Annotated in this window: 103 protein-coding genes (2 of these 103 cut by a window edge); 49 read left to right on the plus strand and 54 right to left on the minus strand. The window is 66.3% G+C overall.

Going from position 1 to position 114,238, the window contains the following annotated elements:
• Positions 1-2,469, plus strand: the 3' portion of a protein-coding gene (locus tag G4G71_RS17685; RefSeq protein ID WP_169939335.1) for an error-prone DNA polymerase. 621 nt of this gene lie to the left of the window's left edge; 2,469 of the gene's 3,090 nt are visible here — the last part of the coding sequence; its start codon lies beyond the left edge, outside the window; the stop codon is at positions 2,467-2,469.
• A gap of 293 nt (positions 2,470-2,762) precedes the next feature.
• Here the strand turns inward: G4G71_RS17685 and G4G71_RS17690 are convergent, their stop codons facing one another.
• The gene (locus G4G71_RS17690) at positions 2,763-3,119 is read right to left on the minus strand and encodes a hypothetical protein (protein WP_169939336.1); all 357 of its coding nucleotides are present in this window, start codon (positions 3,117-3,119) and stop codon (positions 2,763-2,765) included.
• A gap of 128 nt (positions 3,120-3,247) precedes the next feature.
• On the opposite strand from G4G71_RS17690, the gene G4G71_RS17695 reads away from it, so the two are divergent.
• Both G4G71_RS17695 and lysA read left to right on the plus strand, forming a co-directional pair.
• The gene (locus G4G71_RS17695; protein ID WP_169939337.1) at positions 3,248-4,183 is read left to right on the plus strand and encodes a LysR family transcriptional regulator; all 936 of its coding nucleotides are present in this window, start codon (positions 3,248-3,250) and stop codon (positions 4,181-4,183) included.
• A 79-nt stretch (positions 4,184-4,262) separates the two neighbouring features.
• Positions 4,263-5,507, plus strand: coding sequence for a diaminopimelate decarboxylase (lysA, locus tag G4G71_RS17700; RefSeq protein WP_169939338.1), 1,245 nt, complete (start codon positions 4,263-4,265; stop codon positions 5,505-5,507).
• 168 nt (positions 5,508-5,675) lie between these two features.
• Here lysA and G4G71_RS17705 read toward each other — a convergent pair whose 3' ends face one another.
• Positions 5,676-6,113, minus strand: a complete 438-nt coding sequence (locus tag G4G71_RS17705; protein WP_196912978.1) for an Lrp/AsnC family transcriptional regulator — start codon at positions 6,111-6,113, stop codon at positions 5,676-5,678.
• Positions 6,114-6,121: 8 nt separating this feature from the next.
• Complete coding sequence (locus G4G71_RS30060; protein ID WP_256204873.1) at positions 6,122-6,247, minus strand: hypothetical protein; 126 nt, start codon at positions 6,245-6,247, stop codon at positions 6,122-6,124.
• Positions 6,248-6,326: 79 nt separating this feature from the next.
• Between G4G71_RS30060 and G4G71_RS17710 the strand changes: the two genes are divergently transcribed.
• Positions 6,327-8,009 (plus strand): flavin monoamine oxidase family protein, encoded by a 1,683-nt coding sequence (locus tag G4G71_RS17710; protein ID WP_169939339.1) that lies wholly within the window; start codon positions 6,327-6,329, stop codon positions 8,007-8,009.
• Positions 8,010-8,097: 88 nt separating this feature from the next.
• On the plus strand, positions 8,098-8,886 hold the full coding sequence (locus tag G4G71_RS17715) for a carbon-nitrogen hydrolase family protein (protein ID WP_169939340.1): 789 nt from the start codon (positions 8,098-8,100) through the stop codon (positions 8,884-8,886).
• A gap of 127 nt (positions 8,887-9,013) precedes the next feature.
• On the opposite strand, the gene G4G71_RS17720 is transcribed toward G4G71_RS17715, so the two are convergent.
• The 10 genes from G4G71_RS17720 to G4G71_RS17765 form a co-directional block, all read right to left on the minus strand.
• Positions 9,014-9,373, minus strand: coding sequence for a cytochrome c3 family protein (locus G4G71_RS17720; RefSeq protein ID WP_169939341.1), 360 nt, complete (start codon positions 9,371-9,373; stop codon positions 9,014-9,016).
• Positions 9,370-10,074, minus strand: a complete 705-nt coding sequence (locus G4G71_RS17725) for a ferric reductase-like transmembrane domain-containing protein (protein WP_169939342.1) — start codon at positions 10,072-10,074, stop codon at positions 9,370-9,372. The genes G4G71_RS17720 and G4G71_RS17725 overlap by 4 nt, the downstream gene beginning before the upstream one ends.
• Positions 10,075-10,295: 221 nt before the next feature.
• A complete protein-coding gene (locus G4G71_RS17730; RefSeq protein ID WP_169939343.1) occupies positions 10,296-11,246 on the minus strand; it encodes a PDR/VanB family oxidoreductase in 951 nt (316 codons plus the stop codon).
• 307 nt (positions 11,247-11,553) lie between these two features.
• Entirely contained in the window at positions 11,554-12,294 is a 741-nt protein-coding gene (locus G4G71_RS17735) for an SDR family NAD(P)-dependent oxidoreductase (protein ID WP_169939344.1), read from the minus strand.
• Between the two features lie 10 nt (positions 12,295-12,304).
• Complete coding sequence (locus tag G4G71_RS17740) at positions 12,305-12,802, minus strand: aromatic-ring-hydroxylating dioxygenase subunit beta (protein ID WP_169939345.1); 498 nt, start codon at positions 12,800-12,802, stop codon at positions 12,305-12,307.
• Entirely contained in the window at positions 12,799-14,082 is a 1,284-nt protein-coding gene (locus G4G71_RS17745; protein WP_138216521.1) for an aromatic ring-hydroxylating oxygenase subunit alpha, read from the minus strand. Before G4G71_RS17745 ends, G4G71_RS17740 begins: the two co-directional genes overlap by 4 nt.
• A gap of 10 nt (positions 14,083-14,092) precedes the next feature.
• Entirely contained in the window at positions 14,093-15,244 is a 1,152-nt protein-coding gene (locus G4G71_RS17750; protein ID WP_169939346.1) for an amidase, read from the minus strand.
• Positions 15,241-15,741 carry a nuclear transport factor 2 family protein gene (locus tag G4G71_RS17755; RefSeq protein ID WP_420825945.1) on the minus strand — a complete coding sequence of 167 codons (501 nt, stop codon included), beginning with the start codon at positions 15,739-15,741 and terminating at the stop codon, positions 15,241-15,243. Before G4G71_RS17755 ends, G4G71_RS17750 begins: the two co-directional genes overlap by 4 nt.
• A gap of 3 nt (positions 15,742-15,744) precedes the next feature.
• The gene (locus tag G4G71_RS17760; protein ID WP_045207771.1) at positions 15,745-16,116 is read right to left on the minus strand and encodes a hypothetical protein; all 372 of its coding nucleotides are present in this window, start codon (positions 16,114-16,116) and stop codon (positions 15,745-15,747) included.
• A gap of 22 nt (positions 16,117-16,138) precedes the next feature.
• Positions 16,139-17,290 carry an acyl-CoA dehydrogenase family protein gene (locus G4G71_RS17765; protein ID WP_169939347.1) on the minus strand — a complete coding sequence of 384 codons (1,152 nt, stop codon included), beginning with the start codon at positions 17,288-17,290 and terminating at the stop codon, positions 16,139-16,141.
• 228 nt (positions 17,291-17,518) lie between these two features.
• Here G4G71_RS17765 and G4G71_RS17770 point away from each other — a divergent pair, with 228 nt between their 5' ends.
• Positions 17,519-18,994 (plus strand): PAS domain S-box protein, encoded by a 1,476-nt coding sequence (locus G4G71_RS17770; RefSeq protein WP_169939348.1) that lies wholly within the window; start codon positions 17,519-17,521, stop codon positions 18,992-18,994.
• Between the two features lie 177 nt (positions 18,995-19,171).
• Here the strand turns inward: G4G71_RS17770 and fusA are convergent, their stop codons facing one another.
• Complete coding sequence (gene fusA, locus G4G71_RS17775; protein WP_169939349.1) at positions 19,172-21,280, minus strand: elongation factor G; 2,109 nt, start codon at positions 21,278-21,280, stop codon at positions 19,172-19,174.
• 258 nt (positions 21,281-21,538) lie between these two features.
• On the opposite strand from fusA, the gene G4G71_RS17780 reads away from it, so the two are divergent.
• The 4 genes from G4G71_RS17780 (at position 21,539) to G4G71_RS17795 (ending at position 26,643) form a co-directional block, all read left to right on the plus strand.
• On the plus strand, positions 21,539-22,042 hold the full coding sequence (locus tag G4G71_RS17780; RefSeq protein ID WP_169939350.1) for a sigma-70 family RNA polymerase sigma factor: 504 nt from the start codon (positions 21,539-21,541) through the stop codon (positions 22,040-22,042).
• Positions 22,042-22,977, plus strand: a complete 936-nt coding sequence (locus G4G71_RS17785) for a FecR domain-containing protein (protein ID WP_169939351.1) — start codon at positions 22,042-22,044, stop codon at positions 22,975-22,977. The genes G4G71_RS17780 and G4G71_RS17785 overlap by 1 nt, the downstream gene beginning before the upstream one ends.
• Before the next feature lie 375 nt (positions 22,978-23,352).
• Entirely contained in the window at positions 23,353-25,764 is a 2,412-nt protein-coding gene (locus G4G71_RS17790) for a TonB-dependent receptor (RefSeq protein ID WP_169939352.1), read from the plus strand.
• Positions 25,765-25,983: 219 nt separating this feature from the next.
• Complete coding sequence (locus G4G71_RS17795) at positions 25,984-26,643, plus strand: DsbA family oxidoreductase (protein ID WP_169939353.1); 660 nt, start codon at positions 25,984-25,986, stop codon at positions 26,641-26,643.
• Between the two features lie 498 nt (positions 26,644-27,141).
• Here the strand turns inward: G4G71_RS17795 and G4G71_RS17800 are convergent, their stop codons facing one another.
• Positions 27,142-27,477: a ribonuclease E inhibitor RraB gene (locus G4G71_RS17800; protein ID WP_024762270.1), complete on the minus strand. Its 336-nt coding sequence runs from the start codon at positions 27,475-27,477 to the stop codon at positions 27,142-27,144.
• Between the two features lie 206 nt (positions 27,478-27,683).
• Between G4G71_RS17800 and ptrC the strand changes: the two genes are divergently transcribed.
• On the plus strand, positions 27,684-27,881 hold the full coding sequence (gene ptrC / locus G4G71_RS17805) for a type III secretion system co-regulatory protein PtrC (RefSeq protein ID WP_169939354.1): 198 nt from the start codon (positions 27,684-27,686) through the stop codon (positions 27,879-27,881).
• Positions 27,882-27,952: 71 nt separating this feature from the next.
• Here the strand turns inward: ptrC and G4G71_RS17810 are convergent, their stop codons facing one another.
• The 3 genes from G4G71_RS17810 to G4G71_RS17820 form a co-directional block, all read right to left on the minus strand.
• The gene (locus G4G71_RS17810; protein ID WP_169939355.1) at positions 27,953-30,196 is read right to left on the minus strand and encodes a xanthine dehydrogenase family protein molybdopterin-binding subunit; all 2,244 of its coding nucleotides are present in this window, start codon (positions 30,194-30,196) and stop codon (positions 27,953-27,955) included.
• Between the two features lie 11 nt (positions 30,197-30,207).
• Positions 30,208-30,666, minus strand: coding sequence for a (2Fe-2S)-binding protein (locus G4G71_RS17815; protein ID WP_169939356.1), 459 nt, complete (start codon positions 30,664-30,666; stop codon positions 30,208-30,210).
• A gap of 407 nt (positions 30,667-31,073) precedes the next feature.
• Positions 31,074-32,093, minus strand: a complete 1,020-nt coding sequence (locus G4G71_RS17820) for a zinc-dependent alcohol dehydrogenase family protein (RefSeq protein ID WP_054910140.1) — start codon at positions 32,091-32,093, stop codon at positions 31,074-31,076.
• A gap of 313 nt (positions 32,094-32,406) precedes the next feature.
• Here G4G71_RS17820 and G4G71_RS17825 point away from each other — a divergent pair, with 313 nt between their 5' ends.
• The 6 genes from G4G71_RS17825 (at position 32,407) to G4G71_RS17850 (ending at position 40,501) form a co-directional block, all read left to right on the plus strand.
• Entirely contained in the window at positions 32,407-33,321 is a 915-nt protein-coding gene (locus G4G71_RS17825) for a LysR family transcriptional regulator (RefSeq protein ID WP_240964800.1), read from the plus strand.
• A gap of 451 nt (positions 33,322-33,772) precedes the next feature.
• Positions 33,773-35,008: a multidrug efflux RND transporter periplasmic adaptor subunit MexE gene (mexE, locus tag G4G71_RS17830; RefSeq protein WP_169939357.1), complete on the plus strand. Its 1,236-nt coding sequence runs from the start codon at positions 33,773-33,775 to the stop codon at positions 35,006-35,008.
• Positions 35,009-35,117: 109 nt separating this feature from the next.
• The gene (locus G4G71_RS17835; protein ID WP_169939358.1) at positions 35,118-38,318 is read left to right on the plus strand and encodes an efflux RND transporter permease subunit; all 3,201 of its coding nucleotides are present in this window, start codon (positions 35,118-35,120) and stop codon (positions 38,316-38,318) included.
• Between the two features lie 5 nt (positions 38,319-38,323).
• Complete coding sequence (locus tag G4G71_RS17840) at positions 38,324-39,751, plus strand: efflux transporter outer membrane subunit (protein ID WP_169939359.1); 1,428 nt, start codon at positions 38,324-38,326, stop codon at positions 39,749-39,751.
• 236 nt (positions 39,752-39,987) lie between these two features.
• Positions 39,988-40,182 carry a hypothetical protein gene (locus G4G71_RS17845; protein ID WP_169939360.1) on the plus strand — a complete coding sequence of 65 codons (195 nt, stop codon included), beginning with the start codon at positions 39,988-39,990 and terminating at the stop codon, positions 40,180-40,182.
• A gap of 118 nt (positions 40,183-40,300) precedes the next feature.
• Positions 40,301-40,501: a hypothetical protein gene (locus G4G71_RS17850; RefSeq protein ID WP_169939361.1), complete on the plus strand. Its 201-nt coding sequence runs from the start codon at positions 40,301-40,303 to the stop codon at positions 40,499-40,501.
• Between the two features lie 112 nt (positions 40,502-40,613).
• Here G4G71_RS17850 and G4G71_RS17855 read toward each other — a convergent pair whose 3' ends face one another.
• The 3 genes from G4G71_RS17855 to G4G71_RS17865 are packed head-to-tail and all read right to left on the minus strand — an operon-like array spanning position 40,614 to position 42,935.
• Positions 40,614-41,822 carry a CynX/NimT family MFS transporter gene (locus G4G71_RS17855; RefSeq protein ID WP_169939362.1) on the minus strand — a complete coding sequence of 403 codons (1,209 nt, stop codon included), beginning with the start codon at positions 41,820-41,822 and terminating at the stop codon, positions 40,614-40,616.
• A complete protein-coding gene (locus G4G71_RS17860; RefSeq protein WP_169939363.1) occupies positions 41,819-42,274 on the minus strand; it encodes a nucleoside deaminase in 456 nt (151 codons plus the stop codon). The genes G4G71_RS17855 and G4G71_RS17860 overlap by 4 nt, the downstream gene beginning before the upstream one ends.
• Positions 42,275-42,299: 25 nt before the next feature.
• On the minus strand, positions 42,300-42,935 hold the full coding sequence (locus G4G71_RS17865) for an ankyrin repeat domain-containing protein (protein ID WP_169939364.1): 636 nt from the start codon (positions 42,933-42,935) through the stop codon (positions 42,300-42,302).
• A 122-nt stretch (positions 42,936-43,057) separates the two neighbouring features.
• Between G4G71_RS17865 and G4G71_RS17870 the strand changes: the two genes are divergently transcribed.
• Positions 43,058-43,924 carry a LysR family transcriptional regulator gene (locus G4G71_RS17870; protein ID WP_054910132.1) on the plus strand — a complete coding sequence of 289 codons (867 nt, stop codon included), beginning with the start codon at positions 43,058-43,060 and terminating at the stop codon, positions 43,922-43,924.
• 5 nt (positions 43,925-43,929) lie between these two features.
• On the opposite strand, the gene G4G71_RS17875 is transcribed toward G4G71_RS17870, so the two are convergent.
• Together G4G71_RS17875 and G4G71_RS17880 are read right to left on the minus strand one after the other, a co-directional pair.
• Positions 43,930-45,993 (minus strand): putative bifunctional diguanylate cyclase/phosphodiesterase, encoded by a 2,064-nt coding sequence (locus tag G4G71_RS17875; RefSeq protein ID WP_169939365.1) that lies wholly within the window; start codon positions 45,991-45,993, stop codon positions 43,930-43,932.
• Between the two features lie 91 nt (positions 45,994-46,084).
• Entirely contained in the window at positions 46,085-47,158 is a 1,074-nt protein-coding gene (locus tag G4G71_RS17880; protein WP_240964802.1) for a metallophosphoesterase, read from the minus strand.
• A 117-nt stretch (positions 47,159-47,275) separates the two neighbouring features.
• Here G4G71_RS17880 and G4G71_RS17885 point away from each other — a divergent pair, with 117 nt between their 5' ends.
• Both G4G71_RS17885 and G4G71_RS17890 read left to right on the plus strand, forming a co-directional pair.
• Positions 47,276-48,712, plus strand: coding sequence for an ArnT family glycosyltransferase (locus G4G71_RS17885; protein WP_169939366.1), 1,437 nt, complete (start codon positions 47,276-47,278; stop codon positions 48,710-48,712).
• A 78-nt stretch (positions 48,713-48,790) separates the two neighbouring features.
• The gene (locus G4G71_RS17890; RefSeq protein WP_169939367.1) at positions 48,791-49,879 is read left to right on the plus strand and encodes an FUSC family protein; all 1,089 of its coding nucleotides are present in this window, start codon (positions 48,791-48,793) and stop codon (positions 49,877-49,879) included.
• A gap of 31 nt (positions 49,880-49,910) precedes the next feature.
• Here the strand turns inward: G4G71_RS17890 and G4G71_RS17895 are convergent, their stop codons facing one another.
• A complete protein-coding gene (locus G4G71_RS17895; RefSeq protein ID WP_169939368.1) occupies positions 49,911-50,660 on the minus strand; it encodes a 3-oxoacyl-ACP reductase family protein in 750 nt (249 codons plus the stop codon).
• Between the two features lie 122 nt (positions 50,661-50,782).
• Between G4G71_RS17895 and G4G71_RS17900 the strand changes: the two genes are divergently transcribed.
• Positions 50,783-51,706, plus strand: a complete 924-nt coding sequence (locus G4G71_RS17900; RefSeq protein ID WP_169939369.1) for a LysR family transcriptional regulator — start codon at positions 50,783-50,785, stop codon at positions 51,704-51,706.
• A gap of 142 nt (positions 51,707-51,848) precedes the next feature.
• A complete protein-coding gene (locus tag G4G71_RS17905) occupies positions 51,849-52,106 on the plus strand; it encodes a hypothetical protein (RefSeq protein ID WP_169939370.1) in 258 nt (85 codons plus the stop codon).
• A gap of 68 nt (positions 52,107-52,174) precedes the next feature.
• Here the strand turns inward: G4G71_RS17905 and G4G71_RS17910 are convergent, their stop codons facing one another.
• Complete coding sequence (locus tag G4G71_RS17910; protein ID WP_169939371.1) at positions 52,175-52,513, minus strand: I78 family peptidase inhibitor; 339 nt, start codon at positions 52,511-52,513, stop codon at positions 52,175-52,177.
• A 221-nt stretch (positions 52,514-52,734) separates the two neighbouring features.
• On the opposite strand from G4G71_RS17910, the gene G4G71_RS17915 reads away from it, so the two are divergent.
• On the plus strand, positions 52,735-53,109 hold the full coding sequence (locus G4G71_RS17915; protein ID WP_169939372.1) for a hypothetical protein: 375 nt from the start codon (positions 52,735-52,737) through the stop codon (positions 53,107-53,109).
• Positions 53,110-53,155: 46 nt separating this feature from the next.
• Here the strand turns inward: G4G71_RS17915 and G4G71_RS17920 are convergent, their stop codons facing one another.
• Positions 53,156-54,028: a LysR family transcriptional regulator gene (locus G4G71_RS17920; protein WP_169939373.1), complete on the minus strand. Its 873-nt coding sequence runs from the start codon at positions 54,026-54,028 to the stop codon at positions 53,156-53,158.
• A 108-nt stretch (positions 54,029-54,136) separates the two neighbouring features.
• Between G4G71_RS17920 and G4G71_RS17925 the strand changes: the two genes are divergently transcribed.
• The 7 genes from G4G71_RS17925 (at position 54,137) to G4G71_RS17955 (ending at position 58,031) form a co-directional block, all read left to right on the plus strand.
• Entirely contained in the window at positions 54,137-54,871 is a 735-nt protein-coding gene (locus G4G71_RS17925; protein ID WP_169939374.1) for a CTP synthase C-terminal region-related (seleno)protein, read from the plus strand.
• Entirely contained in the window at positions 54,868-55,191 is a 324-nt protein-coding gene (locus tag G4G71_RS17930) for an antibiotic biosynthesis monooxygenase family protein (RefSeq protein ID WP_169939375.1), read from the plus strand. The genes G4G71_RS17925 and G4G71_RS17930 overlap by 4 nt, the downstream gene beginning before the upstream one ends.
• Before the next feature lie 93 nt (positions 55,192-55,284).
• Entirely contained in the window at positions 55,285-55,746 is a 462-nt protein-coding gene (locus G4G71_RS17935) for a hypothetical protein (RefSeq protein WP_169939376.1), read from the plus strand.
• Positions 55,747-55,766: 20 nt separating this feature from the next.
• Complete coding sequence (locus G4G71_RS17940) at positions 55,767-56,192, plus strand: VOC family protein (protein WP_169939377.1); 426 nt, start codon at positions 55,767-55,769, stop codon at positions 56,190-56,192.
• Positions 56,193-56,308: 116 nt separating this feature from the next.
• A complete protein-coding gene (locus G4G71_RS17945; RefSeq protein WP_401034639.1) occupies positions 56,309-56,968 on the plus strand; it encodes a C40 family peptidase in 660 nt (219 codons plus the stop codon).
• Between the two features lie 146 nt (positions 56,969-57,114).
• Complete coding sequence (locus G4G71_RS17950; protein ID WP_169939378.1) at positions 57,115-57,708, plus strand: C40 family peptidase; 594 nt, start codon at positions 57,115-57,117, stop codon at positions 57,706-57,708.
• Positions 57,709-57,737: 29 nt separating this feature from the next.
• Positions 57,738-58,031: a hypothetical protein gene (locus G4G71_RS17955; protein WP_169939379.1), complete on the plus strand. Its 294-nt coding sequence runs from the start codon at positions 57,738-57,740 to the stop codon at positions 58,029-58,031.
• 7 nt (positions 58,032-58,038) lie between these two features.
• Here the strand turns inward: G4G71_RS17955 and G4G71_RS17960 are convergent, their stop codons facing one another.
• From G4G71_RS17960 to G4G71_RS18005, 10 genes are all read right to left on the minus strand, one after another.
• On the minus strand, positions 58,039-59,523 hold the full coding sequence (locus G4G71_RS17960) for an efflux transporter outer membrane subunit (protein WP_169939380.1): 1,485 nt from the start codon (positions 59,521-59,523) through the stop codon (positions 58,039-58,041).
• Positions 59,520-62,636, minus strand: a complete 3,117-nt coding sequence (locus G4G71_RS17965) for a multidrug efflux RND transporter permease subunit (protein ID WP_169939381.1) — start codon at positions 62,634-62,636, stop codon at positions 59,520-59,522. Before G4G71_RS17965 ends, G4G71_RS17960 begins: the two co-directional genes overlap by 4 nt.
• On the minus strand, positions 62,636-65,758 hold the full coding sequence (locus G4G71_RS17970) for an MdtB/MuxB family multidrug efflux RND transporter permease subunit (protein WP_169939382.1): 3,123 nt from the start codon (positions 65,756-65,758) through the stop codon (positions 62,636-62,638). The genes G4G71_RS17965 and G4G71_RS17970 overlap by 1 nt, the downstream gene beginning before the upstream one ends.
• Entirely contained in the window at positions 65,755-67,053 is a 1,299-nt protein-coding gene (locus tag G4G71_RS17975) for an MdtA/MuxA family multidrug efflux RND transporter periplasmic adaptor subunit (RefSeq protein WP_169939383.1), read from the minus strand. Before G4G71_RS17975 ends, G4G71_RS17970 begins: the two co-directional genes overlap by 4 nt.
• Before the next feature lie 233 nt (positions 67,054-67,286).
• Positions 67,287-67,787: a thiol peroxidase gene (gene tpx / locus G4G71_RS17980; RefSeq protein WP_169939384.1), complete on the minus strand. Its 501-nt coding sequence runs from the start codon at positions 67,785-67,787 to the stop codon at positions 67,287-67,289.
• Between the two features lie 144 nt (positions 67,788-67,931).
• Positions 67,932-68,252, minus strand: a complete 321-nt coding sequence (locus G4G71_RS17985; protein WP_169939385.1) for a hypothetical protein — start codon at positions 68,250-68,252, stop codon at positions 67,932-67,934.
• A gap of 147 nt (positions 68,253-68,399) precedes the next feature.
• Positions 68,400-69,035, minus strand: coding sequence for a LysE family transporter (locus G4G71_RS17990; RefSeq protein WP_240964803.1), 636 nt, complete (start codon positions 69,033-69,035; stop codon positions 68,400-68,402).
• Between the two features lie 55 nt (positions 69,036-69,090).
• On the minus strand, positions 69,091-69,480 hold the full coding sequence (locus G4G71_RS17995; RefSeq protein ID WP_169939387.1) for a VOC family protein: 390 nt from the start codon (positions 69,478-69,480) through the stop codon (positions 69,091-69,093).
• A 24-nt stretch (positions 69,481-69,504) separates the two neighbouring features.
• Positions 69,505-70,005, minus strand: coding sequence for a VOC family protein (locus tag G4G71_RS18000; protein WP_054908926.1), 501 nt, complete (start codon positions 70,003-70,005; stop codon positions 69,505-69,507).
• A 342-nt stretch (positions 70,006-70,347) separates the two neighbouring features.
• Positions 70,348-72,546, minus strand: coding sequence for an OsmC domain/YcaO domain-containing protein (locus G4G71_RS18005; RefSeq protein ID WP_169939388.1), 2,199 nt, complete (start codon positions 72,544-72,546; stop codon positions 70,348-70,350).
• A 267-nt stretch (positions 72,547-72,813) separates the two neighbouring features.
• Here G4G71_RS18005 and G4G71_RS18010 point away from each other — a divergent pair, with 267 nt between their 5' ends.
• Entirely contained in the window at positions 72,814-73,953 is a 1,140-nt protein-coding gene (locus G4G71_RS18010; protein ID WP_420826020.1) for a BaiN/RdsA family NAD(P)/FAD-dependent oxidoreductase, read from the plus strand.
• 132 nt (positions 73,954-74,085) lie between these two features.
• Positions 74,086-74,841, plus strand: coding sequence for a class II aldolase and adducin N-terminal domain-containing protein (locus G4G71_RS18015; protein WP_169939390.1), 756 nt, complete (start codon positions 74,086-74,088; stop codon positions 74,839-74,841).
• A gap of 103 nt (positions 74,842-74,944) precedes the next feature.
• Here G4G71_RS18015 and G4G71_RS18020 read toward each other — a convergent pair whose 3' ends face one another.
• From G4G71_RS18020 to G4G71_RS18030, 3 genes are read right to left on the minus strand one after another with little or no spacing between them, the layout of a single operon-like run.
• Positions 74,945-75,967, minus strand: a complete 1,023-nt coding sequence (locus G4G71_RS18020; RefSeq protein ID WP_169939391.1) for a GlxA family transcriptional regulator — start codon at positions 75,965-75,967, stop codon at positions 74,945-74,947.
• Between the two features lie 9 nt (positions 75,968-75,976).
• Positions 75,977-77,635: a choline dehydrogenase gene (locus G4G71_RS18025; protein WP_169939392.1), complete on the minus strand. Its 1,659-nt coding sequence runs from the start codon at positions 77,633-77,635 to the stop codon at positions 75,977-75,979.
• 3 nt (positions 77,636-77,638) lie between these two features.
• Complete coding sequence (locus tag G4G71_RS18030; protein ID WP_169939393.1) at positions 77,639-78,805, minus strand: aromatic ring-hydroxylating oxygenase subunit alpha; 1,167 nt, start codon at positions 78,803-78,805, stop codon at positions 77,639-77,641.
• Between the two features lie 290 nt (positions 78,806-79,095).
• Here G4G71_RS18030 and G4G71_RS18035 point away from each other — a divergent pair, with 290 nt between their 5' ends.
• Positions 79,096-79,737: an HD domain-containing protein gene (locus G4G71_RS18035; RefSeq protein ID WP_169939394.1), complete on the plus strand. Its 642-nt coding sequence runs from the start codon at positions 79,096-79,098 to the stop codon at positions 79,735-79,737.
• Here G4G71_RS18035 and G4G71_RS18040 read toward each other — a convergent pair.
• Complete coding sequence (locus G4G71_RS18040) at positions 79,734-80,657, minus strand: LysR family transcriptional regulator (protein ID WP_169939395.1); 924 nt, start codon at positions 80,655-80,657, stop codon at positions 79,734-79,736. The two genes, G4G71_RS18035 and G4G71_RS18040, sit on opposite strands and share 4 nt — an antisense overlap.
• Before the next feature lie 139 nt (positions 80,658-80,796).
• On the opposite strand from G4G71_RS18040, the gene G4G71_RS18045 reads away from it, so the two are divergent.
• From G4G71_RS18045 to G4G71_RS18060, 4 genes are all read left to right on the plus strand, one after another.
• Positions 80,797-81,555: an SDR family NAD(P)-dependent oxidoreductase gene (locus G4G71_RS18045; RefSeq protein WP_169939396.1), complete on the plus strand. Its 759-nt coding sequence runs from the start codon at positions 80,797-80,799 to the stop codon at positions 81,553-81,555.
• Between the two features lie 410 nt (positions 81,556-81,965).
• On the plus strand, positions 81,966-82,712 hold the full coding sequence (locus G4G71_RS18050; protein WP_169939397.1) for a gluconate 2-dehydrogenase subunit 3 family protein: 747 nt from the start codon (positions 81,966-81,968) through the stop codon (positions 82,710-82,712).
• A gap of 7 nt (positions 82,713-82,719) precedes the next feature.
• On the plus strand, positions 82,720-84,483 hold the full coding sequence (locus G4G71_RS18055; RefSeq protein ID WP_169939398.1) for a GMC family oxidoreductase: 1,764 nt from the start codon (positions 82,720-82,722) through the stop codon (positions 84,481-84,483).
• Complete coding sequence (locus G4G71_RS18060; RefSeq protein ID WP_169939399.1) at positions 84,480-85,706, plus strand: c-type cytochrome; 1,227 nt, start codon at positions 84,480-84,482, stop codon at positions 85,704-85,706. Before G4G71_RS18055 ends, G4G71_RS18060 begins: the two co-directional genes overlap by 4 nt.
• Before the next feature lie 191 nt (positions 85,707-85,897).
• On the opposite strand, the gene G4G71_RS18065 is transcribed toward G4G71_RS18060, so the two are convergent.
• Positions 85,898-86,218: a DUF2025 family protein gene (locus G4G71_RS18065; RefSeq protein WP_169939400.1), complete on the minus strand. Its 321-nt coding sequence runs from the start codon at positions 86,216-86,218 to the stop codon at positions 85,898-85,900.
• 300 nt (positions 86,219-86,518) lie between these two features.
• On the opposite strand from G4G71_RS18065, the gene sfnG reads away from it, so the two are divergent.
• Complete coding sequence (gene sfnG / locus G4G71_RS18070) at positions 86,519-87,613, plus strand: dimethylsulfone monooxygenase SfnG (protein ID WP_169939401.1); 1,095 nt, start codon at positions 86,519-86,521, stop codon at positions 87,611-87,613.
• 137 nt (positions 87,614-87,750) lie between these two features.
• Here the strand turns inward: sfnG and ubiM are convergent, their stop codons facing one another.
• The 8 genes from ubiM to G4G71_RS18110 form a co-directional block, all read right to left on the minus strand.
• Complete coding sequence (gene ubiM / locus G4G71_RS18075) at positions 87,751-88,923, minus strand: 5-demethoxyubiquinol-8 5-hydroxylase UbiM (protein WP_169939402.1); 1,173 nt, start codon at positions 88,921-88,923, stop codon at positions 87,751-87,753.
• Between the two features lie 110 nt (positions 88,924-89,033).
• A complete protein-coding gene (locus G4G71_RS18080) occupies positions 89,034-90,152 on the minus strand; it encodes a sigma-54 interaction domain-containing protein (RefSeq protein ID WP_169939403.1) in 1,119 nt (372 codons plus the stop codon).
• Positions 90,149-91,354, minus strand: coding sequence for an acyl-CoA dehydrogenase family protein (locus G4G71_RS18085; RefSeq protein WP_169939404.1), 1,206 nt, complete (start codon positions 91,352-91,354; stop codon positions 90,149-90,151). Before G4G71_RS18085 ends, G4G71_RS18080 begins: the two co-directional genes overlap by 4 nt.
• Positions 91,355-91,419: 65 nt before the next feature.
• Positions 91,420-92,565, minus strand: coding sequence for an FMNH2-dependent alkanesulfonate monooxygenase (gene ssuD, locus G4G71_RS18090; RefSeq protein ID WP_169939405.1), 1,146 nt, complete (start codon positions 92,563-92,565; stop codon positions 91,420-91,422).
• Positions 92,566-92,575: 10 nt separating this feature from the next.
• A complete protein-coding gene (gene msuE / locus G4G71_RS18095) occupies positions 92,576-93,133 on the minus strand; it encodes an FMN reductase (protein ID WP_064979607.1) in 558 nt (185 codons plus the stop codon).
• A gap of 187 nt (positions 93,134-93,320) precedes the next feature.
• Positions 93,321-94,436, minus strand: a complete 1,116-nt coding sequence (locus G4G71_RS18100) for a saccharopine dehydrogenase family protein (protein WP_169939406.1) — start codon at positions 94,434-94,436, stop codon at positions 93,321-93,323.
• Between the two features lie 49 nt (positions 94,437-94,485).
• Positions 94,486-94,887 (minus strand): GFA family protein, encoded by a 402-nt coding sequence (locus tag G4G71_RS18105; protein WP_169939407.1) that lies wholly within the window; start codon positions 94,885-94,887, stop codon positions 94,486-94,488.
• An 84-nt stretch (positions 94,888-94,971) separates the two neighbouring features.
• The gene (locus G4G71_RS18110; protein WP_169939408.1) at positions 94,972-96,099 is read right to left on the minus strand and encodes an ATP-NAD kinase family protein; all 1,128 of its coding nucleotides are present in this window, start codon (positions 96,097-96,099) and stop codon (positions 94,972-94,974) included.
• Between the two features lie 248 nt (positions 96,100-96,347).
• Here G4G71_RS18110 and G4G71_RS18115 point away from each other — a divergent pair, with 248 nt between their 5' ends.
• Entirely contained in the window at positions 96,348-96,521 is a 174-nt protein-coding gene (locus G4G71_RS18115) for a PA1571 family protein (protein WP_164488251.1), read from the plus strand.
• A 25-nt stretch (positions 96,522-96,546) separates the two neighbouring features.
• On the opposite strand, the gene pdxB is transcribed toward G4G71_RS18115, so the two are convergent.
• Positions 96,547-97,695, minus strand: coding sequence for a 4-phosphoerythronate dehydrogenase PdxB (gene pdxB / locus G4G71_RS18120; protein WP_169939409.1), 1,149 nt, complete (start codon positions 97,693-97,695; stop codon positions 96,547-96,549).
• A gap of 280 nt (positions 97,696-97,975) precedes the next feature.
• On the opposite strand from pdxB, the gene G4G71_RS18125 reads away from it, so the two are divergent.
• Positions 97,976-99,379, plus strand: a complete 1,404-nt coding sequence (locus G4G71_RS18125) for an MATE family efflux transporter (protein WP_169939410.1) — start codon at positions 97,976-97,978, stop codon at positions 99,377-99,379.
• A 181-nt stretch (positions 99,380-99,560) separates the two neighbouring features.
• Here the strand turns inward: G4G71_RS18125 and rhtA are convergent, their stop codons facing one another.
• Positions 99,561-100,436, minus strand: coding sequence for a threonine/homoserine exporter RhtA (gene rhtA, locus G4G71_RS18130; RefSeq protein WP_169939411.1), 876 nt, complete (start codon positions 100,434-100,436; stop codon positions 99,561-99,563).
• Between the two features lie 52 nt (positions 100,437-100,488).
• Between rhtA and G4G71_RS18135 the strand changes: the two genes are divergently transcribed.
• Positions 100,489-101,091, plus strand: coding sequence for a helix-turn-helix domain-containing protein (locus G4G71_RS18135; protein ID WP_169939412.1), 603 nt, complete (start codon positions 100,489-100,491; stop codon positions 101,089-101,091).
• Positions 101,092-101,721: 630 nt separating this feature from the next.
• Here G4G71_RS18135 and phnX read toward each other — a convergent pair.
• Positions 101,722-102,549: a phosphonoacetaldehyde hydrolase gene (phnX, locus tag G4G71_RS18140; protein ID WP_169939413.1), complete on the minus strand. Its 828-nt coding sequence runs from the start codon at positions 102,547-102,549 to the stop codon at positions 101,722-101,724.
• A 32-nt stretch (positions 102,550-102,581) separates the two neighbouring features.
• Positions 102,582-103,697, minus strand: coding sequence for a 2-aminoethylphosphonate--pyruvate transaminase (locus G4G71_RS18145; RefSeq protein WP_169939414.1), 1,116 nt, complete (start codon positions 103,695-103,697; stop codon positions 102,582-102,584).
• A gap of 148 nt (positions 103,698-103,845) precedes the next feature.
• Between G4G71_RS18145 and G4G71_RS18150 the strand changes: the two genes are divergently transcribed.
• Entirely contained in the window at positions 103,846-104,706 is an 861-nt protein-coding gene (locus G4G71_RS18150) for a LysR substrate-binding domain-containing protein (RefSeq protein WP_054909549.1), read from the plus strand.
• Between the two features lie 104 nt (positions 104,707-104,810).
• Here the strand turns inward: G4G71_RS18150 and G4G71_RS18155 are convergent, their stop codons facing one another.
• Positions 104,811-105,689, minus strand: a complete 879-nt coding sequence (locus G4G71_RS18155; RefSeq protein WP_169939415.1) for a LysR substrate-binding domain-containing protein — start codon at positions 105,687-105,689, stop codon at positions 104,811-104,813.
• A 347-nt stretch (positions 105,690-106,036) separates the two neighbouring features.
• Here G4G71_RS18155 and G4G71_RS18160 point away from each other — a divergent pair, with 347 nt between their 5' ends.
• From G4G71_RS18160 to G4G71_RS18190, 7 genes are all read left to right on the plus strand, one after another.
• On the plus strand, positions 106,037-107,395 hold the full coding sequence (locus G4G71_RS18160; protein WP_169939416.1) for an MFS transporter: 1,359 nt from the start codon (positions 106,037-106,039) through the stop codon (positions 107,393-107,395).
• A gap of 47 nt (positions 107,396-107,442) precedes the next feature.
• Positions 107,443-107,799 carry a RidA family protein gene (locus G4G71_RS18165; RefSeq protein ID WP_169939417.1) on the plus strand — a complete coding sequence of 119 codons (357 nt, stop codon included), beginning with the start codon at positions 107,443-107,445 and terminating at the stop codon, positions 107,797-107,799.
• 14 nt (positions 107,800-107,813) lie between these two features.
• Positions 107,814-109,202, plus strand: coding sequence for an FAD-dependent oxidoreductase (locus tag G4G71_RS18170; RefSeq protein WP_169939418.1), 1,389 nt, complete (start codon positions 107,814-107,816; stop codon positions 109,200-109,202).
• 165 nt (positions 109,203-109,367) lie between these two features.
• Positions 109,368-109,889, plus strand: a complete 522-nt coding sequence (locus G4G71_RS18175; protein WP_169939419.1) for an RNA polymerase sigma factor — start codon at positions 109,368-109,370, stop codon at positions 109,887-109,889.
• 110 nt (positions 109,890-109,999) lie between these two features.
• Positions 110,000-110,923 carry a FecR family protein gene (locus tag G4G71_RS18180; RefSeq protein ID WP_169942722.1) on the plus strand — a complete coding sequence of 308 codons (924 nt, stop codon included), beginning with the start codon at positions 110,000-110,002 and terminating at the stop codon, positions 110,921-110,923.
• A 120-nt stretch (positions 110,924-111,043) separates the two neighbouring features.
• The gene (locus G4G71_RS18185; RefSeq protein ID WP_169939420.1) at positions 111,044-113,647 is read left to right on the plus strand and encodes a TonB-dependent receptor; all 2,604 of its coding nucleotides are present in this window, start codon (positions 111,044-111,046) and stop codon (positions 113,645-113,647) included.
• Between the two features lie 220 nt (positions 113,648-113,867).
• A protein-coding gene (locus G4G71_RS18190) for a biliverdin-producing heme oxygenase (protein ID WP_024762386.1) crosses the window boundary here: on the plus strand, positions 113,868-114,238 show its 5' portion. It continues 229 nt past the right edge of the window; the window shows 371 of its 600 coding nt (coding positions 1-371); it begins with the start codon at positions 113,868-113,870; the stop codon falls past the right edge of the window.

Genomic DNA, 114,238 nt, shown 5'->3' on the forward strand with positions numbered 1-114,238 from the left:
CCGGTGCACGAGGCCGGCCAGTACCTCTATCCCAATGGCGAGCGCCACTTGCGCCCGAAGGAAGCGCTGGCGGCGATCTATCCGGCCGAGTTGTTGGCGGAAACGCTGAAGATTGCCGGGCGCTGTAGCTTCGATCTGGGCGAGGATGTGAAATACCAGTACCCGCGCGAGCTGGTGCCCGAAGGCCATACGCCCTCCACTTGGCTGCGGGAGAAGACCGAGGAAGGCATCAAGCGGCGCTGGCCGAATGGAGTCAGTAGCGACAATCGCGCGAAGGTCGAGAAAGAATTAGGGTTGATTGCCGAGCTGGAATACGACAGCTACTTCCTCACCGTCCACGACATCGTCGCCTTTGCCCGCAGCCAGAGCATCCTCTGCCAGGGACGCGGCTCGGCAGCCAACTCCGTGGTCTGCTTCGCCCTGGGCATCACCGAGCTGGATCCGTCCACATCCAAACTATTGTTCGAGCGTTTCATTTCCCGCGAACGCAACGAGCCGCCAGACATCGATGTCGACTTCGAGCACGACCGCCGCGAGGAAGTCATCCAGTACGTGTTCCGCCGCTACGGCCGCAGCCGCGCGGCGCTCACCGCCGTGGCCAGCACCTACCGCGGCGCCGGCGCGGTGCGCGACGTGGCCAAGGCGCTGGGGCTGCCGCCGGACCAGGTCGGCGCACTGGCCGACTGCTGCGGCGCCTGGAGCCGCGAAGCACCCTCGAACGAGCGACTGGAGGAAGCGGGCTTCGATCCCCGCAACCCCATCCTGCGCCGCGTGCTGGCACTGACCGACCAGCTGATCGGTTTCCCCCGGCACCTGTCGCAGCACCCCGGCGGCTTCGTCATCTCCCAGCAGCCGCTGGAAACCCTGGTGCCGGTGGAAAACGCCGCGATGCCCGAGCGCACCCTGATCCAGTGGGACAAGGATGACCTCGACGCCGTCGGCCTGCTCAAGGTCGACGTCCTCGCCCTCGGCATGCTCAGCGCCCTGCGCCGCTGCTTCAACCTGATCGCCGACTATCGCGGCAAGCTCTGGACGCTCGCCACGCTGCCGCAAGACTGCAAGCAGACCTACGAGATGATCAGCCGGGCCGACACCGTGGGGGTGTTCCAGATTGAGTCCCGCGCACAGATGGCCATGCTGCCGCGCCTCAAACCCGAAAGGTTTTATGACCTGGTGATCGAAGTCGCCATCGTCCGCCCCGGTCCGATCCAGGGCGACATGGTCCATCCCTATCTGCGTCGACGGAACAAGGAAGAACCAGTCGAGTATCCGCACGACGAGCTGATTCCGGTCTTCGAGCGCACCCTGGGCGTGCCGCTGTTCCAGGAGCAAGTGATGGAGTTGGCGGTGGTTGCCGCCGAATACACACCGGGCGAGGCAGACCAGTTACGCCGTTCCATGGCTGCCTGGAAGCGCCACGGTGGGCTGGAACCCCATCGCCAGCGTTTGTCCGAGCGCATGTTGAAGAAGAAATACACCCAGGAATACATCGACCGCATCTTCGAGCAGATCAAGGGCTTCGGCAGCTACGGCTTCCCCGAATCCCACGCCGCCAGCTTCGCCCTGCTCACCTACGCCAGCTGCTGGCTGAAATGCCACGAGCCGGCGGCCTTCACCTGCGCCCTGATCAACAGCTGGCCCATGGGCTTCTACAGCCCCGACCAGTTGCTGCAGGACGCCCGCCGCCACGGCCTGGAGATCCGCCCGGTGGACGTGCGCCACAGCCACTGGGACTGCACCCTGGAACCCATCGCCGAACGACAGCCGGCGATCCGCCTCGGCCTGCGCATGGTGCGCGGGCTGCGTGAAGAGGTCGCCGATGCCATCGCTCAAGCACGGGAGCAACAGCCCTTCGCCGACGTCGCCGACCTCTGCCTACGCGCCCATCTCGACGGCCGCGCCCGCGAGCAACTGGCCGACGCCGGCGCCCTGCGCGGTCTCGCCGGCCATCGGCACAAGGCGCGCTGGGCGATTGCCGGGGTCGAGCCGCAACTGCCGCTGTTCGCCGGCCAGGTCACCGAGGAGGCCCAGGTCAGCCTACCGCTGCCCAGCCGTGGCGAAGACCTGCTGACCGACTACGCGACCCTGGGCACCACCCTCGGCCCGCACCCCCTGACCCTGCTGCGCGGCGCCCTCAAGGCTCGGCGCTGCCGCAGCTCGCGGGAACTGACCACGCTGGAAGCCGACCGTCCGGTGCGCGTTGCCGGCCTGGTGGTCGGTCGGCAACGGCCGGGCACCGCCAGCGGCGTCACCTTCGTCACGCTGGAAGACGAATTCGGCATGATCAACGTGATCGTCTGGCGCGACCTTGCCGAACAGCAGCGCCGCCCCTTCCTCAGCGCCCGCCTGATGCAGGTGGACGGCACCCTGGAAGCCAAGGACGGCGTGCGCCATGTGATCGCCGGGCGGTTGACGGATTTGAGCGGGTTGCTGGAGGGGCTGGATGTACGGAGCCGGGATTTCCACTGAGCCTGCGAAACCAATCTCACAGGAATGCAGTTTCGTAGGATGGCGTGGAGCGAAGCGATACCCATCAGCTCTCGGCTTGATCCGCGTCAGGCGATTCGCGTGCAAGCTCGCTCCCGCTGTCTGAATATTGCGTAGGAGCGGACTCCGTCCGCGATCGGTTGAGCAGCGCGCCAGAATTATCAATGGAGCGACCGGCAAGACATCGCGGACGAAGTCCGCTCCTACGCACGTCGGTTGGAGTGAGCCCCTCGGTAGGAGCGAACTTGCTCGGAACCCCATCGTAGAACGCCCGTTCACCCTCCCAGCAGGTAGATGACCAACTCGGCCACCGACAGCGAGAACAGGTACGGCCCGGTGAAGCCGACCCAGATGAGCAGCGCGAAAGGCGTGTAGAGCACTACCAGCACCACGCGGGCGCGACGACCGCGGAGCATCAGCCAGAATATCTGCCCCAGTGCAAACAATGCGCCGCACAGGACGGCGGGAACGAAGATGGCGTGGAGCCGGCCATAGTCGCTCAGCGCCCCGACATCGCTGCCCAGCACCAGGTACATCGCCAGCGCCATGCCCGCCGCGCCGATTGCCAGGGCCAGCACAGCGCCCGCCAGGACCCAGAACGCCAGACGCGCGAGCCCGGGTTCACCGGGCATTGATTGTTCGCCTTCCATCAGCCTTGCCGCTCCTTTCAATGACGGCCCGACACTACACAACCCCGGCCGATTTGCCGAGACCGCGCGGACGCCTTACGCTGCCGCCATTCCTTCCTCCGGCCCAGAGCATGATCACCCTCCGCCACATCGAAGTCTTCCGCGCGGTCATGACTACCGGCAGCGTCACCCGCGCGGCGGCGTTTCTGCATACCAGCCAGCCCACCGTCAGCCGCGAACTGGCTCGGCTGGAGCAACTGGTCGGCTTCGAGCTGTTCCTGCGCGAGCGCGGGCGGCTGGCGCCGACGGCGCGGGCGTTGATGCTGTTCGAGGAAGTGGAGCGCTCCTTCACCGGGCTGGACCGTATCGTCGCCTTCGCCGGCAGCCTGGGGCAGTTCGCCGAGGGCAAGTTCTCCATCGGCTGCCTGCCGGCGCTCTCCCAGGCGCTGCTGCCGGAAGCCTGCAAGCGCTTCAGCCGGGAAAACCCGGCCATCAGCCTGGAAGTGGCGGCGCTGGAGTCGCCGCATCTGGAAGAGGCCCTCAGCGCCCAGCACCACGACATCGGCCTGATCGAGAACGACGACGCCCCGCGTGGCACCGAGCTGCAGCCGCTGCTGGCGGTGGACGAGGTGTGCATTCTCCCGGATAGCCACCCGCTGCTGGCCCGCGAGTGCCTGGAAGCGGCGGATTTCGCCGGCCAGCCCTTCGTCAGCCTCGCCACCAGCGACCGCTATCGGCACCTGATCGACGCGGTGTTCCTCGGCGCCGGCGTGCAGCGGCAGATGCAGGTGGAAACCCACAGCGCCGTCTCGGTTTGCAGCATGGTCCGCGCCGGGTTAGGCCTTGCCGTGGTCAACCCGATCACCGCCCTGATGTTCCAGGGCCAGGGCATCCAGCTGCGGCCGCTGGCGTTCTCGCTGCCGTTCCAGGTCAGCGTGGCGAAGCCGCTGTACCGCCCCGCTACGCCACTGCGCGAGCGCTTCGTCGCGGCACTTCAGGCAGAAGCTGGCGTGCTGGTACAGCGCCTGCGCGAAGCCGGCGTAGGCTGCACCCTATATCAAAAATGAATTGACCAAATAACAAGCGGCATTATTCAGCCAGACAAAGGCCCGGTAGACTAGCGCCATCTATCTTCGGAGCCCATTCATGACTTTCCTCGCCCTGCCCCGCGCCGAACAGCTCGCCCTGCAATTCGGCACCCCGCTGTGGATCTACGACGCCGCCACCATCCGCAGTCAGATCGAGCGTCTGAAGAGCTTCGACATCATCCGCTTCGCCCAAAAGGCCTGCTCCAACCTGCACATCCTGCGCCTGATGCGCGAACAGGGCGTGAAGGTCGACGCCGTTTCCCAGGGCGAACTGCTGCGCGCCCTGGCCGCTGGCTACTCGTGCCGCGAGGATGAATCCGAGATCGTCTTCACCGCCGACCTGCTGGACCGCACCACCCTGGAAACCGTGGTCGAGCACGGCATCCCGGTGAACGCCGGCTCCATCGACATGCTCCGCCAGCTGGGCGAAGTCGCTCCCGGCCACCCGGTGTGGCTGCGCATCAACCCCGGTTTCGGCCACGGCCACAGCAACAAGACCAACACCGGCGGCGAGCACTCCAAGCACGGCATCTGGCACAGCGACCTGCGCGCCGCCCTGGACGTGATCCGCGAACGCGGCCTGCGCCTGGTCGGCCTGCACATGCACATCGGCTCGGGCGTCGACTACGGTCACCTGGCCCAGGTCGGCGAAGCCATGCTCGGCCTGGTACAGCAGGTGAAGGACGCCGGCCACGACCTGTCGGGCATTTCCGCCGGCGGCGGCCTGTCCATCCCTTACCGCGCCGGCGACCCGGAAGTGGACACCGCGCATTACTTCCAGCTGTGGGACAAGGCGCGCAAGGCCGCCGAAGCCGTGGTCGGCCACAAGCTGCACCTGGAGATCGAACCGGGCCGATACCTGGTCGCCCAGTCCGGCTGCCTGCTCAGCGAAGTGCGCGCCACCAAGGACGCCGGCCGCAACCACTTCGTGCTGGTGGACGCCGGCTTCAACGAGCTGATGCGCCCGTCCATGTACGGCAGCTACCACGGCATCCGCGTACTGGCCGGCGACGTGGCCAGCCGCGAGGTGATCGACACGGTAGTGGCCGGCCCGCTGTGCGAGTCCGGCGACGTGTTCACCCAGGGTGACGGCGGCGTGGTCATCCCCCGTGCCCTGCCCCGCGCTCAGGTTGGCGACCTGCTGCTGATCGAGGACACCGGCGCGTATGGCGCGTCCATGTCGTCGAACTACAACAGCCGTCCGCTGATCGCCGAAGTGCTGCTGGAAGGCACCGAAGCCAAGCTGATCCGCCGCCGCCAGCGCGTGGAAGAGCTGCTGGCGCTGGAAGAAGACCTGGGCTGATTGCGGGCGTGGCCCATTACAGAGGCCATCGGCGCTGGGCGGTTCGCGAGCAAGCTCGCTCCTACAGTCAGCCTCGGCGTACTCTTCGTAGGAGCGAGCTTGCTCGCGAACCCGCCCCACGCCGGCCTGGCCGGCGTGGTACTCGCCGCTACCGGGAAGGCACCCTTCTCACCGATCGATGCGCGTCGACAGAATGATCGACGACATCGTCCGCTCCACCCCGTCCAGCGCGCCGATGCGGTCCAGCACGGCGTCCAGGTCGCGGATCGACAGCGCCTCGACGATCACGATCATGTCGAAGTTGCCGCTCACCGAGTGCAGTGTCTTCACCTCGATGATCTTCTCCAGCGCCTGCACCACCTGGTGCGACAGCTTGGGCAGCGCCGTCACCAGCACGTGGGCGCGCACCAGCGACTGGGCGTAGCTGTCCGACACCTTGATCGAATAGCCGCTGATGATGCCCTGCTGCTCCAGCCGCTCGATACGGCTCTGCACCGTGGAGCGGGACACCCCCAGCTTGCGCGCCAGCTCGGAAATCGACTCGCGGGCGTTGGCGCGCAACAGGTTCAACAAGGCCGCATCGGCGTTTTTCGTCATATTGCTCATTGGATTGATCAATCTGCCTGAAAGCTCTCGCCAATCTTGCAGATTGCCGGATTCATTTCAACGACAAGCTTTGCAATAGTGATCGCCAAGGCGAGCCCACCAGCTCGCCATTTCTTTGCCCGCGCGCCGCTCATCGACTGGCTCCTGCGGGCCACGCGATGCCTTGCCAAGCTGGTCGAGACAGACCGGCAGACTGATAACCGGGAGATTCCAATGCACAAGAACCGCCATCCCCACACCCCCGGCAAGAAACCGGTGACCATCTTCGGCCCGGACTTCCCCTTCGCCTTCGACGACTGGATCGAGCACCCCGCCGGCCTGGGCAGCATCCCGGCCGAGAAGCACGGCCAGGAAGTGGCCATTGTCGGCGCCGGCATTTCCGGGCTGGTGGCGGCCTACGAGCTGATGAAAATGGGCCTGAAACCCGTGGTCTACGAGGCCTCGAAGATGGGCGGTCGCCTGCGCTCGGAAACCTTCGAAGGCGCCGACGGCATCATCGCCGAGCTGGGCGGCATGCGTTTCCCGGTGTCCAGCACCGCCTTCTACCACTACGTCGACAAGCTCGGGCTGGAAACCAGACCCTTCCCCAACCCGCTGACCCCGGCCTCGGGCAGCACCGTGGTCGACCTGGAGGGCACCAGCCACTACGCGGAGAAGATCGACGACCTGCCGGAAATCTTCCGCGAAGTCGCCCAGGCCTGGGCCGACGCGCTGGAAGACGGCGCGCGCTTCTCCGAGATCCAGGACGCCATCCGCGAGCGCGACACGGTCAAGCTCAAGGCCCTGTGGGACGAGCTGGTGCCCAAGTGGGACGACCGCACTTTCTACGACTTCGTCGCCAGCTCCAGGGCTTTCTCCCGGCTGTCCTTCCAGCACCGTGAAATCTTCGGCCAGGTCGGTTTCGGCACCGGCGGCTGGGACTCGGACTTCCCCAACTCCATGCTGGAAATCTTCCGCGTGGTGATGACCAACTGCGACGACCACCAGCATCTGGTCGTAGGCGGCGTCGAGCAGGTACCGCGCGGCATCTGGAGCCACGTGCCGGAAAACTGCGCGCACTGGCCGGCCGGCACTTCCCTGGCCTCGCTGCACAACGGCGCGCCGCGTCCGGGCGTGAAGAAGATCGCCCGCGCCGCCGACGGCACCTTCGCCGTCACCGATTACTGGGGCGACACCCGTCACTACGCGGCCGTCCTGGCGACCTGCCAGACCTGGCTGCTGACCACCCAGATCGAATGCGAGGAAGCGCTGTTCTCGCAGAAGATGTGGATGGCCCTCGACCGCACCCGCTACATGCAGTCCTCGAAGACCTTCGTGATGGTCGACCGGCCGTTCTGGAAGGACAAGGACCCGCAGACCGGCCGCGACGTGATGAGCATGACCCTCACCGACCGCCTGACCCGCGGCACCTACCTGTTCGACAATGGCGACGACAAGCCGGGGGTGATCTGCCTGTCCTACTCCTGGATGAGCGACGCCATGAAGATGCTCCCGCACCCGGTGGAGAAGCGCGTGCAGCTGGCCCTGGACGCGCTGAAGAAGGTCTACCCGAAGGTCGATATTGCCGGGCACATCATCGGTAATCCGATCACCGTATCCTGGGAGGCCGACCCGCACTTCCTCGGCGCCTTCAAGGGCGCGCTGCCGGGCCACTACCGCTACAACCAGCGCATGTACGCGCACTTCATGCAGGACGACATGCCCGCCGAACAGCGCGGCATCTTCATTGCCGGCGACGATGTGTCCTGGACCCCGGCCTGGGTGGAAGGCGCGGTGCAGACCTCGCTGAACGCCGTGTGGGGCATCATGAAGCACTTCGGCGGCGCGACTCATCCGGAGAACCCCGGTCCGGGCGATCGCTTCGCCGAGCTGGGCCCGATGGCGCTGCCGGACTGAAGCCCGGCAGCCGAAAACCGCCTCGCGCACGAGTGGGATCGGGTGCAAACTGCCTGACCCGCTCGTGCTTTTTTCAAGGAGACCCCTCATGTACCTCGCCCTCTACCAGTGCCCTCCCGGCCCCGAAGACGTCGCCGGCAACCTGCAGCGTCTGGAACAGGCAGCGCGGCAGGCAGTGCAGAACGGCGCGGATCTGCTGGTGCTGCCGGAGATGTACCTGTCCGGCTACAACATCGGCGCGAAGCGTGTCGCGGAACTGGCGGAAAACTGCGACGGCCCCTCCGCCCTGCGCATTGCCGAAATCGCCCGCGAGCACAAGCTCGGCATCCTCTACGGCTACCCCGAACGTGACGCCAACGGCGCCATCTTCAACAGCGTGCAGCTGATCGACCGGCAGGGCGAACGCCGCGCCAACTACCGCAAGACCCACCTCTACGGCGATCTCGACCGCAGCCAGTTCAGCGCTTCCGACGAGCCGCCGGCGATCTTCGAACTGGACGGCTGGAAGATCGGCCTGCTGATCTGCTTCGACGTGGAGTTCCCCGAAGCCGTGCGCACCCTGGCGCTGGCCGGCGCCGACCTGGTGCTGGTGCCCACCGCCAACATGCGCCCCTACGAGTTCGTCGCCCAGGTCCTGGTACCGACCCGCGCCTACGAAAACCAGGTGTTCCTGGCCTATGCCAACTACGTTGGCACCGAGGGCGAAATCGAGTACTGCGGGCTGAGCAGCATCGTCGCCCCGGATGGCCAGGTTCTGACCAAGGCCAAGCACAGCGAAGAGCTGCTGGTAGCCGAGCTGGACCCGCAGCGCATCGCCCTGGCGCGCGAGGGGTACAGCTACGTGCACCTGCGGCGGCCGGTGCTGTATCGCAGCTGAAGAAAAGCCCGGCACTCCGCCGGGCTTTCTCTACCGGCGCTGAAACTTCCCTTGTAGGAGCGAGCTTGCTCGCGAACAGATTCGCCCGCGGCTTAGGCGTCAGGCAGGTTCGCGAGCATGCTCGCTCCTACAGGTTCCCTCTGCGATGGCACGCCTGGCAGCTGCGCACCGGCCCGCTGGCGTGGAAAGCCTGCAATCGTTCGAGGTGACAGCTCTGGCAGAGCTGATGGAAATCCGCTTCCATGCGCACCGCCAGCGCCGGGCTCTGCTTGTGGCAGAGGATGCAGGTGCGGTTGCCGGAGACCGAAGGCGACTGGTCCTTGTAGTCGTGGTGACAGGTGATGCAATTCACCGAGGCGTGCGGCTCGTGGGGGAACGCCAGCGGCATCAGCGGACGATTGCGCTGCCAGTGCCCGTGGGCGAACCACGCCCCCGCCGACAGCGCCACGACGGCGCCTACCGAAAGTCCGATCCAGATGCGTTTCACAACGGCAGCTCCACGTTCGCCAGCAGGCTGTAGAGCGCCGACAATCCGATGATCACGCCACTGGCCGCCAGCGCGAACCAGGTAGCCCGCAGCGCCGTATTGCGCTTGCGACCACTGATGCCGTTGGCAGGTTTGGGCAGGCGCGGCCAGATGGCGGCCGCCAGCATCAGCGCCACCAGCAGGGCGCCCTTCCAGAGGCCACCGCTGTAGTAACCCGCGCCAAGCACGTGCACGGCCATCAGCAACAGGGCGAGCAGGCTGCCGCCGTAATGCCAGCGGCGGTACGAGGCGGCGCTGCTGCTCCAGCGCGGGCGCACGCGGTTCAGGCTGGATATCGCGAGCACCAGCATCAGCATCGCCGAAGCCAGTCCGGCCAGCATGTAGCCGGGCGCGGACGGCAGCAGGTCTTCGATTAGCAGCGGCTCGTCGAACAGCAACACAACGATATGGATCAGCAGCAGCACCACCGCCGCAAACCCGAGATCACGGTGCAACCGCAGGAAGAATTTCCCCTCGTAGAGAGGGCGCGGCTGCGGGCGGCCGCCGATGACGAACAGCAGCCCCAGCAGGCAAGCACCGAGCAGCCCGGCGGCATTGGCGAAATCCCAGGCGTAACCGAGCCCCGGCATGGCGCCGAGGCCGAGCAGGATGGCGACCGGCAGCAGGCAGCCGAGCGCCAGGCGCGCGATCAGCGCAGGCATGAGGGACTCCGGAAGTAGGGATGTGGCCGAAGGCTAGCAATTGTCGGCGGCGCGGGAGTGTCGCTGTCTGCCAGACGAATTGCCAGCCCTGCCAGCGCGCGCCGACCTTATCCCGTAGGAGCGGACTCTGTCCGCGATGATTGCCGGCGCGAGGCGGAACCTATCGCGGACAGAGTCCGCTCCTACGCAAAGCCCGCCTGAGTGCCGAAGAGCGATCCGGACTAAAGGTCCAGCACCAACCGCGCCGACTTCGCCCGCGAGACGCAGGCGCAGATCTGCTTGTTGGAGGCCTTTTCCTTGTTCGACAGGCAGTTGTCGCGGTGCTCCGGCTCGCCTTCCAGCACCTCGACGATGCAGGTGCCGCAAATGCCTTCGCGACACTCGGTGTCGATGTCGCAGCCGTGGGCCTGCAGCACGTCCACCAGCGTCGAGTCTGCCGGCACGTGGAGCACAACACCGGAGCTGGCCAGTTCCACTTCGAAGGAACCAGCCGGCGCCGCGTTGGCGGCCGGATCGGCCTGGAAGTTCTCCAGGTGGATGGCGTCTTCCGGGCGGCTGCGCGCGGCGATCTCCACCACCTTGTTCATGAACGGCGCCGGGCCGCAGGTATAGACGTGGGCGTGCTGCGGTGCGCGTTCCAGGCAAGCGCTCAGCACGCTGTCCAGATCAGCCGGCTCGACGCCGTAGTGCAGCTCGACCTTGCCGGCGAAAGCCTCGCTGGCCAGCAGCTCGACGAAAGCCGCGTGCTCGGCGGATCGGGCGAAGTAATGCAGGCGATACGGCTCACCCTTGGCGTTCAGCCGGTAGGCCATGCTCAGCAGCGGCGTCACGCCGATACCCGCCGCGAACAGCACGTGCTCGCGGGCTTCCGCTGCCAGGCGGAACAGGTTGCGCGGCGCGCCGATGTCCAGCTCGGCGCCTTCCTGCACGTCGTGCAGGGCACTGGAGCCGCCACGGGACGCGCCCTCCTTCTTCACCGCTACCAGGTAGGCGGTGCGGTCGTCCGGCGGGCTGCACAGCGAATACTGGCGCGTCACCCCGGTGGGCCCGGTGACGTCGACGTGGGCGCCCGGCTCGTAGGCGTCGAACGGCTGGCCATCACAACGTACGAGACGCAGGGAACGGATGTCCTGCGCTTCCTCGACGATCCTTTCGATTCTGACCTTCATCATGGCGTTACCTGCAAGGCGTTGATTGCGGGCTCTGTGGCCCCTTTCCGGCCTCTTTTTCACGAGCGGACGGGTTTTCGATTGATGTCGGAGCGAGGGCATCTCCCTCTCCCCAGCCCTCTCCCTGAAGGGAGAGGGAGCAGCTCGGCGTCGCCGAGTGGCACGGTGTTTCCAGCCCTGCCGATCAGTCCCCTCTCCCGCTTGCGGGAGAGGGTTAGGGAGAGGGGCTCTTCAGCTCCCCCACTCAAGCTCAGGCCAAGCGTAGGGCGAATAACGCGCAGCGTTATCCGCCGTCCGCCCAGCCCAAACCTCAGCGCATGAACAACCCACCATTGATATCCCAGCAGGCCCCGGTCACCGATCCGGCGTTCTCCGCACACAACAGCAGCACGCTGTCGGCGATGAAAGTCGGGGCGCCCAGGCGGCCGGCGGGGATGGTCTTGAGTATCTGTTCCAGGCGCTCGGGGGCCACGCTCTCGTAAACCACCGGCAAATCCAGCGGCCCCGGCGAGATGGCGTTGACGGTCACACCCTGCGCCGAGAGTTCGCGGGCGAATACCTTGGTCAGGGTCGCCACGCCGCCCTTGGCCGCGGCGTAGTGGCCGCCGGTGGCGGTGCCGCCGTTCTGCCCGGCCAACGAGGCAATGTTGACGATGCGGCCGAACCCGCGCGCCGCAAAGTGAGTACCGAACACCTGGCAGGCGACGAAAGTGCCGCGCAGGTTCACCGCCATGGAGGCGTCGAAGTCCTCCGGGCTGATATCCATCAGCGCGGCGACCTTCGACATCCCGGCGTTGTTCACCAGGATGTCGGTGCCGCCCCAGCGCTCGGCGAGCACATCACGAGCGCGTTCGAAATCGGCTTTCTCGCGCGCATCCAGTTTCAAACCGAGGGCCGTGCGGCCCTCCGGGTCGAGCTCATCGGCCAGGCGCTGCACCGCGTCCTCGTTGAGGTCGGCCAGCGCCACGCGCAGGCCGGCAGCGTGCAGGCGGCGGGCGATGACTTCGCCCAGCCCGCGTGCGGCGCCGGTTACCAGGGCAACTCGTTGCATGGCGCGGCCCTCAGAGCAGGAAGCCGAGCGCGTTGAGCGCGTCTTCGGCGTTGATCAGGCGGATCACCTTGCGCTCCAGGCGGGCTTGCCCGTCTGCGAAGCGGATGCGGTGGTTCAGGTCGGCAATGAACGGCGTCGCCACGCCGCGCTTGTAGGCGTAGAGCACCTGTGCCGAGTTCACTTCGACCACATCGCCCGCCGCTTCCACGAGGCTGAAACGCGAGACAGTGCGCACGGTCTTCGCCGCGTCCACCGCCGAGGGCGAATGGCCGCCGGTGAGGCGTTCGATGCGCAGGGCGCGCATGCGCGCGTCGTCGAAGACGTAGTTCAGGCTGGCGGCGAAGTCATCGCCCTCGGCGTCGATCGGCACCACGTAGATGCCGTCCTCGCTCCACAGCTGCGACCACTGTGCGTAGTCCTTGCGGTCGAGCAGCTCGGCCTCGCGCCAGACGAATTCGATGGCCTTGGCCAGCGGGCCGGAGAAGCCGTTCAGGGTGTCGTTGCTCATTGGCTCATCATCCTTTTCCACATCTGGTACGCCTCGCGCATGCCGCCTTCGTCGGTGGCGTGGGAGACCTTGTCGCCGTTCTCGGCGACCACTTCGCGGTTCAGGCCGCGGTTGACCAGGATCGGCGCGTCGACACCGGCGTAGGAGCCACGCTGCACGCGGTCCCAGGCCTCTGCATCATCCGGGCTGCCAAAACCGAACGGGCCCTGGAAGTGCTCGTGGATGCGCATGCGCTCACGGTTGGCGATTTCCGGGCCGCCATCCATGCCCAGGGCGACGTGGCGAATCTCGGTCTCGGTGACGGAGATCGGCCGCAGCACGCGGAAGAACGACATGGACATGGCCACGTTGGGGAACAGGTTGAGGTTGAAGCCGGCGCCATGCAGCGAGCGGACGATGCGGCGCACCTGTTCCGGCGGCATGGTTTTCGACAGTTCCTCGGTGACGTGGGCGAAGCGTTCCTGGAGCTGCTCGGTGCCGTCGTCGTGGTCGAGGTCGACGTGCTCGGGGACCATCACCATCACGCTGTGGCCGTTACCCAGGGCGTGGGTCACCGCCTGCTCGTCGCTCATGAACGAGAGCATTTCCTCGGTTTCTTCATCCACCGAGGACATGAACGACTTGTGCACGATGGGGAAGTGGTAGCCGTCGGTGGTGTTTTCCAGCTGGATCTTCCAGTTGCCGCGGAAGGTGAACTTGTGTTCGCCCTGGGTCTTGATCGGGTAGCCGGCGCCCTGCTTCATGAACAGGTCCATCCAGTGTTTGGCCCCGCCGAGGAAGTCTTCCAGCGGTTCGATCTCGTCGTTGTAGGTGGCGAATACCATGCCGGCGTAGCTTTCCACGCGCAGGCTGGTCAGCGGCAGCTCGGACTTGTCGAGGATGTCCTCGTAGCCGTCCGGGTACGGAAGCGCACGCAGCTTGCCGTCCAGCGCGTAGGACCAGCTGTGGTACGGGCAGGTAAAGCCGGTGGCGTTGCCCTTGTGCTTCTCGCAGACGGTGGCGCCACGGTGGCGGCAGCGGTTCTCCAGGACGTTGATGTTGCCCTTCTTGTCGCGCACCACGATCACCGGGCGGCGGCCGACGCTGGTGGTCTTGAAGTCACCGGCGTTGCGCACTTCGCTTTCGTGGGCGACCCACACCCAGGTGCGGTAGAAGATCTTGTCCATCTCCGCTTCGAACAGTTGCGGGTCGTTGTACAGCGAGACATCGACGCGGTCGTCACCGACCAGCTCTTCGACGCTGCGCGACCGGGCGATCAGCCGGTATTCGTGAGCGCTCATGCCCATCTCCTCATGCCGATTTCTTATGTTTTTGCGCAGTCCGCGTGGCGGCCAGGCTGTGTTCGAGTTGCGCACCGAAGGCGCATACGCGTTCGTCGTCGCCCTTGCGGCCGACGATCTGCAGGCCGACTTTCAGCCCGCCGCAATCCAGGTCCACCGGCACCGTAAGCGCCGGGTGTCCGCTGAGGTTGAAAGGCCGCACCAGGGGCGTCATGCCGGCCACCGATTTGCCGTTGCGCGCATCGCTGAGCAGCGGCGGCAGGTCGGGCATGGTCGGCAAAAGCAGGACTTCGAAGTCCTCCAGCGCGGCGTCGATGGCGCGGGTGAAGTGCTCGCGCACTTTCTCCGCCTCGGCGCGCTCGGCGTCGGTGGTGCGGCTGGCCAGCAACAGGCGCTGCTCGACATCGGCGCCGATCAGGCCCTTGCCGGTCAGCGCCGCATAGGCGGCCCAGTTCTCGTGGTTGATCACCACCAGCCCGGCCTGGAAGGCCGCCTCGAACTCACCGAGGAACAGGTGGCTGCGGCGCCAGCCGGCGCGATCGGCGGCGGCACCCAGGCAGGCCTGGATGTGCGGCGCCGACGGCACTTCGAGGAAGGCCACGCGGGCGCCCTCGCCCGGCAACTGCACGTTGCCGAAGCCGGGGCAGATGACCTGCATGGCGGCGATCAGGTCGGCCATGTTGGCGGCGAACGGGCCGACGCAATCCAGGCTGCTCTGCGCCGGGTGCACGCCATCGCGGCTGACGCGGCCGAACGTCGGCTTCAGCCCGGCGATACCACAGCAAGCCGCCGGCACGCGCACCGAACCACCGGTATCGGTGCCCAGCGCGATGTCCGCCAGGCCCGCCGCCACGGCGGACGCGGAGCCGCTGGAAGAGCCACCGGGCACGCGGTCCGGTGCCATCGGGTTGATCGGCGTGCCGGTCCAGTCGTTGATGCCGGTGACGCCGAAGGCCAGTTCGTGAAGATTGGTCTTGCCGACGATCTGCCAGCCGGCGTTCAGCACGGCGTCGACCACGAACGCGTTGCGCGTGGCCGGCGCGGCGTCGGCCAGCGCACGGGTACCGCAACGGGTCGGGTAGCCGGCGATGTCGATGCTGTCCTTGACCGCGACACGCTTGCCGTCGCCGCCGAGGAGGAATTCGCTGACGAAGGTGCTCATGGACGGCCCTCCCCTGCACCATCCAGCGCACGTTGCGAGAGGCGCTGGGTACGGAAATGACTGATCTGCCAGCGTCCGTCGATCTCGCGGAAGTCGATATCCAGGCGCGTGCCGAACAGTTCGGTGTGGCCTTCGGAGTAGGTCGAGAGCTGCTGCATGATCCATTGCCCGCGCGCGGTGCGGCCGTCGACGCGGATCGACTCGCTGGTGAGGAAGTGCAGGTTCAGCGTGAAGTGCGGCGACGGCGGCAGGTAGCCGAAGACGAACGCGGCGATCGCCTCGCGGCCCTGGTGATGGCCGAAGGTCTGCGCCGTGGTCGTGCCGATGCCTTCCCACACCGCGTCCTCGCTGAACAGCTCGGCCAATTCGGTGATCGCCACCGGCGCGCGCGGCACGTCGCAGAGGTCCATGTAGCGGGCCATCAACCGGCGCACCTGGCTTTCCCCTTCGAGGACCTCCAGGCGGCGGTTCAGCTCGGCCATGCTCAGGCTGCTCATGGCTCAGGTCCGCGCGGCTTCGGGAATGGTCAGCGGGCGGCCGATGCGCGCCTCGACCTTGGCGTACTTCCACAGGCTGTACTCGCCCACCGGGGTGGTGCGGAACAGGTTGCAGGCGTCGATCACGGTCTGGTGGCAATCCACGTCGGCCATGATGTAGACGGTCCAGGGCGAGGTGGTGGACGGGCCGACCATCAGGCGGTCGTCATCCAGCACGCCGAGCACGTTCATGCCCGGCAGCGCGCCGAGGTCGCCCATCATCTGCGAGAAGCCCTTCCACACGGTGATGCCTTCACCGGTGGGCAGGTCGAAGAACGGCTGGGCGATGCCGATGCAGAACAGTACGCGCAAGGGTTCGGTGGTCGGACGGGTCATGCTTCGAGTCCTTGTTTTTATGTCAGATGTATCCGGGGAACGGCGGCACATCGAGCAGCACCGCGCCGGCGCCGTCGTACATGCCATCGCTCAGGAAGGCGTGCTGGGTGACCACCATGGCGTCGCGCAGGTAGCGCTGCAGCGGGTGGTTCAGGTAGATCGCCGTGGTGCCGGCCAGGCTGTAGGCGCGGCGCACCACGTCGGCGCCGGCGCGGGATACGTGCACGGCGGCCAGGCGCAGCTGGCTGACCTGCTCGGGCGTCACGGCATTACCGGCGAGGATGGATTCCCAGACCGTCTCGGTGGCGTCATAGAAGAAGCCGCGCGCGGCCTGCAATTCAGCCTCAGCCTTGCCGATCTCGATGCGCACATAGGCGCGGTCGCCGAGCTTGGGCGCGCCGGTCACGCCGCTGGAAGACGCCATGCGGGTGATCTCGTCCAGCGCCGCGCGGGCCAGGCCGAGGTTGACCACGGCCAGTACCTGGGCGGCGTAGGCAATGGTCGGGTAGCGGTACAGCGGTTCGTCGATGTTCGATTCGCCGCCGCGGATGAAGGTCCAGTCGTCCGGGACGAAGGCGTTGTCCAGCTTCAGGTCGTGACTGCCGGTGCCCTTGAGGCCGACCACGTTCCAGTTCTCGACGATCTCCACGTCCCTGGCGCGCAGCAGCGCGGTGCGCGGCTTGCCACCCGGACCACCGATGCCGATGCCAACGCCGAGCACGTCAGCGCCCTTGCAGCCGCTGGCGAATTTCCAGGTACCACTGACGCGCCAGCCGCCTTCGACCTGAGTGGCCGGCTGGATCGGGAACAGGCCGCCGGCGAACACCAGGTCCGGGCCGTCGGCATAGAGTTCGGCGAGGGTGTGGCGCGGCAGCGCGGTGAGGTAGGTGCTGGCGCTGCCGAAGCTGGCCACCCAGCCGGCGGAGCCGTCGGCTTCGGCGATACGCTCGACCAGTTTCAGGAACTGCGCCGGCGGCAGTGCGTCGCCGCCGAAGCAGCGCGGAGTTGCGGCGCGGTAGATGCCGACATCGCGGAAGCGTTCGATCATGTCGCGGGGAACGTGGGAGCGAGTGTCGAATTCTTCGCGGCGCTGGCGGACTTCATCGAGCACGCGCTGGAATTCGAGGGCACGACCGTCCGCATCGAGCGGTTCGGCGAGGGCGGCACGCAGCATGGCGGCATCTCCGGTTGTTCTTGTAAGGGCCGGCCCGTTCGATGCGGGCTGGTCGTCGTTGGGGCCAGTGTATGAACCGCCATGTGCGCCCAACTATTGGGGCGTGCAGCCCCACGCCTAAAGGAATCCCCTAGTCGGCGCCGGGTTACTCCGCAGTCCCTTCGCGCTACGCTGCGCGGTATAAAGGCGCCACTGCCTACCCGTCCCTGCAATCGAGAGCGAGCTTCGATGTTCCAGCCCAAGCCCGATGACTTCCTCGCCCTGCTCCAGGCCATGCCGCTGTGCGTGATCCTTCACGATGCGCAGACCAAGGAAATCCTCTGGGCCAACAACGCCGCACTGGCGGTGCTTGGTTTTACGCTGGAAGAGCTGGTGCCGCTGAAAGCTCCGGACATGACCGCCAAGGCCCCGCAATACCGCCGTTCGGTCGGCCTGCGCTGGCTGGAAGGCGCGGCGCGCACCGGCCAGCGCACCATCGAGTGGTGCTACCGCTCCAAGCAGGGCGTGGAAATCCTCTCCGAGGCCGTCGCCACCCGCGTGCACCTGCAGGAACGCGACGTGCTGATGGTGCAGTTCCGCGACATCTCGAAGGAGAAACAGGTCGAGCGCGACCTGCAGCGCTTCGAGAGCCGTCTGAAGGCCTTCATGCAGGACCTCGCCGAAGGCGTGGCGGTGCTGGACGGTGACGGCAACCTGCGCTTCCTCAGCGAATCCGCACTGCCTCTGCTGGGCGGCAGCCAGGACGACTGGATGGCGCACAACTTCCTCGGCCGCTGCGACAGCGCCACGCGCCCGCGCCTGGAGCACCACTTGGCAATGCAGCCGCCGAGCCGCGAGCCCTACTCCGTCAGCTACCAGTTGCAGCGCCTGGACGGCGAATGGCGCTGGCATCACGCGACCTGCCGCTACATCGAAATCGAGGACGATCTGGTCGGCCACCTGCTGCTGTTCCGCGACGTCACCGAGCAGGTCCGTGCCGCCCAGGCGCAGCGCCAGAGCGACCAGAAACTGGAGTACCTGGCGCGCTACAACGCCATGGGCGAAATGGCCCTGGCGATTGCCCACGAACTCAGCCAGCCGCTGGCGGCCACGCGCAACTTCATCGAGGGCGCGCTGATCCGCCTGGACCGCGAACAGAAGGCCGAAGCCTCCGCCGCCTGGGGCCTGGACAGCGCCGTGCGGCAGATCGAGCACGCCTCGCTGATCATCAAGAGCGTGCGCGAATACGTGGTGAAACTGGAGCAGGCCGAACAGCGCATCGACCTCAACGAACTACTCGGCGAGACGCTCTACTTCATCAGCCTCAAGGCCCAGCCAAGCAACGTGCGCGTGGAGCTGGAGCGCTGCGACGAACCGCTGTGGGTGAGCTGCGAGAAGGTGCTGGTCGGCCAGGTGATCCTCAACCTTGCCTTCAACGCCATCGAGGAAATGCTCAACCTCCCCGAGGACCGCCGCCTGCTGCGTATCCGCACCGCGCGCGACGGCGACAGCGCGCGGCTCTGTGTGCTGGATCAGGGACGCGGCATCCACGCCGGGGCCAAGGAGCGGCTGTTCGATGGCTTCTTCACCTCCAAGGTGAGCGGCAACGGGATCGGCCTGGCGCTGTGCCAGAGCATCGTCTCGCGGCATCGCGGAGATATCTGGGCGGAGAACGTCGAGCCGTGCGGGGCGATGTTCTGCTTTGGGTTGCCGCTGGCGGAGTGATTGACCGCTAGCGCTTCACGCCCCGAAATCCAAGGGCCGGCAATCCCTGTAGGAGCGAGCTTGCTCGCGAACCACCCAGCTCCGAAGCAGCCGGAAGATCGGTTCGCGAGCAAGCTCGCTCCTACAAAAAGCAGAAGAAACGGCGCCCGTGGGCGCCGTTGTTCGTTGCGGGGGAAGTCAGCCGTGGGACTTCTTGATAATCGCCTCGGCAATATTCGCCGGCGCCTCGGCGTACTTGGTGAACTCCATCGAGTAGCTCGCGCGCCCCTGGGACATCGAGCGCACATCCGTGGCATAGCCGAACATCTCGCCCAGCGGCACCTCCGCGCGGATGACCTTGCCGGCCGGCGTGTCTTCCATGCCCTGGATCAGCCCGCGCCGGCGGTTCAGGTCGCCCATCACGTCGCCCATGTAGTCCTCCGGCGTCACTACCTCGACCTTCATCACCGGCTCCAGCAGCACCGCGCCGCCCTTCTGCGAGAGCTGCTTGGTGGCCATGGAGGCGGCGATCTTGAACGCCATCTCGCTGGAGTCGACGTCGTGGTAGGAACCGTCGAATACCGAGGCCTTCAGGCCGATCAGCGGGTAGCCGGCGAGCACGCCGTTCTGCATCTGTTCCTCGATGCCCTTCTGGATCGCCGGGATGAATTCGCGCGGGATCACGCCGCCGACCACCTCGTTGACGAACTCCAGCCCGTCCTTGCCCTCGTCGCCCGGTTCGAAGCGAATCCAGCAGTGACCGAACTGGCCACGGCCGCCGGACTGGCGGACGAACTTGCCTTCGATCTCGCACTTCCTGCGGATCGCCTCGCGGTAGGCCACCTGCGGCTTGCCGATGTTGGCCTCGACGTTGAACTCGCGGCGCATGCGGTCGACGATGATGTCCAGGTGCAGCTCGCCCATGCCGGAGATGATCGTCTGCCCGGTTTCCTCGTCAGTCTTGACGCGGAACGAGGGGTCTTCCTGGGCCAGTTTGGACAGGGCAATGCCCATCTTCTCCTGGTCGGCCTTGGTCTTGGGTTCCACGGCCACGGAGATCACCGGGTCGGGGAAGTCCATGCGTTCGAGGATGATCGGTTTGTCGATGGAACACAGGGTGTCGCCGGTGGTGACGTCCTTCATGCCGATCAGCGCGGCGATGTCGCCGGCGCGTACTTCCTTGATCTCCTCGCGCTGGTTGGCGTGCATCTGCACCATCCGGCCGACGCGCTCCTTCTTGATCTTCACTGAGTTGAGCACGGCGTCGCCGCTGCTGAGCACGCCGGAATAGACGCGGGCGAAGGTCAGGGTGCCGACGAAGGGGTCGGTGGCGATCTTGAAGGCCAGCGCGGAGAACGGCTCGCTGTCGTCGGCGTGGCGCTCCAGGTGTTTTTCTTCATCGTCCGGGTCGGTGCCGTTGATCGCGGGGATTTCCGAGGGCGCCGGCAAGTAGTCGATGACGGCGTCGAGCACCAGCGGCACGCCCTTGTTCTTGAACGAGGAACCCAGCACCGCCGGGACGATCTCGTTGGCCAGGGTGCGCTGGCGCAGGCCGGCCTTGATTTCCGCGATGCTCAGTTCCTCGCCTTCGAGGTACTTGTTCATCAGCTCGTCGTTGGCTTCGGCGGCGGCCTCGATCATGTGCGCGCGCCACTCGTCTGCCAGCGCCTGCAGTTCGGCGGGGATCGGTTCCTCGGTGTAGCTGGTGCCCTGGTCGGCGTCGTTCCAGACGATGGCCTTCATCTTCACCAGGTCGATCTGCCCGGCGAAGGTTTCCTCCGAGCCGATGGCCAGCTGGATCGGCACCGGCGTGTGGCCCAGGCGCTGCTTGATCTGCGCGACCACGCGAAGGAAGTCGGCGCCCTGGCGGTCCATCTTGTTGACGTAGGCCAGGCGCGGCACGTGGTACTTGTTGGCCTGGCGCCAGACCGTCTCGGACTGCGGTTCGACGCCGTCAGCGCCGCTGAACACCACCACCGCGCCGTCGAGCACGCGCAGGGAGCGCTCCACTTCGATGGTGAAGTCGACGTGGCCGGGGGTGTCGATGATGTTGAAGCGGTACTTGTGGTCGTACTGCTTGGTGGAACCCTGCCAGAACGCCGTGGTGGCCGCCGAGGTGATGGTGATGCCGCGTTCCTGTTCCTGCACCATCCAGTCCATGGTCGCCGCGCCGTCGTGCACCTCGCCCATCTTGTGGTTCACACCGGTGTAGAAAAGGATGCGCTCGGTCGTGGTGGTCTTGCCGGCGTCCACGTGGGCGACGATGCCGATATTGCGGTAAAGCTCGATGGGCGTATTGCGAGCCATGGTGTGCTCCGTTTCTGCTGGTTGACTGCCGGGCCTGCTGCTGCGGGTCCGTTGCCTGCGCGGGACGGCGGGAGGAAGTGCGGCATCAGAAATTTCTGAGCGCAACAGGCTCAAGGTAGCGCGTCTTCGTGGCAATTCCAGTATGGCGGGGGCGCTGGTGTCGCAGTCCGACCGGCTGCGTCGCTCCGGCATTGCGCTGCACGGCGGGAAAACCCTAAAATGATAGGCATTCTCAAATGAAAATCTGACGCACGCACCGTGGCTCTCGTCGAAACCCCCTCCCCACAGCACCTGCACACTCTCTATAACGAGCACAACGGCTGGCTCCAGCAGTGGCTGCGCGGAAAGCTGGGCAACGCCTGGGATGCCGCCGATCTTGCCCATGACACCTTCCTGCGCCTGCTGCGGCGGCCGCTGGAAGACTTCGGCGAACGCCCGCGCGCGCTCCTCACCCACATTGCCAAGGGCCTGCTGGTGGACCGCTGGCGGCGCCAGGATATCGAACGCGCCTACCTGGAAAGCGTCGCGGCGCTGCCCGAAGAGCTGGTGCCCGGCCCGGAAACCCGCGAGCTGATCATCGAGGCGCTGGAGCGCATCGACGCCGCCCTGAGCGAATTGCCGGCGCTGACTCGCGAGGCCTTCCTGTTGTCGCAGCTGGATGGCCTGACCTACCCGGCGATCGCCGAGCGCCTGGGCATTTCCCTGGCCAGCGTGAAGCGCTACATGCGCGCCGGTTTCGTCGCCTGCCTGAGCGTCGCCTGATGCGCGAACAACCGCTGGACCCCGGCATCCTCGGCGAAGCCGCCGACTGGCTGGTGCGCCTGAACGAACACCCGGCCAGCAGCGCCGACCTGCAAGCCATCGAACAATGGCGCGCACGCAGCGCCCAGCATGCCGAAGCCTGGCGCCGCGCCGAAGCCCTGCTCGGCCTGCGCCAGCTGCCGCCGGGGCTCGGCCGGCAAAGCCTGCAACGCACGGGCCTGAGTCGCCGGCAGATGCTCAACCGCCTGGGCGTGCTGATGGCTGTTGCGCCTGCCACCTGGCTGGTAGCCCGGCAGATGCCCTGGGCGGAGTGGAATGCCGACCTGCGCACCGCCGTGGGCGAGCGCAAGCACCTGCGTCTGCCGGACGGCAGCCAGATCACCCTGAACACCAGCAGCGCGGTGAATGTCGCTTTCAACGCCCGCGAACGCCGCCTCAGCCTGGTGGAAGGCGAAATCCTCGTCGACGCCCTCCCCGATCCGCGTCCCTTCCTCGTCGACAGCCGCCACGGCCTGCTGCGTACTCCGGCCGCACGCTTCAGCCTGCGCGACCTGGGCGACGCCTGCCGGGTCGCGGTGCTGGACAAGGAAGTCAGCGTCGAATTGCCGGGAGCCGCGAGCCAGGTGGTCAGCGCCGGCCAGCAGCTGGTGTTCGGGGCGCAGGGCTTCCAGACCCTGCAGACGGCGGACGCCAACGCCAGCGCCTGGGAAAACGGCATGCTGCTGGCCCAGGGGATGCGCCTGGACGATTTGCTGGGCGAATTGGGCCGCTACCGCAGCGGCTTCCTGCGCTGCGACCCGCGCCTGGCCAACCTGCGCGTGACCGGGGCGATTCCCGTGGGCGATAGCGACGCCGGACTGGCGCTGCTGGCGGACATGCTGCCGGTCAAGTTGCGGCGGATGACGCGGTATTGGGTGATGGTGGAGCCGGCGTGAGCCGGGAGCAAAGGGTGCTTCCTGATATTCCTGCGCTCGCGGTTCCCCCTCACCCCAGCCCTCTCCCTCAGGGAGAGGGGGCCGTGTGGTGCAGGACGAAACCCTCGGCGTCAGCCGGCACGATCTGCTCCCTCTCCCCCTGGGAGAGGGTTGGGGTGAGGGCATGCCACCACTCCGAACTATCCATTGCCCTGTAGGAGCGAGCTTGCTCGCGAACAGATTCTCCGGCCGCGCTGACGCTGGGCGGTTCGCGAGCAAGCTCGCTCCTACAACAAAAGCCCAACACTCTGAAATTTTTTCGCCCACCCCTGACACCTTTTCCGATCTCGCCCGGTGAAGAGGAAGACAACCTCTATTCGCCGACAGGAACACTCCATGCTCCTCCGCTCCCGCCTCCGCCCCCATTCCCTCGCCCTGGCCGTCAGCCTGGCCCTGACTGGCGGCGTCGTGCTGCCCACCCTGGCGGCCGAAGCCAGCAGCCAGCAGCGCCAGTACGACATCGCCCCCGGACCGCTGGGCGAGGTGCTGGCCCGCTTCGCCGCACAGGCCGGCGTGCCGCTGGCCTTCGAGGCGCAGGTGCTGAATCGCCAGCAAAGTGCTGGATTGAAAGGCAACTACGCGCCGGAGCAGGGACTTGAGCACCTGCTCGAAGGCAGCGGCTACCGCCTGGTGCGCAAGAGCAGCGGCTACGGCGTGGAAGCGGCGCCGGATGACAGTGGTGCCCTGGAGATGGACGCCACCACCGTCAGCGGCGCCGTACAGCAGCGCGGCGAGCTGCCGCCCGCCTATGCCGGCGGCCAGGTCGCCCGTGGCGCGCGGCTGGGCATGCTGGGTGACCAGGACATGCAGGACGTGCCCTTCAGCTTCGCCAGCTACACCGCCAGGACCATCCAGGACCAGCAGGCGCAGACCGTCGGTGACGTGCTGCTCAACGATGCCTCGGTGCGCCAGGGCAATGGCTACGGCAACTTCTCGCAGATCTTCGTCATCCGCGGCCTGCCGCTGAGCACCGACGACGTCTCGCTCAACGGCCTGTACGGCGTCACCCCGCGGCAGATCATCGGCACCGAATCGCTGGAGCGCGTCGAGCTGTTCAAGGGCCCGAACGCCTTCATCAACGGCGTGACACCCAGCGGCAGCGGCATCGGTGGTGCGGTCAACCTGCAGACCAAGCGCGCCGAAGACGTACCGACCCGCAGCGTGACCCTGGGCTATGGCAGCGACAACCAGATCGGCGAGCACCTCGACCTCGGCCAGCGCTTCGGCGAGGACAACCGCTTCGGCGCGCGGGTCAACCTGGCCCAGCGCGAGGGCGAGACCGGCGTCGACGACGAGAACCAGCGCTACAAGCTGGCCACCGTCAACCTCGACTACCGCGGCGAGCGCCTGCGCCTGATGACCGACTTCGGCTACCAGAAGCAGCGCATCAACCAGGGCCGCCCGGTGGTCTACGTCGGCACCGGCGTCACCAGCATTCCCCACGCTCCGGACGCCGACCACAACTACGGCCAGTCCTGGAGCTATTCCCAGCTGGAAGACACCTTCGGCATGTTCCGCGCCGAGTACGACCTCAACGACAGCTGGACCGCCTACCTCTCCGGCGGCGCCAAGCACACCCGCGAGAACGGCGCCTACTCGGCCCTGACGCTCAGCGACAACAGCGGCGCCGCAGGCGGCGGCATGATGGATGCCACCCACGACGAGGACAACAAGAGCGCCATGGCCGGCCTCAACGGCCATTTCGCCACCGGTCCGGTCAGCCATCAGATGAACCTCAGCGTCGCCGGCATCTGGGCCGAGCAGCGCAGCGCCTACACCATGACCACCAAGCGCTACCCCACCGACATCTATAACCCGGTGCAGACGCCCAAGCCCGCGCCAACCCTCACCGGCGGCGACTACAGCGACCCCGGCATCGTCGGCAAGACACTGAACAAGAGCCTGGCTGCCGCCGATACCCTGGGCTTCCTCGACGACCGCGTGCTGCTGACCGTCGGCGTGCGCCGCCAGAGCATCGGCACCGACGGCTGGAACTACGTCGGCAAGCGCACCGCCACCTACGACGAATCCATCACCACGCCGGTCTACGGCCTGGTGGTGAAGCCCACCGAGTACCTGTCGCTCTACGCCAACCGCATCGAAGGCCTGGCCGCCGGCCCGACCGCGCCCAGCAGCGCGGCGAACTTCGGCGAAGTCTTCGCGCCGAACCGCTCCAAGCAGGTGGAAGTGGGCGCCAAGCTGGACTTCGGCAGCTACGGCGGCAACCTGGCCTTCTACCGCATCGAGCAGCCCTTCAGCACCACCGACCCGGACTCGAAAATCTTCAGCGTCGACGGCGAGCAGGAGAACCGCGGCATCGAGCTGAACCTGTTCGGCGAGCCGGTGGACGGCCTGCGCCTGCTGGCCGGCGGCACCTGGATCGACACCGAGCTGAAGAACACCGCTGGCGGCAAGACCGACGGCAACCGCGCCGTGGGCGTGCCGACCTTCCAGTACAACCTGGGCGCCGACTGGGATGTTCCGGGCATCCAGGGCGCCGCCATCAACGGCCGCGTGCTGCGTACCGGCGGCCAGTACCTGGACGCGGCCAACGACCTGAGCATCCCGGCCTGGACCCGCTTCGACCTCGGCGCCCGCTACGCCTTCAAGGTGGACGAGCGCGACGTGACCCTGCGCGCCAACCTGGAGAACGTCGCCAACAAGTCGTACTGGGCCTCCACCATCGGCGGCTACCTGACCCAGGGCGACCCGCGCACCCTGAAGCTGTCGATGACCCTGGACTTCTGATTTCCCCTTCGCGACAGGGACGTCGCCCCTCTTGCACCGATGGCGCCGGCCTTCCTGCCGGCTCGCCGTCGGACGGCAAAACGCCGATCAGCCTTTGAGAATCAGCGGGTTGCACGGATTCTGGGGTTGCCGCGGAGCCGTCTGTCCGCCTCGTTACTGGATTGAAACACCCATTCGGGTCCATGCTTGATGCTCGCCCATTTGCCGGAGATCGCCCCCATGAGCGATGCCATTACCGTTGATTTCGTCTCCGACGTGGTCTGCCCCTGGTGTGCCATCGGCCTCAACGGCCTGCTCGAAGCCATGCGCCGGGTGGACGGCGAGCTGACCGTCGACCTGCGCATCAAACCCTTCGAGCTCAACGCCGATATGCCCGCCGAAGGGGAAGACCTGGTTGAGCACCTGCAGCGCAAGTACGGCAGCAGCGCCGAGGACATTGCCCGTAACCAGGAACACCTGCGCTCCATGGGCGAGGAAGTCGGTGTGCACTTCGACCTGAAGAAGCGCGACCGCATCTACAACACCTTCGATGCCCATCGCCTGCTGCACTGGGCGGCGGAATCGCACCGTGACGTGGCGTTGAAACAGGCGCTGCTGCATGCCTATTTCGGCGAGGGCCGCGACCCGAGCGACCCGGAAGTGCTGCTGGAAGTGGCCGTCAGTGTCGGCCTGGACGCCGTGCGCGCGCGGGAAATCCTCGACAGCGACGCCTACGCCGACGAGGTGGTGGCGGAGGAAGACTTCTACACCAGCCACGGCATCCGCGCGGTGCCGGCGGTGATACTCAACGGCCGCCAGTTGATCTCCGGGGCGCAGAGCACCGACTACTACGAGCAGGCGCTGCGCCAGGTGGCGCGGAACGCACCGTTGCCGGAGTGACCCGGCCTTTCGTAGGACCGAGGGGGACGCCTAGTCCTTGCTCGCGAACCCGCCTGACGATGGCGCCGCCGGGAAAACCGCTTCGCGAGCAAGCTCGCTCCTACAAACAGACGTAGGGCGCATAACCTGGAACAGGTTATCCGCCGACCCATTCGCGGCGGATAACGCTGGCGCGGTATGCGCCCTACGGAACTACGAGCAGGCGCTGCGCCAGGTGGCGCGCAATGCGCCGTTGCCGGAGTGACCCGGCCTTTCGTAGGACCGAGGGGGACGCCTAGTCCTTGCTCGCAAACCCGCCTGACGCTGACGCCGCCGGGAAAACCGCTTCGCGAGCAAGCTCGCTCCTACAAACAGACGTAGGGCGCATAACCTGGAACAGGTTATCCGCCGGCCCTTTCGCGGCGGATAACGCTGGCGCGTTATGCGCCCTACGGAACTGCGCTACGCCCAAAGAAAAACGGCGCCCGAAGGCGCCGTTTTTCATGAGGCATCAGCCGATCAGAGCGCCGACCAGCCGTCCATCTGACCACCCAGGTCGGCGGAGTGCTCGGACAGCAGCGCCGCGTAGCCGCTGATGTGCTCGTGGGAGAGCTCCATCACCGGGTAGGCGAGGACCTGCCAGGGCAGCTTGTCGTTGCCGTCGTACTCGGAGTACGCCACCTTCTGCCCGTTCTGCAGCAGCATGATGGCGAAGTCCAGGGCGGACTGCTCGTCCGGGAAGATCACCGCGAACTCCACCTCATGCTCGAGGGAGAGGTCTTCGCCGTCTTCCTGCAGGGCCCACAGGGCATCGCCGATTTCGTCTTCCGGGAAAAGCTGCTTGTCGCGGCTCATGTCACTGCTCCAATTCGATTTACAAAATGCCCGTTCTGGGCACGCCCGCGCAGGATACCTGTCCTGCATGACAGATGCCGGAAAATCTCGCCGGCACCATCGCCTTTGGTGATGTTCACCATCACGGTGTTTCACTTCCGCCCTTGCCCGCCCGGCGCGACGATGCCTCCATCGGGCCTGCGCCCTCCCACACCGAGCCTGCGACCATGCACAGCACCGAGGCGGCATACCGCATCACCTACATCACTCTGGACGAAGTGCAGTTGCACTTCGAGACCCAGATCGCCGTGCCCGACGAGGAAGGCGGCCTGGCCCTGCACAACGCCGCCACCCTGCCCGAAGAACGCCGAGTGCTGCGCGAGCTGATCTGCGAAGGGCACGAAGAGCAGGCCCTGGTCGCCTGATCTCGGGAAAGTTTAGACCCTGCCAAGCAAATGCCCCGCTCGTGCGGGGCATTTGTGTTACCAGCCGGGCATCACGCCTGCAGCTGATTGCCGATCGGCAGGTTGCGGATGCGCTTGCCGGTCGCCGCAAACAGCGCGTTGGCCAGTGCCGGCGCCAGCGGCGGAACCCCCGGTTCGCCAACACCGGTTGGCGGCTCGGCCGATGGCACGATGTGCACCTCCACCACCGGCATCTCGTTGATCCGCAATACCTGGAAGTCGTGGAAGTTGGACTGGTCGACCTTGCCGTCGGTCAGGGTGATCGCGCTGTGCATCGCCGCCGACAGCGCGAAGCCGATGCCGCCTTCCATCTGCGCCTTGATCACGTCCGGGTTGATCGCCAGGCCGCAATCCACCGCGCAGACCACGCGGTCCACCTTGAAGCTCTTGTCCGCCTTGTAGGTCACCTCCACTACCTGGGCGACAAAGCTGCCGAACGACTCGTGCACGGCAATACCCCGGCCGCGCTGCTCGCCTTCCTTGCCCTTCTCCAGCGGCGCCAGCCAGTTGGCGCGCTGCGCCACCAGCTCCAGCGCACCGCGATGACGCGGGTGTTCCGCCAGCAATTTGCGGCGGAACTCGTACGGGTCCTGCTTGGCAGCGATGGCCGCTTCGTCGATCAGCGTCTCGGTGGAGAATGCCGTGTGGGTATGGCCCACCGAGCGCCACCACTGGGTCGGTACCGTGACGTTTTCCGCCAGCGCCTGCTCGACGCGCAGGTTCGGCACGGCGTAAGGCAGGTCGGCGGCGCCTTCCACGGCAATCTTGTCGACGCCATCCTTGACCATGAACTTCTCGAACGGCGTGCCGACGATGAAGGATTGCCCCACCAGCCGCTGCTCCCAGCCCACCAGGTTGCCCTGGGCATCCACCGCCAGTCGCGCGCGGTGCAGGAAGGCCGGACGGTAATAGCCGGCGCGGGTGTCGTCCTCGCGGGTCCAGACCATCTTGATCGGCACCTTCACGCCCTGCTCGCGGGCGGCCTTGGCGATGGCGACCGCCTCCAGCACGTAGTCCGAGTGCGGGTTGGCGCGACGGCCGAAGCTGCCGCCGGCATACAGTTGCGTGATGGTCACCTGCTCGGGCTGCATGCCCAGTAGCTGTGCCACCGACATCTGGTCCCCGGTCTGCCACTGCTCGCCGTTCCAGATCTGGCAGCCGTCCTCCTTGAGGAATACCACGCAGTTGAGCGGCTCCATGGCGGCGTGGGCCAGATAGGGGAACTGGTATTCGGCTTCGATCAGGTGCGCCGGCTTTTCCAGCACCTTGGCGACATCGCCGTCGTTGCGCGCCACCAGGCCCGGCTTGCTGGCCATGTCGCGGTACTGGGCGAAGATTTCCTTGCTGCCCATCTTGAAGGCCTTGCTTTCGTCCCATTCGACCTGCAATGCATCGCGGCCCTGGCGGGCCGCCCAGGTGTTCTTCGCCAGCACGGCAACGCCAGCGAAACGGCGCTCGCTCCCCGGAAACTGCACCACGTCGACCACGCCGGGCACGGCTTTCGCCTTGCTCGCATCGACCTTGGCCGGCAAACCGCCGAAGCGCGGCGGGTGGGCGACCACGGCCACCAGCATGTCCGGCAGGTGTACGTCCTGGGTGAACTGCGCGGTACCGTCGGTCTTGGACGGGCTGTCCTTGCGCGGCAGCTGTACCTGGCCGATCAGCTTGAAGTCCTTCGGGTCCTTGAGCTTCACGTCCGCTGGCACCGGCTGTTTCGCCGCCGCCTCCGCCAGTTCGCCGAAGCCGGCCTTGCGTCCGGAAGCAGCGTGGCTGACGACGCCGCCCTGCACCTCGATCTGCTCCGCAGGCACCCTCCACTGTTCCGCCGCCGCGCCCACCAGCATGGCGCGGGCGCTGGCTCCGGCCTTGCGCATCTGTTCGAAGGAGTTGGCCATGGCGTTGCTGCCGCCAGTGCCCTGCAGGTTGCCGAAGGCCAGGTTGGCGTAGCGCTTGGCGTCCGCCGGCGCGCCTTCGACCTGCACGTGGCTCCAGTCGGCATCCAGCTCCTCCGCCACCAGGGTGGCGAGGCCGGTGTAACTGCCCTGGCCCATTTCCACGTGCTTGGCGATCACGGTGACGGTGCCATCAGGGGCGATTCGCACGAAGGCATTCGGTTCGAAGTCGCTGGCCGCCTGGGCATCGCCCGGCTTGCCCAGCAGCGGTGCGAAGTAGATGCCCAGGGCCAGGCCGCCGGCGCCGCGCAGGAAGCTGCGGCGACTGACGTTGAGGATGCTGCCGGCCTCGGCCGGCAGTTGGTCGATACGGGGTTCGAGCATGGTGTCGGTCCTCAGGCCAGGGTCTGGGCGGCGTCGTGGATGGCCGCGCGGATCCGCGCATAAGTGGCGCAGCGGCAGATGTTGCCGCTCATCGCTGCATCGATGTCGGCGTCGCTGGGCGCCTTGTTCGAAGCCAGCAGCGCGGTGGCCGACATGATCTGCCCGGACTGGCAGTAGCCGCACTGCACCACGTCGAGCTTGCGCCAGGCGTCCTGCACCGCCTTGCCGGCGGGCTGCTCGGCCACCGCCTCGATGGTGGTGATCTTCTTGCCGGCCACCGCCGCCAGCGGGGTGACGCAGGAGCGCGTGGGCTGGCCATCGACATGCACGGTGCAGGCACCGCACAGCGCCATGCCGCAGCCGTATTTGGTGCCGGTCAGCCCGGCGACGTCACGAATGGCCCAGAGCAGCGGCATCTCGCCGGGAGCGTCGAGCTGGTGGTCCTTGCCGTTCAGGTTCACGGTAATCATCAGGGGGTTCACCTCTTCTGCGGGTGATGGAATGGGGCGAAGCACAACCGCTTCGTCACGCAATGGATTCAGCCTAGGCGCAAGCGCCGGCCTGCGCCGCGACGATACGCCAGGAAGGCGCCGAGCGGTTTGCCTGGTTCTCTTGAGGCTTGCCTGATACTGCGCAGGGTGTGACCGGATGTGAGCGGTGCTGGCGGTGAGCGATCGCGGACGGAGTCCGCTCCTACTCTCCCGGAGCGCACCATAACGCTTCCGTAGGAGCGGACTCCGTCCGCGATCGGCTTCAGGCCGCACCGCACTGACATAAGGGTTCGCGAGCAAGCTCGCTCCTACAGGGACAACGGAGAATCACGCGCGCACAAAAAAGCCACTCCGAAGAGTGGCTTTCTCGCCTCACGGATGCCGAATCACTCCGGCATCCTGATCACCACACGGCCGCCGCCCGGGCAGGTTTCCATGTAGGTGTTGGCGTCCAGATACTGGGCGAAATCGAACACCCGGTCGATGCTCGGCTTGAGCAACTGGTCGGCGGTCATCTGGTTGATCGCGGTCAGCGCCCGTTGCACGGCTTCGTCGTTGCGGGTCAAGCCGATCTCCGGTTGCCCGGTGAAGTCCAGCACGCAGTGACGGAAGAACTGCAGGTGCTTCTTGAAGGCCGCACAGGCCGGGAAGGCTGCGTCGTTGCCGCCATTGATGCCGTACAGGATCAGCTTGCCGCGCGGAGCCGCCACATCGCCCAGCAGCTTCATCTGCGGGCCGGCGCACTGGTCGAGGACGATCTCGACGCCTTCACCCTTGGTGAAGCGCTCGACTTCCAGGACCAGGTCCTGTTCCTCGGTATAGATGACCTTGTCCGCCCCCAGGCCCTTGAGGAACTCGCGGGTTTCCTCATGGCTGGTGGTGGCGATCACCTGGGCGCCCAGTGCCTTGGCGAGCTGCACCGCCTGCGGAGCCAGGCAATGGCCGGCCTCGGTGATCAGCACGCGCTGGCCGGGCTTGATCTGGGCAAGCTCCACCAGGGCGAAATAGGAGTACATCAGGCCGGTGTAGTGCACCGCCGCCTCGACCGGGGTCAGGACATCCGGATAGCGGGTCAGCGAAGTGCGCGGCAGGATGACGTGGTCACCCCAGGCCGGATACAGGTTCGGCGAGTTCGCCGGGAAGCTGGCCACCGCCACGCCGGGCTCGAGGTCTTCCACGCCCTCGCCCACGGCTTCGACGATGCCGGAAAGTTCATAGCCGATGCCCGCCGGTAACTTGGCCTGATCAGGGGCGAGGTTCTGCCGCCAGAGCACGTCGCGCCAACTGACGCCCAGTGCCTGGGTACGGATCAGTACTTCACCCGGCCCCGGTTGCGGGGTCGGCATTTCCTCGATCTTCAGGACCGAGGCGTCACCGAACTGGTGGAAACGGATCATGCGGGACATCACATACCTCGCCTTAGTAGTGCTCATAGCCACGGACTCTATCCGGGCTTTCCGGGTGACGCCACCGTTCGCCATTGATAATGGACATAAACGGCGATGATTCGGCACGCGGTGAAATGCTTGTCCGGCGCGGCCCGGAGGCTCTGCGGCGGGTCTGCGCGACTGAGCGTGGACGTCAGCACCTTACAGATTCTGACCACGCATCCGGGACGGGATTCTCTTTAAAAAAGTAGAAATTGATCAAGGACTTATCTGACAGACTTGACTCAGGGCACGGTCGGCCTCACTTTTCCCCCATCGCCAGGGAGTCCCCATGAACCGCAACGACCTTCGCAAGGTTGACCTCAACCTGTTGATCGTTTTCGAGACGCTGATGCATGAACGCAGCGTGACCCGCGCCGCCGAGAAGCTGTTCCTCGGCCAGCCGGCGATCAGTGCGGCCCTGGCGCGCCTGCGCGGCCTGTTCGACGATCCGCTGTTCGTCCGCACCGGGCGCAGCATGGAACCCACCGCGCGGGCCCAGGAAATCTTCGGCCACCTCTCGCCGGCGCTGGACTCCATCTCCACTGCCCTGAGCCGCGCCGCCGACTTCGACCCGGCCACCAGCAAGGCGGTGTTCCGCATCGGCCTGTCCGACGACGTGGAGTTCGGCCTGCTGCCTCCGCTGCTGCGCCGTCTGCGCTCGGAAGCACCGGGCATCACCCTGGTGGTGCGCCGCGCCAACTACCTGCTGATGCCGCAGCTGCTGTCGTCCGGGGAAATCTCCGTCGGCGTGAGCTACACCGACGAGCTGCCGGCCAATGCCAAGCGCAAGACCCTGCGCCGCAGCACCTGGAAGATCCTGCGGGCCGATTCGATTCCCGGTGCGCTATCCCTCGATGATTACTGCGCGCGCCCGCACGCGCTGGTGTCCTATGCGGGCGACCTGGACGGTTTCGTCGACCAGACGCTGGCCGAGATGGAGCGCAAGCGCCAGGTAGTGCTGGCCGTGCCGCAGTTCGTCGGCCTCGCCCAGTTGCTGGCCGGCACCGATATCATCGCCACCGTGCCAGAGTACGTGGCCCTCGCGCTGACCGCCGCCGGCGGCCTGCGCGCCGAAGACCCGCCCTTCCCCACCCGTCTGGCCGAGCTGTCGATGGTCTGGCGCGGCGCCCAGGACCAGGACCCGGCCGAGCGCTGGTTGCGTTCGCGGATCACCATGTTCGTGGGTGACCCCGACAGCCTGTGACGGTCGACGCCGGATTCAACCTGTAGGAGCGCGCCATGTGCGCAATCGCGGGTATGGCCCGCTCCTACGTAGTTTGGGACTCCTCAGCGAGGGCTTGCCCTCTCCCTAACCCTCTCCCTGAAGGGAGAGGGGACCGTTCGGAGTAGGATGAAACCGTGGCATCAGCCGGCACGGACGGCTCCCTCTCCCTTCAGGGAGAGGGCTGGGGAGAGGGAGGAGCCCCCGAGCACGGACTCGCAGAAGAAGCCAGTTGCTCCTACAGGGGAACTCCGCGCGTCCGGGCAATCTCCGTGCCCACTCCTTCTATCTATTCCTGCGCATAGTGCAAAAGCATTTATCACTGCGCGTGATAATCAAAATCTGCTCGTTCGATTAGTTCCCAACCCCCCGCGCACGCAGACTCCGCTCCATTAGAAATCCATAAACCAATTAGAACGCCGGAGTCTTTTCCATGGAGCGAAATCTGAACACCTTGCGTATTCCGTTGGCGTTGGCCGCCGTGCTGGTTCTCAGCGCCTGCGGCAAGGGCCAGGAGGCGGCACAGAACATGGCCGCCCCCAAGGTCAGCGTGGCGGACGTCATCGAACAGCCGATCAATGAATGGGACGAATTCACTGGCCGCCTGGAGGCTCCGGAATCCGTCGAACTGCGTCCGCGCGTGTCCGGCTACATCGACCGCGTCGCCTTCCGTGAAGGCGCCCTGGTGAAGAAAGGCGACCTGCTGTTCCAGATCGACCCGCGGCCGTTCCAGGCCGAGGTCCATCGCCTGGAAGCCCAGCTGCAACAGGCCCGCGCCAACCAGACCCGTACCGTCAACGAAGATGCCCGTGGCGTGCGCCTGCGCGCCACCAACGCCATCTCCGCTGAATTGGCCGACGCCCGCACCGCCGCCGCCACCGAGGCGAAAGCCGTGGTCGCCGCGACCCAGGCGGAACTCGACAACGCCCGCCTGAACCTGTCGTTCACCCAGATCACCGCGCCCATCGACGGCCGCGTCTCACGCGCCGAAGTGACCGCCGGCAACCTGGTGAACAGTGGCCAGAGCGTGCTCACCACCCTGGTCTCCACCGACAAGGTCTACGCCTACTTCGACGCCGACGAGCGCGTCTACCTGAAGTACGTCGACCTCGCCCGCAAGGGCGGCCCGGACGCCCGCGGCACCAGCCCGGTGTACCTGGGCCTGACCGGCGAGGACGGTTTCCCCCACCAGGGCCGCCTGGACTTCCTCGACAACCAGGTCAACCCGAAGACCGGCACCATCCGCGGTCGCGCAGTGTTCGACAACGACGCCAACCAGTTCACCCCCGGCCTGTATGCCCGCATCAAGCTGGTCGGCAGCGGCACCTACCCCGCCGCGCTGATCAAGGACGAAGCGGTCGGCACCGACCTGGGCAAGAAGTTCGTGCTGGTGGTGGACAAGGACAGCAAGGCGCAGTACCGCGGCATCGAATTGGGCCCGAAACTGGAAGGCCTGCGCATCGTCCGCACCGGCCTGGTGAAGGGTGACCGTATCGTGGTCAACGGCCTGCAACGGGTTCGCCCCGGTGCCCAGGTCGACGCCCAGGGTGTCGAGATGGCCAGCAAGGAAACCCTCGCCAACCTCGAAAACCAGCGTCGTGCGCTGGAGAGCTTCGAAGCGCCGAAGGTGGCCGAGAAATCTGCCAAGCCGGGCGCGCCGCGCGGCTGACATTCCCCCTGTCTTAAACGATTGATGTACCAGGCCCTGTCCCACCAGGGCCTTGGGTGACCTTTGTCCCGGGTTTGGCGAACCGCAGCGTTCGCGACAGGAACCAGCCATGAACTTTTCGCAATTCTTCATCCAGCGGCCGATCTTCGCCGCCGTGCTTTCGCTGATCATCCTGATCGGCGGGGCCATCTCGCTGTTCCAGCTACCGATCAGCGAATACCCCGAAGTGGTGCCGCCCACCGTGGTGGTGCGCGCCAACTTCCCCGGCGCCAACCCCAAGGTGATCGGCGAGACCGTCGCCGCGCCGCTGGAACAGGCCATCACCGGCGTCGAGAACATGCTCTACATGTCCTCGCAGTCCACCGCCGACGGCAAGATGACCCTGACCATCACCTTCGCCCTGGGTACCGACCTGGACAACGCGCAGGTGCAGGTGCAGAACCGCGTGACCCGTACGCAGCCCAAGCTGCCCGAGGAAGTCACACGGATCGGCATCACCGTCGACAAGGCTTCGCCCGACCTGACCATGGTCGTGCACCTGACCTCGCCGGATAACCGCTACGACATGCTCTATCTGTCCAACTACGCCATCCTCAACATCAAGGACGAGCTGGCGCGCCTGGACGGCGTGGGCGACGTGCAGCTGTTCGGCATGGGCGACTACTCGTTACGCGTGTGGCTCGACCCGAACAAGGTCGCCTCGCGCAACCTGACCGCCACCGACGTGGTCACCGCGATCCGCGAGCAGAACCGTCAGGTCGCCGCTGGCTCGCTGGGCGCCCCGCCCTCGCCGAGCGACACCAGCTTCCAGCTGTCGATCAACACCCAGGGCCGTCTGGTCACCGAGGAAGAGTTCGAGAACATCATCATCCGCAGCGGCCCGGACGGCGAGATCACCCGCCTGAAGGACATCGCCCGCGTCGAACTCGGCTCCAGCCAGTACGCCCTGCGTTCGCTGCTGGACAACCAGCCGGCGGTCGCTATCCCGATCTTCCAGCGCCCCGGTTCCAACGCCATCGCCATCTCCAACCTGGTGCGCGAGAAGATGGCCGAGCTGAAGAAGGAATTCCCGCAGGGCGTGGATTACTCCATCGTCTATGACCCGACCATCTTCGTCCGCGGCTCCATCGAAGCGGTGGTGCACACCCTGTTCGAAGCGCTGATCCTGGTGGTGCTGGTGGTCGTGCTGTTCCTGCAGACCTGGCGCGCCTCGATCATCCCGCTGGCCGCCGTGCCAGTGTCGCTGATCGGCACCTTCGCGGTGATGCACGCCTTCGGCTTCTCGCTCAACGCGCTATCCCTGTTCGGTTTGGTACTAGCCATCGGCATCGTGGTGGACGACGCCATCGTGGTGGTGGAGAACGTCGAGCGGAACATCGGGCTGGGGCTCACTCCCGTCGAGGCGACCAAGCGCGCCATGAAGGAAGTGACCGGGCCGATCATCGCCACCGCGCTGGTGCTGTGCGCCGTGTTCATCCCCACCGCGTTCATCTCCGGCCTCACCGGGCAGTTCTACCGGCAGTTCGCGCTGACCATCGCGATTTCCACGGTGATCTCCGCGTTCAACTCGCTGACCCTGTCGCCGGCGCTGTCCGCCGTGCTGCTCAAGGGGCACCACGAGCCGAAGGACCGCTTCTCGGTGATCCTCGACAAGCTGCTGGGCAGTTGGCTGTTCCGTCCGTTCAACCGCTTCTTCGACCGCGCCAGCCATGGCTACGTCGGCACCGTCACCCGTGTGCTGCGCGGCAGCTCCATCGCGCTGCTGCTGTATGCGGGGCTGATCGGCCTGACCTACCTGGGCTTCTCCAGCACTCCGACCGGCTTCGTGCCGCAACAGGACAAGCAGTACCTGGTGGCCTTCGCGCAACTGCCCGACGCCGCCACGCTGGACCGCACCGAAGCGGTGATCAAGCGGATGTCGGAAATCGCCGGCAAGCACCCGGGCATCGAGCACACCGTGTCGTTCCCCGGCCTGTCGATCAACGGCTTCACCAACAGCCCCAACAGCGGCATCGTCTTCACCCCGCTGAAGGATTTCAGCGAGCGCAAGGGCCCGGGCATGTCGGCCAATGAGATCGCCGCCGAGCTGAACAAGCAGTTCGCGGATATCCAGGACGCCTACATCGCGATCTTCCCGCCGCCGCCGGTACAGGGGCTGGGCACCATCGGCGGCTTCCGCCTGCAGATCGAGGACCGTGGCAACGCCGGTTACGAGGAGCTCTACGCTCAGACCCAGAACATCCTCAACAAGGCCCGCGCGCTGCCGGAGCTGAACCCCATGTCGGTGTTCACCAGTTACCAGGTGAACGTGCCGCAGGTGGACGCTGCCATCGACCGCGAGAAGGCCAAGACCCACGGCGTGGCGATCAGCGACATCTTCGACACCCTGCAGGTCTACCTGGGCTCGCTGTACGCGAACGACTTCAACCGCTTCGGCCGTACCTACCAGGTGAACGTCCAGGGCGAGCAGCAGTTCCGTCTCGAACCCGAGCAGATCGGCCAGCTGAAGGTACGCAACAACCAGGGTGAAATGGTCCCGCTGGCCACCTTCATCAAGATCAGCGACACCTCCGGCCCCGACCGCGTGATGCACTACAACGGCTTCATCACCGCCGAGATCAACGGCGCCGCCGCACCGGGCTACAGCTCCGGCCAGGCCGAGGCCGCCATCGAGCGCCTGCTCAAGCAGGAGCTGCCCAATGGCATGACCTACGAATGGACCGAGCTGACCTACCAGCAGATCCTCGCCGGCAACTCCGCGATCTACGTGTTCCCGCTCTGCGTGCTGCTCGCCTTCCTGGTGCTGGCCGCGCTGTACGAGAGCTGGGGCCTGCCGCTGGCGGTGATCCTGATCGTGCCGATGACCCTGCTGTCGGCCATCGCGGGCGTGATCCTGTCCGGTGGCGACAACAACATCTTCACCCAGATCGGCCTGATCGTACTGGTGGGCCTGGCGTGCAAGAACGCGATCCTGATCGTCGAGTTCGCCAAGGACAAACAGGACGAAGGCATGGACCGCCTGAGCGCGGTACTGGAAGCCTGCCGCCTGCGTCTGCGGCCGATCCTGATGACCTCCATCGCCTTCATCATGGGCGTGGTGCCCCTGGTGCTGTCGTCCGGCGCCGGCGCCGAAATGCGCCATGCCATGGGTGTCGCGGTGTTCTCCGGGATGCTCGGCGTGACCTTCTTCGGCCTGCTGCTGACCCCGGTCTTCTATGTGCTGATCCGCCGCTTCATGGAAGCCCGTGAAGCGAAGAAGCAGGTGCAGCAAGCACGCATCGCCCAGAACCACGAGGCCCATCAGGCATGAGCGTCATGACCATCAATGCTGTGAGCAAGAGTGCCGTGAAACTGTTCGTCCCTTCCCTGCTCGCGCTGGCCCTCAGCGCGTGCATGGTCGGCCCCGACTACCAGAAGCCGGACACCGCGCCGGCCCAGCTGGACAGCAATGCCCAGGCGAAGAACTACGACCGCAGCCGTTACGAAGACGCCTGGTGGAAGCAGTTCGACGACCCCGTGCTGACCCAACTGGTCGACCAGTCCCTCAAGGAAAACCGCGAGCTGCGCGTGGCCTATGCCCGCGTGCTGGCTTCGCGGGCGATCCGCGACGACGTGGCCAATGACCGTTTCCCCACGGTCACCAGCCGCGCCGAAGGCCAGGTCGGCAAGGGCCAGGTGCCCGGCCAGACCGAGGACCGGGTGAACCAGGAGCGCTACGACCTGGGCCTGGACATGATCTGGGAAGTTGACCTGTTCGGCCGCGTGCGCCGCCAGCTGGAATCCAGCGACGCGCTGAGTGAAGCGACCGTGGCCGACCTGCAACAGCTGCAGGTCAGCCTGATCGCCGAGCTGGCCGATGCCTATGGGCAGCTGCGCGGTGCGCAACTGCGCGAGAGCATTGCCAGGAGCAACCTGGAGAACCAGCGCGAATCCCGCGACCTGACCATCCAACTGCGCGATGCCGGCGTCGGCAACGAACTGGACGTGCAACGCGCCGAAGCACGCCTGGCCGCCACCGAAGCCAGCGTGCCGCAACTGCAGGCCGAGGAAGTGCGCCAGCGCAACCGCATCGCCACCCTCCTCGGCCAGCGCCCGGACGCGCTGACCGTGGACCTGTCGCCGAAGAAACTGCCCGCCATCGCCAAGGCCCTGCCGATCGGCGATCCGGGCGAGCTGCTGCGCCGCCGGCCGGACGTGGCCTCCGCCGAACGCCGCCTGGCTGCCGCCACCGCGGATGTGGGCGTGGCCACTGCCGACCTGTTCCCGAAAGTCAGCCTCGGCGGCTTCCTCGGTTATACCGCCGGCCGTGGCTCGCAGATCGGCTCGTCCGCCGCCAGTGCCTGGGGCGTGGCCCCGAGCATCACCTGGGCGGCCTTCGACCTGGGCAGCGTGCGGGCCCGCCTGCGCGCCTCCAAGGCCGATGCCGATGGCGCCCTGGCGACTTATGAGCAGCAGGTCCTGCTGGCACTGGAAGAATCGTCGAACGCCTTCAGCGACTACGGCAAGCGCCAGCAGCGCCTGGTCTCGCTGGTGCGCCAGTCCGAAGCCAGCCGCAACGCCGCGCAACAGGCCGGGCTGCAATACCGCGAGGGCACCGTGGACTTCCTCAACCTGCTGGACGCCGAGCGCGAACAACTCGCCGCCGAGGACGCCCAGGCCCTGGCGGAAGTCGACGTGTACCGCGGCATCGTGGCGATCTACAAGGCCCTCGGCGGCGGCTGGCAACCGACGCCGGCGGCCTGATCGGTCCTCCCCGGTCGAGAATTTCTCGACCGTTCTGGCCCTGCGGTCTGACGCTCCGGACCGCGGGGCTTTTTTATGGCCGTGCTTCCGAGGCGCTTCCTAGCTATTGGCAACCCAGTTCCGGAATCTGTCAGATACTTAGATGCTGATCAGTATTTTCTGATAGCAATAGAAAATAAGCTGAAGCCGGTTCGAATTCAGAATTCACTGACACCAGGTATAAGGAATACCGCTCAGTGTCCGACGCCGTTGAAACCAGTACCCCAGCCCCTCGCCGCGGTAACGAGTTGCATGATCTCCTGCGGCGCGTGCGGCGCGGCGACGTTTTTCACCCGCACCTGAAAAGGTGGCTCGTGCACCTTCGGCTGGCCGAGTTCCGCGGCCTGCAGCTGGTGCTGACGAACAAGGGTCTACTTATGGCGCAGACCTGAGCCTTGGGCTGAGCGGTTCGTGCCGTTATGATCCGGCGCGACTTGCCAGGGATCAAAAGAGTTCGCCCTCGCCCTGGCCTAGAATTTCTATATCGGAATTTTCAGACAAGGATTCGCCATGGACGCCACCGCCCATTTCATCCCCCTGGACCCCACGTCCCTCTTCACCACCCTCGGCATCCTCGTCTTCGGCATGTTCATGCTGGGGATCGGCTTCACCATCCGCGAGCGCGGCACGGGCGTGGTGCTCATGTGGATCGGTGTGCTGAGCATGCTGTCGATCATCAGCTACCGCATCTACATCGCCACCTCGGTCTAGTCCTACGCCAGCCTGAAAACGATCGCGGACGGAGTCCGCTCCCACCGAAGTTTCAGACCGGTGTGGGAGCGGACTCCGCCCGCGATTGGCCTCCGGCCACTCCAAATCCCCGCTACCACTGCATCGCTCGCGCGTATCCCTTGGGCGAGAAGCGCACCGTCACCCCCAGCATCAGCACCACCGACACCGCCAGCAGGATCCACGAAGCCTGGAAGCTCCCGGTGCTGTCACGCAGCCAGCCGGTGACGTAGGGCACGATGCCGGTGACGATGAAGCCGATGCCCTGCACGAAGGCCGCCAGCCGACCGGCCGCGCCGGCATCGGCGAGGTGATCCAGGGTCAGCGTCAGGCTCAGCGCAAAGCAGGCGCCCAGGCCGTAGCCGATCATCGCCACCCAGATGCCCGGCAGGTGCAGCGGCGCCGAGATCAGCCCGATGAAGCCCGCCAGTTGAATCAGCAGACACAGGCACAGCCAGCCGCGACGATCCAGCGAGCGACGGATCAGCAAAGGGATGGTCAGCGCGGCGATCACCTGGAAGATGGTCATCAGGCCGATCAACTGGCCGCTGGCCTGGGCCGTCCAGCCCAGCTGGCGGTAATACACCGGCAGCCAGGCCACCATGCTGGTGTAGCCGCCGTTGATCAGGCCGAAGTACAGCGCCAGCAGCCAGGCGCGACGGCTGCCGAAATAGTGCTGCGCCTTCTGCCGGGGCGGCGGCGCCACCGGCGTTTCCCGCGGGCGGGCCACGGCCCAGAGCACCAGGCCGACAATGGCCAGCAGCAGCCAGGCGCCGAGACCGTCCTGCCAGCGATGGAAGTGTTCCGCAACCACCGGCGCCAGGACTGCGGCGCTACCGCCGCCAGCCATCAGCGAAGCCGAGTAGAGCCCCATCGCCGAGGGCACCTTGTGCGGGAACCAGCGCTTGATCACCCCCGGCACGAACGCCTGGATCACCGCCACGCCGCAGCCCGCCAGCACCGCACTGGCAATCAGCGCGAAGCCGCTGTCCAGCAGCAACCGCCAGAAGCATGCCGCGCCAATGGCCAGCAGGCCGAACACCATTCCCCGGCTCTCGCCCAGGCGCGGGCCGACCCAGGGCAGGCCCAGCGCAAACAGGCCCATGCACAGCACCGGCAGCACGGTCAGCATCGACAGGCCCTGGAAGCCCAGACCGGTGGCATCGTGGATATCCGCTAGCAGCGGGCCGATGGACGTGAGGATCGGCCGCAGGTTGATACCCAGCGCGACTATCACCAGCAGGCCGATCCAGCCGGCGTGGCTGTTGCTCTCCTCGACCGGCATGGCCATGCCCCGGCTCACGAGCGCTGCTCCTGCCAGTGCTGGTACAAGCCTTCTTCGCCATTGGGGCGCAACGGGCGCAGCGGCACCGCCTGCCATTGCGGCGGCTGGGTCATCTGTTGGTACATGGCGGAAGTCGACAGCCCGAACGGCTCGCCGTCGTCATTGGAATAGGCGAAATAGGCGCCCTCCACACCGCACAGGTGCATGGCCGCCAGGCACATCGGGCACGGGTGGCCGCTGGCGTAGATCACGCAGCCGTCCAGGCGCGACATGCCCAGCACGGCCGAGGCACGGCGGATCGCCAGCAGCTCGGCGTGGGCGGTAGGGTCGAAATCCAGGTGGATGGAATTGGCGGCGCGGGCGATCACCCGGCCATCCTTGACCAGTACGGCGCCGAACGGGCGGCCGCCGGCCTCGATGTTGTCGCGGGCCAGTTGCAGGGCCTCACGCATGAAGACTTCGTGTGACATGGCAGTTTCCAGCAAATCAATCGGTTCAGTGCGCGCCGGCGACTTCCAGCATCCTGGCGATGGTGGTCTGGTTGCGCTGGCGGGCGTGTTGCAGCGGCGTGATGCCGTCGTTGTCGGCCAGGTTCAGGTTCGCCCCGGCTTCTATGAGTTGTTTCACGATGGCCTGATGGCGCGGGCCGCCGTCGCTGAGCAGGATGGCTTCGAGCAGCCCGGTCCAGCCCAGCTTGTTGACATGGTCCGGATCGACACCGGCCTTGAGCAGCGTGGCCACCACGTCCACATGGCCGCGCTCGCAGGCCGGGATCAACGCCGTGCCGCCATAGCGGTTGGTGCTGCGCAGATCGGCGCCATGGGCCAGCGTCAGCTGGAGGATTTCCAGGCGCCCGGCAGCGCCAGCCAGCAGGTAGGCGCTGTCGTGGATGCGGTTCTGCTGGTTGACGTCTGCACCGGCGGCGACCAGCTGGCGCGCCACGGCAATTCGGTTGTGCGCGGTGGCCAGGAGCAGCGGCGTATTGCCCTGTGCATCGGTGACGTCCACCGGTATGCCACGCTCGAGCAACGTCGCCACATCGTGTTCGCGGCCATCGCTGGCGGCGCTGAGCAGTGCGTCGGCAGCGGCGCGGCTGCGCACGTCCTCGGTCTGGATGGTTGGCATGTCCATGGGCGCTCCCCGTGATGGCTGTCGTGCTTCGAATCACTCTCTATCAATGAGCCGATGCAGTATGACGGAGCGATGTTCTATGCTGAAATTAAATAGAAACATGACTTTCAGTGGAAATCGCAATGCTCGACCCCAACCTGCTGCGCAGCTTCGTGATGGTGGTGGACGCCGGCAACTTCACCCGCGCCGCCGAGCTGCTGCACCTTACCCAGTCCACCGTCAGCCAGCAGATCCTGCGCCTGGAACAGAGCCTGGACTGCCGCCTGCTGGATCGCAGCCAGCGCCAGGTGCTGCCGACCGAACAGGGGGAACGGCTGCTGGGCTATGCGCGGCGCATCCTCGAACTGGGCTCGGAGGCTCGCGAGGCGCTGAGCAGCGAGCACAGTGAAGGCGTGCTGCGCCTGGGGATGCCGGAAGACTTCGCCGGCGAGCGGATGATGCCGCTGCTGGCGGCCTTCAGCGCCGAGCGCCCGCGGCTGCGCCTGGAGGTCTCCAGCGGTCTCAGCCAGGAGCTGTTGCGCCAGTACCGCAGCGGCGAGCTGGACCTGGCACTGGTCAAGCAATGGGGCGCCGACGCCGATTGCCTGGCGCACTGGCCCGAACCGCTGGCCTGGCAGGACAGCGCCGCCACTCCGGCCGCCGCCCGTGATCCGCTGCCGCTGGTGGTCTTCCCGCTGGGTGCGCTGTACCGCCAGGAGATGATCCACGCCCTGGAAGCCAGCGGCCGGCGGTGGCGCATCAGTTACAGCAGCGCGAGCCTGGCCAGCCTGTCAGCGGCGGTGGCGGCCGGCATGGGCGTCAGCCTGCTGCCCCTGCGCGGGCGCCACGAAGGCCACCGGGTGCTGACCGCCGAAGAGGGTTTTGCGCCCATCGAGGGGCTGGAGCTGGCGCTCTACGCACGCCCGGAACTGGGCAGCGCCGGGCGCCGCCTGTGCGAACAACTGCGTGAGCTGTGTACGCAGCTGGCAGCGTTGCCAGCGGAGTACTGAGCCGCTCAGGCCGGAGCGCCGAGACGCTCTAGGAATTGCTCGGCCGGCACCGGCTTGCCAAGCAGGAAGCCCTGCAACGAATCGCAACCCAGGCGGGTGAGGAAGTTCTGCTGGCCGGAGGTTTCCACCCCTTCGGCGACGATGCGCAAATCCAGCGCCTGGCCCAGGGCGACGATGGCTGAGACGATGGCGGCGTCGTCGCTGTCCTGCTCCAGGTCGCGGACGAAACCGCGGTCGATCTTCAACTCGTTGGCCGGCAGGCGCTTGAGGTACAGCAGGCTGGAGTAGCCGGTACCGAAGTCGTCGATGGACAGGTCCACGCCCATCGCCGACAGCTTGCCGAGGATTTCCAGGCTGGAATCGGCATCGCGCATCGCCGTGGTCTCGGTGATTTCCAGGGTCAGGCAGCGCGCCGGCAAGTGGTGGCGCTGCAGCGCATCGGCCACCGACTGCACCAGCGCCCCATGGCAGAACTGCAGGGCCGAGAGGTTAACTGCCACGCGCCAGCTTTCATGGCCCTGCAGGTACCACTCGCGCATCTGCCGGCAGGCCTCGTCGAGCACCCAGTCGCCGATGGGGATGATCAGCCCGGTGCGCTCGGCCAGGGCGATGAAGTTGTCGGGCATCAGCAGTCCGCGTTGCGGATGCTGCCAGCGCAGCAGCGCCTCGGCGCCGATGGGTTCGCCGCTGGCGGCGAACTTGGGCTGGTAATGCAGGATGAACTCGCGACGGTCCAGCGCCGCACGGAGGTCGTGCAGCAGCTGCAGGTGGTTGCGCGCATTGGTGTTCATCGATTGCTCGAAGAAGCTGTAGCCGTTCTTGCCGTTGCCCTTGGCGTGGTACATGGCCGCGTCGGCGTTGCGCAGCAGCTCTTGCTGGCTGGCGCCGTCGCCCGGATAGAGCGCAATGCCGATGCTGGCAGCGATGCGCAGCTCCTGCCCGGCCACCTGGAACGGCTGGGCCAGCAGGTTGACCTGCTGGCTGGCGACGGTCACCGCGTCTTCGGCCTCGGCCAGTTCGACCAGCACCACGAACTCGTCGCCGCCGATGCGCGCAACGGTGTCGTCGCTGCGCAGGTTGCCGCACAGGCGCAGCGCCACATCCTTGAGCAGCAGGTCGCCGACATGGTGGCCGAACGCATCGTTGACCGGCTTGAAGCCATCGAGGTCGAGGAACATCAGCGCGAAGTAGCCGCCGTTGCGCTGGACCTTGCCGATCATCTGTTCGACGCGGTCTTCGAGCAGGATACGGTTGGGCAGACGGGTGAGGTTGTCGTGCAGGGCGAGCTGGGTCAGTTCCTGGTTGGCCTGGGCCAGCGACGAGGTGAGCTGTGCCGTGCGCGATTCCAGGCGCGCATCCAGCACCGACGTGAGCAACGCGATGCCGATCACCGCCAGGGTCACGATGATGATCAACAGTGCCAGCCAGTCGCTGTTCAGCCCGCTGGGAGAGGCACCGCAGAAACTGCCCTCGGGGAAGCGCGCCGCGGCCATGCCGGTGTAGTGCATGCCGACGATCGCCAGGCCCATCACCAGCGCTGCGCCACCGCGAGCCAGACGCACATAGGGGGTGTTCTGCCGTAGCTTGAAGGCGATCCACAATGCGGCGCCGGACGCCGCCACAGCGATCGCCAGGGAAAGCCCGAACAGCGCCGGGTCGTAGTCGATACCCGGCTGCATCAGCATCGCGTACATGCCCAGGTAGTGCATGCAGCTGATCCCCGCGCCCATGGCCAGCGCCCCGCAGACCAGTTGCCAGAGCGGCAGGCGGTCCTGGCTGACCAGCGCCAGGGCGAAGCCTGAGCTGAGCACCGCGATGGCCAGCGACAGCAGCGTCAGGGTGAGGTCGTAGCCCAACGGGATCGGCAGGCTGAAAGCGAGCATGCCGATGAAGTGCATCGACCAGACGCCGATGCCCATCGCCACTCCGCCACCGCCGATCCACAGCAGCACGGGCCAGCCGCGGGTCGTCGCGATGCGCCCGGCCAGGTCCAGGGCGGTGTAGGACGCCAGCATGGCGACGCACAGCGAGATCAGGACCAGGGCGGGATCGTAACTACCGGTAAGCATGGGGGCTCTCTAATGGACTCAAGCGCTGATGGCCGCACGCGGTCCATGCGCGCAAAAGTCCGGGATTCTAGCGAAAACCCACAGGGCTCAACTACTGGCCAGTGGCCCTGCTCGTCGCCAACCGGGCAACATCGTTCTGCTTCAGGCAGCCCTGGGCCAGCCAGGGGCAGGCCCGAGCCCAGAGGAAGCCCTGTTCGCGGTTTCCCTGCGGGTCGTAATAGGCCAGTTGCAGGCCTTGCGCGGAGAAGGCCAGGCGCGCGAAGCCGTGCTGCTCGACGGCGAACAGCGTGCCATCGGCCGGCTCGGCTGGCCGGAGCCCGTCGAGGGTCTGGCCACCGCCTCCGGAGACCAGCCAGGCCGGCTCGCCGGGGCGAACAAGCACCTCCTGGTTGTGCTCGTGGCCGGACAGGTAGAGGTCCACGCCACTATGCTGCATCGCCGGCAGCAGTTGCTGCAGCAATGCATTGTCATCGCCGTGCTTGCCACCGCTGCTGCGCATCGCATGGTGTGCCACCACCATCTTCCACAGCGGTGCGGGCCCCGGCCGGGCGAACGCTCGCTGCAGGAAGTCTGCCTGGCGCTGGCGGCCGGCAGCATCGGCGTTGGTATCGAGGAACGCGACACGTAGCAGCGGCCGCCCCTCCACCTCGCCGAAATCGCGCGTATAGAAGGGAGCGGGCATCTGCCAGCGACCGGAGCCTGCGCGCTGGCGGGCGTAGTCCAGCTCGACGGCGGCAGAATCCGGGTAGTCGTGATTACCCAGCACCACATAGAACGGTACGTGGCTGAGCCAGCGCCCGTGATAGACGCGTTCGAACTTGAGCTGCCAGGCAGGGTCGTCGATAGAGCTCAACGCCTTGCCGTAGAAGTTGTCGCCCAGCAGCAGGACCATGTTCACCCCGCCTTCACTCTCCGCCACGCGCTCCATGCCCTCGGCCACGCGCCATTGCTGCAGGTCGCCACTGCCCTGGTCGCCCAGCGCCAGCAAGGTGACCTGAGCGGGGTTCTGGCCCGGCAAGGGTGTATAGGGCGGCGGTGGAACCAGCACCATGAAGCCGGCCAGGCAGCCGGCCACGACGATCAGCACGAACAGAGCCAGCAGCAGATAACGCCGGCGCAAACGAGGGGCCGGGGTGACACGGGAACCAGGCAGGCGAGCGGACATGGCGACCCCCCAGGGGAGTACCGGGTGAGGGTCGCAGTGAAGCACCGAGAAGGTTAATTTCGCGTTAACGAAATGTCGCCTATACATGCAGGCAACACCCCCTGCCCGTGACCCGCCATGCACCAGCGCCGCCATCTACTCCTCCTGCTCGTGCTGGGCGGCCTGCTGTTCTTCTGCGCGCTGGGCAATCACCAGTTGCAGGGCTCCACCGAACCCAGGGTGGCGGGCATCGCGATGGAAATGCACCTGGATCGCGACTGGGTGACGCCGCGCCTGAACGGCCAGCCGTTCCTGGAAAAGCCGCCACTGAGCCTGTGGCTGGACGTTGCCGCCATCCAGCTGTTCGGCCCGACCACACTGTCCGTGCGGCTGGCCTCGGCATTTGCCGGGCTGTTCTGCGTGCTGCTGCTCTACGGCACGCTCCGGCGTATCGGCCGGTCCGCGACGCTGGCGCTGCTCGCCGCGCTGATGCTTATGACCCTGGCGAGTTTCTGGGCCAATGCACGCCAGGTGGGCGAAGACGCCCTGCTCACCCTGGGCGTGACCCTGGCGCTGCTGTCCTTCCTGCAGGCCTGGCTCCGGCCGCCGGGGCGCACCGGGCACTGGCTGGCGTTCGCCGCGGGGATCGCCATCTCCACCCTGAGCAAGGGCGTGCTGGGGCTGGCGCTGCCGGGAGTGGTGATCTTCGCCTGCCTGCTGTGGGACAGCCTGGCGCGGCGCCGGCTGGAAGTCTCCGCCTGGCTACGCCCCCTGCTGTGGACGCTGCCGGGCCTGGTACCGCTGCTGATCTGGCTGTTGTTTCTCTACCGCGACGGCGGCAGCGCGGCCCTGCAGGAAATCCTCTGGACCAACAGCGTCGGGCGCTTCAGCGGCTCGTTCAGCGACGCCGGGCACTTCGAACCCTTCTACTACTACCTCGTCCGCCTGCCGCAGGCCTTCCTGCCGTGGAACGTCCTGCTCTACCTCGGGCTCTGGCACCTGCGCAAACGCCTGGCGCGGGACCGCTACCTGCTGTTCTTCTGCCTGTGGCTGGCGGCACAGTTCGCCCTGCTCAGCCTCGCCTCCAGCAAGCGCATGGTCTACCTGATGGCGTTGGCCCCGGCGGCGGCGGTGATCGCCGCCGAGTTCAGTCACGTCCTGCTGATGCGCTGGCATGCCCGGGTCTCACAGTGGATGCGCCGTTCTGCCGTGTTCCTGGCGTTGCTGATACCCGCCTGCTACCTGGGGTACGCGATCTGGATCGAACCCCGCGCCGATCTGAAGGAATCCTTCCTGCCGCTGACCGAGCGAATTCGCCAGCACCAGATGGTCGGGCGCCAGGTGGCGCTGTACCAGCCCAGCGAGCGCCTGGCCGGCGCCAGCGTGTTCTACAGCCGCAGCCTGCTGCCGGCCCTGCAGACCAGCGAGGAGCTGACGACCGTCCTCGGCCAACCCGACGAACACATCGCCCTGCTGGAAAGCCAAACCGTGCCACAGGCGCCGCTGAGCGTGCTGCAGCACTTCCGAGTGGGCGAGCGCGACTACTACTTCGTCGGCCAGCAGTCATCGAGATGATTGACCCAGGGCCGGCCGTTCCGGCCGGGAGCGGCTAACCTTGCTGCATCGCCACCGCCCGCACAGGAGCCGCTTCCCTTGGCGAAGCAACCCTCGATCCTGACCTTGCCGTTCCGCCGCCTGGCCAATCCCTACACCCGTTATCGCTACGCCGCCTGGATCCACTGCGTGCGCGTCGGCCTCGCCCTGCTCGCCTCGATGCTGCTGACCAGCGCGCTGAAACTGCCCCACGGGCTCTGGGCCTCGGTGACGGTGCTGGTGGTGATGGGCGGGCTGGTGCACCAGGGGACGATCCGTGGCAAGTCCTACGAACGGGTGCTTGGCACCCTGGCTGGCGCGGCGCTGGGTCTGTGCGTGATCGCGGTTTACGACCGCACGCGCTCGCTCACCCTCACTTATCTGGTGATGTCGGTGCTGGGCGCGGCTTCGGCCTTCTATGCGATTCGCCGTCCCGGCTATGTCGCGCTGCTCGCGGGGATCACCATGTGCATTGTCGCCGGCCCCGGCGAGACCGGCTTCACCGAAGGGTTATGGCGCTCGGCCAATGTGTTGATCGGGGTCGCGGTGGCCCTGGTCTTCTCGCAGATCTACCCGTTGCGGGCGGTCTACGTCTGGCGCTACCTGCTCTCGGACAACCTGCGCGCCTGCGCGCAGATGTACGGACAGTTATCGTCCAACCACGACTTTACCGCCGAGCATTTCGCCCGCCAGCTGGAAGAGCTGGACCATCGACTCGTGGCTTCGCGTGCCCACCTGGGGCCGGTGTCGCGGGAGACAGGCATGCCGCTGCGCGAGCTGGAGATCCTCCAGCGCATCCACCGCGCCATCATGGGCACCCTGGAATCGCTCATTGCCTCGCGGCAATTCGCTGCCCAGGCCGGGGAAATAGAACCGGTACCTGCCAGCCTCGACACGCACCGGCAGATCATCGGACGCCTGTTGCTGCAATCGGCCCACGCCCTGAAGTTCAGCCGCACCAGCAAGCTGGTCCAGGCCTGCCAGGGCCTGGAAAACCTGCCTGCGCGGCCGCACAACCTGACCGATTCCTTCGAGAAGCAGGGCTTCTACTGGCTGACCCTGCGCCTCTACGAACAGGTGGAGATGCTCTCGGAAAAACTCGCCAGCACCTCCGAACACTGGAACATCCAGAGCCGCGACCGGACCTGAGCCCGGCCGCGCTGCGAAGATCAGGAGCCCATCAGGCGCCAAAGCCGCCGTCGATGGTCAGGCTGGCGCCGGTGATGTAGCCGGCTTCAGGGCCCGCCAGGTAGGCAACGAAGGCCGCGATTTCTTCTGCACGGCCATAACGGCCGACCGCCATCAGGTCCATCAGGGATGCCGCGAAGTCGCTGTCGGCCGGGTTCATGTCGGTGTCCACCGGGCCGGGCTGCACATTGTTCACGGTGATGCCACGCGGGCCGAGGTCACGGGCCAGGCCCTTGGTCAGGCCGACGATGGCCGACTTGCTCATGGCATAGACGGCGCCGCCGCCAAAGGGCATGCGGTCGGCGTTGGTGCTGCCGATGGTGATGATGCGCCCGCCCTGCCCCATGTGCCGCGCGGCGGCCTGGATAGCGACGAAGACGCTGCGCACGTTCACCGCCAGGGTGCGGTCGAGGTCTTCCAGGCTGAACTCTTCGACCGGGGCGATGGCCAGCACGCCGGCGTTGTTCACCAGGATGTCGATACCGCCAAAGCGCTGGGCGGCGGTGTCGATGGCCTGCTGCACGGACGCGGCATCCGCGCTGTCGGCTTGCAGCGCCAGGGCTCGGCCGCCGGCGGCTTCGATGCTGGCGGCGAGGTCTTCGGCCTTCTGCGCCGAGCTGACGTAGGTGAAGGCCACGGCGGCGCCTTCACGGGCCAGGCGTTGCACGGTGGCGGCGCCAATGCCGCGGGAGCCGCCCTGTACGAAAGCGACTTTGCCGGCGAGGGTTTGAGTGGTGGTCATTTCGTGTCTCCAGGAATCAGTGGGGGAGTAAGTTCGACAGGGCCAGTTTCGCGCTCGCACTCCTGACCCGGTAGCCAGTAATCGCTATATTCAGTCGATACCAAACGTCCGGAATACCACCCATGGAAAGCCTGATCAGTATCGAATGCTTCGTCCGCAGCGCCGAGGCCGGCAGCTTTGCCGCCGCCGCGCGACGCCTGGGGCTCACGCCGGCGGCGGTAAGCAAGAACGTGGCGCGACTGGAGAACAACCTGGGCGTCCGGCTGTTCCAGCGTAGTACCCGCAGCCTGACCCTGACCGAATCCGGCGAGCGTTTTCTCGATGAAGCCAGCGGCGGCCTGGCCAGCCTGCAGAGCGCCATCGCCAACCTGGCCAGCGCCGACGGCCAACCCAGCGGGGCGCTGAAAGTCAGCATGGGGCTGGTGTTCGGCCGCGACTACATCCTGCCGCTGCTGGGGGACTTCCTCGGGCGCTACCCGGCGATACGCCCGGACTGGCACTTCGACAACCGCCAGGTCGATCTCATCGCCGAAGGCTTCGACGCAGCCATCGGCGGCGGCTTCGAGCTGCCGCCCGGCGTGGTGGCGCGCAAGCTGTGCCCGGCACACCTGGTGCTGCTGGCGGCGCCTGCCTACCTCGAGGGGCGCCCGGCGATCCGTTATCCGTCGGACCTGCCCAGCTATGACGGTATCCGCATCCGCTCGCCACAGACCGGCCGCGTGCGCCCCTGGCCGCTGACCAACCGCCAGCAGGCACAGGCACCGATTTCATTGAAGGAGCGCATGACCTTCAGCGACCCGGAAGCCGCCTGCGTGGCCGCCTTGATGGGCCTGGGGGTCACCCTGGTGAGCATGCAGCACGCCGTGCCATACATCGACAGCGGCCGCCTGGTTCGCGTGCTGCCGGACTGGTACGTGGACGCTGGCAACACCGCGCTCTACTACGCCGCCCAGAAGTTGCTGCCAGCGAAGACCCGGGTATTCGTCGACTACGTGATCGAGCATTTCCGCAGCTACGGCCTGGAGCGGAAGTTCAGCGCCATCTGACCGGCAACACGGACGATCGGGCTTTTCCTGACGAGCGTCAGAAATGAAATGAATTCGCGGGGTAAACGCTGGTCGATTGCTAGCAAGCTAACGTAATTTCGAATTTCTTCGATTCGACATTCGAGATGCAAGGAGAACCTGCATGAAAAAGTACGCTCTGCTCCTGGCCATGGTGTTTTCCGTCCCGGCATTCGCCGATAGCGCGCTGTGCGACGGCAACCTGCAGCAACTCAACGACTTCCTCAAGACCGCCAGCACCAATGCCACCGGCGTCAAGGTGAACGTGGTCCACGATTACATTGCCAAGGCCGAGGAAGCGAAGAAGGCTGGCAACTACGAGGAATGCGTCAACCAGACCACCCAGGCATTGCGGGTGATCCACAAGCCGGCGAACCGCTGATCGCGGCCGGAAATGAAAAAGCCCCGCCTAGGCGGGGCTTTTCATGGGTGCAGCCCATTGGAACGCAATCAGCCGCAGGAGACCTGCTTCACCACCTGGTTGTCATCGACGTCGATGTTCAGGCGCTGCGAGTTGTATTCCATGGTCACCGGCTGGTGCGGGGTGAGCACACGGGCGACGCTGGCGCCCGCATCACGGCGGGCTTCCTCGGTCAGGGTCGGGGTGACGACCTTGCCGACGATCGACTGCACCGCCTTGGCGTTGCAGGTGCCGGTCAGGGCCGGCGGATTGTCCGCCGCCGATTGCGCGGCATCGGACGAAGCATCCTTGGAGCTGCAGCCGGCCAGAGCGGCTGCCGCCAGAAGCGCCAGCAGAGCGCGGTTCAAGGATCTGGGGTTCGAGGGCATGAAAGGTCTCCCTGTTCTGTTCTAAGCGCGAAAAACCGCCACCTTACCAGCCGTGAGGCCGAGGCGGCGCGTGGATGTATTGCAAGCTGCTGCACGCAAAGCCCGTCGCAGAGCCACGCGGTGCCATTTACACAACCTTTACACCAGAGCCGTTACAAAACTCTCGGGGCAGATGTCTCATAGATACCGGGATCCTCGCCGGGTTCCTCAGGAGGTGCATCATGCTTCACCGTCTCCCCCAGATCGCTCTGCTCTGCGCTGGCCTCGCCCTCGCAGGTCAAGCCGCGGCCAACAGCAACACTGATGCCGCCGCCATCGGCGCCGTGGTCGGTGCCGTTGTCGGGGGTGCTGTGGTAGCCGGCTCGCAACCCGCGCCAGCGCCCTATTACGCTCCGCCGCCCCCGGTGGCCTACTACCCGCCGCAACCGGTGTACTACCAACCGGTGCCGGTCTATCAACCCGTCTACCAGCCGGTCTACCGCCCGGTGGTGGTGGTGCCGGGCCCGCGTTACTACGGGCCGCCCCGCTACTATGGTCCGCCACGCTATTACGGGCCGGGCTACTACGGCCCGCCGGGACACTACCGTCACTGGTAGTCGCCATTACAGACAAAAGACCCCGCCTCCTGGCGGGGTCTTTCATTCAGGCCGGCAGGCGAATGCTGCCGGCCAGCTCCTCGAACAACGTCACTACTGCCCGCAAGGCCCGGCAGTCCGGCCGGGTCAGCAGCCAGAGATGGATGCTGCAGCCGGGCAGTGCCGGCTCCAGCACCTGCAAGCCGTCGTCCGGGCGCAGCAGAAACGCCGGCAGCGCCGCCAACCCCAGGCCCGCGCGGCACAGGTCCAGCACCGACAGCATGCTGTTGCAGCGGTAGGCCGGCAGCACCGAGGGGTAAGCCTGGCGGCGCCAGGCAACACTGGAGTGGTCGGGGAGAAAGTCATCCGGGGCGATCCAGCTCATGTCCTGCCAGGGGCGTTCGCCCTGCTCAGCCAGATAATCGCGATGGGCACAGAGGACGTAGTGCACCTCGCCCAGCTTGCGTCCCACCAGATGCTCCGGCGGCGCATTGGTCAGGCGCAGGGCGATGTCGGCATCGCGGCGACTGAGGTTGGCGAAGGCGTTGGAAGTGGTCAGCTCCAGGTTGAGCGCCGGGTAGCGCTTCATGAAGCGCGCCAATGCAGGCAGGAGCAGGCCCTGCAACACGGTATCGGAACAGGTCAGGCGCACGGTGCCACTGAGCACGTCGTGCCCCTGCTCCAGCCCCAGGCGTGCCGCTTCCAGCGCCTGCTCGGCCAGTTCCGCCTGGGTTGCCAGTTGCTGTGCGGTGGCGGTCGCCAGGTAGCCGTTGCGACCCTTCTCAAAAAGCGCGGTGCCCAGCGCCTTCTCCAGCCTGCGCACAGCGCGGAATACGGTGGAAACATCTACCTCGAGCAATTCCGAGGCACGGGCAAGGCTGCCCCCGCGCACCAGCGCCAGCACCAGGGCGAGATCGGCGTATTCCAGACGGTATTGCATCAACGCACTCCAAGGTTGCGCAACCGCCCATTTTCGATTGCGCCTGCGCAACTATAAATTGCCTCCCATGGGCCCGCCAATGGGCCACGACGCCGGGGGAAACAACGGATGGGAAAACGTCGTAAAACACTGCGGATCGGCCTGATCGGCGACCGCGACAGCCGCGTCACCGCCCACTGGGCGATACCCCTGGCCCTGCAGCAATCGCTGCTGCCGCATTCGGGCACCCTGCGCGTGGACTGGCTGGATACCCCACGCCTCGCCGAAGGCCTGGAACTGGAAGCGTACTCGGGCTTCTGGTGCATCCCCGGCAGCCCCTACCTGAACACCGAAGGTGCCTTGCGTGCGATCCGCTTCGCCCGCGAACGCGAGGTGCCTTTCCTCGGCACCTGCGGTGGCTTCCAGCACGCCCTGCTGGAGCGCGCTCGCCATGTACTGGGCTGGAGCGACGCGGCACATGGGGAACTGGAGCCGGAGGCGACGCAGCAGGTGGTCCACGCGCTGCCCTGCTCCCTGCTGGAAGTCAGCGAGACCATTCGCCTCACGCCCGGTTCGAATCTGGCGGCCATTTATGGGCTGCCGGAAATTCGTGAAGGTTACCGCTGCAGCTACGGCGTGAACCCCGAGTTCCAGGACGCCCTGTTCGGCGGCTCGCTGCGCGCCTGCGCCCATGGCGAGGACGACAGCATCCGCGCGCTGGAAGCCGCCGACCATCCCTTTTTCGTCGCCACCTTGTTCCAGCCCGAGCGCAAGGCCCTGGCCGGCATTGCCGTACCGCTGGCCGAGGCATTCCTGTCCGCCGCGTTCCGCCATCAATCCAGCCGAATCGGGAGTCCCGCATGATCGCCTGCACACCGCAACCGCCGTACTACGCCGTGACCTTCACCTCCTACCGTACCGAACTGGACGAAGGCTACGGCGCCACCGCCGAGCGCATGCTCGAACTGGCGGCGCAGCAGGACGGCTTCCTGGGCGTCGAGTCCGCCCGCGGCGCCGACGGCCTGGGTATCACCGTGTCCTACTGGCGCGACGAAGCCGCCATCCGCCACTGGAAGCAGCAGGCCGAACACCGCATGGCCCAGCAGGCAGGGCGCCGCGACTGGTACAGCGCGTTCCGCGTACGTATCAGCCGGGTCGAGCGCGAATACGGTTTCGAACGCTGAGCGACCCGTTCTGGCCCAGACACGACATGCCGGGTTCGATGCCCGGCACACATCGTCTAGGCTGGTCCCCATTGAGCAAAGGGGGACCGACGCATGCACCGACAAGCCCGTGAACTGCAGGCCGCCTACCTGGGTGAAGTCCGCGGCGAGAACTTCTTCCTCGGCCTGGCCGAGCAACTGCCGGAGGGGGCGTCCTCGATGCTCCTGCTGGCGCGACTGGAGCGCCAGACCGGCCTGCGCATGGCGCGCCTGCTGCAACGCCACGGCCTGCCGCTGGGCGATACCGCGCACGCCGCCGCCCTGGGTCGGCAGCGCGCCGCCGACTGGCTCGGGCTCGACTGGTCGCAGACCCTGGAAAAACTCGAAGGGCTGGTGGAACCCTACGTCCAGCGCTACGACAGCCTGGCCGATGACGGCGACGACGATGACCGCGACATCCTCGATGAGCTCGCCGAGCACGAACATGCCCTGCTGGAATTCACCCGCCTCGCCCGCGAGGGCCAGATAACCGCGGCCAAGGCCACCATCACCCGCCTGCTGGCCGTACCGGCCTGAGCCCGACCAGGAGCATGTCCATGGCCCTATCGCCCTTCCACCTGGCCATCCCCGTCTACGACCTGGCGCTGGCGCGGCGCTTCTATGGCGAGGTGCTGGGCCTCGGCGAAGGCCGCAGCAGCGCGCAGTGGGTGGATTTCGACTTCTTCGGTCACCAGCTGGTGATCCACCTGCACCCGCGTACAGCCAGCCAGGCAGCCGCGCACACCAATGCCGTGGACGGCCACGATGTGCCGGTGCCGCACTTCGGCGTAGTGCTGGGCTGGGGGGACTGGGAACGCCTGGCGCAACGCCTGCGCGAGCACGGCACGCAGTTCGTCATCGAGCCCCACGTGCGCTTCCAGGGGCAGGTGGGCGAACAGGCGACGTTCTTCTTCTTCGACCCTTGCGGCAATGCCCTGGAGTTCAAGTCGTTCAAGGATATCGGCCAGCTGTTCGCTTCTTGACCGCCGGTCAGGCGTGGAAATCGCCTTCATGCCACATGGAAATTTCCTACATAGCACCTGGTCGCCAGTTCCTAGGATAACGCCCGTCTCCAACGCTCACCCTGAGGTGACTCGACGTGCGCCCCATCCGCTGGCTTCCGTTTTACCTGTTCTGCACCCTGGGTGCGTCCATCGCCCTGGCAGATGAGTACGACGCCCCGGACTGGCGTCGCTACGAAAGCGCCTCGATCGACCGGAGCTTCTCGCCCGCTGGCCACGCTTCGATCGGCGGCGAGCAACGCGGCGTGGCCCATCGCATGCAGCGCAGCGGGGAATTCTCACAGGCTCACCAGCGAAGCGCCGCGGTCCTGCCCTCTCGTGGCCACGACAAGGGCAGCCGGCAATTCAGCCCGGTAGACACCTCGCGCATCGTCGAGCGCGCCCACGAACTGATCGGCACGCCATACCGCTGGGGTGGTGAAAGCGAGGAAAACGGCTTCGACTGCAGCGGCCTGCTCGTCTACCTCTACCGCAGCATCGCCAACCGCAAGCTGCCGCGCACCACCCATTCGATGATTGCCCAGCGCCAGAACGAAGTCAGCCGCGACGAACTGCAACCCGGCGACGCGGTGTTCTTCAACCACAACGGCGGCGGCAGCGCCAGCCACGTGGGCCTGTACATCGGCGACGACCGCTTCATCCACGCGCCGCGAACCGGCAAGACCATCCGCATCGACTCGCTGGACAACAGCTACTGGAACCGCAGCTTCACCACGGCCCGCCGTTTCAGTGGCTAATACGACAGGCCACCGAGCGCAGGTCACCTCCGCGCCATCAATCAGAAAAGCCCTACCCGCATTTGCAGTATTCCCACGTTAACTCTTCCCCGGAGATTTCTAAGATGGCGCCCCGTTTTACTCGTTAGTCACACGATGTAGCCCAAATGCGCCCCCTGATTCTCCTGAGTACAGCGTTGCTGCTCATTCTTTCCGTTCCGCAGGCCGAAGCCCGCGAGAGCAAAAGCCCGCCTCCGCACAAGACCAGCGCGAAACTCGCGCGGGCCGCACAGGGCAAACCGCTCAACCGCAACAACGTCCGACTGCACACAGCGGCAAAGCGCCCGTTGCAGTCCGGCGTGCACAAGCTGCAACTGAGCAGCAACTCGCGAGTGGTCGCCCGCGCACGTCAGCTGGTCGGCGTCCCTTACAGCTTCGGAGGCACCACGGTGGCCAGCGGTTTCGACTGCAGCGGCCTGCTGGTCTATCTGTTCCGCACGGAAGCGGGAGTGAAGGTGCCGCGCACCACCGGCGAAATGATCCAGCGCGGCGGCAAGCGCGTCGATCGTCATGACCTGCGCCCCGGCGATGCAGTGTTCTTCAATCGCAACGGTCGCGGCAGTGTCAGCCACGTCGGGCTGTACATCGGCAACAACCAGTTCATCCATGCGCCCAGTACCGGCGAAAGCGTTCGCATGGACTCGCTGGCGCAAAGCTACTGGCAACGCAGCTTCACCACCGCCCGCCGTTTCAACGGCTGAGCCACACCTCATGAAGGGATGCCATGCGCATGTCCAGCGTTCGGGTCGAGATCGTGCGTTATACCGACGAGTGCTTCGCCGGCTGGGCCGAGTGCCGCCTGATCGATGCAGCGGGCCATGCCTGGCGTTTCCTCAAGCCGCGCGCGCGGCTGCGTACCGCGCAGGATGACGACAGCCTTCCGGCAGTCGGCCATATCGACTGCGAAGTCCTGGAACAAGGTGATGGCACGGCGCTGGTGAGCACCGCGCGACCGCGCGGCATCACCTCGCTGGACGGCGAGAGCCGCTTCCGCATCCCTCTGAGCGCACTGAGCGAGGACTGACCCGCCGTCAGTCCCGGGTCGCCTGGCCTTCCTCGGCAATCTTCGCCGCATCCCAGCCGCCGCCCAGCGCGGCGATCAACTGCACACTGGCAGTCAGCCGGCTGCCAGTCAGGGTCAGCAGTGTCCGCTCGTTGGACAGCGCGCTGGTCTGGGTGGTGACCACGTCGCTGTAGTCGATGGTGCCGGCCTTGTACTGGTTTGTGGTCAGGCGCAGTGCCTCACGGGCGGAGTCCAGCGCTTCCTGCTGTACGCCGCTCTCCTCTTCCAGCACCTTGAGCTGGACCATGTAGTCCTCGACCTCACGGAAGCTGTCCAGCACCGTCTGCCGGTAGCTGGCGACCGTCTGGTCGTAGCTCGCCTCGGCCTGCTCGACCTGGGAGGCGATCAGCCCGCCGTCGAACAGCGTCATGGCGAACTGCGGGCCGATGGACCAGTAGCGGTTGGGCGTCTCGATCCAGTTCTGGAAGCTGCCGCTGCGGTAGCCGCCGGCGGCGGTGAGGGTCAGGTCGGGGAACCACGCGGCCTTGGCCACGCCGATCTTGGCGTTGGCGGAGATCACCTGGCGCTCCGCGGAAGCCACGTCCGGGCGGCGCTGCAACAGTTCCGAAGGCAGCAACGCGGGCACCGACGGCAGGCTCGGAACACCCTCCACAGCAGCCAGGGAGAACTGCGCTGGCGGCAAGCCGACCAGCACGGCGATGGCGTGCTCCAGTTGCGCGCGCTGGTACTTCAGGTCGATGGCCTGGGCCTCGGTGCTTTTCAGCTGAGTACGTGCCTGGGCGACGTCGGCCTTGGTGACAATGCCGGCGTTGTACTGGTTCTCGGTGAGTTTGAGCGAACGCTGGTAGGCGACGACGGTGTCATTGAGCAGCTTGATCTGCTGGTCCATGACCCGCAGTTGCAGGTAGTTCTGGGTCAGCTGGGATTGCAGCGAAAGACGCGAGTTGGCCAAGTCCGCGGCACTGGCATCCATGCTGGCGTTATCGGCTTCCAGCTGGCGACGCAGTTTGCCCCACAGGTCCAGCTCCCAGCTCACGCCGAGGCTCGCCGAATAACTGTTGCTGATCGAGCTGCTGCCGCCGCCACTGCTGACGGTGGAGCCATCCGGCAGCCGCACGCTGCCGCCGCTGCCGGTGCCTTGCCCGGAGCGGGTCTTGCCGACGTCGGCACTGATGGTGGGGAAGAACGAGGAGCGCGCGCCCTTGGCCAGTGCCTGGGCCTGGCGGTAGGACGCGACCGACTGCGCCAGGGTCTGGTTGGCAGCAACCAGGCGGGTCTGCAGGTCGTTCAGCGTGGCGTCGCCGTACAGCTCCCACCAGGCGCCGTGGTTGAAGCCGTCTTGCGGCTTCGCCAGTTGCCAACCCTCACCCTCCTTGAAGCTGGCGGGCACCGTCAGCTCGGGGCGCTGGTAGTCCGGGCCGATGGCGCAACCGGCCAGGGCCACGGCCAGCGCCAGAGCCAGCGGAGTGAGCAGGGAACGGGAATGGATCATACGGGTGTCTCCAGGGCGCCGTCGGTTTTCACGCCGCGCTTCTTGTTGACCCAATGGCGCAGGCGGTCGAGGTAGAGGTAGACGACGGGGGTGGTGTACAGGGTCAGCAACTGGCTGCCGATCAGGCCGCCGACGATGGTCATGCCCAGTGGGCGGCGCAGTGCGGCATCGCCACCGATGCCGAAGATCAGCGGCAGCGCGCCGAGGATGGCGGCCAGGGTGGTCATCATGATCGGCCGGAAGCGCTTCATCGCCGCTTCCAGGATCGCGTCCCGTGGCGACAGGCCGAGGGTGCGTTCGGCGTCCAGGGCGAAGTCGATCATCATGATCGCGTTCTTCTTCACGATGCCGATCAGCAGGATCACCCCGATCAACGCGATCAGCGACAGCTCGGTGCGGAACAGCATCAGTGTGAGCAGTGCACCGACACCGGCCGAGGGCAGTGTCGAGAGAATGGTCAGCGGATGAACATAGCTCTCGTAGAGGATGCCCAGCACGATGTAAACCGACACCAGCGCCAGCAGGATCAGCCAGGGCATGTCGTTCTGGGTGTCCTGCACGGCGCCGGCGTTGCCTTCGAAGGTGGCCTGAATTTCCATCGGCAGGTGGATGGGTTCCACCGCCGCCAGGATCGCGTCGCGGGCCGGGCCGATCTGCGCGCCCTGCGCCAGGTTGAAGGAGAAGGTGGTCGCGGCGAACTGGCCCTGGTGGTTGACCTCCAGCGGCGCGCGGCTCGGCTCGATATGGGTGAAGGCCGAGAGCGGGATGCGCTCGCCCTCGCTATTGATCACGTAGACCTGGCGCAGCTCTTCGGGCGTCTCCTGGTACGGCTGGGCGACTTCCATCACCACGTGGTACTGGTTCAGCGGGTTGAAGATGGTCGAAACCTGGCGCTGGCCATAGGAGTTGTTCAGCACCGCATCCACCTCGGCGACGTTCACGCCCAAGCTGGCCGCGCGGTCGCGGTCGATCACCAGGCGGCTCTGCACGCCCTTGTCCTGGGCGTCGCTGCTCACGTCGACGATCTGCGGCACCTTGTTCATCGCCGCCTCGACCTTCGGCGCCCACTCGCGCAGCAGGTTGAGGTCATCGCTGCGCAGGGTGAAATCGTACTGCGCGTTGCCCTGGCGGCCGCCGATGCGCACGTCCTGGCCGGCGACCAGGAACAGGTTGGCGCCGGGCACCTGCGCCAGCTTCTTGCGCAGGCGGTTGACGATGGTTTCGGCGGAGTCGCGCTCGGTGATGTCCTTGAGGGTGACGAAGAAGGAGCCGGTGTTGCTCGACTGCCATTTGCCGCCACCGACGAAGCCCACCACGTTCTCCACGCCCGGGTCCTCGGAGAGGATCTTGCGGAACTGCGCCATCTTCTTGTCCAGCGCCTGGAACGAGATGCTCTGGTCGGCCACCGCGAAGCCGCGCAGGCGTCCGGAATCCTGCTGCGGCAGGAAGCCCTTGGGCACCACCACGAACAGGTACAGGTTCAGCGCGATGCAGCCGAGCATGATCACCACCATCAGCCGCGAATGCTCCAGCGCCCAACTCAGGCTGGCGTGGTAACGCTGCATGAAGGCGACGAAGAAACGGTTGCTCTGGCGATCCACCGAGGCCTTCTTCGGCCCTCGCTCGACAGGCTTGAGCAGGCGCGCGCAGAGCATCGGCGTCAGTGTCAGGGACACCACCAGCGACACCAGGATGGCCGCCGCCAGGGTCACCGAGAACTCGCGGAACAGCCGCCCGGTGATGCCGCCCATCAGCAGCAGCGGGATGAACACCGCCACCAGCGACAGGGTCATCGACAGCACGGTGAAGCTCACCTCTCTAGCCCCGCGAATGGCGGCCTGGATCGGCGGGTCGCCCTCCTCGATACGCCGGGCGATGTTCTCCACCACGACGATGGCGTCGTCCACCACGAAGCCGGTGGCGATGATCAGTGCCATCAGCGACAGGTTGTTCAGCGAGAAGCCGCACAGGTACATGACCGCGAAGGTCCCCACCAGCGACACCGGCACCGCGAGGCTGGGGATCAGCGTGGCGCGGCCGTTGCGCAGGAACAGGTAGACCACCAGGATCACCAGCACCACGGAGATGATCAGGGTCAGCTCGGCCTCTTCCAGCGAGGAGCGGATCGACGGGCTGCGGTCGTCCATCACCGACAGTTTCACCTGCGGGCCGAGCACATCCTGGATGATCGGCAACTGCTCGTGGATCGCGTCGGTGGCTTCGATGATGTTCGCGCCGGGCTGCCGGGTGATGATCAGCAGCACCGCCGGCAGGTCGTCGGAGAAGCCGGCGTTGCGGATGTCCTCAACCGAATCGGTGACCTTGGCGACGTCCTTCAGGCGCACCGACGCGCCGGTTTCGGCGTTGTAGTGGACGATCAGCGGGGCGTACTCGCTGGCCTTGCGCAGCTGGTCGTTGGAGTCCACCTGCCAATGGCGCTCGCCGAACTCCAGCGAGCCCTTGGGACCGTCGGCGTTGGTGTTGTTGATCGCATTGCGCACCGTGTCCAGCGAAATGCCGTAGTGGCTGAGCTGGTCCGGATTGACGTCGACGCGCACCGCCGGCAGCGACGAGCCGCCGATGCTCACCTGGCCCACTCCCTTCACCTGCGCGAGCTTGGGCGAGACGATGGTCGAGGCCAGGTCGTACATCTCACCGCGGGTGTAGGTGTCCGAGGTCAGCGTGAGGATCATGATCGGCATGTCCGACGGGTTCGCCTTGCGGTACGTCGGGTTGTTCGGCATGCCGGTGGGCAGCAGGCTCATCGCCGCGTTGATCGCCGACTGCACCTCGCGCGCCGCGCCGTCGATGTCCTTGGACAGGTCGAACTGCACGATGATGGTGGTGTTGCCCAGGGAGCTGCTGGAGGTCATGTCGGTGACCCCGGCGATGCGTCCCAGGGAGCGCTCCAGCGGCGTGGCCACGGTGGAAGCCATGGTCTCCGGGCTGGCGCCGGGCAAGGTGGCCTGCACCATGATGGTCGGGAAGTCGACGTTGGGCAGCGGCGCCACCGGCAGCAGGCTGAACGACAGCGCGCCGGCCAGCATCAGCGCCAGGGTCAGCAGGCAGGTGGCGACCGGGCGCAGGATGAACAGGCGCGAGAGGCCGCCCATCAGGTCCGCTCCGCCGGGTCGATGCTGTTCACGTCGAGGCCGTGACGGCCACGCCAGGCCGCCCAGCGCGCGGCGAGGCGGTCGAAGTACAGGTAGATCACCGGCGTGGTGAACAGCGTCAGCAGCTGGCTGACCAGCAGGCCGCCAACCATGGTGATGCCCAGCGGCTGGCGCAGCTCGGCGCCGGCGCCGCCGGCGAGCATCAGCGGCAGTGCGCCGAGCAGCGCGGCCATGGTGGTCATCAGGATCGGCCGGAAGCGCAGCAGGCACGCCTGATAGATCGCCTCATGGGGCGGCTTGCCCTCGTTGCGTTCGGCATCCAGGGCGAAGTCGATCATCATGATCGCGTTCTTCTTGACGATACCGATCAGCAGGATGATACCGATGATCGCCACGATGCCGATGTCCTGGCCCGACAGCATCAGCGCCAGCAGCGCGCCCACGCCCGCCGAGGGCAGCGTGGAAAGGATGGTCACCGGGTGGATGAAGCTCTCGTAGAGGATGCCCAGCACGATGTACATGGTGACGATGGACGCCAGCACCAGCAGCAGGGTGTTCGACAGCGAGGCCTCGAAGGCCTGCGCCGCGCCACGGAAACTGCCCTGCAGGCTGACGGGCATTTCCATCTGCGCCTCGACGTCGCGGATCGCCTGCACCGCCTCACCCAGGGCGACGCCCTTGGCCAGGTTGAAGGAGATGGTCGCCGCCGGGAACTGGGCGATGTGGTTGACCGCCAGCAGGGTGTGGCGCTCCTCCACCTTGGCCAGGCTCGACAGGCGCACCTGGGTGCCGTCGCTGGAGGGCACGTAGAGGTTCTCCAGCGACTGCGGGCCGATCTGGAATTCCGGCGCCACTTCCAGCACCACGCGGTACTGCGTGGCCTGGGTGAAGATGGTGGAGATCAGCCGCTGGCCGAAGGCGTTGTACAGCACGCTGTCGATGTTCGACAGGCTCACACCCAGACGCGAAGCGGTGTCGCGGTCGATATTGATGTAGGCCTGCAGGCCCTTGTCCTGCCAGTCGGTGGCCACGTCGGCCAGCTCCGGCAGTTGCTGCAGGCGGTCCACCAGGCGCGGCACCCAGTCGGCGAGGACGTCCGGGTCAGCATCCTGCAGGGTGAACTGGTACTGCGTCCGGGCGATGCGGTCTTCGATGGTCAGGTCCTGCACCGGCTGCATGTACAGCTTGATGCCGGCGATCTGGTCCACTTCCGGCTGCAGGCGCTGGATCACCTCGCTGGCGGTCACGTCGCGGTCGGCGTGGGGCTTGAGGTTGATCAGCAGGCGCCCGGTGTTGAGCGTGGCGTTGGTGCCGTCGACGCCGATGAAGGACGACAGGCTTTCCACCGCCGGGTCCTGCAGCACGATCTTCGCCAGCTCCTGCTGGCGGCCCGCCATGGCCTGGAAGGAAATCGACTGCGGCGCTTCGGCGATGCCCTGGATCACACCGGTGTCCTGGATCGGGAAGAAGCCCTTGGGCATGAAGATGTACAGCAGCGCGGTGAGTACCACGGTGGCGATGGCCACCAGCAGGGTCAGCGGCTGGTGACGCAGAACGACACGCAGGGCCGCCGCGTAGCGCTCGATCAGGTTGTCGATGAAGCGCCCGGCGGCGCGGGCGAAGCGCCCTTCCTTCTCCGGCTCGACGTGGCGCAGCAGCTTGGCGCTGAGCATCGGCGTCAGGGTCAGGGAGACGAAGCCCGATATGAGAATCGCCACCGCCAGGGTGATGGCGAATTCGCGGAACAATCGGCCGGCCACATCGCCCATGAACAGCAGTGGGATCAGCACGGCGATCAGCGAGAAGGTCAGCGAGATGATGGTGAAGCCGATCTGCTTCGAGCCCTTGAGCGCGGCTTCCAGCGGCGTATCGCCCTTCTCCAGGTAGCGTGCGATGTTCTCCACCATGACGATGGCGTCGTCCACCACGAAGCCGGTGGCGATGGTCAGCGCCATCAGCGTCAGGTTGTTGATCGAGAAGCCGGCGAGGTACATCACGCCGAAGGTGCCGATCAGCGACAGCGGCACGGCGAAGCTGGGGATCAGCGTTGCCGAGATGTTGCGCAGGAACAGGAAGGTAACCATCACCACCAGGCAGACGGCGAGGAACAGCTCGAACTGCACGTCCGCCACCGAAGCGCGGATGGTCGTGGTGCGGTCGGTCAGCACCGACACTTCGAGGCTGCCGGGCAGGGTTGCCTGCAGTTGCGGGAGCATCTTCTTGATGCTGTCCACCACCTCGATGACGTTGGCCCCCGGCTGGCGCTGGATGTTCAGCACCACGGCCGGCGAGGTATTGGCCCAGGCGGCCAGGCGCACGTTCTCGGCGTCATCCTCCACGCTCGCCACGTCACGCACGCGCAGGGGCGAGCCGTTCTTGTAGGCGATGATCAGGTCGCGGTAGGCGTCAGCGGACTTGAGCTGGTCGTTGGCGTCGAGGGTCGAGGAACGGGTCGGGCCATCAAAGCTGCCCTTGGGGCCGTTGAGGTTGTTGTTGGTGACGGTGGTCTGCAGGTCCTGCAGGCTCAGGCCGGCCGCCGCCAGCGCGCCGGGGTTGGCGCGGATGCGCACCGCGGGGCGCTGGCCGCCGCTGATGCTGACCAGGCCGACGCCGGAAATCTGCGAAATCTTCTGCGCGAGGCGCGTATCCACCAGGTCCTGGATCTGCGGCAGCGGCATGTCCGTGGACATCACCGCCAGCGTCAGGATTGGTGCATCCGCCGGGTTCACCTTGCTGTACACCGGCTGGTTCGGCAGGTCCTTGGGCAGCAGGCTCTGCGCGGTGTTGATCGCCGCCTGGACTTCCTGCTCGGCCACATCCAGGTTGATCTGCAGGCTGAACTGCAGGGTGATCACCGAAGCGCCGCCGGAGCTGGTGGAGGACATCTCGTTGAGGCCGGGAATCTGCCCCAGCTGGTTCTCCAGCGGCGCGGTCACCGAGGAGGTCATGATGTCCGGGCTGGCACCGGGATACAGGGTCACCACCTGGATGGTCGGGTAATCCACCTCCGGCAGCGCCGAGATCGGCAGGAAGCGATAGGCAATGATCCCCGACAGCAGGATTGCCACCATCAGGAGCGTGGTGGCGACCGGCCGCAGGATGAACAGGCGGGACGGGTTCATTCGCTCTTACCGCTATCCTGGACCGGCGCATCCGAGCCGAACGGCTTGGCGGTGGACTTGTCGGCTTCCTCTCCCGCAGCGGCGCGGGCCTTCTCGGCAGAGGCGGCGATGGTCATGCGGGTACCTTCGCGCAGGCGGTCGGTACCTTCGACAACGACGCGGTCGCCTTCCTTCAGGCCCTCGGTAACCACCACGCGCTCGCTCTCGCTGGTGCCCAGGGTGACCAGTTGGCGCTTGGCCTTGTTCTCCTCGCCGACCAGATACACATAAGTGCCGTCGTTGCCACGCTGCACGGCATTGGCCGGGATAGTCAGTACGCCCGGCAGAGTCTCGGCGAGCAGGCGCACGTTGACGAACTGGTTGGGGAACAGCTTGTGGTCGTCGTTCTCGAACCCGGCCTTGAGCTTGACCGTGCCGGTGGTGGTGTCGATCTGGTTGTCCAGGGTCTTCAGCACGCCGGTGGCCAGGGTCTGGTTCTGGTTGCGGTCCAGCGCTTCCACCGGCACCGGCTTGCCGCTGTAGAGTTCGCGGGCGACGGTGCCCAGTTGCTGCTGGGGCAGGCTGAAGACCACGGAGATCGGCTTGACCTGGGTGATGACCACCAGCGGCGTGGTGTCGCCGGAAGTGACCAGGTTGCCCACGTCCACCTGGCGCAGGCCGACGCGGCCGGCGATGGGCGCGCGCACCTGGGTGAATTCGAGGTTGAGCTTGGCGTCGGCGACCTGGCCCTGGTTGGTCTTCAAGGTGCCCTCGTACTGGCGCACCTGGGCTTCCTGGGTGTCCAGGGTCTGCTTGGCGATTGAGTCCTCGGCGTACAGGCCCTTGTAGCGGGCGAGGTCGATCTGCGCGTTCTTCAGTTGCGCCTGGTTCTGCAGCAGGGTGCCCTGGGCCTGGTCCAGCGCGGCCTGGAACGGACGCGGGTCGATCACCGCAAGCACATCGCCGGCCTTCACTTCCTGGCCTTCCTGGAACGGTACCTTGACCAGTTGGCCGCTGACCCGCGCGCGCACGTTGACGGTGTTGTAGGCGGTCACCGTGCCCAATGCATGGTAGTGAACCGGCAGGTCGCCCTTGACCACCGGCGCGACGCTGACGGTCACCGCCGTACCGCCCTGCCCCGCGGCCATCTGCCCCGGCCCCGGCCGGCCGCCGCGCCCGCCCTGGGCTGCCGGTGCGCCAGTGGAGGTCGAGTGCAGCCACATGATCAGCCCCACCACGGCGGCGAACAGCAGTGCCGTGATAAGCCAGGGGCGCAGTTTGCGGAGTTTGGAGGGCGATCCGTTGCTTGCAGTCATGGGGCTCTGTCTTGTTGAAAAGAGGGCTTCACGCAAAAAAGTGAGAATAGCGAGGCTGAACGATAAGCACAGCCGCGCCGCAGGCAAAGTCTCTTTACCCGCTATTTACCTTTGATTTACCGGGAGTTACGAAAGTCCGGGGCATTGCGACCCGGATTGGCCGGAAGGGTTCCCGACCTGACGGACCGACCCTGGCGGGTCGGCCCGGCTTTCCTACGAAAGCAGCAGCGTCATCAGGCCAGGGCGGCGATGGCGGCGGCGTAGTTCGGCTCGTCGGCGATCTCGCCTACCAGCTCGCTGTGCAGCACCTTGTTCTGCTCGTCCAGCACCACCACGGCGCGGGCAGCCAGGCCGGCCAGGGGGCCGTCGGCGATGGCGACGCCGTAGTTGGCGAGGAACTCGCGGCCACGCAGGGTGGACAGGTTCACCACGTTCTCCAGGCCTTCGGCGCCGCAGAAGCGCGCCTGGGCGAACGGCAGGTCAGCGGAGATGCACAGCACCACGGTGTTGGCCAGCTTGCTCGCCTCGGTGTTGAACTTGCGCACGGAGGTGGCGCAGGTCGGGGTGTCGACGCTGGGGAAGATATTCAGCACCTTGCGCTTGCCGGCGTAGGTTTCCAGGGTGACGTCGGACAGGTTGCCGGCGACCAGCGACAGAGCCGGAGCCTGCTCGCCTTTCTGCGGCAGCTTGCCGTCTACGGATACCGGGTTGCCCTTGAGGGTGACTTGAGCCATTGCTTGGGTCCTTCTGTGAGGGATGGCGGCGCTGGCTGGTTGCCAGCGCCGCAGGAGGATTCGGGGCCGGAGCAGATGCTAGCACGACTTGCCCGAGCGGAATGCTCGGACATGCATCCGGCCAACCCTCCCCTCAGGCCCGGCTCAAGCGGCAGCCGCTACAGGAGCGCCGGCAGCAGCACCTACGAATGCCTGGTCCTGGAACCCACGCGGCAGCCGCTGGGTGCCGGGCATCGCGGCCAGACGTTTCTCCCAGAAGCTGCGCCAGTCGTTGTGCACGGCTTCGGCGCGGGCCTTGCGCTGGGCGCGGCGCGCGGCATTGCGCGCATTGCGGCGGGCTTCCTTGTAGACGTCAGTGTTGCGGCAGCTACGGCATTTCACCCGGTTCAGCTCGGTGGTGGATTCCAGGTGCTTGCCCGCATGCCCGCAAGCCAGGTGGCCTTTGACCTTGTAGTGAGTGACCATCGCAGATTCTCCCTGTCCGGCGAGCGCACCCTCGCCGCTTGGCGGTGCCGCAGTCGGGCAAACGGTGCGTGCCGGTTGACTGTGGCGCTCAGGGAGTTGGACGGGCCACTGCGCAACGAGGTTCGAAATATCTGCCGGGCGCGGCCGTCAGTGAGTCGCCACCATCCGCGCGCCGAACAGCAGGTAGCAGCAGCCGGCAAAGCGATCCAGCGCCCGGCGGAAGCGGCGGTAGACGCCTGCCATGCGCTCGCTGGCGAAGACCAGCACCACGCAGCAGTACCAGCTCAAGGACAGCGTCACCATCAGTGCGATGGCCATGCCCAGCAGCGGTACCGAGGGCGAAGCCGGCATGGCGGTGGCGAACAGGGTCGCGACGAAGAGCGCGGTCTTGGGATTGGTCAGGTTGCCCAGCAGGCCGAGGCGGAACGCCGAGAAGGCGCTGCGCTCACGGCTGACTTCAGCGAGGCTCTCTCCACCGTCGGCCAGCGTCCTGCGCTTGAGCAGCTTGATGCCGAGGTAGATCAGGTAGGCGCCGCCGGCCAGCTTGAAGCCCAGGTACAACGCCGGCGCAGCGCTGAACAGCGACTTGATTCCCAACCCGCCGGCGAGCCCCCAGATCACCGTACCGCAGGCAACGCCCAGGGCAGCGATGAGTCCATGGCGGCGCGAATGCACGGCGGCGATGCGCGCCGTGGTGAAGAAGTTCGGCCCCGGCGTGACCACCGCCACGGCCCACAACAGGGCCACGGAAAGCAGCGGAGCGAAGGTGCTGGCAGCGGTCATGGGCATTCTCGTCGACAGGATGGCGAGTGCGCATTCTAGCGCCCTCGCGCGCCGCTCACTCCGGCAGATGACAGACGCAACACAGCTTGTTGCCATCCAGGTCGCGCACATAGGCGCCGTAATAGGTCGGCGAATAATGCAGACGCAGGCCCGGCGGCCCTTCATCGACGCCACCCAGCTGCATGGCACGAGTATAGAAACTGTCCACCTGATGCCGGGTGCGCGCCTCGAAGGCCACCAGGCTGCCATTTCCGGCACTCGCCGCCTGGCCGTCGATGGGCTCGTAGACGCAGAACACCACGTCGCTGTCAGGATGGGCGAAGATCGCCCGCTCCGGCGTATGACGGTGAGCCTTGAGGACGATCCCCAGCGGCTCGAGCAGCTTGCTGTAGAAAGCGATGGCCCGCGGCAGGTCGTTGGTGCCGACGGTGATATGGCTGAACATGCCGCGCGCCCTCCTCTTCCGGCTTCAATTACCCGCGTGGGCGCGCTCGATGGCGGCCATGTCCAGCTTCTTCATGCCCATCACCGCCTGCAGCGTGCGACTGGCCTTGGCCTTGTCCGGGTCGGCGACCATGTCGCCGACGTGGCGCGGGCAGATCTGCCAGGAGACCCCGTAGCGATCCTTCAGCCAGCCGCAGATCTGTGCCTCCACCGGGCCACCAGCGCCGAGCTTGTCCCAGAAGTGGTCGATTTCCTTCTGGCTGTCGCACATCACCTGCAGCGACAGCGCCTCGGTGAAGTTGAACGCCGGCCCGCCGTTCAGGGCGATGAAAGTCTGGCCGTCGAGCTCGAACTCCACCGTCAGCACCGAGCCGGGCACACCGCCGTGGCGGTCCTTCTCGGCTTCGGGGTAATAGGCGGTCTGGACGATCCGCGAGTTGGGGAATATCCCGGTGTAGAACTTGGCCGCTTCCTCGGCCTTGCCGTCGAACCACAGGCAGGGGGTGACGCGTTGCAGGCTGGACATGGTGACTCTCCTGATTCTCGCGCGGTCGGTGTGACCGGCATGCAGCTTGGTCGCCTGGGCGACGACGGAATCGACAAGTCTAGGCGGACTTTCGCGCATCACCGGACGACCGGTCGAGCGGCATGCCAGGCCTGTGGCCAAGGAGCTCTGGAAACAAAAAAGGCACCCGAAGGTGCCTCTTGCGTAGGATCGGTAGGATGGGTGGAGCGCAGCGATACCCATCGATGCCTATGCACGGACAGCATGGGTATCGCTACGCTCCACCCATCCTACAAACGTCGCTCGGCCATACTCCTGGCAGGGGCGTGGAACCGAGCGGTATCCGCTGAATATCCCGCCGGATCAGCGCGCCACTGCCCTGGCACGAGCCTGGTGCAGCTTCTTGTAGCTCTCGATCAGGCGCAGGTGCTTGTCCAGCCCTTCCAGCTTCATGCTGGTCGGCGTCAGGCCGTAGAAGCGCACGCTGCCGTCCAGCGAGCCGAGCACCGCGTCCATGCGCTCGTTGCCGAACATGCGACGGAAGTTGGCCTCGAAATCGGCCATCTCCAGTTCCTCGTCCAGCTGCACTTCCAGCGCCGCGTTGAGCGCCTGGTAGAACAGCCCGCGCTCGACGGTGTTGTCGTTGTACTGGAGGAACATCTCCACCAGTTCCTTGGCGTTCTCGAAGCGCTTCACCGCGAGGTTGATCAGCAGCTTGAGTTCGAGGATGGTCAGCTGGCCCCAGACCGTGTTGTCGTCGAACTCGATGCCGATCAGCGTGGTGATGTCGGTGTAGTCGTCCACCTCGCAGCTCTCCAGGCGCTTGAGCAGCGACTTGAGGCGGACGACGTTGAGGCTGTGCAGGTTGAGGATGTCGGCGCGGAACGCCAGGGCCTTGTTGGTGTTGTCCCAGATCAGGTCTTCCACCGGGTAGATTTCCGAGTAGCCCGGCACCAGGATGCGGCACGCCGTGGCGCCCAGGTGTTGGTACACGGCCATGTAGACCTCCTTGCCCTGCTCTTCGAGGATGCCGAACAGAGTCTGCGCTTCCTGGACGTTGGAGTCGTCGCCGTGGCCGGAGAAGTCCCATTCGACGAACTCGAAGTCGGCCTTGGCGCTGAAGAAGCGCCACGACACCACGCCGCTGGAGTCGATGAAGTGCTCGACGAAGTTGTTCGGCTCGGTCACCGCCTGGCTTTCGAAGGTCGGCTTCGGCAGATCGTTGAGGCCCTCGAAGCTGCGGCCCTGGAGCAGCTCGGTGAGGCTGCGCTCCAGCGCCACTTCCAGGCTGGGGTGCGCGCCGAAGGAGGCGAACACGCCGCCGGTGCGCGGGTTCATCAGGGTCACGCACATCACCGGGAATTCACCGCCCAGCGACGCGTCCTTGACCAGTACGGGGAAGCCCTGCTCCTCCAGACCGCGGATGCCGGCGAGGATGCCGGGGTACTTGGCCAGCACCTCCTGCGGCACGTCCGGCAGCGCCAGCTCGCCTTCGAGGATTTCGCGCTTCACCGCGCGCTCGAAGATTTCCGACAGGCACTGCACCTGCGCCTCGGCCAGGGTGTTGCCGGCACTCATACCGTTGGAGAGGTAGAGGTTCTCGATCAGGTTGGACGGGAAGTACACCGTCTCACCGTCGGACTGGCGCACGAACGGCAGCGAGCAGATGCCGCGCTCGGTGTTGCCTGAGTTGGTGTCGTACAGGTGCGAACCGCGCAGTTCGCCGTCCGGGTTGTAGACCTCCAGGCAATGTTCATCGAGGATTTCCTCCGGCAGCGCATCCTTGGGTCCGGGCTTGAACCAGCGCTCATCGGGGTAATGCACGAAGGGCGCGTTGGCGATCTCCTCGCCCCAGAACTGATCGTTGTAGAAGAAGTTGCAGTTCAGTCGCTCGATGAATTCGCCCAACGCCGAGGCCAGCGCACTTTCCTTGGTAGCGCCCTTGCCGTTGGTGAAGCACATCGGCGACTGCGCATCACGGATGTGCAGCGACCAGACGTTGGGCACGATGTTGCGCCACGAAGCGATCTCGATCTTCATCCCCAGGCCGGCGAGGATTTCCGACATGTTGGCGATGGTCTGCTCCAGCGGCAGGTCCTTGCCCTGGATATAGGTGCTGGCGCCGGCGTCGGTGCCCGGCATCAGCAGCGCCTGGGCGTCGGCGTCGAGGTTTTCCACCTCTTCGATGACGAAGTCCGGGCCGGTCTGCACCACCTTCTTCACCGTGCAGCGGTCGATGGAGCGCAGGATGCCCTGGCGGTCCTTCTCGGAGATGTCCGCCGGCAGTTCCACCTGGATCTTGAAGATCTGCTTGTAGCGATTTTCCGGGTCGACAATGTTGTTCTGCGAGAGGCGGATATTGTCGGTGGGGATGTCGCGGGTCTGGCAGTAGAGCTTGACGAAGTAAGCCGCGCACAGCGCCGAGGAGGCCAGGAAGTAATCGAACGGACCGGGGGCCGAACCGTCGCCCTTGTAGCGGATGGGCTGGTCGGCAATCACCGTGAAGTCGTCGAACTTGGCTTCGAGTCGGAGGTTGTCGAGAAAATTGACCTTGATTTCCATGCGGGCATTACCACGAAAAAGTAGAAAGCGAACTGGCCGGCATTATCCGGACAAAAGCGCTGCGGGGATATCCCGACGTGGTCGGCGCCGGTCGGGAAACCTGCCCCGGCAGGTGATGCGCAGTCGACGCCCGGTCGACTCCAGGCAGCCGGCGCGCCCGTGCTTCGGGTAAGATGCGCCGCCTCAAGCGCCCGCTACCCCGTACAGAAGGAAACCACCGTGCTCACATCCCAGGTCATCATCATCGGCGCCGGCGCCGCGGGACTGATGTGCGCCATGAGCGCCGCCGCGCGCGGTCGCCAGGTCCTGCTGATCGACCACGCGAACAAGGCCGGCAAGAAGATCCTCATGTCCGGTGGCGGGCGCTGCAACTTCACCAACATGTACTGCGAGCCGGTCAACTTCCTCTCGCACAACCCGCACTTCTGCAAGTCCGCACTGGCACGTTTCACCCAGTGGGACTTCATCGCCCTGGTGGCCAAGCACGGCGTGCCCTACCACGAGAAGAAGCTCGGCCAGCTGTTCTGCGATAACAAGTCCAGCGACATCCTCGGCCTGCTGCTGGACGAGTGCGACCAGGCCGGCGTCGACCTGCGCCTGGACACCTCGGTGAGCGAGATCGCCCGCCTCGACGAAGGCGGCTACCAGTTGCAGACCAGCCTCGGCCCCGCTCGCTGCGAATCCCTGGTGATCGCCACCGGCGGCCTGTCCATCCCGACCCTGGGCGCCACCGGCTTCGGCTACCAGATCGCCCGCCAGTTCGGCCACAGCGTGCTGCCGACCCGCGCCGGCCTGGTGCCCTTCACCCTCACCGACCCGCAGCTCAAGGCGCTGTGCACGGAGCTGTCCGGTACCTCGGTGGAGGACTGCCGCGTCAGCTGCAACGGCCAGAGCTTCGTCGAGAACATCCTGTTCACCCACCGCGGCCTCAGCGGCCCGGCGATCCTGCAGATTTCCTCCTACTGGCAGCCTGGCGACACCATCAGCATCGACCTGCTGCCGCGCATCGACCTGCCCGTCTGGCTCGTCGAGCAGCAGCGCGAGCGCCCCAACAGCGAGCTGAAGACGCTGCTGGGCGAGTTGTTCACCAAGAAGATGGCCGGTCTGCTGGCCGAGCAGTGGTTCGTCTCCAAGCCCATGAAGCAGTACACACCCGGCGAGCTCAAAGCGATTGCCGAGCGCCTGGGCGACTGGCAACTGGTGCCCGCCGGCACCGAGGGCTACCGCACGGCGGAAGTCACCCTGGGCGGCGTGGACACCCGCGAGGTGTCGTCCAAGACCCTGGAATCGCTGAAATCCCCCGGCCTGTACTTCGTCGGCGAAGTGCTGGACGTCACCGGCCACCTGGGCGGCTTCAACTTCCAGTGGGCCTGGGCCTCGGGCTACGCGGCGGCGCAGTTCGTCTAGGGCTGGCGACGCATTGGACGACCGGCGGAGCGGCACGCCCGGTCGTTCCGCATCAAGTCCAGCGGCGCCACGCCCCTAGACTCGAAAGCCAGGCCCGGCCAGCCCGGCACGGGCATTGCTCCCGGAGCCGCCATGCCAACGCTTGCCAGCCGCACCCTCGACACCGGCCTGGAACGCCAGGGCCGCATCGACCTCGCCTGCGCCTTTCGCTGGGTCGCACGCCTGAACCTGCACGAAGCCATCGCCAACCACTTCAGCCTGGTCCTGTCTGCCGATGGCCGCGACTTCCTCATCAACCCCTACGGCCGGCACTTCTCGCAGATACGCGCCAGCGACCTGCTGCGCCTGCACGCGGACGACCCCGAGGCGCTCGACCGCCCGGACGCGCCGGATATCACCGCCTGGGCGCTGCATGGCGCACTGCACCGCAACAACCCGCAGGCACGCTGCATCCTGCATGTGCATTCGAAATACGCCACCGCCCTCGCCTGCCTGGCCGACTCGCGCCTGCCGCCCATCGAGCAGAACAGCATGCGCTTCTTCGAGCGCGTGGCCATCGACGAGGGCTTCGACGGCATGGGCCTGGGCGACGAGGCCGAACGCGTCAGCCGCCTGCTGGGCGACAAGCCGATCCTGCTGATGGGCAACCACGGTGTGCTGGTGGCCGCACCCAGCGTGGCCCAGGCCTTCGATGACCTGTACTACTTCGAGCGCGCCTGCGAAACCTACCTCACCGCCCTGGCCACCGGCCGCCCGCTGCGCATCGCCAGCGACGAGGTCGCACGCAAGACCATGCGCCAGTGGCTGGAGTATCCGGGGTTCGCCGAGCGGCATTTCGCGGCGCTGCGGGAGATGCTGATGGAGAGCGAACCCACCTTCGCGGGCTGACAGGCACCTGTAGGAGCGAGCTTGCTCGCGAACCGTTCGCCGGTGACCCGGTGCTTCCGGCGGTTCGCGAGCAAGCTCGCTCCTACGAAAAGCCTTTACGCCGTCAGTTATCGCGCCCCAGCGGCTGGCGCATCACCGGCGCAGTATAGGTCTGGGTGCGGTCCGCACTGGGCGGGCAACCGAAATGCGCGCGGTACGCGCGGGAGAAATGCTCCAGCGAACCGAAGCCGGAACTCGCCGCGACCTGCGCCACGCTCAGGCGCGTCTGCTGCAGCAGGCTATGGGCACGGCCCAGCCTCAGGACGATGTAGTACTTGAGCGGCGACAACCCGGTGTGCTGCTTGAACTGCCGCTCCAGCTGGCGGCGCGACAGGCCGACGCGCTCGGCAATGGCGTCGCATTCCAGCGGTTCCTCCAGCGCCTGCTCCATCAGCGTGATGGCGCGGCGTACCTTGCCGCCGTGGGCGTGGGCGTCGCTTTGCCGGCCCTGCAACTGATGCGCACCGGGCTCGCGGGTTTCGCCCAGCAACAGGTGCATTGCGATCTCCCGCGACAGGTCGGCGTCCACCCGCTGGGCGATCCAGCCCAGCATCAGGTCGAGGATGGCGCTGGCACCCGCGCAGGTCAGGCGCTGGCGGTCGAGGGTGTAGAGCTGCGCGCGGGCCTGGACCTTCGGGTAACTCTCCTGGAAGCCCTGCAGGTTGTCCCAGTGCACCGCCGCCGGGAAGCCATCCAGCACTCCCGCCGCGGCCAGCAGTTCGGTGCCGGTCTCGATGCCCGCCAGCGTCGCGCCGAACGCTGCCTGGCGGCGCAGCCAGCTTTTCAGCGGGCGATTGCGCGCATGCTTGTGCACGTCGAAACTGGCGATGACGAAGCAGGCATCCCAGCCCCGCTCCGGGTCGATGGCCTCGTGGACCGTGCTGGTCAGGCCGTTGCTGGCGGTGACAGGCTCGCCGTCCAGCGACAGCAACTGCCACTCGAACAGCGCCTCGCCGCCCAGCCAGTTGGCGATGGCCAGCGGTTCCACCACCGCCGCCAGCCCCAGGCCGGGGAATGACGGCAACAGCAGCAGGCCCACGCGCAAAGGTTCGCGGCGGAACCGGGAAGGCGGTGCAACACTGGCCATCGACTCTCCTTAGCGCTGTTGGTGCTGCCACTGCGGATGCAGCCACACCGGGACATTGGCCGCCGGCAGCGGCGGCAACCCCCGGATCATATCGCTGGCTTTCTCCGCGATCATCACTGTCGGCGCATTGGTGTTGCCGCTGACGATGCTCGGCATGATCGATGCGTCCACCACCCGCAAACCCCGCAGGCCATGCACGCGTAGCTGCGGATCGACCACCGCCTCGGGATCGTTGGCCAGCCCCATCTTGCAGGTACCGCTGGCATGGTAGCCGGTCTCGGTAACGCGCCGCGCCCAGGCGTCCAGCTCGGCGTCGCTGTGGGCCAGCGGGCCGGGCGTCAGCTCTTCGCCCGCCAGCCCGCGCATCGACGGCTGGCGCACCAGTTCGCGCACCAGACGGGCGCCGGCGCGCATGTCGGCGCGGTCCTGCTCGGTCTGCAGGTAGTTGAAGAGGATGCGCGGCGCTTGCCGGGGCTCAGCGCTGCGCAGGGTGACGCTGCCCAGGCTGGTGGGCCGCATCAGGTCGATATGTACCTGGAAGGCGTGGTCCGGCACCGGCGCCACACTGCCCGGCTGCACCGCCAGCGGCATGAAGGTCAGTTGCAGATCGGGATGTTCGACTCCCGCGCGGGAGCGGATGAAAGCGCCCGCCTCGAAATGGTTGCTCGCCGCCAGCCCGTCATGGGTGGCGAACCAACGCGCGCCGATCCACCATTTGCCCGGCGCGCAGGTCCAGGGGTAGATCGACACCGGTGCCTTGCAGATGAACTGCACGACGCTGTCGGGGTGATCGTTAAGGCGCCGGCCGACGCCGGGCAGGTCGTGCTTCACCGCGATGCCCAACTGGCGCAGTTCGTCCGCCGGGCCGATGCCCGAGAGCAATAGCAGATGCGGCGAATTGATCGCCCCCGCCGTCAGCAATACTTCGCGGCTTGCACCGGCGGTCAGTGCCTGGCCATTCTGCTCGTACTCCACGCCTGCCGCGCGATCTCCCTCGAAGAGAATGCGCAACGCCAGCGCCCCCGTGGCGACGGTGACGTTGCCGCGCCCCAATGCCTCGCCCAGATACCCGCGCGACGTGCTCCAGCGCCTGCCCTGCCGCGTGGTACGGTCCACCGGGCCGAAGCCCTCCTGGCGATGGCCATTGAGATCGCTGCTGCGCCCGTAGCCCGCCTCCTCGCCCGCCGCGACGAAGGCCGCGCACAATGGCGTATCGATTTCGCCCGGCGTGACATGCAGGTGCCCGGCCGCGCCGTGGTAATCGTCGGCGCCACTGGCATGGTTCTCCGAGCGAATGAAGTACGGCAGCACGCGCTGGTAGTCCCAGCCTTCGCAGCCCTGCGCCGCCCAGCCGTCATAGTCGCGGGCGTGGCCACGGATGTAGACCATGCCATTGATCGACGACGACCCGCCCAGCGTACGCCCGCGCGGCGTGGCGATCCGTCGGCCATCCAGGTACGGCTCCGGCTCGCTGCTGTAGCTCCAGTTGTAACGTGTACCGCCGACCACGATGCCCACCGCCGAGGGCATGTCGATGGTCCAGCTCTTGTCGGCCAGCCCCGCCTCCAGCAACAGGATGCGCACGGCCGGATCGGCGCCCAGGCGGTTGGCCAGCACGCAGCCGGCCGAGCCCGCGCCAACGATGACGTAGTCGTAGTCCATGGCCATCCCTCAGAGCTGCGCGCCGTGGATGCCCTGGAACACCAGGCGGTGGAAGTGGTGCACCAGGTGTTCACTCTCGTTGCTGCGCTCGGCGTCGATCATGTAGCGGCCCTGGTCGTAGCCCATGGAGTGCAGGCCCTTCTGCACGCTGATGTTCAGGGCGATGTCCTCGGGCCCCAGCTCCTCGTTCATCCAGCGCATGCAGGCCTTGCTCACCTCGGCGGTCTGCTCGTTCGCCGAGTAGTAGCCAAAGCGCAGCAGCGAGCGCTCGGCGTCGAGCGGAATCATGATGAAGGTGCCGAGGAACTCGGAGAACGGGAAGGTGTAGAAGGTGTTGTTCGGCCACATGCCGATGTTGAAGAAGCACTCGTCGGGGTTCAGGTCGCTGCGCAGTTTCACCCCGTAAGCCTCGCCTGCTTCGAGGTTGGCCGGGGCGATGTAGGTCCACCAGTTGTCGCGCTTGGTCAGGCGGTAGCCCTTGAAGTCGATCAGCTTGGCCAGGTCGATGTGGCAGGGCCCGGAGAGTTTGAAGTGATAGCCCTCGATGGAGTTGTCCATGATCACCTTCCAGTTGGCCGGGACCACGACATCTGCCTCTTCGATCAGGCGCATGTCGGCGAGGTTCGGGAACACCCGGTGCATCTCCTCGTCGGCGCCGGGGAACAGCTCGGCCAGTGACGGCGCGCTCGGGTCGAGGTTGAAGTAGAGGAAGCCGCCCAGCTCTTCAAGGCGCACCTGCGGGATGGCGAATTCTTCCTTGTCGAAGTTCTTGATGCGCTCGCAGCGCGGCGCACTGCGCAGCGCACCATCCATCTCGTAGCACCAGGAGTGATAGGCGCAGCGCACGATGCCACCGGTGTTGCCGCGACGCTCCTCCAGCAGACGATTGCCGCGGTGCTGGCAGACGTTGTGGAAGGCGCGGATGTCGCCACTGCGGCTGCGGGCGATGACGATGCTCTGGTCGAACAGGTCGCAGACCACATACTGCCCGATTTCCGCGAACTCGCTCAGGTGCCCGGCTACGTGCCAGGAGCGCAGGAAGATGTTGTCGCGCTCGGCCTTGAACAGCGCCTCGTCGAAGAAATAGCGCGACGGCAGGGTGAAGGCCTGTTCCGGGTCCTGGTGGTCCCAGCCGTCAATGGAAGTACGCAGTTTCAGACTCTCGATGGACGACATGTTCGACTCTCCTCGGCTTCTTCTGGCGTGGCCGGCTCATGGGCCGGCGGCTCGGTTCGAGGACAAATCTAGGGGCACACCTGCGGCGGCTCTTGATGAAAAACGACAAGTTTTCCGTCAGACGCATCAAGGCCGGCAGGCACGAAAAGTCGCCGTTGGCAGCAAACGAACGCTGGCTGTCCGGATTCGCTCCCTCGCTCTCGTTGTCCGCGCAAGGCCGTGGATTTCCAATGGATGTAACCGCGACGCAGCCCGCGCCGCACCCTGGAAACCCAGCCCTGGAGCCCGCCATGAGCCTCGACCTGAACGGCGTCAAAGTCCCCGATAGCAGCCTCGCCAAGGCCATCACCGAGATGGTCCGCGACAACGCCACCCCGCTGCTCTTCCACCACTCATCCCGCGTCTATTACTGGGGCGCGCTGACCGGTGCACGCAAGAGCCTGAAGTTCGACGCCGAACTGCTGTACGCCGGCGCGATGTTCCACGACATGGGCCTGATGCCGCGCTATTGCAGCCAGTGCGAACGCTTCGAAGTGGACGGCGCCGACTGCGCCGCCGAATTCCTGCGCAGCCATGGCATCGCCGCAAGCGACATCGACACCGTGTGGACGGCCATCGCCCTGCACACCACGCCGGGCATTCCGCAGCACATGAGGCCGGAGATCGCCCTGGTCACGGCCGGCGTTGAAATGGACGTGCTGGGCATCGCCTACGAGCAGTTCCCCGACGCCCAGCGTGACGCCGTGGTCGCCGCCCACCCGCGCGGCGGGCAGTTCAAGCAGGACATCCTTCAAGCCTTCTACGACGGCATCAAAACCAAGCCGGAAACCACCTTCGGCAACGTCAAGGCCGACGTGCTGGCCATGAAGGATGCGAACTTCGTGCGCGGCAACTTCTGCGAGGTGATCCTGAATTCCGATTGGGCCAGCTAGGGCCTGGCGATCACGGGCGAACCCAGCACACCGGGCTCGCCCAGCAGTTGCGTCAGCCACTGCATGAAGGCGCGAACCCGCTGCGGCAGGCGGCGGTGCGCGTAGAGCAGGGAGATTTCCATGGGTGGCAGCGGAATGTGCCCCAGCACCTGCACCAGACGCCCCACCTCCAGGTCATCCAGCACGCCATGGACCGGCACCTGGATGATCCCCAGCCCACCCATGGCCGCGCTCTCGTAGGCCTCGGCGTTGTTCACCGACAACGCTCCGCCCATCGGTATGTAGCGCACCTCGCCCTGATGCAGGTACTCGAAGCCTGGCGGCCGGGCGCCCAGCACCGTCACGTAATGGATCAGTTGGTGCCCCGCAAGGTCGTCCAGTGATTGCGGGGTGCCATGTGCGGCGAGGTAGGACGGGCTGGCGCAGGTCACCTGAGGGAACTGCCCAAGGGTGCGCGCCACCACAGACGGATCGTTCACCGCACCGACCCGCACCACGCAATCGAAGCCCTCGCGCACCAGATCGACACGGCGGTCGGTGCAGCTCACCTCCAGCTCCAGCGCCGGGTGCCGCGCAAGGAATTCGCCCAGGCGTGGCATCACCAGCTTGCGCGCCATCACCGTCGGCATGTCTACCCGCAGGCGGCCGCCGAGGGCTTCGTCGTCCTGGCGGAACAGGCCCTGCAACTCGTCCAGCTGGGCCAGCATGTCCTTGCTGCGTTCGTAGAGCACCAGGCCGTCCTGGGTTGCGGTGACGCGCCGAGTGGTGCGCTGCAGCAGGCGCGTGCCCAGCAGCTCCTCCAGCGCCTGCACGTGCTCGGAGACGGTGGAGCGCGGCAGGCCGAGTTGCTCGCCAGCCTGGGTGAAGCTGGCCAGTTCGGTAACGCGGACGAAAGTACGCAGCAGGTCGGGGCGGATCATGGGCAGGCCTGTTGTTCGCGGATCATTGTTCGTTCATGCCGACCAGTATTTCCGATTTTTGCCGGTTTATCACTATCCACTCGAACAATAAGCTTTCCCTCAATCCCACCCGCCAGCTACCGCAACAAGGAGCTTCGCCATGACCCGCAAGATCGCTCTCATCACCGGCGCCAGCCGTGGCCTTGGCCGCAACGCCGCTCTGCACCTCGCCGCCGCAGGCGTCGACATCATCGGCACCTACCGTAGCCAGGCCGACGAGGCCCAGGCCGTCACCACCGAGATCGAGCAGCACGGCGGCCGCGCCGTGATGCTGCGCCTGGATGTGGCGGAGAGCGCCAGCTTTGCTGCCTTTGCCGAACAGATCCGCGCCACCCTGGGCGAGACGTTTGGCCGCCAGAACTTCGACTTCCTGGTGAACAACGCCGGCATCGGCCTCTACGCCAGCTTCGCCGAGACCAGCGAGGAGATGTTCGACCAGTTGATGAACATCCAGCTCAAGGGCCCGTTCTTCCTGACCCAGAAGCTGCTGCCGCTGATTGCCGACGGCGGGCGCATCCTCAACGTCTCCAGCGGCCTGACGCGTTTCTCCCTGCCCGGCTACGCCGCCTACGCGACCATGAAGGGCGCGATGGAGACGCTGACCAAGTACCAGGCGAAAGAACTGGGCGCGCGCGGCATTGCCGTGAACATCCTCGCCCCTGGCGCCATCGAGACCGATTTCGGTGGCGGCCGGGTGCGCGATAACGCCGAACTGAACCAGCAGATCGCCGGCAACACCGCCCTGGGCCGTGTCGGCCTGCCGGATGACATCGGCGCGGTGATCGCGGCCCTGCTCTCCGACGGCGGCCGCTGGATCAACGGCCAGCGCGTGGAAGCGTCGGGCGGCATGTTCCTCTGATCCGCACGATGGCATGACGCGAGCGTAGGAGCGGACTCCGTCCGCGATTGGCCCGCATTGCGTCGGAGACCATCGCGGACCGAGTCCGCTCCTACCCACCTGGCCAGCCAGGAGTGGCTCTACGACGCGGACTTTATCAATATCCGCAATAAACCTTTGCCACGAAAAACCTGCAACATTCTGTTACGGCCTCTAGTCTAAAAACGCGCGTGGAGAAGACGAATCGCAGATTCCACCTGGGCGAAGGACCCGTTCAGCCGATCTGCACAGCGCCCCGACGGGGCGACTTCGCACCCTCGCTCCGCTCATGCGGCACCTGCCGCGAGCGCAGATCACCGTGAACTGACCTGGCACTACCCGTCCCTGCCACCTCGATAACGAGCGGACGGGGTGCTGCCTCAGGAGCCGAAATGACCGAACACCCCAAGGGATTCACCCGGCGTCAGCTGTTGAAGTCGTCCGCCGCCTCCCTGGCCGTGGGCGCCGCCGCCAGCACCCAGGCCGCCACCGTGATCGGCACGCCGAAATGGCTGCCCTTCGACCACAACGGCCCGCTGCACTACGACAGCCCCGGCTGGCAGTTCTTCACCACCGAGGAAGCCACCGAGGTGGAAGCCATTGTCGAGCAACTGATTCCTGCCGATGACCTGAGCGTCAGCGGCAAGGACGCCGGTTGCGCAGTGTTCATCGACCGCCAGTTGGTGAGCGATTACGGCGACTTTGGCCGCCTGTACATGACCGGGCCCTTCACGCCGGGCACGCCGGCCCAGGCCGACCAGTCGCCACTGGTGCCACGCGAGCGCTATCGCATCGGCCTGGCCGCGCTGGGCAAGTACTGCCAGGGCAAGTTCCAGAAGCCGTTCAGCGCCCTGCCCGGCGAACAGCGCGACCAGGTGCTGGCCGACCTGGAAAAAGGCGCCATCGCCCTCGACGGCATCGACGCCAAGGCGTTCTTCCAGCAGGTGCTGGACAACACCATGGAAGGCTTCTTCGCCGACCCCATCTATGGCGGAAATCGCGACATGGTGTCGTGGAAGATGCTCGGCTTCCCCGGCGCGCGCTACGACTACCGCGACTACATCAGCCTGCACAACCAGAAGCTGAATCTCGTGCCGCTCTCCATCGTCGGCAGCTCCGCCTGGACCAAGAAGGGTTAACAACGCCATGGCCAAGAAACTACCTTCCACCGACGTCGTGGTTGTCGGGCTCGGCTGGGCGGGCTCCATCATCGCCCACGAACTGGCCGACGCCGGCCTCGCTGTGATCGGCTTCGAACGCGGCCCCTGGCGCGACACCGCCAGCGACTTCAACCTCGCCTCGGCCGCCGACGAACTGCGCTACAACCGCCGCCAGGAGCTGATGCTGCGCACCCGGCAGAACACCTGCACGATGCGCAACAAGGAGTCGGAGACCGCCCTGCCGATGCGCGTCTGGGGTTCGTTCCACCCCGGCAACGGCACCGGCGGCGCAGGCAACCACTGGGCCGGCATCACCTTCCGCTTCCAGCCCGAGGAATTCCGCCTGGCCAGCCACCTGAAGGAGCGCTACGGCAAGGAAGTGCCCGAAGAGCTGACCCTGCAGGACTGGGGCACCACCTGGGAGGAAATGGAGCCGCACTACGACGCCTTCGAGCGGCTCGCCGGCGTTTCCGGCAAGGCCGGCAACCTCGGCGGCACCCTCGTCGAAGGCGGCAACCCCTTCGAAGGCGCGCGCTCGCGCGAGTACCCCAACCCGCCCACCGCACAGACCTACGCCCCGACGCTGTTCGCCGAAGCGGCGCGCAACCTGGGCTACAAACCCTTCCCGGTGCCCTCGGCACTGGCCTCCCAGGGCTACACCAACCAGCTGGGCGTGACCATGGGGCCCTGCACCTTCTGCGGCTTCTGCACCAACTACGGCTGCGCCAACTATTCCAAGGCCAGCGCCATCGTCAACGTCCTGCCGGCGCTGATCCGCAAACCCAACTTCACCGCCAGGACCAACTCCGAAGTGCTCAAGGTGACTATGGACAGCACCGGTTCCCGTGCCACCGGTATCGTCTACGTCGACTCCAGCGGTGAGGAATGGGAACAGCCGGCAGAGATCGTGGTGGTCGCCGCGTTCATCTTCGAGAACGTGCGGCTGATGCTGCTCTCCGGCGTCGGCGAGCCCTACAACCCGATCGCCAACACCGGCACCACCGGGCGCAACTTCGCCTACCAGACGGCCAACAGCGTCAAGCTGTTCTTCAAGGACAAGAACTTCAATCCCTTCATCGGTGGCGGCGCCATCGGCATGGGCATCGACGAGTTCAACAACGACAACTTCGACCACTCCGGACTGGGTTTCGTCGGCGGCGGCAGCACCCGCGTGACCCCAATCGGCGCCGCCCCCATCGACTCGCGGCCGGTTCCGCCCGGTACGCCCGCCTGGGGCTCCCAATGGAAGAAGGCCACGGTAGAGAGCTACCTGAGCAACATGTCCATCGGCTGTGAGGCCAGCAGCTACACCACGCGCAGCAACTACCTGTCGCTGGACCCCAACTACAACGACCCCCACGGTCGGCCGCTGCTGCGCATCACCTTCGACTTCCCGGAAAACGACCTGCGGATGGCGCAGTACTGCACCGACAAGGTGGCAGAGATCGCCCGCAGCATGAACCCGCAGCAGATAGTCCCGGCACCGCGCAAAGGCCCCTGGTCGAATACCTCTTACCAGTCTTCGCACATCGTCGGCGGTTTCATCATGGGCGCCGACCCGAAGAACAGCTCGGTGAACAAGCACCTGCAGGTCTGGGGCGTGCCCAACCTGTTCGTGGTGGGCTCCTCGGCCTTCCCGCAGAACCCCGGCTACAACCCTACCGGCACTGTCGGCGCACTGGCCTTCAAGGCCGCCGATGCGATCCGCAGGCTATACCTGAAACGCCCCGGGGAGATGATCAGCGCATGAAGACTCTCCTTCGCATCGGCACCCTCGCCCTGCTGGGCCTGAACCTGCAGCAAGCCAGTGCAGGAACGGGCGCGGACTCCTACAACCTGGTGGAAAAGGGTCGCTATCTCGCCGTCGTCGGCGACTGCACCGCCTGCCACACCCTGCCCGGCGGCGCGCCGTTCGCCGGCGGCGTGGCCATCGAGACACCGTTCGGCAAACTGGTCGGCGCCAACATCACCCCTGACCCGGACACCGGCCTGGGACGCTGGAGCTTCGAGGACTTTCAGGCGGTGATGTCCACCGGTCACAGCCGCGGCGGCAAACGCCTGTACGGCGCCATGCCGTTCACCGCGTACACCAAGGTACGCCGCGAGGACAACCGGGCGCTCTGGGCCTACCTGCAGACCCTGCAACCGGTGCGCAACCCGGTGGAAACCAACCAGCTGCCCTTCCCCTTCAGCGTGCGTACCAGCCTGATCGGCTGGAACTGGCTGAGCTTCACCCAGGGCGAGTTCGTTCCCAAGCCAGACAAGTCGGCGCAGTGGAACCGTGGCGCCTACCTGGTGGAGGGCCTCGGCCATTGCGGCACCTGCCATACGCCGAAGAACCTGATCGGCGGCGACGACAATGAGCGCTTCCTCGCCGGCGCCAACCTGCAGGGCTGGGTCGCCCCGGACATCACCGCCAACCCGCACAGCGGCATCGGCCAGTGGAGCACGCAGGACCTGGTGCAGTACCTGAAAACCGGCTCCAACCGCTTCGACATCGCCTCCGGCCCGATGGCCGAAGCGGTGGAGAATTCCACCCAGCACTGGAGCGACGAAGACCTGATGGCGGTCGCCGTGTATCTCAAGGATGGCGCCCCCGGCAAGGCCGCTCCCCCACCCGTGGCGGCGGACGACGCCGCCATGGTGGCGGGCAAGGCGATCTACGCGGACCGCTGCTCCGCCTGCCATGTGAGCAACGGCGAAGGCGTGAAGAACCTGTTCCCGACCCTGGCCGCTGCCCCCCTGGTCAACAACGACGACCCCACCTCGCTGATCCGCGTGGTGCTGGCCGGCAGCCGCGCCGGAAGCACTGACGCCGCCCCGACGGCGCCGGCCATGCCCTCGTTCGCCTGGAACCTCGACGACGACAAGGTCGCCAAGGTACTGACCTACGTGCGCAACACCTGGGGCAACGCGGCGACGCCGGTGAGCGCCAGCCAGGTGGCGGACCTGCGCAAGGAGCTGGCTCAGTAAGGTGCAATGAGCGTGGGAGCGGACTCTGTTCGCGATGGTCTCCGCGCGATGCGGACCTATCGCGGACGGAGCCCGCTCCTACGTATCCTGCTATCTCGTACCCTGCAGGAGCGAGCCCGCGAACCCCTCCCCGGCTTCGCGCAACCCGGCGCTCCCCGCCCCTGCGAACGCCCGGCGCCCGGGCGTGGTGATCACTTCAGCCGACGCTCGGCGGCGATCTCCGGCAGATCGGTGCGGCGCAGATAGGTGAGCAACGCCTCGTTGAGGTTCAGCCTGTCGTGGATATTCTGCTCGGCGAGGATCTGCAGGCACTCTCTGCTCAAGGTCATCACCTCGCCGCTCCTGGGTGCCCAGACGAACTCGCACGCCGGACGGATACTGTCCTCGGCCACGTCCATGCCGAAGGAATCCTCGCTGAAGCGCACGATGTACTTGCCGGTCTTGAGATTGAAGCCGACGAAGCCGGACAGGCCCTCGGCGGCGTTGCAGATATCGCTGGAACTGATGGCCATGATGGTGCCCCCTGGATTTCTTCTGTTATGGATTCGCACGCAGGAGGTCCCTGCTTCTGGGAGCAGGTGAACGAGGAATTCTGACAGCCTTCCCCAAGCCTGCTCAGGGGCCGGTTGTCGCACCCGCCACTGTTGCCTGGCCAACACCCGGCCAGCAGCATTGCTCCCGGCAAAACACCCACTGCTGTCCCGGCGAATCGGCAAGCTACTGATCAGGCTGGAGTTTCCCCCCATGGCACGGCTTTCGCTCTGATCATGTTGCGGCACCTTCGCCGCCGTACAGCAACGAGGAGCCGCGCCATGAGCCAACCACCGATCCGCTTTGCCTACTGGGTGCCCAACGTCAGTGGCGGCCTGGTCGTCAGCAAGATCGAACAGCGCACCCACTGGGACATCGACTACAACCGCGAACTGGCGCGCATCGCCGAGGACGCCGGGTTCGACTACGCGCTGACACAGATTCGCTTCACCGCCGGCTACGGCGCCGAGAACCAGCATGAGTCCGTCGCCTTCAGCCACGCGCTACTGGGCGCCACGCAAAAGCTCAAGGTGATCGCCGCCATCCTCCCCGGCCCCTGGACGCCCTCGCTGGCCGCCAAGCAGCTGGCCACCATCGACCAGCTCACCGCCGGACGCATCGCCGTGAACATCGTCAGCGGCTGGTTCAAGGGCGAGTTCCAGGCCATCGGCGAGCCGTGGCTGGAGCACGATGAGCGCTACCGTCGCTCGGAGGAATTCATTCGCGCCCTGAAGGGCATCTGGACCCAGGACAACTTCACCTTCAAGGGCGACTTCTACCGCTTCCACGACTACAACCTCAAACCCAAGCCGATCCAGCGTCCGCATCCGGAAATCTTCCAGGGCGGCAGCTCGCGCGCCGCGCGGGACATGGCCTCGCGCGTCTCCGACTGGTACTTCACCAACGGCAACAGCGTCGAAGGTATCAAGGCCCAGGTGGACGACATCCGCGAGAAGGCCGCCGCCAACGGCCATTCGGTGAAGATCGGGGTGAACGCCTTCGTCATCGCCCGCGACACCGAGGAAGAAGCCCGCGCGGTACTCGCCGAGATCATCGACAAGGCCGACCCGGAAGCGGTGAATGCCTTCGGCCACGCGGCGAAACAGGCCGGGGCGGCTTCACCGGAAGGCGAAGGCAACTGGGCCAAGTCCAGCTTCGAAGACCTGGTGCAATACAACGACGGCTTCAAGACCAACCTGATCGGCACGCCGCAGCAGATCGCCGAACGCATCGTCGCGCTCAAGGCAGTGGGCGTGGACCTGGTGCTGGCGGGCTTCCTGCACTTCCAGGAAGAGGTGCGCTACTTCGGCGAGAAGGTACTGCCGCTGGTGCGCGAGCTGGAGCAGAAGAAGGCGCGGCGGACCGAGGCGGCGTGATCACCGGCGGTTCGGCGTGGGCGGAAATCAATCGCGGACAGAGTCCGCTCCTACGCATCCGGTGAGCACGGTGTAGGAGCGGACTCCGTCCGCGATCGTTTCCAGGCGGCATCACAAGCAGGCGTTGGTTCGCGCCCTTACGCGCCCTGGGTCAGGTGCTTGGCAATCGCCGTGCGCAGCGGCGGCAGGTTCTGCGCCAGGCGCAGGCCGGCATTGCGCAACAGGCGCACCGGCGGGCGCGGATCGGTGTACATGCCGACGATCAATCGGGTCGCCTGGTACAGCGGCCAGGTCGCCAGACGGTGGCTCATCGCGTAGCGGCGCAGCGGCCAGACGCCACCGATATCGCCGCCACGGCGGTGGGTCGCGAGGATCTCATTGGCCAGCCGGCGCTGGCTCTGCAGGCCGAAGTTGAAGCCGTGCGCCGTCACCGGGTGCATGCCGACGGCGGCATCGCCGATCAGCGCGCTGCGCGGGCCGACGAAGCGGTCGGAGAAGACGCCCACCAGCGGGTAGCTGTGCCTCGGGCCGAGCAGCTCCATCCCTCCCAGGCGGCGGTCGAAGCGACGTTCCATTTCGTGGGCAAAGGCTTTCTCGTCCATCTCCAGCAGCGGCGCCATCTCGCGCTGCGGCAAGGTCAGCACCACGGAGGAGCGGTCGCCGTTGATCGGCAGCAGCGCCAGGGTCTGGCCGTAGCCGAACCATTCCCAGGCGACGTTGTGATGCGGCTTTTCGTGGGCCATGCGGCAAACCATCATGGTCTTGCCGAAGTCTTCCATGTGCGCGCCGATGCCGAGCATCCGCCGCGTCTCGGAGAAGCGGCTGTCGGCGGCGACCAGCAGGCGCGCATGGACACGGCTGTCGTCGTCCAGCGTCAGGTCCACGCCATTTTGTTCGACACGCAGCGAGCGCAGCGCACGGCCGCAGACCAGCGAAACGTCAGCGCACTCGTGCACCGCATCGAAGGCCGCGCGGCGGATCATCTGGTTCGACACGAAGTAGCCCAACTGTTCGGCCCCGGCCTGTTCCGCCTCGATGCGCAGGGTGAACAGCGACGGACCGTTGAGCACCTGGGCATCGCGCAGCGGCGAGACTTCCTGCGGGTCGATCCGCGACCACATGCCCAGGCGCTGCAACTCGGCGCGTGAAGCGTGGGTCAGGGCGATCTCCCGGCCATCCTCGGCGGGTTCGGCAACGGCGGCCAGCGGCTGGCGGTCGATCAGCAGGATCGACAGGCCATTGCCCGACAGCGAGCGGGCCAGGCAAAGCCCGGCGGGGCCGGCGCCGACGATGGCGATGTCCACGTGCATGGGTGACTCCTTTCGCTTGGGATGGGCGGTCCCGGAGTCTAGGCTGGCCACTGGCCCGTTTCGTTGCCGTGGATCAGTTGCCCGCGGCGAATACCTCCAAATAGACGGGCCTAGATCGACAGCCGCACGCCTCGCTGCGGATCGATCACCGCCGCGCCTCGGCGCTTGTTCACCACCAGTTCGCCGATCTCGATCAGCCGCGTGCGCGTGACGTTGCGGCTCAGGCCCAGCAGGTTGGCGGTGTGCACCTGGTTGCAGTGGCAGAAGCGATAGGCCGCGCGCAGCAGTGCATCCTCCACCCGCGCGTGCAGGTTGCCGCCCTGCTCCTCGAACAGGCGCTGGAATGCCTGCTGGAGAATCTGCTCGGCACCGAGGGATTCCAGCCGTGGCTCATCGCTGCGCTCGATGCGCAGGTTGGACAGGTGCAAGTCTTCCGCGCGCACCACGCCGTCGCGACAGATGAGCAAGGTGTGGTGGATGACGTTTTCCAGCTCGCGGATATTCCCCGGCCAGGAATAGCTGCGCAGCTTCTGCGCTGCTTCGGCGCTGAGCTGGCTCTGGCCGTAGCCCAGGCGCCGGCTGTACTCGGCGATGAAATGGCGGGTCAGCGGGAGGATGTCGCCGGGGCGCTCGCGCAACGGTGAAAGCTCCAGGCTGACCACGTTGAGCCGGTAGTAGAGGTCCTCGCGGAAATGCCCGGCGTTGATCGCCTTCTCCAACTGCACGTTGGTGGCCGCCAGCACCCGCACGTTGATCGGGATGCTCTTGCGCGAACCGAGGCGCACCACTTCGCGCTCCTGCAGGACGCGCAGCAGCTTGACCTGGATTGGCATCGGCAAGTCGCCGATCTCATCGAGAAACAACGTGCCGCCGTTGGCCTCTTCGAACCAACCGGCCTTGGCCGCCAGGGCGCCAGTGAAGGCACCCTTCTCGTGGCCGAACAGCTCGGCCTCCACCAGGGATTCGGAGAAGGCGCCACAGTTCACCGCCACGAATGGGCCGCTGCGCCGCGCGCTGAGGTTGTGGATGTGCCGCGCCACCAGCTCCTTGCCGGTGCCGGTCTCGCCGATGATCAACACGCTCGCCTCGCTGGGCGCGACCTGTTGCAGGTGGTCGAGCAGCGCCTGGGATTTCGGGTCCTCGAACACCTGCGCCGTGGCGCGGATGGAAGTGGCCAGCGCGGGGGACTTGGGCAGGGTCAACAGCCCTTCGGGTGTGGTCGCATTCATGAGTAGAAAGTCGGTTGCGGGAGTTGCTGGTTCAGCGCCCAGTCGCCCAGCTCGCGGACCTTGTAGTCCACCGGGTCATGCAGGGTCTGGGTGCGCAGATTGCGCCAGTAGCGGTCGATGCGCAGCGCGGCATGGGTAGAGCGCGCGCCGGTCACCTCGAACAGGCGGTTGCAGATTTCCAGGCCGTTGCGCGTGGCCGCGACCTTGGCGGTGGCGATGGCCACGGCCAGCCGGCCGCGCTCTTCGGCATCCAGCGCGGCGCCCTTGTTCCAGGCTTCATCCAGCAGTTGCGCGGCGCGGCGCACCAGCAGGCGGGTGCTTTCCAGGCCGACCCAGAATTCGCCGTAATGGGCGAGCACGTAAGGGTCTTCGCTGACCGTGGCGGCGTTGGAGCGGAACCACGGGCGAGCTTCCTTGAGCGTGTACTGCCGCGCTTCCTCGAACGCGCCTTCGGCGATGCCAAGGAAGACATGGGTGAAGATCAGTTGCGCGATCAGCGGGCGCAGACAAGCGAACGGCGTACTCAGCGGGCCCGGATCGAGCAGCAGCTCGCTCTCCTCCACGCGCACGCGCTCGAAGGTGGCGCTGCCGCTGTCGGTCTGGCGCTGGCCCATGTTGTCCCAGTCGTGAGCAAGGCTGATGCCGCTGCGCGCAGTTGGAATTGCGGCGATCAGCAGCTTGCCGCCCTCGCCGTCCAGCGCCGAGGCGATGAGCATTTCCGAATCCAGCGCGCCGGAGCAGAAGCTCTTGCGCCCGGAAAACTCGCGCCAGCCGGCGAAGCTGCGCGACACCGTGCGAGTGTCCAGCGGGTTCAGGGCGTTGCCCCAGAACCATTGGTTGCGCGCGGTCAGCTCGAACCACGGCTGCCACTGCTCGGGGCGCGAGAACAGGCGCACGGTGGCCAGCATCAGGTGCTGGAAGCCGAACACGTGGGCAATGGAGCTATCGACCACGGCGAACTGGCGAACGATGTCCAGCGTGGTGCTCCAGTCGGCGCCCAGGCCGCCGTATTCGCTGGGGATGATCAGCGACAGCAGCCCGCTCTGGCGCAGCGCATCGCGCTCGGCCTTCGGCGTACCGCCACGGATGTCGCGCTCGGCGGCGGTTTCGGCGAAACCGGCGGCCAGGCGTTGGGCAATCTGCTCGGGAGTCGCTTCGAACTGCCCGGATGTCTGTGCGTCGAGACGCGTCTTGGCGTTCACGCTCGCTTCCTCTTTGTTCGATTGAATGCGCGCCGGGCTCCTGCCCGGCACGTCGTGGGTGGGGCTCAGCCGGCCTTGCGTCCGGGCAGCACATCGTTGGCGATCATTTCGCCGAACGGCCCGGTAAGGTTGGTCACACCGCGCCCGGCGAGGCTCGCATAGGGTTCGGGCAGCAGCGGGAAGACCAGTTCGGCGAATCGGTAGGCCTCTTCCAGGTGCGGGTAGCCGGAGAAGATGAAGCTGTCGATCCCCAGGTCCGCGTACTCCTTGATGCGCTCGGCGACCTGCTGCGGGTCCCCCACCAGCGCGGTGCCGGCGCCGCCGCGCACGAGGCCGACGCCGGCCCAGAGGTTGGGGTAGATCTCCAGCTGGTCACGACGGCCGCCATGCAGCGCAGCCATGCGCCGCTGGCCTTCGGAGTCGAAACGGGAGAAGGACTTCTGCGCGTTGGCGATGGTCTCGTCGGAGATGTTGGCGATCAGTTTGTCGGCGGCCTGCCAGGCTTCCTCGGCGGTCTCGCGGACGATCACGTGCAGGCGGATACCGAACTTCACAGTACGGCCCTGCTTCGCGGCTTTCTCGCGCACGTCGGCGATCTTCTGCGCGACCGCTTGTGGCGGTTCGCCCCAGGTCAGGTAGACATCCACCTGCTCGGCGGCGAGGTCGTGGGCTTCGGCGGAGGAGCCGCCGAAATACAGCGGCGGGTACGGCTTCTGGATCGGCGGATAGAGCGCCTTGGCGTTCTCCACCTGCAGGTGCTTGCCGGCGAAATCCACGGATTCGCCCTGCAGCACGCGGCGCCAGATACGCAGGAATTCGTCGGTGACTTCGTAGCGCTCGGCGTGGCTGAGGTGGATGCCGTCACCACGGTTTTCGTCCGGGTCGCCACCGGTGACCACGTTGATCAGCAGGCGCCCGCCGGACAGGCGATCCAGGGTCGCCGCCATGCGTGCGGAGACGGTCGGCGAGATGATTCCCGGGCGGATTGCGACGAGATAACGCAGGCGCTCGGTGAGCGGCGCAAGGGCAGAGGCGACTACCCAGGAATCCTCGCAGGAGCGGCCGGTGGGAATCAGCACGCCGTAGTAGCCGAGGGAGTCGGCGGCCTGGGCGATCTGCTTGAGATAAGGCAGCGACACCGGGCGCGCGCCCTCGCTGGTGCCGAGAAAGTGGCCGTCACCGTGGGTGGGCAGGAACCAGAAAACGTTCATCGAGGGCTCCTCAGGCGGTCTTGCGCAGTTGCGGGCGGGCGAACAGCGGTGCGGCACGTTCGGCGGCCAGCTGGATGCGAGCGCGCAGGGTGTCGCTGGTGATCTGGTAGTTGGCGAAGTCCGCCTCGCTGGCGTACACGCCGATGGGCAGCGTGATCGACTGGAAGAAGCTGAACAGCGGGCGCAGCTGGTGGTCGAGAACCAGCGCGTGGCGCTCGCTGCCACCGGTGGCGGCGAGCAGCACCGGGGTGTCGATCAGGGCGTTCATATCCACCAGATCGAACAGGTGCTTGAGCAGGCCCGGATAGGAGCCGCGGTAGACCGGCGAGGCAACGACCAGCAGGTCGGCGGTCTCGATCTCGCGCAGGGTGGCCTCCAGCTCGGCAGAGAGTTCCTGGCGGGACAGCGCGGCGCCCAGTGGGCGGGCGATGTCGGCCAGTTCGATCACTCGGGCGTCTACCGGAAGCTGCTCGCCGAGGGCGTCCAGCACGGCCTGGGTGAGCACCAGGGTGCGCGAGGGGCGATAGGTGCCGCCGGAGACGGCGACCACTTTGATGGGGCTGGTCATGGGTTTTCCCTGTTGACTGTTGCGCTAGGTACAGAGGCCTTGAGCAAGGGCCGTACCAACCCCAGAAAGGGCCGTAACAACAAGGAAATGTGCGATTTCAGGGCACTTGAGCGGGGTTTCCGAGGTAACTCATGTCACTCAGGCAACAGCGTTGCTGATCGACTGTTGCCAGGGCAACACCCGATGCTCAATGCACGGCCAGCTCGCGCAGGCCGTGGGAGATATCCAGGCCCTCCAGTTCAGCCACGTACTCATCCTTGCTGAGCAGGCCGATACAGGGCGTGGCGCCGCGTTGGCGCAGCTGCCCGGCGGCCAGCTTGCGTGCCAGCGCCACCGCCGCCATGCAGGGGATGTTCGGGCCATGGTCGCGCTGCGCGAGCATTTCCCAGCACAGCGCCAGCGGCTTGCCTTCGCCGTCAAGGCCGTGCAGCTGGACGAACATGCCGCTGCGGCCATCGCCCAGCGGCTCCATGGCCACGGCCATGCGGTGCAGGCCGGCGCCCAGTCGCGCAGCATCCTTCACCAGGCCGGCGCGCACCAGCCAGGACAGGCCCCAGGTGCCGAACTGGGTGAGCCGCAGCCCCAGGCCGGCGGAGAAACGCACGTCCTGCACACCGACATAGCGCTGCGGGAAAAGGTCCAGGTCCGGCACATCGCAATGGGCCAGCCAGCGCTTGCCCAGGGGGGCGGGAAAACGGTGGCGATTGAGCCCCTGCCAGCCGTGCACGTCCTGCCAGCGCCCCTGGCGCCACTGCCGCAGCGGCTTGCCGCAGTAACCGAGCACCGCGGACACGGTGGCCTGGCCGGGAATCTTCGCCGAGGAGCTGATGCCATGGTGGATGCTGTCCAGCCGCTGGAAGCGCGGCAGCAGTTCGTCGATCACCGAGGCGGCCAGTGCAGGCACGGAGCTGGCACCGCTGCAGACCAGCACGCCGGCGCTGCGCGCGGCGCGGTCGAGTTCATGGATGCCGCAGACGAACTGGCGCGCGTCCGCCAGGTCGATGTAATGCGCGCGGGCGCCGATGGCGGCACGGGCGACGCGGTAATCCTGCCCCTGGAAGGGGCCGGCGGTGGAGATCACCAGGTCCACCTTCAGCTCGTTGAGGCGGCCGGCCAGGGTCGGCTGGTTCATGTCCAGGCACACCGCCTCGCCGCCCACCTGCGCGGCCAGTTCATTGGCGCGGCGCTGGTCGCGTCCGCCGACCAGTACGCGAATTCCATCGATACCGCTCAAACGCCGTACGATCAGGCTGCCGAAGTTGCCGTAGCCACCGAGCACCAGCACGCGAAATTTTCGTTCCATTCCCACTGACCCTGCTACTCCCTGAGTGCTGGCGGCTGCGCCAGCTCATTCATCCTGGTTTTGCACCCTCGTGACGGGGCAGATTGTCCTCCAGCGGCCACCAGCTGGCGCGGGACGCGACGTAATAATGTGCTTCGAGCTTTGTCCGTACCGGCTCGTCCAGGGTTCCCGCACGCACCCGCAAAGTCTCCGGCAGGGCATCGCGGGCGCTGTAGATCGGCGAGCCGCAGGTGCTGCAGAACACGCGTTTCTTATTCGGGGTAGCGCGAAACTCGCGCAGCTGCGACTCACCGCTGAGCAGACGGAACGCCGCGCGATCCACGGGAATGTTGGTGGCGAACGGCCCGCCCTGGGCCTTGCGGCACTGGCTGCAATGGCAGACCTGGACAGGCGCCAGTTCGCCATCGATCTCGAAACGCACTGCGCCGCACAGACAACCGCCCGAATGCATGGCCCTGCTCCTCGTCCCGTTTTCACGAAGTGCAGGAGTCTAGATCAGCAACGCGGGTAATCACCACCGTGCCTTCGAGCGGTTTCAGCCCTTGCTGCCCCAGCCCAGCGGATAGAGCAGTTCCTCCTTGTAACCGGCCCACACCCGCACGGCCGCGGGGAAGCTTGCGTCCAGCTCGGCGTCGCCGCTGTCCACCAGCAGCGGCCGGCCTTCCAGGGTGCCGAGCTTGCGCTTGGTGGCGATCACCCGCAGCCGTTCGATGCCGATGGCGCGCAACACCCGCGGGCTGATCTGCTGGTTGCCACGGCCGAGGATGTGTCCCTGGCCGCCAATGGCCGTCACCAGCAGGAAGGCCGGGTGGCCGTCCACCAGTTCGAACAACTGCGCCTCGGTGACATCGCGGGCGATCACTTCACCGTTCTCGATCACGTCGACGCCCAGCAGCGTGGTGTCCAGGCGCAGGTCGGCGGCCAGCCCATGCAGCGTCGAGCCGGGGCCGAAGACGTAGCGCACGCCGTTTTCCCAGCTGTCCTCCAGCCAGGCAGCGAGATCGGCCAGGACCAGTTCCTCGGTTTCCATGCCGGCCTGCTTCACGTGCTGCATGAAGTGGCCTTCCTCGGGCACCGTCAGTTCGGCGTACCAGCGCGCAGCGACGCGCCCTTCGCGCAGTGCGGCTTCGTCCAGATCGCGCACTTCCCCCTGGGTCAGGCGCACCAGGCCGCCGTCCACCAGTCGCCGTGCCAGTTCCCCGGCGGCACGCGGGCTGATGGCATAGACGCCGGAGTGGATCTTCACCCCGGCGGGAATGCCCAGCACCGGCTGGCCCTCGCGGGCCACTTCGGCCACGTCCCGCGCGGTGCCATCGCCACCGGCGAAGAGGATCAGCGCCACGCCAGCCTCCTGCAGCGCCTGTACGGCATGACGGGTATCCGCCGCGCTGCTCTGCTCCTTTTCCAGCACGCCGACCAGGCGGTGGCCGAAACCCATGTTCGCCAGCAGCTCGGCGCCCATGGCGCCGGGGAACGTGAGGAACTCCAGGCGCTCGCGCACCGGCAGCAGATGCTCCAGGGCGACTCGCGTGCGCTCCGCCGCTCGTGGTTCGGCGCCGCGCGCCAGGGCCAGTTCGGCCACGCCGTCGCTGCCCTTGAGCGCGGTCGGGCCGCCGATACCGGCCAGCGGATTGATGATCAGCCCTATGCGAATCCTGTCCATACTCAACCTCGAGGGAAACTTCTTCGAACCACCGGCGCAATGCCGGGTCGGACCAGGGAAGCGACGGTTCCACTCACTATAACGACAAGCAAACGACCGGGGACCACGCGATTGGCATGCAATCTGCGAGGGCATTGGTCGTCTGTCTTCGGTGACGGTTCTTCGGCGCTGCCGCGCGCAGCCTCTGTCACCGGGCTTTCATCTGATCTGCCTAGACTGCAACGAACCTGATGTAGAGGAGATTGGCCATGAGCCTGCAAACCCACCGTGAACCCACTCCCCGCCCCGCCCCGCGCAACCCGCAGCAGCCGGTCGGCGGCTCGATCATCGATGCCCAGGGCCGCGAGGTCCCGATCACCGAAGACATGATCCAGCGCGCCTGCCAGGAACTGGACAAGACCTGCGAGCAGCCACGCCGCTGACAGTCGGTGCGGCGGCGCGTCCGCCCTACTCCCCGACCCGGTTGGCGCCCAAGGCGGTCAGCAGGCTTTCCAGGCGCGGCGAATCACCCTGGATGTCCACCCATAGCCCGGTGATCTCGCGCCGCGGCGGGTAATGCTTGCGCAGCGCATCGAAGGCCGCCCGCCGGGTCTTGGTATCGCCTACCAGGCTGCGACGGAAGTTGGCGTCGTCGCTGCGCGGGTCATAGACCGCACGGCAGAGCATCGCCAGCGCCCAGTCCGGGTCGCACTCTTCCTTGAGGCTCAATTCGGCCAGCCACTGTGCGGGCAGCAGGTCGTCGAGATCGACTTCCGGCGCGCGCTGCTGCCAGGCGCAGAACGCCTCGTAGATCTGCGCCGTGCCCCGCAGCTTGCCGTCGAGGCTGTAGCCGGCGATGTGCGGCGTCGCGATGCGGCAGAGTTCGGCCAGACGCACATTGACCTCCGGCTCGCCTTCCCAGACATCCAGCGCCACGTCGAGATTCGCGCCGGATTCCAGGTGAACGCGTAGTGCGGTGTTGTCGACCACGCCGCCGCGGCTGGCATTGATCAGCCAGGTGCCGGGGCGCAGCGCCTTGAGGCGCTCGGCGTCGATCAGGTGGCGAGTCGGGTTGTCGCCGTCGCGGGTCAGCGGCGTGTGCAGGCTGATCACGTCGCACTCGCGCAGCACTTCCTCCAGGCTGCGGAAATCGCCGCCCTCGGCAGCCGCGCGCGGCGGATCGCAGACGCGCACATCCCAGCCCAAGCCGCGCAGCACATCCACCAGACGACCGCCCACCTGCCCTGCGCCAATCACGCCATAGCGGCGTTCGGCGAGCTTCGCGCCGTGCACGTCGGCCAGGGCCAGCAGGCTGCCCAGCACCCAGTCAACCACGCCACGGGCATTGCAACCCGGCGCACTGGACCAGGCGATACCAGCCTCGGCAAAGTAATCGAGATCGAGATGATCGGTGCCGATGGTACAGGTGCCGACGAACTTCACCTGGCTGCCCTGGAGCAGCTCGCGGCTGACGTCTGTCACCGAGCGCACCAGCAGCACTTCGGCATCGCCCAGGGCGGCACGGTCGATGCCGCGTCCCGGCAGACGGCGAATATCGCCGTGGGCTCCGAAGAAGGCTTCGACCAGGGGAATGTTTTCATCGGCAAGGATTCGCATGGGCTGACTCCAGAAATCGGCAGCAGGTACTTTACCAGCGTGGCGCTCGGCTCAGGCACGATCATCTGCTCCTCTCAGGGGAATGTAGGGCGCATAACCTGGAACAGGTTATCCGCCGCTCCCTTCAAGGCGGATAACGCTGGCGCGTTATGCGCCCTACGTCAGCGCCGATCCTTCAGCCCTGCGCGCGGTCCCGCGCGGCGCAGGCAAGACTTCCTGACTGGCCCGTCAGCCCTTAAACTGGTCGGCTTCCCGCCAATTTCTTTCGCCAAGGAAAGCCGTGACCAGCCTCACCCAGCCCGTCTCCCGCGGACGGCGCACCGCCACCGAACTCAAGGAACTGCTGACCCTCGCAGCGCCCATCATGATCGCCCAGCTGGCCACTACCGCCATGGGCTTCGTCGATGCGGTGATGGCCGGCAGCGTCGGCCCGCGTGACCTCGCGGCTGTGGCGCTGGGCAACTCGATCTGGATTCCGGTGTTCCTGCTGATGACCGGCACCCTGCTCGCCACCACTGCCAAGGTGGCCCAGCGCTATGGTTCCGGCGATCAGGCCGGGACCGGCCCGTTGGTGCGCCAGGCTCTGTGGCTGGCCCTGCTGGTCGGCCCGCTGGCGGGCGCGACACTGTGGCTGCTCTCCGAGCCGGTACTGCGGGCGATGAAGGTCGAGGAAGCGCTGATCGAGCCCAGTTGCTTCTACCTGCGTGGTATCGCCTGCGGCCTGCCGGCGGTGGCCCTGTACCACGTGCTGCGCTGCTACAGCGACGGCCTGGGGCGCACCCGGCCAAGCATGGTGCTGGGCATCTGCGGGCTGATGCTGAACATCCCGATCAACTACGTGCTGATCTACGGCCACCTCGGCTTCCCGGCCCTTGGCGGCCCCGGCTGCGGCTGGGCAACCGGCTCGGTGATGTGGTTCATGCTGCTGGGCATGCTGTTCTGGGTGAACTGGGCCAAGGTCTACCAGCCGAGCCAGTTGTTCAGCCACTGGGAACTGCCGCAGCCGAAGGTGATCGGCAGCCTGGTGGCGGTGGGCCTGCCCATCGGCATCGCGGTATTCGCCGAATCCAGCATCTTCTCGGTGATCGCCCTGCTGATCGGCGAGCTCGGCGAGAAGGTTGTCGCCGGGCACCAGGTGGCGCTGAACTTCAGCGCGCTGGTATTCATGATCCCCTACTCGCTGGCCATGGCCGTGACGGTGCGCGTCGGCCAGTCGCTGGGCGCCGGCGCCCCGCGCGATGCGCGCTTCGCCGCCGGCGTGGGCATGGGCGCGGCGTTGGCGTACGCCTGCATCTCCGCCAGCGGCATGCTGCTGATGCGCGAGCACATCGCCGGGCTCTACACCCAGGACCCGGAAGTGCTGGCCCTGGCCGCTACGCTGCTGGTGTTCTCGGCGCTGTTCCAGTTCTCCGATGCTGTGCAGGTCACCGCCGCCGGCGCCCTGCGCGGCTACCAGGACACCCGCGCGACCATGATCATGACCCTGTTCGCCTACTGGGGCATCGGCCTGCCGGTGGGCTACAGCCTTGGCCTGGCCCACTGGCTGCAGGAACCCACCGGCCCGCGCGGCCTGTGGGAAGGCCTGATCGTCGGCCTGACCTGTGCAGCGGTGATGCTGTGCATCCGCCTGTCGCGCAGCGCCAAGCGGCAGATCGTGCTGAACGAGAGGCGCGTGGCGGGATAGCGCTGGAGATGTAAAAAGCCGCCCTTGGGCGGCTTTTTCGTTTGGGGTCCTGCAGGAAAAACACTGCCTAGGATGGCGTGGAGCGCAGCGATACCCATCAATCCCGTGCGCGGACAGCATGGGTATCGCTGCGCTCCACCCATCCTACCAACAGGCTCGCCGGATACCTTCTGAGGAGCCGTCAGTCAGTCACCAGCGCCGGCTTCGGCCGGCTGCTCAGCGTCGTCCCAACAGAGGCCACGATGATGGCGCAGATGGCGAGCCACTGGTGCGAGGTCAGTTGCTCACCGAGGAAGAACAAGCCGGACAACGCACCGAACGCGGGCTCGATGCTCATCAGGGTGCCGAAAGTGCGTGCAGGCAAACGGGTGAGCGCAACCATTTCCAGGGTGTAGGGCAAGGCGCTGGAGAGGATCGCCACGCCCAGCAGCGCCGGGAACAGGCTGACATCGAACAGCGCCATGCCGCTGTGCGCGAGGCCGATTGGCGCTACGCAGATCGCCGCAATAGTGATGCCCAGCGCCGCGCCCTGGGCGCCCAGGTCATTGCCGGCGCGCTGGCCGAAGATGATGTAGAGCCCCCAGCAGACCCCCGCTCCCAACGCCAGCGCGGCGCCCTTGGGGTCGATGCCGTTGCCGAAGTCGGCGATCGGCAGTAGCAGGCCAAGACCGACCACCGCGATGGCGATCCACAGGAAGTCGATGGGTTTGCGCGAGTAGAACAGCGCCACCGCCAGCGGCCCGGTGAACTCCAGGGCAACGGCGACACCCAGCGGGATGGTCTGCAGCGCCATATAGAAAGTCAGGTTCATCAGGCCCAGCGTCACGCCATAGATGAACAGCGGCTTGAGCGGCTTGCCGCGCAGGGAGGTTCGCCACGGCCGCAGGATAGCCAGCAGGAGGATGGCGGCGAAGACCAGGCGCATGGAGGTCACGCCTTCCGCGCCGAGCACCGGGAACAGGCTCTTGGCGACGGACGCACCGGTCTGGATCGAGGCCATCGACACGATCAGGATGAGGATGGGAAAGACAGTGGAAAGAAAGCGAGAGCGAGGCATGATGCGGACCTGAACAGGCGTTGCAACGGTGGGAAAATCTTGATTGACTGTTATGCGCAACATAATGCGCAAAAAGGCCAGAATGAGCAATATACTGCCCACCCCTTCTGAACGTCCCAGCGTGCTGGTCCACGTCGCCGATAACGTGAAGACGCACCGTCGTAGCGCCGGCCTCAGCCAGGACGCGCTGGCCAAGGCCTCGGGCGTCAGCCGGCGGATGCTGGTCGGCATCGAGGGAGGCGACAACAACGTCAGCCTCGCGACCCTCGACCGCATCGCCGCCGCGCTGCACGTGACCTTCGCCGACCTGGTACGCCCACCGGCTACCGGCGGCCTGACCCGCGTAGACGCCGTAGCCTGGGGCGGCCAGCAGCCCGACAGCCGCGGCACCCTCCTTGCCAGCACACCCGCCACGCGCCAAGCCGAACTCTGGCACTGGGCACTCGCCCCCGGCGACCGCTACAACGCCGAGCCCGACGCCGAAGGCTGGTACGACATGGCCTATGTCATCGAGGGCCGGCTGACCATTGTCCTCGCCGAGGAGACGGTGGAAGTCGAGGCCGGTGGGTTTCATGTATTCAAGAGCAACCAGCCGTTTTCCTACCAGAACCTTGGGGATGTGCTGGTGCGGTTTGTGCGGAACGTTGTGAATTGAATCCTTTACAGCTGCGCCTCCCAGGGCTCATCACAGGCATAGGCTGCTCCTGCAGGTCGACTCCAGCGTTTGCGGCGGCGCGTAGGAGCGGACTTTGTCCGCGATAGATTCACCGCCGCGCCCAGCCGAACAGGGAGCTGGGCGGAATCATCGCGGACAGAGTCCGCTCCTACGAAAGCGAGCACTCCGCTGCTTTGGCTTTGGCTTTGGCTTTGGCTTTGGCTTTGGCTTTGGCTTTGGCTTTGGCTTTGGCTTTGGCTTTGGCTTTGGCTTTGGCTTTGCAGATTTCCAGCGAAATGTCCGAACACGCCGAATGCCCCGTTCAGGAGGCCTCGTTGAAGCGGAGTTTCAGGGGTTGAGCGACATGGATGTCGCGAGAGCCGCGATGGGCCAGGGACGGCCCTTCGCAGCGTGCCCCTGAAACTTCGTTGCAACGAGGGAATTTTTCGCCTAAGCGAAAAACCGGATGTCCGGGGCAAGCCTTCTTGGTTACTTCTTTGGCGTTTGAAAGAAGTGACTCGCCCGAGGGGGCGAAACCCAATACATCCGAACACGCAAATGCGGCGCAGAAACACCCAACTCCAAAAAAAAGGCCCGCAACAAGCGGGCCTTCCTCGCTCAAACCAAGCGTCAGCTGCTTTGAGGCATCTCGCCCCGCGCCAACCGCGCATTGATATCGGCAATCACCGCCGGCAGTTCGGCGATGGTGTCGATCAGATAGTGCGGCCGCGAGCCTTCGAACATCTGGCCGATGCGGCGGCGTTCCTGCTCCAGCTTCTGGGCCGGTAGCGCCTTGTACTGCTCATAGGTCAGGCCCAGGGCGTTGCCCGAGCAGGTCAGCGCCACAGTCCACATGCCGGCGCTGCGGCCTTCGAGGATGCCCGGCCAGGTGTCGTCGACCTTCACGCAGGCCGCGACATCGTTGATGCCCAGAGCGATCACGTTGGCCAGCGCCTGTGCCGGGTGCGGGCGGCCGTTCGGTACCTCGTCGGTGGCGACCACGTGGTCGGCGACGTAGCCGTTGGTCTTGGCCAGCGCCACGACCTTCTCCATCACCACCGCCGGGTAGCCGGAGCAGGAGCCGATCTTCAGCCCGCCCTTGCGCAGGGTGGCGATGGCTTCCAGCGCGCCGGGAATCAGCGCCGAGTGCTCGGCGATCTTCTCGATCTGCAGCGGCATGAAGCGCTCGTAGATGGCGGTGACGTCATCGTCGCTCGGCACGCGGCCGAACTTGGCCTTGTAGCGCTCGGCGATGGCCGGGATGTCGCACAGAGTACGGATGTGGTCCCACTTGCCCATGCCCATCGGGCCGCGGGCTTCTTCCAGGCTGACCTGCACGCCGAACTCGGCGAAGGCCTCGACGAAGATCTGGGTCGGCGCGAAGGAGCCGAAATCGACCACGGTGCCAGCCCAGTCGAGGATGGCGGCTTGCAGTTGCTTGGGTTGTTCGTAGTTCATGGCATTCAATCCTGTGGGAATTCGGGCGGGCGTCAGATTTCGAAGACTTCCATTTCCTTCAGCGTCTCGGCGATGGCCGCGACGGCGGCGCGCATGCCGCTGGCGTCGACCTGGCCTATGCAGCCGACGCGGAAGGTTTCCACCTGGGTCAGCTTGCCCGGGTAGAGGATGAAACCCTTCTCGCGCACCCGGCCGTAGAACTCGGTGAAGTTGTAACGGCTATCGCGCGGCGCGTGGAAGGTGACGATGATCGGCGCCTGGATCTCGGCCGGCAGGAAGCTGCGCAAACCCAACCTGGCCATCTCGCTGAGCAGAGTCTGGCAATTGTTTGCGTAACGCTGATGACGGGCGGCAAGGCCACCCTCCTCCTCGTACTGGGTCAGCGCTTCGTGCAGCGCGGCGACCACGTGGGTCGGCGGAGTGAAGCGCCACTGGCCGGTCTTGGCCATGTAGGCCTGCTGGTCCTGCAAGTCCATGGACAGCGAATGGCAGTTGCCGGCACTGGCGTTCAGTGCGGTGCTGCGGGCGAAGACGAAGCCCATCCCCGGCACACCTTCCAGACACTTGCCGGAGGCGGCGATCAGTGCATCGAAGGGCACCTGGCGGGCGTCGATATCGAGGGCGCCGAAGGAGCTCATGGCGTCGATGATCAGGCGCTTGCCGTGGGATTCGATGACCTTGGCGATGTCCTGCAGCGGGTTGAGGATGCCGGTGCTGGTCTCGCAATGGATCAGCGCGACGTGGGTGACGCTGGGGTCTTCAGTGAGCAGGCGATCGACGTCGGCGGCGGTGGTCGGCACGTCTTCTTCGGTTTCGAAGGTGCTGAACTCGCGGCCGATCACCTGGCAGATTTTCGCCAGGCGCTTGCCGTAGGCGCCGTTGATCAGCACCAGCACCTTGCCATCACGCGGCACCAGGGTGCCCACGGCGGCCTCGACGGAGAAGGTGCCGCTGCCCTGCAGGGGCACGCAGGTGTGGGTCGCCTCGCCGTGGATGATCGCCAGCAGGCGCTTGCACACATCGGCGGTCAGCTCGTTGAAGTCGGCGTCCCACGAACCCCAGTCGACCATCATGGCGCGACGGGTGCGGGGGGACGTGGTCAGCGGACCGGGAGTCAGCAGGATGGGGGCTCGCTCGGCAGTGCTCATGCTCGATTCCTCTTTCGTGGGAACGTCGTCAGGGCTGAATTCGGTTGGGCCGGGCGGGTTCGCTGCGGCCTGGGCATAACTTGCCGGCCGGGCTGATATCGTTCAAATTGTTTATCACGATGCACTGCATAAGCCGGACATATACCTCATGAATCTCTTCCAGCTCCGCGCCTTCGACGCCGTCGCCCGCGAACGCAGCTTCACCCGCGCCGCCGAGCGCCTGTTCATCAGCCAGCCGGCCGTGACCGGGCACGTGAAGGCGCTGGAGGAGCACTACCAGGTCAACCTGTTCCGCCGCACCGCGCGAGGCGTGGAACTGACAGAAGATGGCGTACGACTGTCGGCCATCAGCCGCACGCTGTTCGCCCTGGAGGAGGAAGCCGAGGCCATGCTCGACGCCAGCCGCGAGCTGGTGACCGGGCGTATAGAGGTAGCCGCCGACGGCCCGCATCTGGTCATGCCGATGCTCGCCCGGCTGCGCGCGTCCTACCCCGGCATCACCGTCAACCTGCGTCTGGGCAACGCCCAGGAAACTCTGGCCGCGCTGCTCGATGAACACGTCGATATCGCCGTGCTGACCGAAGTGGAGCCGCGCGCCGGGCTGTTCCTGCGCGAGCTGGTGGAGTCGCGCATCTGCGCTCTGGTGCCGGCCAGCCATGCGTGGGCCGGGTATGTCGGCGAACTGCCGCTGGCCGAACTGGACCAGCAGATCATGGTGCTGCGCGAGCCCGACTCCATCACTCGCCGTACCTTCGATGCAGCCTGTTCGGCCCAGTCCGTGGCGCCGCGCGTGCTGCTGGAGCTGGACAGCCGCGAGGCGGTGACCGAGGCGGTCGCGGCGGAACTGGGGGTGGGCATCGTGTCGTCGATGGAAGTCAGCCCGGACCCACGGGTGAAGGCTATTCCCCTGAGCGGCGAGGGCCTGATGAATCGACACGCCATCGGTTGCCTGGAGCGCCGCCGGGGATTGCGGGTGGTGAGTGCGTTTCTAGAGTTGGCGGAAGCCTGATGTGAGGTTCGGCAGGATGCGGTTCGCGAGCAAGCTCGCTCCTACAGTCCGTGCATACGCTGGAGCGCTCTTCGTAGGAGCGAGCTTGCTCGCGAACCACCGCCTTACTTCGACGGTAAATCTTCCTTCACCAGATCGAGAAACGTCGCCACGATTCGCCGGGTGCTCTGCTCACGCAGGCACACCAGGGTCTCGCTCATGTGTCGCTCGCAATCGACGATCGGCAACGCCTGGACGCGGTTGTCCGAACCGAATTCCGCCGCCGACACCACCCCCACGCCAATGCCCGCCACGACTGCCTCGCGGGCGGCCTCGCGGCCCTCGACCTCGATCGCCGCGCGCATGCGCAAACCGGCGCGGCGCATTTCCTCCTCCAGCGTCTGGCGGGTGACCGAGCCGTGCTCGCGCAGCACCAACGGCGCGTCGTCGAGGTCGGCCAGATGGATCGACTCGCGGCCTGCCCAGGGGTGGCCGCTGGCGACGAAGGCGACTATGGGGTCGCGGCGCAGGGTGAAGGACACCAGGCGTTCGTCCTCCACCGCACGCCCGAGCAGCGCCAGGTCGGCGCGATAGCCGAACAAAGCCTGCAGGGACTCGTCGGTGTTGCCCGTCTCGATGCGTACGCGAATGCCGGGGTGGCGCTGGCAGAACAGCGCCACCTGTGGCAGCAGGTGAACTGCCGCGTCCACAGCCAGCACCAGGCTGCCGGTCTGCAGCGCGCTGGACTCCTGCAACAGCTCCTGGGCCTCGGCCTCGATCACGAACAATCGCTGGGTCACCGCCAGCAGGCGTTCACCCAGTTCCGTCAGCCGTACCGAGCGCTTGTTGCGATGGAACAGCAGCACGCCGTATCGCTCTTCCAGCTTGCGAACCTGGTCGGAAACGGCCGGCTGGGTGAGGAACAGGCGCTCCGCGGCGCGAGTGAAGCTGCCGTGCACGGCGACGGCATGGAAGGCTTTGAGCTGGGCGTGGGAAACGGACATTCAGGCATTCCTCGCAAGCGGCGATCTGACCGCTTTCCCGCCAATCGACGGAAAGCGACTACAGGGTCATACGACCAGGACGCGAAGGTCGCACAGCAACGCACTTAAAAGGAAAACTTATTTTTAAAATTTGATAAATCGATTTCAGTTATTTATTCGGAATTGTTTCTATCGCTTCACCGCCGCTTCCCACGAGTTTTTCGGCGGTATGCAGAACAGCCTCCGTGCTTCTGACCCGCGCCGCCTCGGCGACGCGCAGTGCTCATGCTCCTAGAACAACAAGAAAAAGAAAGGCGTTACCTCAACGACTGCCGGCACAGCACACACAACAAGAATGAGGTCAGATCATGCTCAACCCTCACGGCAACGCAGCATCGCGCTCGCCCTTCGCATCGATCCAACGCTGGCGCTGGCAGATCTTCGCCATCACCTGGCTGGCCTACGCGGCCTTCTACTTCACTCGCAAGGCTTTCTCGGTGGCCAAGCTGGGCATCGGCGAGGACCCTACCTTCCACCTCGACAAGGCCATGATGGCCAACCTCGACGCCACCTACCTCGCGGCCTACGCCGTGGGCCAGTTCACCTGGGGGGTGCTTGCCGACCGCTTCGGCCCACGGGTGGTGGTGCTCGGCGGCCTGGTGATTTCTGCCGGTGCAGCCATCGTCATGGGCACCTGGGCGACCCTGCCGGTGTTCGCCACCTGCATGGTCATCCAGGGCCTGGCGCAGTCCACCGGCTGGTCAGGGCTGTGCAAGAACATCGGCAGCTTCTTCGCCACCCACGAACGCGGCCGCATCCTCGGCCTGTGGAGCACCTGCTATGCCTTCGGCGGGCTGGTCGCCTCGCCCTTCGCCGGCTGGTGGGCCTATTCGGTATTCGGCACCTGGCATGCGGCCTTCTATTCCAGCGCCGCAGTGGTGGGCGGCGTGGCCGTGCTGTTCCTGCTGCTGCAGCGCAATCGCCCGCAGGACGTCGGCCTGCCTCCGCTGGAAGACGAGCCCGAGGCCGTGCGCTACGCCGGCTTCAAGCCCGAAGGGCAGAACCCCGGCATCAGTGAAACCCTGCGCCTGGTGCTGCGCAATCGCACCGTACTGACCCTGGGCCTGGCTTACTTTCTGCTCAAGCCGGCGCGTTACGCGATCCTGCTGTGGGGCCCGGTGATCGTCTATGAGCGCATGCCCGGACTGGGCAAGGTGGGTGCAGCGATCCTGCCGACCTCGTTCGAGATCGCCGGCCTGCTCGGGCCGATCCTGATCGGCCTGGCCTCGGACAAGATCTTCGGCGCACGGCGCATGCCGGCCTGCGTGATAAGCCTGATCGCCCTCACCGCCTGCCTGGCACTGTTCGTACCGGCCATGCAGACCGGCAGCAGCCTGCTGGTATTCGCCCTGCTGTTCATGATGGGCCTGACCCTGTACGGACCGGACTCGATGATCAGCGGCTCGGCCGCCATCGACTTCGGTACCGGCAAGGCCGCCGCCACCGCCGCCGGTTTCGTCAATGGTTGCGGCTCGGTCGGCGCGATCCTTGGCGGCCTGCTGCCCGGCTACTTCGACACCTACAGCGTGTTCATCGGCTTCACCGTCGCCGCGCTGGTCTCCGCCGCCATTCTGCTGCCGCACTGGAACAGCCTGCCGGAGGGCGCCGCGTCCTCGGCCGCACGCGTCCCGAACCGCTCCGTGAAGGTTCGCATGGCGCGCTCCTGAAGTCCCCGCACAAGGATGTGCCTCCACCTCCGCTACAGGTAGACCCCATGAACATCGAACGCTTCGGCGTGGTGAAACGCCGCGCCGAAATGGTCCTGCACGACCACACGCTCTACATCGGCGGCCAGGTCGCCAGCGATACCGCCGCCGGCATCGAAGGTCAGACACGGGAAATTCTCCACGGCATCGAGCAACTGCTGCACAGCGTCGGCGCCGACCGCACCCACCTGCTGTCGGTGCGCATCCTGCTGGCCGATCGCGCGGACTACGCCGGGCTGAACGCCGTGTGGGACGACTTCTTCCCGCTCGGCCATGCCCCGACCCGCGCCTGCACCCTGGCGCAGCTGATCGACCCCGCCTGGCGCGTGGAGATGATTGCCACCGCCGCCCTGCCCGACCAATGACCACGGAGAACGCCATGCGCCCCTTCTGGCTCGAACAGGCCCTGCTGAGCGATAACGAGCGCGCCGCCGCGCTCGAAGGCGAGACCCGCGCCGACGTCTGCATCGTCGGTGGCGGCTACACCGGTCTGTGGACCGCCATCCTGCTCAAGGAGCAGAATCCGGAACTCGACATTGTCATCGTCGAGGCCGACCTCTGCGGTGCCGGTGCCAGTGGGCGCAATGGCGGCTGCGCGCTGTCCTGGTCGGCGAAGTTCTTCACCCTGGAACGCCTGTTCGGGCTGGCCGAGGCGATCCGCCTGGTGCGCGAGTCGGAGCGGAGCATCCACGCCATCGGCGAATTCTGCGAGCGCTACGGCGTGGATGCCGACTATCGCCTGGACGGCACCCTCTACACCGCCACCAACGCCGCGCAGGTGGGCTCCACCGACAGTGTGATCGCCGCGCTGGAGAAGCACGGCATCAACTCCTTCAGCAAGCGCCCGCTGGAAGACGTGCAGCGCATGGCCGGTTCGAGCAAGCACCTGGAAGGCTGGTTCTCCCCGGCTGCCGCCAGCGTGCAGCCGGGCAAGCTGGTGCGCGGCCTGCGCCGGGTGGCGCTGCAATTGGGCGTGCGGCTTTACGAAGGGACGCCAATGACCGGCCTGGACCACGGCCAACCCGCCACCGTCCACACCGCGCAAGGCTCGGTCAGCGCTGACCGCGTGGTGCTGGCGATGAACGCCTGGATGGCCCGCGCCTTCCCGCAGTTCGAGCGCAGCGTGGCGATCGTTTCCAGCGACATGGTCATCACCGAACCCCGCCCGGACCTGCTGCGGGAAATCGGCCTGACCTCCGGCGTCACCGTGCTGGATTCGCGCATCTTCGTGCACTACTACCACAACACCCCGGACGGCCGGATCATGCTCGGCAAGGGCGGCAACACCTTCGCCTACGGCGGCCGCATGCTGCCGGTGTTCGATCGCCCCTCGCCCTACCTGGGGCTGCTGCGCGAGAGCCTGACAGAGTTCTTCCCGGCCTTCGCCGAAGTCCCCATCGCAGCGAGCTGGAACGGTCCCTCGGACCGCTCGGTGACCGGGCTGCCGTTCTTCGGCCAGTTGGGCGACACGGGCAACGTGTTCTACGGCTTCGGCTACTCCGGCAGCGGCGTCGGGCCGTGCCACATGGGCGGGCAGATTCTCAGTTCGCTGGTCCTGGGGCTGGACAACGAGTGGACCCGCTCGCCGCTCACGCAAGGTCCGCTGGGCTTCTTCCCGCCCGAGCCGATCCGCTACGTCGGTTCGCTGATGGTGCGCAACGCCATCCGCCGCAAGGAGTACGCCGAGGACCGCGGCCAGCGCCCACGCCGCCTGGATGTGCGCCTGGCGCGCTTCGCTGCCGCCGCAGGCAAGGCCGACAAGGCCTGACGACTTCCCCTCATCTGCCGGCTGAGGGAATGGGCGAGGCGCCCCGTGCGCCTCGCCCTTTTTTCATGGGGCCGAGCAACCCGGAACCACGCTTGGGCTTGTGCCGCGCGTCACAGCTGAATAACATTGATTATCATTTGAAAATTATTCCTGCTGGACGCCCTTGTGAGCACTTCCAACCTCGACGCGGTCTTCCTGGCCCAGCGCCTGCCATTGCTGCGCACGCTCGTACGGATGGTGAAGAACCCGAGCATCGCCGAAGACCTGGTGCAGGAAACCTACCTGCGTGTCGCCCGCACCCTGCTCGAACGCCGCATCGATCACCTGGAACCCTTCCTCTTCCAGACCGGCCGCAACCTTGCCCTGGACCACCTGCGCCATCTGCGCATGCAGTCGCGGACCATGCTCGAGGACGTGCCTTTCGATATCGTGCAGGCCGTGCCGGCGCCGGGATCCAGCGCCGAGGACCAGCTCCACGCGGAGAAACTCCTGGAGCACCTGGGCGCCACGCTCGAACAGCTCAGCGAACGCCAGCAACGCATCTTCATCCTCAGCCGCCTGCACGGCTGCGGCTATGCGGAAATCGCCGAGCAGCTGGGCGTCTCGCCCAGCACGGTGCAGAAGGAACTGAAACTGATCATGGCGATCTGTGTCGGACTGGTCAGCCGCCTCGAGGAAACGGTATGACGGACTACCGTTCGCCGGCCGATTCGACAACAATGCGCGGCTCACCCTCCCAGGACCGCCCCGAGGATCGCCCCTTGCCCCACGCCGCGCCCCCCGCAGACCCGCAGCAGATGGCCGAAGCCCTCGACTGGCTGATCCTCGAAGACGACATGGACGCCGCCACCCGTGCGCGCTTCGAGGCCTGGCTCGCTGCCAGCGAAAGCAATGCGCAGGCGTACCAGCGCGTACGCGCTGCCTGGCAGTCGCCGCTGCTGCCGGTCGCCGCCGCGCGCCTGGAACGCAGGCAGGTGCAGGACAAGGTTCGCCCGCTGCGTAGCAATCGGCGTTTCCTGAAGCCCCTGGCAAGCGCAGCCGCGTTGATGCTCACCATCGGTGTCGTGGTACAGGGCGACCTGCTGACACGGCTGCGGGCGGACCATCTCACCGCTATCGGCGAACGCCAGAAGGTCCAGTTGGCCGATGGCTCCAACGTGCTGCTCAATACCGACACGGCGCTCTCCAGCAAGGTCGACGACCAGCAACGGGTCGCCCGCCTCTACCGCGGCGAAGCCTTCTTCGACGTTGCCCATGACCGCAGCCGCCCGTTCGAGGTGGAGGCCGGGCCGGTGCAGGTCACGGTGCGCGGTACCGCGTTCGCCGTGCGCTACCTGGGCAATGAGGCGGAGGTCAGCGTGCAGCGCGGCGAAGTAGACCTGCGCACGCGCCTGGACGATGCCCGCGTCAGCCTCGGCGCCGGCGACAGCATCCGCGTCGGGCCGCAAGGATTCGGCGAGCGCCAGCACGGCGCGGAAGCCGAATCCCAGCTCGCCTGGGTCAAGGGCCGCATGGTGTTCGAGAACTGCCCCATGAGCCAGGTACTGGCCGAGTTGCGCCGCTACTACCCCGGCTGGATCGTCAACACCAACGAGCGCCTGGACAACGTCAGCGTCACCGGCAACTGGCGCCTGGACGACCCGCTGGGCGTGGCGCGCTCGCTGGCGCAGATCACCTCCGCCGAGCTGCACGAATACCCGAAACTGCTGATCCTCAACTGATTCCCCTCCTGCACGGAAATATTTTTACGCGATTCGAAAGGCTCGTTCGTTAAGTCAGAAGCCAATGCAATAGATTCGCATTTACGAATGCGAACAAAGACTGACTAAGAGAGCCCTTCGATGACCATTGCTTCTTCGCGTGCCCCACTGCGCCGGCTGTCCGCGCCGGCCAGCATCTCGCTGCTCGCCCTGTCCATCGGACTCGCCAGCCTGCCGGCCACTTCCGCCATCGCCGCCGAAGCCAGCCAGACCCAGGCCGGCTACAGCTTCGACATCGCCCGCCAGCCCCTGCCGCAGGCGCTGAATGCCTTCAGCGCGGTGACCGGCTGGCAGGTGGGCATGGCTGGCGACCTGGCTGAGGGCGTGGAATCTCCGGGCGTCAACGGCCGCCTGCCGGCGGAGCGCGCACTGAAGACCCTGCTCGGCGGCACCGGCCTGACCGTCCGCCAGCTCGGCCCGCGTAATGTGGTGCTGGAGCGCAACCTCTCCTCCGTCTCCGAGATGCAGCCGCTCACCGTCACCGCCACCCGCCAGGCGCAGAGCGTCACCTCGGTACCGTCCACGGTGAACGTCGTGGGCCGCGAGGAGCTGGACCGCAAGAACGTCAACAACATCAAGGAACTGGTGCGCGACATGCCCGGCGTCTCCGTCGGCGGCACCGGCAACCGTGCCGGCATCACCGGCTATAACATCCGCGGCATCGACGGCGACCGCGTGCTGACGCAGATCGACGGCGTCGAGATCCCCAATAGCTTCTTCAACGGGCCCTACGCGCAGACCGAGCGCAACTATGTCGACCCGGAAATCATCAAGCGCGTGGAAGTGCTGCGCGGCCCTGCCTCGGCCCTGTACGGCAGCAACGCCATCGGCGGCGCGGTGAGCTACTTCACCCTCGACCCGGACGACATCATCAAGGACGGCAAGGACGTCGGCGCGCGCCTGAAGACCGGCTACAGCTCCGCCGATGACAGCTGGCTGACCTCCGCCACCGTCGCCGGCCGCCTCGATACCTTCGACGGCCTGCTGCACCTGAGCCAGCGCAACGGCCACGAGACCGAGTCCTACGGCAGCACCGGCGGCACCGGCCTGTCGCGCACCGAAGCCAACCCCGAAGACGTGCGTACCACTAACGTGCTGGCCAAGCTGGGCTGGAACTACGCCGAAGGCAGCCGCTTCGGCCTGGTCTACGAGAAGTACAAGGACGACGTCGATACCGACCAGAAAAGCGCCTACGGCGGCCCGTACTTCAACGGCGCGCCGACCATTCCCGATTCCGTGCTGCCCGGCGGCATGTACCAATGGCGTACCGGCAACGACACCATCACCCGCGAGCGCTATGGCCTGGAACACCAGATGCTGCTGGACAGCGCCGTGGCCGATCACCTGAAGTGGACCTTCAACTACCAGATCGCCAAGACCGACCAGAGCACCGACGAGTTCTACTACCCCATCACCCGCCAGGTGCTGCGTACCCGCGAGACCCAGTACAAGGAACGCCAGTGGGTGCTCGACCTGCAGATGGACAAGGCCTTCGCCCTGGGCGACACCGACCACCTGCTGACCTACGGCACCACCCTCAAGCGGCAGAAAGTCACCGGCTACCGCGAAGGCGGCGCCACCTGCCTGGCCGTCAGCCGCACCTGCCCCACCATCGGTGGCCCGAGCACCGTGGCCAGCGACCAACTGGCGCGCAGCAGCGACTTTCCCGATCCGACCATCGACACCTACGCGCTCTTCGCCCAGGACGAAATCCGCTGGAACGACTGGACCTTCCTGCCCGGCCTGCGCTACGACCACACCCGCCTGAAGCCCCACGTCACCGACGAGTTCCTCAACACCGTCGACCAGAGCGGCGATGGCGAAGTGAGCAGCGAAAGCAAGACCTGGCACCAGCTCTCGCCCAAGCTCGGCGTGACCTATTCGTTCAACGACAACTACCTGTGGTACGGCCAGTACGCCCAGGGCTTCCGCACCCCGACCGCCAAGGCGCTCTACGGCCGCTTCGACAACCCCACCACCGGCTATCGCGTGGAGCCCAACCCGGACCTGGACCCGGAACGCAGCCAGAGCTACGAGACCGGCCTGCGCGGCAACTTCGAGGAAGGCTCGTTCGACGTGGCGGTCTTCTATAACAAGTACCGCGACTTCATCAACGAAGACGCCATCACCCCCGGCTACGACGAACCGACCTTCACCAGCAACAACATCAAGCACGCCATCATCAAGGGCGTGGAAGTGAAGGGCCGCCTGGAGCTGGGCGCTTTCGGCGCACCGCAGGGTCTCTACACCAAGGGCTCGGTGGCCTATGCCTACGGTCGCAACAAGGACACCGGCGAGCCGATCAACAGCGTCAACCCGCTCACCGGCGTGTTCGGCCTGGGCTACGACGAACAGGCTGGCCGCTACGGCGCGCTGCTCGACTGGACCCTGGTCAAGCGCAAGAACCGCGTGGACGACAGCCAGTTCAACGCCCCCGACGGCACCAGCAGCCAGTTCAAGACGCCGGGCTTCGGCATCCTCGACCTGACCGGCTACTACAAGCTGACCGACGACCTGACCCTCAACGCCGGCCTGTACAACCTCACCGACAAGAAGTACTGGCTGTGGGATGACGTGCGCGGCTACGACGGCGTTGGCGAAGCGGCGGTGCTGGCCCCGGCCAACCTCGACCGCCTGACCCAGCCGGGCCGCAACTTCGCGATCAACCTGGTGTGGGATATCTGATCGACAGTGAATCGCAGGCACGGTCGTCAAGGTGATCTCCGCGGCCTGCGATGTTCGCGAGCAAGCTCGCTCCTACATATTTTGACGCTCTTCGTAGGAGCGAGCTTGCTCGCGAACCTGCCTCGCTCCGGCATCACCCATTGAACACACGACAATCTTTACGCTTTCCAAACGCTGATTCGTCTCGTCTACAAAGCCCTGTAATTTCAAGGAATTGGACATGACCACCGTGGAACTTCCCGCCCTGCGCTCGCAGCGCCTGAACGCCCTGACCCACGCCCCCCACGAGCGCCTCGACCACGCCGTGAAGGCCCGCGAGCCCTTCTCCAGCCGTGAGCGCTTCGCCCGCTTCGTGGTCGCCCAGTACCTGTTCCAGTCCGAGCTGCAGGCCCTGTACCAGGACGCCGAGCTGGGCAAGATCTTCCCCGACCTGCCGCAGCGCTGCCGCGCCGATCAGGCCCGCCTGGACCTGGCCGACCTGGACACCGAAGTCCCCGCTCCGGTTGCCGGCGCCGTCGACAAGCCGAGCCTGGCCCACGCGCTGGGCTGGCTGTTCGTCTCCGAAGGTTCCAAGCTGGGCGCCGCGTTCCT

The organism is Pseudomonas multiresinivorans, assembly GCF_012971725.1.
Classification (GTDB): Bacteria; Pseudomonadota; Gammaproteobacteria; order Pseudomonadales; family Pseudomonadaceae; genus Pseudomonas; species Pseudomonas multiresinivorans.

Coding starts and splice junctions, on each gene's coding strand:
- G4G71_RS17690 (WP_169939336.1), bottom strand. CDS start 3,119: ATGCCCGGTGAACCCGGGCTCGCGCGTCTGGCGTTCTGGGTCCTGGCG.
- G4G71_RS17695 (WP_169939337.1), top strand. CDS start 3,248: ATGATCACCCTCCGCCACATCGAAGTCTTCCGCGCGGTCATGACTACC.
- lysA (WP_169939338.1), top strand. CDS start 4,263: ATGACTTTCCTCGCCCTGCCCCGCGCCGAACAGCTCGCCCTGCAATTC.
- G4G71_RS17705 (WP_196912978.1), bottom strand. CDS start 6,113: ATGAGCAATATGACGAAAAACGCCGATGCGGCCTTGTTGAACCTGTTG.
- G4G71_RS30060 (WP_256204873.1), bottom strand. CDS start 6,247: ATGAGCGGCGCGCGGGCAAAGAAATGGCGAGCTGGTGGGCTCGCCTTG.
- G4G71_RS17710 (WP_169939339.1), top strand. CDS start 6,327: ATGCACAAGAACCGCCATCCCCACACCCCCGGCAAGAAACCGGTGACC.
- G4G71_RS17715 (WP_169939340.1), top strand. CDS start 8,098: ATGTACCTCGCCCTCTACCAGTGCCCTCCCGGCCCCGAAGACGTCGCC.
- G4G71_RS17725 (WP_169939342.1), bottom strand. CDS start 10,074: ATGCCTGCGCTGATCGCGCGCCTGGCGCTCGGCTGCCTGCTGCCGGTC.
- G4G71_RS17730 (WP_169939343.1), bottom strand. CDS start 11,246: ATGATGAAGGTCAGAATCGAAAGGATCGTCGAGGAAGCGCAGGACATC.
- G4G71_RS17735 (WP_169939344.1), bottom strand. CDS start 12,294: ATGCAACGAGTTGCCCTGGTAACCGGCGCCGCACGCGGGCTGGGCGAA.
- G4G71_RS17740 (WP_169939345.1), bottom strand. CDS start 12,802: ATGAGCAACGACACCCTGAACGGCTTCTCCGGCCCGCTGGCCAAGGCC.
- G4G71_RS17745 (WP_138216521.1), bottom strand. CDS start 14,082: ATGAGCGCTCACGAATACCGGCTGATCGCCCGGTCGCGCAGCGTCGAA.
- G4G71_RS17750 (WP_169939346.1), bottom strand. CDS start 15,244: ATGAGCACCTTCGTCAGCGAATTCCTCCTCGGCGGCGACGGCAAGCGT.
- G4G71_RS17755 (WP_420825945.1), bottom strand. CDS start 15,741: ATGAGCAGCCTGAGCATGGCCGAGCTGAACCGCCGCCTGGAGGTCCTC.
- G4G71_RS17760 (WP_045207771.1), bottom strand. CDS start 16,116: ATGACCCGTCCGACCACCGAACCCTTGCGCGTACTGTTCTGCATCGGC.
- G4G71_RS17765 (WP_169939347.1), bottom strand. CDS start 17,290: ATGCTGCGTGCCGCCCTCGCCGAACCGCTCGATGCGGACGGTCGTGCC.
- G4G71_RS17770 (WP_169939348.1), top strand. CDS start 17,519: ATGTTCCAGCCCAAGCCCGATGACTTCCTCGCCCTGCTCCAGGCCATG.
- fusA (WP_169939349.1), bottom strand. CDS start 21,280: ATGGCTCGCAATACGCCCATCGAGCTTTACCGCAATATCGGCATCGTC.
- G4G71_RS17785 (WP_169939351.1), top strand. CDS start 22,042: ATGCGCGAACAACCGCTGGACCCCGGCATCCTCGGCGAAGCCGCCGAC.
- G4G71_RS17790 (WP_169939352.1), top strand. CDS start 23,353: ATGCTCCTCCGCTCCCGCCTCCGCCCCCATTCCCTCGCCCTGGCCGTC.
- G4G71_RS17795 (WP_169939353.1), top strand. CDS start 25,984: ATGAGCGATGCCATTACCGTTGATTTCGTCTCCGACGTGGTCTGCCCC.
- G4G71_RS17800 (WP_024762270.1), bottom strand. CDS start 27,477: ATGAGCCGCGACAAGCAGCTTTTCCCGGAAGACGAAATCGGCGATGCC.
- ptrC (WP_169939354.1), top strand. CDS start 27,684: ATGCACAGCACCGAGGCGGCATACCGCATCACCTACATCACTCTGGAC.
- G4G71_RS17810 (WP_169939355.1), bottom strand. CDS start 30,196: ATGCTCGAACCCCGTATCGACCAACTGCCGGCCGAGGCCGGCAGCATC.
- G4G71_RS17815 (WP_169939356.1), bottom strand. CDS start 30,666: ATGATTACCGTGAACCTGAACGGCAAGGACCACCAGCTCGACGCTCCC.
- G4G71_RS17820 (WP_054910140.1), bottom strand. CDS start 32,093: ATGTCCCGCATGATCCGTTTCCACCAGTTCGGTGACGCCTCGGTCCTG.
- G4G71_RS17825 (WP_240964800.1), top strand. CDS start 32,407: ATGAACCGCAACGACCTTCGCAAGGTTGACCTCAACCTGTTGATCGTT.
- mexE (WP_169939357.1), top strand. CDS start 33,773: ATGGAGCGAAATCTGAACACCTTGCGTATTCCGTTGGCGTTGGCCGCC.
- G4G71_RS17835 (WP_169939358.1), top strand. CDS start 35,118: ATGAACTTTTCGCAATTCTTCATCCAGCGGCCGATCTTCGCCGCCGTG.
- G4G71_RS17840 (WP_169939359.1), top strand. CDS start 38,324: ATGACCATCAATGCTGTGAGCAAGAGTGCCGTGAAACTGTTCGTCCCT.
- G4G71_RS17850 (WP_169939361.1), top strand. CDS start 40,301: ATGGACGCCACCGCCCATTTCATCCCCCTGGACCCCACGTCCCTCTTC.
- G4G71_RS17860 (WP_169939363.1), bottom strand. CDS start 42,274: ATGTCACACGAAGTCTTCATGCGTGAGGCCCTGCAACTGGCCCGCGAC.
- G4G71_RS17865 (WP_169939364.1), bottom strand. CDS start 42,935: ATGGACATGCCAACCATCCAGACCGAGGACGTGCGCAGCCGCGCCGCT.
- G4G71_RS17870 (WP_054910132.1), top strand. CDS start 43,058: ATGCTCGACCCCAACCTGCTGCGCAGCTTCGTGATGGTGGTGGACGCC.
- G4G71_RS17875 (WP_169939365.1), bottom strand. CDS start 45,993: ATGCTTACCGGTAGTTACGATCCCGCCCTGGTCCTGATCTCGCTGTGC.
- G4G71_RS17880 (WP_240964802.1), bottom strand. CDS start 47,158: ATGTCCGCTCGCCTGCCTGGTTCCCGTGTCACCCCGGCCCCTCGTTTG.
- G4G71_RS17885 (WP_169939366.1), top strand. CDS start 47,276: ATGCACCAGCGCCGCCATCTACTCCTCCTGCTCGTGCTGGGCGGCCTG.
- G4G71_RS17895 (WP_169939368.1), bottom strand. CDS start 50,660: ATGACCACCACTCAAACCCTCGCCGGCAAAGTCGCTTTCGTACAGGGC.
- G4G71_RS17900 (WP_169939369.1), top strand. CDS start 50,783: ATGGAAAGCCTGATCAGTATCGAATGCTTCGTCCGCAGCGCCGAGGCC.
- G4G71_RS17905 (WP_169939370.1), top strand. CDS start 51,849: ATGAAAAAGTACGCTCTGCTCCTGGCCATGGTGTTTTCCGTCCCGGCA.
- G4G71_RS17910 (WP_169939371.1), bottom strand. CDS start 52,513: ATGCCCTCGAACCCCAGATCCTTGAACCGCGCTCTGCTGGCGCTTCTG.
- G4G71_RS17915 (WP_169939372.1), top strand. CDS start 52,735: ATGCTTCACCGTCTCCCCCAGATCGCTCTGCTCTGCGCTGGCCTCGCC.
- G4G71_RS17920 (WP_169939373.1), bottom strand. CDS start 54,028: ATGCAATACCGTCTGGAATACGCCGATCTCGCCCTGGTGCTGGCGCTG.
- G4G71_RS17925 (WP_169939374.1), top strand. CDS start 54,137: ATGGGAAAACGTCGTAAAACACTGCGGATCGGCCTGATCGGCGACCGC.
- G4G71_RS17930 (WP_169939375.1), top strand. CDS start 54,868: ATGATCGCCTGCACACCGCAACCGCCGTACTACGCCGTGACCTTCACC.
- G4G71_RS17935 (WP_169939376.1), top strand. CDS start 55,285: ATGCACCGACAAGCCCGTGAACTGCAGGCCGCCTACCTGGGTGAAGTC.
- G4G71_RS17940 (WP_169939377.1), top strand. CDS start 55,767: ATGGCCCTATCGCCCTTCCACCTGGCCATCCCCGTCTACGACCTGGCG.
- G4G71_RS17950 (WP_169939378.1), top strand. CDS start 57,115: ATGCGCCCCCTGATTCTCCTGAGTACAGCGTTGCTGCTCATTCTTTCC.
- G4G71_RS17955 (WP_169939379.1), top strand. CDS start 57,738: ATGTCCAGCGTTCGGGTCGAGATCGTGCGTTATACCGACGAGTGCTTC.
- G4G71_RS17960 (WP_169939380.1), bottom strand. CDS start 59,523: ATGATCCATTCCCGTTCCCTGCTCACTCCGCTGGCTCTGGCGCTGGCC.
- G4G71_RS17965 (WP_169939381.1), bottom strand. CDS start 62,636: ATGGGCGGCCTCTCGCGCCTGTTCATCCTGCGCCCGGTCGCCACCTGC.
- G4G71_RS17970 (WP_169939382.1), bottom strand. CDS start 65,758: ATGAACCCGTCCCGCCTGTTCATCCTGCGGCCGGTCGCCACCACGCTC.
- G4G71_RS17975 (WP_169939383.1), bottom strand. CDS start 67,053: ATGACTGCAAGCAACGGATCGCCCTCCAAACTCCGCAAACTGCGCCCC.
- tpx (WP_169939384.1), bottom strand. CDS start 67,787: ATGGCTCAAGTCACCCTCAAGGGCAACCCGGTATCCGTAGACGGCAAG.
- G4G71_RS17985 (WP_169939385.1), bottom strand. CDS start 68,252: ATGGTCACTCACTACAAGGTCAAAGGCCACCTGGCTTGCGGGCATGCG.
- G4G71_RS17990 (WP_240964803.1), bottom strand. CDS start 69,035: ATGACCGCTGCCAGCACCTTCGCTCCGCTGCTTTCCGTGGCCCTGTTG.
- G4G71_RS17995 (WP_169939387.1), bottom strand. CDS start 69,480: ATGTTCAGCCATATCACCGTCGGCACCAACGACCTGCCGCGGGCCATC.
- G4G71_RS18000 (WP_054908926.1), bottom strand. CDS start 70,005: ATGTCCAGCCTGCAACGCGTCACCCCCTGCCTGTGGTTCGACGGCAAG.
- G4G71_RS18005 (WP_169939388.1), bottom strand. CDS start 72,546: ATGGAAATCAAGGTCAATTTTCTCGACAACCTCCGACTCGAAGCCAAG.
- G4G71_RS18010 (WP_420826020.1), top strand. CDS start 72,814: ATGTGCGCCATGAGCGCCGCCGCGCGCGGTCGCCAGGTCCTGCTGATC.
- G4G71_RS18015 (WP_169939390.1), top strand. CDS start 74,086: ATGCCAACGCTTGCCAGCCGCACCCTCGACACCGGCCTGGAACGCCAG.
- G4G71_RS18020 (WP_169939391.1), bottom strand. CDS start 75,967: ATGGCCAGTGTTGCACCGCCTTCCCGGTTCCGCCGCGAACCTTTGCGC.
- G4G71_RS18025 (WP_169939392.1), bottom strand. CDS start 77,635: ATGGCCATGGACTACGACTACGTCATCGTTGGCGCGGGCTCGGCCGGC.
- G4G71_RS18030 (WP_169939393.1), bottom strand. CDS start 78,805: ATGTCGTCCATCGAGAGTCTGAAACTGCGTACTTCCATTGACGGCTGG.
- G4G71_RS18035 (WP_169939394.1), top strand. CDS start 79,096: ATGAGCCTCGACCTGAACGGCGTCAAAGTCCCCGATAGCAGCCTCGCC.
- G4G71_RS18040 (WP_169939395.1), bottom strand. CDS start 80,657: ATGATCCGCCCCGACCTGCTGCGTACTTTCGTCCGCGTTACCGAACTG.
- G4G71_RS18045 (WP_169939396.1), top strand. CDS start 80,797: ATGACCCGCAAGATCGCTCTCATCACCGGCGCCAGCCGTGGCCTTGGC.
- G4G71_RS18050 (WP_169939397.1), top strand. CDS start 81,966: ATGACCGAACACCCCAAGGGATTCACCCGGCGTCAGCTGTTGAAGTCG.
- G4G71_RS18055 (WP_169939398.1), top strand. CDS start 82,720: ATGGCCAAGAAACTACCTTCCACCGACGTCGTGGTTGTCGGGCTCGGC.
- G4G71_RS18060 (WP_169939399.1), top strand. CDS start 84,480: ATGAAGACTCTCCTTCGCATCGGCACCCTCGCCCTGCTGGGCCTGAAC.
- G4G71_RS18065 (WP_169939400.1), bottom strand. CDS start 86,218: ATGGCCATCAGTTCCAGCGATATCTGCAACGCCGCCGAGGGCCTGTCC.
- sfnG (WP_169939401.1), top strand. CDS start 86,519: ATGAGCCAACCACCGATCCGCTTTGCCTACTGGGTGCCCAACGTCAGT.
- ubiM (WP_169939402.1), bottom strand. CDS start 88,923: ATGCACGTGGACATCGCCATCGTCGGCGCCGGCCCCGCCGGGCTTTGC.
- G4G71_RS18080 (WP_169939403.1), bottom strand. CDS start 90,152: ATGAATGCGACCACACCCGAAGGGCTGTTGACCCTGCCCAAGTCCCCC.
- ssuD (WP_169939405.1), bottom strand. CDS start 92,565: ATGAACGTTTTCTGGTTCCTGCCCACCCACGGTGACGGCCACTTTCTC.
- msuE (WP_064979607.1), bottom strand. CDS start 93,133: ATGACCAGCCCCATCAAAGTGGTCGCCGTCTCCGGCGGCACCTATCGC.
- G4G71_RS18100 (WP_169939406.1), bottom strand. CDS start 94,436: ATGGAACGAAAATTTCGCGTGCTGGTGCTCGGTGGCTACGGCAACTTC.
- G4G71_RS18105 (WP_169939407.1), bottom strand. CDS start 94,887: ATGCATTCGGGCGGTTGTCTGTGCGGCGCAGTGCGTTTCGAGATCGAT.
- G4G71_RS18110 (WP_169939408.1), bottom strand. CDS start 96,099: ATGGACAGGATTCGCATAGGGCTGATCATCAATCCGCTGGCCGGTATC.
- G4G71_RS18115 (WP_164488251.1), top strand. CDS start 96,348: ATGAGCCTGCAAACCCACCGTGAACCCACTCCCCGCCCCGCCCCGCGC.
- pdxB (WP_169939409.1), bottom strand. CDS start 97,695: ATGCGAATCCTTGCCGATGAAAACATTCCCCTGGTCGAAGCCTTCTTC.
- rhtA (WP_169939411.1), bottom strand. CDS start 100,436: ATGCCTCGCTCTCGCTTTCTTTCCACTGTCTTTCCCATCCTCATCCTG.
- G4G71_RS18135 (WP_169939412.1), top strand. CDS start 100,489: ATGCGCAACATAATGCGCAAAAAGGCCAGAATGAGCAATATACTGCCC.
- phnX (WP_169939413.1), bottom strand. CDS start 102,549: ATGAACTACGAACAACCCAAGCAACTGCAAGCCGCCATCCTCGACTGG.
- G4G71_RS18145 (WP_169939414.1), bottom strand. CDS start 103,697: ATGAGCACTGCCGAGCGAGCCCCCATCCTGCTGACTCCCGGTCCGCTG.
- G4G71_RS18150 (WP_054909549.1), top strand. CDS start 103,846: ATGAATCTCTTCCAGCTCCGCGCCTTCGACGCCGTCGCCCGCGAACGC.
- G4G71_RS18155 (WP_169939415.1), bottom strand. CDS start 105,689: ATGTCCGTTTCCCACGCCCAGCTCAAAGCCTTCCATGCCGTCGCCGTG.
- G4G71_RS18160 (WP_169939416.1), top strand. CDS start 106,037: ATGCTCAACCCTCACGGCAACGCAGCATCGCGCTCGCCCTTCGCATCG.
- G4G71_RS18165 (WP_169939417.1), top strand. CDS start 107,443: ATGAACATCGAACGCTTCGGCGTGGTGAAACGCCGCGCCGAAATGGTC.
- G4G71_RS18170 (WP_169939418.1), top strand. CDS start 107,814: ATGCGCCCCTTCTGGCTCGAACAGGCCCTGCTGAGCGATAACGAGCGC.
- G4G71_RS18180 (WP_169942722.1), top strand. CDS start 110,000: ATGGCCGAAGCCCTCGACTGGCTGATCCTCGAAGACGACATGGACGCC.
- G4G71_RS18185 (WP_169939420.1), top strand. CDS start 111,044: ATGACCATTGCTTCTTCGCGTGCCCCACTGCGCCGGCTGTCCGCGCCG.